The sequence below is a fragment of the Brevibacillus brevis genome, assembly GCF_001039275.2.
In the GTDB taxonomy this organism is placed as follows: domain Bacteria; phylum Bacillota; class Bacilli; order Brevibacillales; family Brevibacillaceae; genus Brevibacillus; species Brevibacillus brevis_C.
Map to the genome: position 1 here is coordinate 1,137,501 of NZ_CP030117.1, position 113,675 is coordinate 1,251,175.

Genomic DNA, 113,675 nt, shown 5'->3' on the forward strand with positions numbered 1-113,675 from the left:
ATGGCGGTCGTGGCGAAGGGGTTAACGCACCGGATTGTGGCTCCGGCACTCGTGGGTTCAAGTCCCATCGATCGCCCCATAAATTTATAGTTGGGGATTACTTATTGGGGTATAGCCAAGCGGTAAGGCAACGGACTTTGACTCCGTCATTCCTAGGTTCAAATCCTAGTACCCCAGCCATTAATATGCGGACGTAGCTCAATTGGTAGAGCGTCGCCTTGCCAAGGCGAAGGTCGAGGGTTCGAGACCCTTCGTCCGCTCCATTTCTCAAATTGTTTCACCTTATATCATGGAGGCATAGCCAAGGGGTAAGGCACGGGTCTGCAAAACCCTTATCCCCGGTTCAAATCCGGGTGCCTCCTCCATAGTACTTGCCGGTGTGGCGGAATGGCAGACGCGCGCGACTCAAAATCGTGAGGGAAACCGTGGGGGTTCAAGTCCCTTCACCGGCACCATACTTTTACAAGCTAACCCTGAATGTCAAGAAATCTTGATGATTAGGGTTTTTTTCTGCTTTAATAAGCACATAGTGTAGACAGGGAAATAGACAACTTGTATACGCAAAAGGACGAGGTGGTTGAGGTGTTTTACAAACTGCAAGACAAGCCGCCAATGGGGATCACGACGCTGTCCGTATTGCAATGGATGATTGTAACTGTTTCCAGCAGTGTGGCGGTACCACTAATGATTGGAGATATGTACGGCTTGCAGGCTAATGAAATTGGAAAGCTGATGCAGCAGACCATGTTTTACATTGGACTCGCGTCACTACTGCAAGTATGGATTGGACACCGCTATCCGATGATAGAAGGACCGGCTGGATTATGGTGGGGAATCTTTATCATTTTGGCTCAACTCGGAACGAGCATGGGTCTTCATCCACAAGAAATTGGTCAATCCTTTCAAGTGGGGATGATATTAGCAGGTCTACTCTTTTTCATTTTTGGTTTATTAGGCTGGATTGGCAAATTACAGAAATGGTTTACGCCGCTGGTTTCAGGGACATATATGATTTTGCTTGCTGTTTCTTTGTGTAGTAACATTCTCACGGGTATGCTCGGTATTGGTTTTCAGCATTCAAAAGAGGTACAACCGGGTGTAGCACTTGTGTCCATAGGGATCGTAGCCCTTGTTGTGTTTATTATGCGGACCAAGCGATTCTCCAGTTTTGCCGTTTTGTTTGGCATGGTTGGTGGCTGGATCGTGTACGCTCTTCTTGGATGGACAGAACCTGTCCGACCTACGGAGCAATTATTTTCATGGCCTTCTATTTTCTTTTGGGGACCCCCACGCTGGGATTGGGGCGTTGTATTAACAAGTATGCTGACAGGATTCGTTCTGTTGACAAACCTCATGACGAGTTTGGCGGTCATGGGAAAAGCGACAGACACTGTGCCTACTGAAAGGCAGTACAACCGCGGTGGTATTTTTACAGGAGTATCCCACTTTCTGTCAGGATTGAGCGGTGTGGTTGGTATGATTCCCCTTTCCTTGGCAGCAGCGGTTATTCAAACGACGAAAATGGCTTCACGCCTGCCATTTGTGATAGCGATGCTGGGGATGATGTTGATTGGGCTGATTCCCACTGTTGCTCATTTTTTGGCGGCTTTGCCTACTCCAGTGGCATATGCGGCAATGTTTATTTCCTATACGCAACTGCTTGGCTTCGGGTTGAAGGATTATGTGAATGTGAAGATGGACGAACGTACGATTATTGTTGGGGGCAGCTCGCTGCTGGTCGGGATCGGAGTCATGTTCGTACCTGCTGTAGCTTGGCAGCAACTTCCGGCATTAGCCAGCTTTTTGTTCGGCAATGGCTTATTGCTCGGAGTTATTGTGTGCCTGGTCCTAGAACATATTGTTTTTAGAAAAAAGGAAGACAGCGTAGAAAAAGACGGCCAGGCTGCATGACGGGCCGTCTTTTTCTTAGGCGGTAACAATAGAGGAGTGAGTCAGCTCGCCGCCGTTGATTTCTGTAAACATGCGACCAACTGAACCTACGATTTCTTCTTTTTTAGATGGTTCCATTTTTTCGTGGAAAAAGATGACTTGGAGCAGTGTGCGGCTTTGCTCCGTTACACACGAGCGCTTGGAATCGACGATGGGACTCCCAAATGCGCCGTTACTATCAGCGAGTAGCAGCTTCCCTTCCATGTTGACTTCGCGTCCATTTAATCCTTCATAGACATCATCGGCATGGCCGAGGCGACAAGTAATATCACCCGTTAAGTGATCGATGTCATAAATCCCAAATGGAAGAGCGTGCAAAACCGAGAAAAAATTATTAACATCAACAGCGCTGTTGATCCAGAAAAAAGGATTTCCCTGTAGCAGTCGACGCAGTAATGCTTCAGAGGAAGGGCGGTATCTGGATGGATCAATGCCAACTTGCTTAAAGCAGGCCCTCCACTCACGGACGCCTTCGATTTCTGTCAGGTTTGCAGTATCGTGCTCCAGCCGCAAGCTCTCCACATAATAATTAATGCGTCCTTGCAGCATTTTAGGGGAGTCACTGACGGAAGCATTGCTGTATTGTAAAATGCCGAGAGAAAATTGCGGCAGACGCTCGGATACGGAAGAATCTAGCTGAACTTGCATCTATAGACACCCCTTACTAAACCTATTTTTGGTAGTATAACAAAAAATTTTTGTGGAAGCGACTAAGCTTCGATACAATAGAAGAGAACAGAGGAGGGAACCCCTGACGATGACGATGCGTGAGGTTGATATTTATACAGACGGAGCTTGTTCCGGCAATCCAGGACCAGGTGGTTGGGGAGCTGTACTGATGTACGGCCAACACATCAAGGAAATGTCCGGTGCCGAACCACATACAACGAATAACAGAATGGAGCTGTTGGCGGCCATCAAGGCTCTCTCTACATTGAAGGAGCCTTGTAAGGTGACGTTGTACAGCGATAGTGCATACTTGGTTAACTGCTTTAAACAAGGCTGGTATAAAGGTTGGCTGAAAAACGGTTGGAAAAACAGCAAAGGCCAGCAGGTGGAGAATCAGGATTTATGGAAAGAACTGCTGCAATTGATGGACACCCACAAGGTAGAGTACGTAAAAGTCAAAGGACACGCCGACAACAAATGGAATAACCGCTGCGACGAATTGGCGACAGGAGCGATTAAACAGCTGTGAACGATTTGCAGTACTGGGAGCAGACAAAGCAGTCCATCATTGACTATGCCAAGAAAATCGGAATCGATAAGATCGGGTTTGCCAGTGCCGACCCATTCATGACCTTAAAAGAACGGCTTCTTGTACACCGGGAAAAGGGTTATGAATCTGGATTTGAAGAGCCTGATTTAGAAAAGAGGACGAACCCGGAACTGTTGTTGGACGGGGCACGTTCGCTGATTTCTATAGCACTGGCCTATCCATCCAAGCTCAAAAATCCACCAAAATCAGAGCCGGGTGCGTATCGGGGAATCTTGTGCCGTGCGGCATGGGGAACCGATTACCATCACGTTCTGCGCGACAAGCTGGACAAGCTGACTCGTTTCATTATGGAGCTGGAGCCAGGGGCTCGGATCGAATCTATGGTAGACACGGGAGCATTGTCTGATCGTGCGGTTGCCGAACGGGCTGGGATTGGATTTGTAGGAAAAAACTGTGCCATCATAACGCCGGAGTTCGGATCATGGGTGTACTTGGGGGAGCTTGTAACGAATCTTCCGTTGCCAAGCGACCTACCGATCGAAGAAGGCTGTGGCGACTGTAACATATGTGTAGACGCTTGTCCGACCGGAGCCTTGATTCAGGGCGGGCAGCTTGATGCACAGCGATGTGTTGCGTATTTGACTCAGGTAAAAGACTTTATTCCAGATGAATTTCGCGCGAAAATCGGAAATCGGCTGTATGGTTGCGACACTTGTCAGACGGTATGTCCTAAGAATCGTCGCATCGACAACAACCATCATGCTGAATTTCAGCCTGATCCGGAGATTGCCAAGCCTTTGCTGATTCCGCTGCTTCAGATGAGCAATAAGGAGTTCAAGGAAAAGTTCGGCCAATCTTCTTCATCTTGGAGGGGCAAAAAGCCCATTCAGCGCAATACGATACTAGCGCTTGCACATTTCAAGGATCGGACGGCTGTTCCTCACTTGGAACGTCTTTTGTTCGAAGACCCTCGTCCAGTCATTCGTGGAACTGCTGCATGGGCACTAGGAAAAATCGGAGGAGAGCAGGCACACGAAGCGCTCATTACCGCAAAAGCAAAAGAGGCGTTACCAGAAGTGGTGGAAGAGATAGAAAAAGGTATGAGCATGATTCGTTCACAGGCTTAGCTTGAAAGAGAGAGGGAGGACGTAGAAAATGGCAAAGGAATTAGGCTATACCATGATGGATTCACCGATTGGACCATTGCTCTTGGCTTCTACAGAAGAAGGGCTGTGCTACATTCAGTTTGCCAATGAACAAGACGGATTGGCGCCACTTGTGCGCTGGTGCAAAAAAACGTTTTTAGGAATTACCCCGACGCGCAACGATTCGATCAATGAGTCTGCCAAAAAACAATTAGATGAGTATTTTGCAGGCAAGCGAAAGACGTTTGATGTTCCAACCGTATTGTACGGTACTCCCTTTCAAAAGTCTGTATGGAATGAGCTATCGAACATCCCCTATGGAGAAACTCGTTCTTACAAAGATATTGCCTTGGCTATTGGAGCGGCGAAAGCTGTTCGGGCCATTGGTGGTGCGAACAATCGCAATCCGATTCCTGTCATTATACCGTGCCATCGTGTCATTGGCTCGAATGGTGCCTTGGTCGGATACGGCGGTGGGTTATCCATTAAAGAATATTTGCTGTCCTTAGAAGAAGGTCCACTATTTGCTCACGCTTCTTCCTAATAAGCTGTCTGCTTGCTCGGGCAGCTTTTCTTTTTCTTCTGAATGCCCCACTAGCGACATATTCTTCATTGAGACGAACGGTTCATGAGTCTATGTTGCAGTCTGGAGGCGGAAAGGAGGAGAGGAAAGTGGAGTGGCGTGAATTCGTTCAGCAATACTTTCAAGCAGTTCACCAGTCATCTATGGACGGAAAGTATGAGCGGCTGTTGCCTTTTTATTGCACAGGAGAGTCTGGCGTACAGGATGAATGGGATCGACTGAACCGGGAGAAGCGGAAAATCGAGGAGCGGGGAGTCAAATTATTGGCTGTCCAGGGACAAGTAACGCCCATGTGCTGGGTAAATACCGATGCCACCATGGAAATAACAGTTCAATGGCAAGAAAATAAAACACTGGGGATCAAGCATACCAAGTATAAAGAGACAAACAAGCGATTGTTCCAGCTCCAATTGCTCAAAACGAATGAAAAATGGTCGATAATCGGGGCAAGGGAGTCGAATGGGGATCAAAAATTGGTCATCGAAGAAGAGGAGGAGCCTATCATCGTTGTGTCAGGCGTCGAGGATGCCATTGACCAGCCTATGCTGATAGTGCATGGAGCGGGAGGGTACAACGCTGCAAATGCAGTCGCGTATGCGGAACGCTACTGGAATACGACCAATCCCGTGTACCCTCGTTTTACGGATGACTGTACGAATTTTATTTCGCAATGTTTACACGCTGGCGGAATCCCTATGCTGATGTCGAAAGAGATGGGCAAGGGCTGGTGGATTCGCACGGGAAAAGGTGCCTCTTGGAGCTATAGCTGGACGGTGGCGCATAGCTTGTATTTGCTTTTGAAATCGGGTGGACCACCTATGCGGGCGGTTACGAAAAGCTCTGCGGCCGAATTGGTTCCAGGTGATATCATTTGTTATGACTTTAACGGGGATGGACGTTTTCAACATAATACGATCGTGGTCGCAAAAGACGCGAATCAGATGCCGTTAGTGAATGCCCATACGACAGATAGCAGCATGCGTTATTGGGCATATGAGGATTCTACAGCCTATACGCCCAAAATGCGCTATGCCTTCTTTCATATAAGAGGGGTATAATTGCCGCTAGCGAAAAAAAGCTCTTCGTATAAAAGAGATGCCGCGAATCATCCAAATTATAGCTGCGAAAACGAGCATGTCTGAAAAGGTATGCGGTTCTCCTTTAATGGATTGAATGTAAATCAAGCCATGGATCAAGATGATGATAAAAAGCCATGGATTGGCGAGATGAAGCCTTTTCCAACTGGAGCCACCCAGCCATTTCTCTGCCTGAGCAGAAGAAGTCAGCCACAGGGCTAGTAGAACGAAAAAAGCAAGCAGCCCAAGGTAGTTCGCAACGCCTGTAAGGGTCCAGTTGGGAGATGGCCACATGGTTGGATCAGAGGAAGCGAAAAAGAACAGACCCAGCCAGCCATCAGCCTTTTCAGAACGATTTTCATGTATGATCATCAGGCGGGGCTCACCTTCAAAAAGGACGAGTACAAGAATGACGTGCAACAGTCCAGTTAGCCCAGCCCATATGCCGATATCTCGACGGATGGACAAGCTGACGGCCATCCAGCCAGCAGGGAGCCAGGACTGGAGTGGACCAATCAGCAAGGTGCAGCCAATCAAAATAAATGAGAGATAGCCGAGAAGCATGCTCCATGCTTCCAGTGCAGGGAACGAAGAAAACTCAGTCCACATCCAACTGGCGCTTAACAGGATCAAACTCACGATGCTCACATGTGCGACAAGGCGTCGCCCAAATGAAATAGGTGTCCCCATCTAATCGTCACTCCTTCAACAGCCAAAGTTTTCTGATTAGATGCAGCAGGCACTCCATTTGTTACAGAAGCTGGGCACGGTGGTATAATAGGACGAGTACAGGTATCAAGTTCGCAATTTACAAGGAGATTTTCAGATATGCCGTTACATATTGTTTTGCATGAGCCGCTTATTCCGGCCAACACAGGAAACATCGCCCGTTCATGTGCAGCGACAGGAGCGCATCTGCATTTGATTCATCCGCTCGGATTTTCGACGGACGATCGTTACCTGAAGCGGGCTGGTCTCGATTATTGGCATGCGGTTAACGTTCACCATCATGAGAGCTTTGAGCACTTTGCTGCGGCACAAGGGGAAGGGGCGGGTACCTTTTACTTTGTGGAGACCTGGGGGGAAAAGTTGTATACGGACGTTTCTTTCCGGGATGGCGACTACATTATCTTGGGCAAGGAGACGACGGGCTTGCCGGAAGAGCTCACAGAAAAATATCGGGAACAAACTATTCGTATTCCGATGAGCGGTGCGACCCGTTCTGTGAACCTGTCCAATTGTGCAGCGATTGTCTTGTTTGAAGGACTTCGTCAGTTAGGTTTTCCATCGCTATCGTAAGGCATTTGGGAGGGAGAAATCCATTATGACTGTGAACACCATCCTGTTTGATTTGGACGGTACGTTATTAGAGATGCAGACAGAACCCTTTGTCAAAAGTTACTTGGTTGAAGTAGGCCGTCATGTCGGAGATAAGTACGATACCGAAAAGCTGTTGGCGCTGATTTGGGATGCGACCAAGGCAATGATCATGAACCAAGAGCCTGACAAGACGAACGAGCAAGTTTTTATCGAACATTTTACGGAACATAGTGAGTGGGATCGGGAGGAAATATGGCCTCTGTTCGATTCGTTTTATCGCGATGTATTTCCGACACTTTCTCACCTGACGTATCCTTCGCCATGGGCAAAGCAGATTATTGCTGCCGCCAAAGAGCAAGGATTCCGGGTTGCAGTAGCGACGAATCCTGTTTTCCCGCGTGATGCGATTCACCATCGCCTCGCTTGGATCGGGATGTCCCCGGATGATTTCGAGCTGGTCACCGTCTACGAGGAGTCGCATTTCACGAAGCCGAATCCTGGTTATTACAAGGAGATTTGTCAAAAGCTCGGGGTGGAACCGACAGACTGTGTCATGGTGGGAAATCACATGCAGGAGGACATGGTCGCATCCAAGCTGGGAATGAAAACGTTTTTGGTAACCAATTGGATGGAAGACCGAGGTGAGCCTCAGTATTTGGTAGATCAGCGGGGATCATTAGAAGAGCTGTTTACAGCGATTTCTGAAAAAAGCGGTGTGTTTGCAGGTTAAGGAATGACTATGAAAGAATAGGCGAGAAGCAGGCTGTCCGTTTGAAAAAATGGTCAAGCCTGCTTTTTCACATACTTTTCCCAAAATCATCAGGTAGGCTAGGTGTTGTACGACCACGTTTTACATAATAAAAGGAGGAAATCTGTATGAAAAAAATTATTTCATCTCTGGTAATGGCTACTTTGCTGTTTAGCGGTATCTCTGTTGTGAGTGCGGCAGATACAGGAGCGGATGCTACAGTAACCCACTCGAAAGCGGAGAAAAAGGAAGAAAACAGAGCAAAACTGAACGCGAAGGCTACCAAGTGGGGCGTAGAAACCACAGATAAAACAAATAAGGAAGTAAAAGCAGCCATTCAAGAAGCAAAAGCGGCAAAGAAAGCAGAAAACGCTGAGAAAAAAGCAGCAAAAGAAGCGAAGAAGCAAGAACAACTCGTCAAGCTAAAGGATAAAGCTGTGAAGCTGGGCGTTGACACGGCAGGTAAGACGGCGAAGGAAGTAAAAGCGGCTATTAAAGAAGCAAAAGTAGCAAAAAAAGCAGCAAACGCTGAGAAAAAGGCAGCAAAAGAAGCGAAGAAGCAAGAACAGCTCGAGAACCTGAAAGAAAAGGCAGCCAAGTGGGGCGTTGACACAGCAGGAAAGAGCGCAAAAGAAATCAAAGCTGAAATCGAAGCGAAGAAAGCAGAAAAGAAAGAGAATAAGAAATAACAAGAAAACAAAAAAAGCAGGTTGCCATAAGCGGCAGCCTGCTTTTTTCCCTGGATGATCTTTACATGTTCCAGGTTTTGTCCTCGTTGTAGCCAGCTGTCAGAATGAAAAACAGAAAAGCTCCGAAGACCAATGCTACGATAAATGTACCCACGGTTGACAGCTCCTTTCGTAAACAAACTACTCCCATTATAGCGTAGCCTGCCCACTTTGCAAACGAATTAAAGCTGTTGTGCCCTTACGTAAGTGATAATTTTCGATGGTCGTTCACGAGTTTCAAGAAGGCACAAAGCGAAATGGGCACACTCAGTATTTCTCCTGTATCCAGTTCCATTCCTGTCACTGCTTGGTAAATAAATATCGAAAGAATCACCAAGGTTGCGATGCCGGTCAAATAAAGTCCTTTTTTCACTTGAATGCGTTCTACTTGGATGTCCATGTTCGTTCCTCCCGTTATTTTACGCCAATCCGTATTGGCTGCCCGTGTATGCTGCTTATGATTGTATTTTACAGGGGAGAAGGGATTACAAACCATCGAATCAGCTTACAGCTACGCTCGTTAAACCTTACAATTCCGTAATCCTCCAAGCCGTAAAAAAGCAATGTGCCGTATTTTTATGGGAAGATTGCTGAAACTTGTGCAGATGTCTCGCATACACATATGTAAAGGCTGTAAGAGCCTGTTGGCAACCGGAGAAAACGGCTTGCACGTGAATGCGTGACCGCAGGCGGACATATACATGAGAGTACATTGTCGTTGGGAAGAGAGAGGGGCTTAAGAGGGAGGAGTGTCGAACATGGACATTTTAAAACGGATCGCTGAGCACCGGGCCCGCGAAGAAAACCTGATGTGGAGAGGAACATTCGCCGAATATTTGCAACTGGTACGTAAAAATCCGCAAATTGCCCAGACGGCGCACTCACGCGTCTACAACATGATTAAAAGCGCGGGGGTTGAAGAGAACGAGGACGGCTCACGTTCGTATCAATTTTTTAGTCGAGAAATCTTCGGATTGGATCGTTCTGTTGAGCGCCTAGTGGAGGAATATTTCCACTCGGCTGCACGTCGTCTGGATGTCCGCAAGCGCATCTTGCTCTTGATGGGACCTGTCAGTGGCGGTAAGTCTACGCTCGTAACGATGCTAAAGCGAGGACTGGAAGAGTATTCTCGGACGGAAGCCGGAGCGATCTTTGCACTTGATGGTTGCCCCATGCACGAGGAACCTCTTCATCTCATCCCGCATGAGCTGCGTCCAGAGGTAGAAGAAGAGCTGGGAATCAAGATTGAAGGAGAATTGACGCCCTATAACCGGATGAGGTTGGAGACCGAATACGGAGGGTGCATCGAGGATTTCCCTGTTCGCCGGATTTTGTTTTCCGAAGCCAATCGTGTCGGGATCGGTACATTTAGCCCTTCCGATCCGAAGTCTCAGGATATTGCCGATTTGACGGGGAGTATCGACTTTTCGACGATTACGAAGTACGGCTCTGAGTCCGACCCACGTGCGTATCGTTTTGATGGGGAGCTGAACAAAGCCAATCGCGGATTAATGGAATTCCAGGAAATGCTGAAATGCGACGAGAAATTTTTGTGGCATCTCCTGTCGCTGACACAGGAAGGAAACTTCAAGGCAGGTCGTTTTGCCCTCATTTCTGCGGATGAGCTGATTGTTGCGCATACGAACGAATCGGAGTACAAGGCTTTTATTGCGAATAAGAAAAATGAGGCACTGCAATCTCGGATTATCGTCATGCCGATGCCGTATAATCTGCGTGTCAGTGACGAAGAAAAAATATACGCGAAATTAATCAAGCAATCCGACTTGGGGCATGTGCATATTGCACCGCATGCGCTCCGGTCAGCAGCAGTCTTTTCCATTATGACCCGCCTAAAAGAATCGAAAAAACAGGGGGCCGATCTGCTGAAAAAGATGCGGCTGTATGACGGTGAATCGGTGGAAGGCTTCAAGGGAGCCGATCTGGAAGAGCTGCGTAACGAGCATGCCGATGAAGGAATGTCCGGTATTGATCCCCGTTATGTCATCAACCGTATCTCCAGTGCACTGATCCGCCGCGACACGGAGTGCATCAATGCGCTAGATATTCTTCGGGCGCTAAAAGAAGGCTTTGACCAGCATCCATCTATCACCAAGGAGCAGCGGGAGAGGTATATGAACTTCATCTCTATTGCGCGCAAGGAATACGACGAGCTGGCGAAAAAAGAAGTGCAGAAGGCGTTTGTCTACAGCTACGAGGAGTCGGCAAAAACGCTCATGGATAACTATTTAGACAATGTGGAAGCTTATTGCAATATGAATAAAATCCGTGACCCCGTTACAGGTGAGGAGATGGATCCAGATGAGCGCCTGATGCGTTCCATCGAGGAGCAAATTGGCATCTCGGAAAATGCAAAGCGGGCCTTCCGTGAAGAAATTCTCATCCGTATCTCGGCCTATGCGCGTAAAGGGAAGCGGTTTGACTACAGCACGCATGATCGTCTGCGGGAAGCTATCGAGAAGAAGCTGTTTGCCGATCTGAAGGATGTCGTCAAGATTACGACCTCGAACAAAACACCGGATGAGCATCAGCTCAAGAAGATTAATGAGGTCACCAAGCGACTTATCGAAGAGCATCAATATTGCCCAGTTTGCGCAAATGAGCTGCTGCGCTATGTGGGTAGCCTGTTGAACAGATGACAGAACGTTGGCGACATGAGGAGCACGTCATATTCGGCGCAGATTGCGCCAGTTGCTAGGAGGAGACGGCATGAAAGATGAATCATCGTTCATTGTCTCCCGGGAAGACTGGTCGCTGCACCGCAAAGGGTACCAGGACCAAAATCGACACCAGGAAAAAGTGAAAGAAGCGATCAAAAAAAATCTGCCCGATCTCGTCAGCGAAGAAAACATCATCATGTCGAATGGTCGGGAAGTCATTAAGATCCCTATTCGCTCCCTGGATGAATACCGATTGCGTTTTAACTTCCAAAAGGGAAAACATGGCGGTCAAGGTAAAGGAAACAGTAAAGTAGGCGATGTCGTAGCCCGTGACGGCGATCCGGCGCAAGGGCCAGGAAAGGGTCAGGGAGCAGGTGATCAGCCGGGTGTAGACTACTACGAGGCTGAAATCAGCGTAGAAGAATTGCAGGAGATGCTTTTCGCCGAGCTGGAGCTGCCGAACCTTCAACAGAAAGACGAGGAACAAATCGTCGTAGAAGAGACTCGGTTCAATGATGTCAGGAAAAAAGGCTTGATGGGCAACATTGATAAAAAACGTACCCTGATCGCGGCCATTCGCCGAAATGCGCTGGCAGGCTACAGTGATATGGAGCTGGGGATCACCGATGATGACCTGCGCTTCAAGACGTGGGAAGAGATCATCAAGCCTCATTCCAATGCTGTCATTATTGCGATGATGGATACGTCGGGAAGTATGGGCGTGTTTGAAAAGTATATCGCCCGCAGCTTTTTCTTCTGGATGGTACGTTTTCTGCGCACCAAGTACGAAAAAGTCGAGATCGTCTTCATTGCCCATCATACGGATGCGAAGGAAGTAACGGAGGACACCTTTTTCTCGAAAGGGGAAAGCGGGGGGACGATCTGCTCCTCTGCTTACAAAAAAGCGTTGGAGATCATCGATAGCCGCTACCCGACATCGCAGTACAACATTTACCCGTTCCATTTTTCCGATGGCGACAACCTCACATCTGACAATGAGCGTTGCGTAAAGCTGGTGAAAGAGCTCATGGAGAGATGCAACATGTTCGGCTATGGCGAAGTGAATCAGTATAATAGGCACAGCACCCTCATGTCAGCATATCGCCACATCAAAGAGCCGAAATTCATGCATTGTGTCATTCGGGAAAAGGGCGAGGTATACAAGGCGTTGCGTACTTTCTTTGGCAAGAAAGAAGCTGTGAAGTAATTCATAGAGACAACCGGGCGAGAAATCGTCCGGTTGACTTCTATTTGTTTGCATGAGCCACATGAACAAAACGTGAGGGGTGTTACTATGTATCCACAAAAGCATCGGATGCGCAACACGGGAGCCTTCACTTTCTTGGCATACTTTACATTGGGCGCAGGTGTCCTGCTATTTTCCATCGGTTTATACAATGCAACAGGTCTTCAGCTGCACGAAAAGGGGTATTATATCGCATGTATGCTTCTGGTAGCAGTTGGATCGATTTTGACACAAAAAGTAGTGAGAGATAACGCAGAGGATCGAGCGATTATTGAGGAGCAGGAAAGAGAATTTAACTTGAAGGTATCGAAAGCGGAGAAAGAAACGCCGAAATAGCCTGGTTACATATGGGAGAATGGATGATAAAAGAAGCCCATGATTGATTCATGTCAAATGAATGCACGATGGTTCATTTGCGCAGGAGATCATCATGGGTTTTTTGTAAGGAAGAGTAGAGCCTCGGGAATTTAACGGTTGAGACTACAGCAACATAGGATGGTATAGATTAATCATCATCGTCGTCACAATCCTCGTCACGATGGTCTTTCGCCTCTTCACGGATAAATCGTACTGCGTTTAAACCGATCATCTGTGCCGGTGTGGAAGTGTTGCCGTCAGGTAAGATAGGGGCGATGGATAGATCAGCGACTTTGAGATTTTCCGTTCCAAATACATTCAGGTACCCATCCACAACACCCTCGGAAATGCTTTTTCCCATTTTACATTGCCCACCATAGTGAGCGAAAATGCTACAAGATGCTCTCACATAAGCAGCGAGCAAGCTTCGCTTTTCTGCTTCATCCTGTATATGGAATAGGGGCTCGGGAGGATATACCACCTTGTAAATACCCTCAGGATCGAGTTCACGAGCCTTCGTGATCACCTTGAACATTTCGATATATTGGTCTATCAAAAAGTTTAGATCATCAGGATTTTCAAAGACATTGAATTTGATCGATGGGTACGCTTCCGGATCACTATGTGCGACCGTAATCGTACCTTTACTTTTGGGGTTCAAGTCTGCTAGGCCAATACTCATGATATTGCTTTCCTTTGTGGGAACAAATTGCCAACCATTGATAAGCACATCTTGAATGGGGACAAAGAATGGTAACGGAAGCCCTAATATTTGCAGGCGACGACTCGGTCCGTTTTCTTTTTTAAATGCACCAAGTGCTACAGGCTGATCAGGGTCAGCAGCTAATACTGGAAGGAGTCGGTCTGTTTTTACCTCGATTCCCATGCCAATACTATACTGCGACTGAAGATTGTGACCGACATTTGGACTCTCTACTAATGTAGCTATCCCTGTTTGGGCTAAATCTGTCGTTCTGCCAATTCCTGATCGTTGCAGGATAACCGAGGAGTAGTTACCAGCAGAGACAATAATTCCTTTTTTCGCATAAGCGATTTGTGTCACACCGTTTCGTACAAATTCAACCCCGACAGCAGTCAGCACTTTCTTTTTTTTGTTATTTGTAAAGAGGATTTTATTCACGGTTGTTTTTCCGAAAATGACTAACTTTCTGCCTCCAATCCCGAATTCATCTGGCTGAAACTCATTGCCCTGTGTCACGATTTGGTTATTTAAATACCCGGCTCTGGTGGAGGAACGGACAAACTTCCCATCTACTTCTTGTTGAATAAATTGTGATTGGAAAAAGGTACAATCTCGTATGCCCGTATTATAATCTTCGACAATGGGGATACCCAAAACCTGAGAGGTTGCTTCTGCTAATGTTTGGATAAGCCCGCCATTCGGAATCTGTTGCTGTCTGACAAAAATAGGGCCTTTTGTACCGCGTTCTTTTGGGCTTTGTGTATCTCCCGAATAGGATTCGTTTTTCTTGAATAAGGAGCGGATATTATCGTAGCTCCATTGATCTCCGACGAGTTTTGCCCATTGATTATAAAGCTCGCGGCTTCCGCGGACAGCATACATAAAATTATGTTCGGAGCTTCCACCAATTACTCTCCCACTCCATAGCGGAAGCTGGCGTCCAATCGCTTGTTCGATTTTTGAGACGGCTATGAAGGATAGCTTGTTATCATCTGCCATATTCACTGCTGCCTCAAGAGAAGCGCTCAGGTTGGGCATATTTGTACCTGCTTCCAGAACAAGTACAGAAGTCTTCTTGTCATCTGTTAATTCCTTGGCGATTACCCCTCCGGCAGTTCCGGCACCAATCACGATATAATCATACTTTTCACTTGCTGAGCTTGAACTTTGTCCCAATTGTTGCACTTCCTTTTGGTGATTTTGCTAGCACTTTTAATTTATTCATGCAGAAAGACAAGGGTTCCAGTAACAAGTGAGGCAAAAGCATTATTTGTAAGCTTTTGTGTGAATGACGTTGGAAAGACAGGAATAGAAATGTGGCTTCAATAGCTATGAGGTGTAAAATTGGGTACTTTACTCGTCAGGGTCATGCCCTGACGGTTTTTCGAATGAGCTCTATAAACTCCTCTGCTTTCTCGATGTGTGGAGCGTGCCCCACATTTTCCATGACAATCTCCTGACAGGAACCACCAGCGCGCTGATATTGTTCAAGCACGTCACGAATTTGGGAGACCATCGGCTGCGGTGGATATTCGTCTTCCCCTGGCCATCCGGGGACATAGCCAAGCTTGCCCAGCGTACCGAAATCAGCAAGCGACTGATCCGAGATAATGGCATCATCCGCACCGCGAATCCATAAAATCGGGCATTTCGGCTCAATCTGGACAATACCGGACAAATTTACGTATTTGGGAGAAATCGCATTCGTAATCCCTGTCGTTCCAGGAGCAACACCGGGCCAATCGTTTACGTATTCAAAAGCACCGGGGTAAAAGCCCTCTCCCGTTCTTGTAGAGAGTATTGCGCTCACATAACGGTCTTCCTGCTCAGGGCCAACTTGGAATGGGGGCTTGAAATAAAGCTGATTCATGACATTGCGAGGACTGGAGGGGGAGTCACTACTCATATCTTTAGCGGCTATCCTTTTGACGAGCTCCGAGTTGGCGGCTCCTCCACCCGAGCCTGAGAAGCTGCTGTAGCACGGGGTACCAGCAATATCCTTGGTTCCACCAAAGCCGTAAGGGGACATGGGGGCGATTAGAATCAGGGAGCAGACTTCCTGTGGGTGATCGATGGCAAACTGCATCACGATCCCTCCACCCAAAGACCAGCCGGCAAGATGGACAGGTGTTGGCAAGTCCAATGCCCGAATAAACGAATGAAGGTCATCCGACCAGTCTCGCAAACCGCGTGTCGCATCGATAGGCAATGCTTCACTTGCTCCATAGCCACGCATATCAGGTGCATATACACGGTACTGGTCACATAGAGCCGCAATGGTATCATCCCAGAACAAGTTGGCTGATGCATTACCGTGAATGAGGAGAAGCGGTTCTCCTTCCGGTACGCCTGCTGTCAGATAGGAAACGAGCAATCGATCGGTCTGAATCGTTTTTGTTTCGATTCGTGCATCCATCAATGATGTGCCACCTTTCATTGTATGAGATTGTAAATATCAGAATATTTTTATTATATATCTGTTCGGTTACAAAATGAGAAAAGAAAACAACCGCCTATAAAAGGCGGTTGCAGGAAGGTTACATATGGAGACCACGCATCTGTTGTTCGATTTTCTCAAAGCCGCCAGAAACCTTAACGACTTCGTCTTTTTGCTCAGAAACGAGAACAAGTACTTCTTCCAGGCTCTCTTTGTTCTTGTCGGTAATATCTGCGTTGACTTCTACTTTTGCGCCGACTTCCTGAATCATGCTGTGAACATGGACGATGAACTCTTGCAGGTTTTTCGTTTTATCCGCAAAATTTTGCATGTAGTTGTCTACATTGGTGAACATTTCTTGTACTTCGAGGATGCCTTCGCTATTTTTCTCAAAAGAAGTCTGTGACTCGGAAATCATATCCGATACGAGCTTCATTTTTTCGCGAATGGTCATCAGCAGGCTCGAGATCGACTCTGAGGATAGCTTGGAGGATTCCGCCAGCTTGCGTACTTCATCTGCTACGACAGCAAATCCTCGGCCATGCTCGCCTGCGCGAGACGCTTCAATCGTGGCATTGAGTGCCAACAGATTGGTTTGTGCAGAAATCTCGGAAATGGTTTGAATGATTTTCCCAATCGATTCGGTTTCTTTATTGAGCTCTTGAATTAGCTGGTTCGTACCTTGGATGTCCGTGATAAATCGTTCAAAGTCATTGCCGATGTTGCCAATGCGTTTGCCGCTCTCGCTAGTGGCTTCTTTGGTCGATTCTACGTACTCATGCATCTCTGTAACAGAGCGGGTCATGTCCTCAACTTGCAGATTCGTCGAGCTCATTTCCCGACGCAGCTCGTCCGTATTGCTGGTTTGGATCGTAAAGGACTCCATAATGTCTTGCAGGGAAGCGACGGTTTCGACAGCGCGAACATTTACACCGTCCGTCACCTTGTTCAAATTCTCTTGATAGTCTTGCATAGAGGTGAGTGATTCGTTGATCTGATCCAGAACACGTTGCAACGATTCCTTCGAGGCAATCGCTTCTTGCTTTTGTTGCTCACTTTCCTCTTGCAGCTTGTTATTGAATACAGCATGCATCATGCTCGTGACAGAGACGAAGCAGAAGGTAAGCAGGAAGTACATCAGATCAAGATTGCTTGTCGAATGGAAAATCGTTTCTCTCTGTGTCAGGAAGTAGTAAGAGACAATGCCCAATGTCGATACAATCGTCAAAATATTAATGAGTCGGTCTTGATAAATCCCCATGACTGCTACAAAGAACATAATGGTCATGATATTGATCATATGCGGGTCCAGTCCAACTATGATGAACATGAAGATCCCGATTACGGCGAAGTTGAAAAACTTCATGAAGGGCGCTGCTTTTTCACGGAAGCTCGGGCGATTGGAGATGTAAGTAAAAGGTGCCAGCACGCCATACAAAATACCCAGCACCGTGAAAACGAATGTGTACGGTACGCCTAGAAAGAGGTTTAAGACTTGAACAACCGTAATAATACTGGCGAATACGATTACGACCCAATTATTTCTTCTTCTCAATAGATCAATGTTATCCATGTTTTACCCACCTACCTCGACTTTTACTTGGTTGGATGACGACGAATTGTACCAGGAATATTTCGGATCATGCTTATTGTCATAGACATCTTTTAGATGGAAGAGGGTCGGAATGGCATCGGCCCCTTTGTAAAAGACGATTTCTTTGGTCTGAGTCGCCTTTACATGATACTTCTTGTTGATGAACGTAAAAAAAGTTGGATCTGCTACCCCGATTGCGTGGGTATATCCATGCTTTTCAGCGTAATCTATCATCAAGCAAATTCCTTTTTGCCCTAGTTGTCCACGGTATTTCGGCAAAACAGCGAGACTGTCTACCTCCATTACTTTCATGTCTTCTGTAACAACATCCTGAAAAAGTGATTTCATATAAGCACTTGATTTGGAAAAGGGCGTCATTTCAAATGTTCCACCTGCTTCACCATCTTCGGCAATTAAGAGGAACAGAGCCGAGCCTTCTTTCGCGTACTCCATCTCGAAGCCCATGCTTGTCCATACTGTTTCTTTGATCTCATGAAATTTTGCTAACTCTTGTACGGTTTCTACTTGTTTGTACATAACTTGTCCACTCCATCATTTTCTCTGATTGAACCATGTTGTGTATGTTTGACGTCTCAAAAGTTATGTTTTTCCATCCGTTACGAAAATGAAAGTGCTTTCATCCTCCTTTCAAAAATGTAAACACCAAAAAAGGCCGTTCCATCGAAATGGAACAACCGAAGCTACCAACATCAAAAAATGGTCTCAAGATGATGGCAACCCGGCTATCATGGTCAAAGACTGTAGACCCGTGGTTTTGCGTCGCCACCTTTCGATGACTTTGCCTTTTGCATTTATTAGCAAAATTTGTAAAAACGTGTCGAATTTTGCTAGACATAATCATGCAAAATATAAGCCAAAAGATATATCTTTGTCAAGTTTTGGTAGGGAAAAGAAACTAATTGTTCATAAAGTATGAACGTACGAAAAAACCAGTTGCTGTTTCAACTGGTTTTTCATTTTAGGGACTTTAGGTTATGGTTTGCAGAATGTCTAGAACTTCAGTAGGCTCCATTCTCTTTTTGTAATCTGGATCTAAGCATGCTGACCGGATTACGCCCTGGTTGTTGAGGATATAAGTAGCAGGAATGGGGAGCGTCCAGGAATCGTCACTGTTAAAATGCTTGAGATCAATATCCAATGATCGGTAAGTATCCTGTAAATAATCAGGCAGTCTGAATCTGAGTTTATATTTTTCTGCCACCTGGTTATTGGTATCGCATAACAAAGGAAAGCTCAATTCGTTTTTCTCTTGCATAGTAAGAGAGTGTGCAGGAGATTGTGGACTAATGGTAAGCAATTGGGCACCCAGAGAGGTTATCGTATCGATCTGTTTTTGGTATGCTTGCAGCTCCAAATTGCAGTAGGGGCACCATGATCCACGGAAAAATGTGAGGACGACGGGACCTTTTACGACTTCTTCCGACAGGGTAAAGGTCTTGCCAGTGTGGTCGTTCAACGTAAAATCAGGCGCAATCGAACCAATCGGCAAGCCCTTTGCCTGCCCAGAGGTCCGCAGCTCCTCGAGTGATCTTGTAAATGCATCCGTTACTTCACGAGTGAGGAAGTCTGCTATTTGAATGGTTGTATGATCTAGCTCTTCGCGCAGGCTCTGAAAATGTGGTTTATTCATATGTCGTTCCCCTCTTTTTCGAAAGAATAGTAGAAGCCATAGCTTTACGATATCTTTCTTTTGGAGGGAAAGATGTAATCTGAATTACATTTTCTTCAAAATTTTGTCCCGATGAATGGAAATGGATTTAAAGCCTGTTTGAATCAGTTCTTCTCTTGCTAAAGCACGTAATGCTACCGTCACAGCTTCCCTGGATGCCCCGACAAAGTGGGCGAGTTCTTGATGGGAAAGAGGTAAATCAATTTTTTGAAACGCCGAACTGCTGGGATTGCCAAATTGATCGGCAAGCTTTACTAACGTGGAAAGAATGCGATCTTGTAAAGGGAGAAGGGCAAGATTTTCGGCTGCCTGGCTGATCGAAACCATTCTATCGCTAATGAGCTTCATGATCTTCATCATCAGTTGAGGATGTTCGATTATGTAGCTCTCAAATTTTGCTTTGCTCATTTTACAAATGAGGCAGTCTTCGATGGTTTCTATATACATCTCCCTCGTACCTAATGAGAGCAAATCCATTTCTCCAAACACATTGCCTTCCCCGAGGATATCAAATGTGAACTGCCGCCCATCCCGATTTACTTTATATAAACGTACTTTCCCCTGTTTGATGAAGTAGAAGCCCTCTGAAAAAGTTTCTGGTGTTTGAATGCACGTATTTTGGGGGAAAGGGGTTAGAGAGGTTAATTGATCAATTAAGCGCAAACTTTCCTCGGATAATGAATTCAACAAATAAAATTGGGATAAATATGTGATTCGGTTCATCATTTCTGTTCGGTTTGGGTCTTCAGGATCGTTCTTTTCGCTTTAGTGACAATTCTTTTCGTTTCCTTTGTATCAGAGATTCTTAGCCACTCGTCACAAAGCTGCGTTACCCAGTCTGGTTGTGATTTACTCGCATCGTTCAACCAATTCCCTACAGAATCTTGAACATATTTAGATGCATCTGATTTCACTTGCGTGAGTAAAGGCAGGCAGCGAGCAGGCTCATTTTTCAATGCGTCAATATGCTTACACCAGACCCCTCGTGGGCGTGTGGCTTCTACCGCAAAGCGGCGAATATTTTCGTCGGTATCAAGTACCCATTCGTTCAGGAGTTGAATGGAATGATTCAAATCATGCACGAGAGAATCTCGAATCGCCATCCATGCGATCTCTCTTACTCCAAAATGATGATCAGCTGCTAGTTTTCTTATTTGCTTTAGCTTTTCTTCGAGCGATAAGGTGTTGTCCAGACCGATGATATAGGCGCTCCAGCAACGTACACTGTCTGACTTGTGGGTGGTCAACGATAGGAAAACAGGAGACGTAGCTGTGGATTCACCCGATTTGTGTAAGATCGTAAGCACTTCTTGTCCAATTAGACGGATAGCTTTCATTCCGCTCGTTGAACCAGTCTCTTCTAAGTGACCAACAAGTTGAGGGACATACGCGCCTAACGTAACATGAGGCAGAACGCTTCGTAACAGATGAATATGATCAACAGCCTGCCACTCAGTCAAATTGACGCTTTCTAATTCTCCAGCATGAAGGAGTGCTAATACATTTTCAGGGATGAGCGAGGCTTTACTTGCTCCTTTTCTCGTGCGCACCGAATCAGGCATTTTCAACGAACTCCTTTTCGCAATAATGGTAAAAGTATACATAAAAATCACCGGTAACAAAAATTTTCCAACTATCCGATAACTAGAAGGAATAGGAGGGGATTTTGATGAAGGAAGTAAAAGTGATTCAATTTTACTTTTCCGGAGGCGGTGAAATGATTAGCATCGAGACGACGGAACCGGAAGAGATCATTCAAATGGTCGCGAATCAAAACGACGGATGGCTCCAGTATGATGATGTTGTCATTAACGTGAGAAATGTTTTGTATATCAGAGTACGCGATCAGGCGTAAGAATAGGAAAAGAGTGTCAAGCTCTAACACGAAAAAGCTCTCCTTTGAATGTGGAGGGCTTTTTCGTGTTGGAGGCACCGCTGCTGGTTATCCTATTTAATAGAAGAAAAAGGAGGGTGGCAAGATGACGCTGGAAGAAGTCATGCAGCAGCTCGAAGCGATGGGGACAGAGCAGACGAAAAAAACGTTATTGCGGCATGGTGCAAAGGAGCCTTTGTTTGGCGTGCGAGTCGGTGATATGAAGAAGCTGGTCAAGGAGGTAAAGCGTGATCAGCAGCTCGTCCAGGCGCTGTACGATACGGGAAACTACGACGCCATGTACTTGGCCGGATTGACGGTTGACCCGAAGAGCATGACAAAAGAGCGGCTACAGGCTTGGGTCAAGGAAGCGTCATGGTACGCGCCCGCCGAATATACGGTTGCGAGTGTAGCTGCTGAGAGTCATTTTGCTATGGAGTTGGCACGGGAATGGATCGAGTCAAAGGAAGAGATGGTAGCTACATGTGGGTGGAATACGTATTCGAACTATTTATCGATTACTCCAGATAAACAGCTAGATAAAGAAGAAATCAAACGGCTCCTCGTGAGAGTGAAGGCGACGATTCATCAGGAACAAAATCGCGTCCGGTACACCATGAATCAATTCGTTATTTCAGTAGGTGCGTATGTACCGGAACTTCATCAGGAGGCGTTGGAAGTGGCCGCAGCGATTGGCAAAGTACATGTAGACGTCGGACAGACAGCGTGCAAGGTTCCGTTGGCTACTGAGTATATCAAAAAGATAGAGGAACGAGGGAGTGTCGGAAAAAAGAAAAAGACATGCATCTGCTAGTCGGGCATTTTTCTCATTCATTTGGCGTATATTTCTAGGGTGCTTTTGTTTACTAAAGTATCGACTATTCCTTGCTAATGTGCTATCATGATACCTTGTTAACGTATTACCACTTTATCAGAGTAAAATGTAGAGTAGGGAAACGAGGGGGATCATCACGATGAAGAAAATAGCATGGATGTCATTGCTGTTGAGTGCAATAGTTTCATTGGTAGTGGGCTGTTCCAGCGCAAAAACTGGCGCTGACGCGAACAAGCTGATTATCGGTATTGACGATAAGTTCGCACCAATGGGATTCCGGGATGAAAAAAATGAGCTAGTCGGTTTTGATATTGATTACGCGCGTGCAGCCAGCGAAAAGATGGGAAAACAAGTCGAGTTTCAACCAATCGATTGGAGTGCAAAAGAGTCTGAGCTAAACAGCGGTCGTATCGACTTGATCTGGAATGGATATACGATTACAGATGAGAGAAAAGAAAAGGTTCTCTTTACCAAGCCTTATCTGAAAAACGCGCAAGTAGTTGTTACGATGGCAAATAGCAACTTGACCAAGCTGTCAGACTTGGCCGGTAAAGGAATTGGATTGCAAAAGCTGTCTTCCGCAGCTGACGCTGTCAATGCAAGTGACATGAAAAATCAGGTCAAATCAATTACCGAGTACCCAGATAATGTACTGGCATTGAGCGATATGAAGATTGGCCGCGTGGAAGCAGTTGTCATCGACCAGATTGTAGCCGATTACTACATGGCAAAAGAACCTGGAACCTTTAAGCTGTTGGAAGAATCGCTTGCACCCGAGGAGTATGGAGTTGGCGTCAAAAAAGGGAATGAAGCGTTATTGAACGAACTGCAAAAAGCGTTGGATACCATGAATCAGGATGGAACAGCAGCTAAAATATCGGAAAAATGGTTTGGCGAAAATCGCGTGTTGAAATAAACGGAAGATACGATGGCTTCGCCGAATGATTGGCGAAGCCACGCTTTATTATAAGGATTAGGAGCATACCAGATGAGCTTAGACTATATTATCTCCATTACCGTGCCCATGCTAGAAGGGGCGCAGATGACGGTGTTGCTGTTCTTCATCGCTATCCTGGCATCAATTCCATTGGGATTTCTCATTACCTTAATGGCGAATAGCAGCAACAGAGGTCTGTCTTGGTTCGCGCACACCTATGTGTATGTCATGCGTGGAACGCCTCTATTATTACAGCTATTGTTTTTTGTCTTTGGCCTCCCCCTCTTGCCAGTGATCGGAGAATACTTGGTTATGGATCGATTCGTAGCTGCATGCCTCGGCTTTGTACTGAACTACGCAGCGTATTTCGCGGAGATTTTCCGTGGAGGACTGCTGTCGATCGACAAAGGACAGTACGAGGCGGCGCAGGTCCTCGGCTTTAGCAAATGGCAGACGACCAACAAGATTATTTTGCCGCAAATGTTTCGCGTGGCTTTACCTGCCGTCGCAAATGAATCCATTACGCTCGTAAAAGACACCGCGTTGCTCTATGCAGTTGCCGTCCCAGAATTGCTTCACTTTGCACAAACGGCTGTGAATCGCGATTTTACCATCGTTCCGTTTTTTATTGCGGGAATCATTTATTTGTTGATGACGCTATTGTTAACGTTGTTCTTTAAGTGGCTGGAGAAAAGGTTCAAATTCGAATAAAGGGCTGGCGCAATATGGATATCATTCAAGTATCGAATCTAAAGAAATCGTTTGGCAATCAGGAAGTTTTGCGAGATGTCTCGTTTTCGGTGAAAAAGAACGAAGTCGTAGCGGTCATTGGACCATCTGGCTCCGGTAAAAGCACAATGCTGCGCAGCTTGGTCAATCTGGAGCAGGTGAATGGCGGCAGCATTCGTGTGCAGGATGATTATTTGGTGAAGGACGGCGTTTACACCAGTAACCAGGAAATCAAGCAGATCACATCGAGAATGGGCATGGTCTTTCAGCATTTTAATCTGTTTCCTCATCTCACAGTAAAAGAAAATCTGGAGATCGCACCACGCGTAGTCAAAGGTGAGGCGCCCCAGGACATCCGCAGAAAGAGTGCAGATCTCTTGGAAAAGGTCGGCCTGTCTGATAAGGCAGACGCGTATCCGGCGAAGCTCTCAGGCGGACAGAAGCAGCGTGTGGCGATCGCCAGAGCACTGATGATGAATCCGCAAATCTTGTTGTTTGACGAGCCTACGTCTGCGCTCGATCCCGAACTGACGGGTGAGGTCCTGCAAGTCATCAAGCAGCTTGCCCAGGAGCATATTACGATGATGGTTGTGACGCATGAGATGGGATTCGCGCGCGAGGTAGCGAACCAAATTATGTTTATGGACAACGGGGAATTCGTAGAGTCGGGGACGCCTGAGCAATTGTTTACAAACGCTAAATTTGAGCGGACCAAATCTTTTTTGCATCGTGCATTAAAATAGAAAAGATCAACAACAAATGCCCTCAGAGTCGAGAAGACAGACTGAGGGCATTTTTGTATAGACAGGCTACATCACCTGATAGTTCAAGTAGCGTTGGCTGATGAACGAATGAAAATGATCGCTGAACGAGTCAGCATTTAAAAACGCATTGTAAGCGTAAGGAGTGACCCGACAGTAAACGACCTCGCGTCCATCGTGAAAACGGATATAGAGGTGGCTTGCAGACAGATCGTAGCGAGCAGCTTTGATCAATTTCGAATCCAGTTCCTTGTAGGTAATTTCTTGGGGTTGATTCTGTCGTGGCAGAAATTGGCGGAAAAAAGATCTCAATGTACGTGCAAACTCCTTTATCTAAAAATCGGTTTATCTATTTCTACGAGTCTTCATTTTACGCAAAAATTTGGATTCGGAATACAAAAATAGCACACCGATTGCAAAATAGGCTAAGAGAACCGTATTCAGAACGATCATCGGAAAGTCGGCAAGCATGTAAGTGCCTCCTGTTAGAGAGAATGAAGTCACGAATGAAAAGCAACCTGCTCCAAAAAAGTGAAAATCTTCTTTTTTCTTCGTTCTATGGACCTATCATATGGTTGTGTGTAGAAAGAAATGATCATCCGAAAGTATGTAGACTCATGAAAAATGTTGTCGAATATAGTCTATATTACCTATTTTATTATTGTCAATAATTGCATAGAACCAAAAATCTTTCCGCAAATTTCATTTGATCACCATCGCCATGAACGATTTGAAAAAGGCTGTCCGCGAAAATGAAGCGGCAGCCTTTTTTTGCTAAAGAGTGGGTGGGTATTTCTTGCTTTTTAAATCGTATTGGAGCCGATTGATAAAGTTCATCGAAATCCGGGAATAATGCCGTTCCTCCGAACGCACCCAGCCGTAATAGATGGGTTGTTGATACGGAATATCCAAATCAAGCGTGATTGAATCGGAGTCTTGCAAATGAGGTTCATGAACAAAAGAGTAGTCCAGTCCGATGGTTACCGCGAGATTTTGCCGGATTGCATTGCGGAGTGCTTCTGTGTTGTTCGACGTAAACAAAATGTCGACGGGACCATAAGTAGCGGCAAAATCCTCTACGAACCATTTGACGTAGTCGTCGTTGTACAGGACGAAGGATTGCTTGCGAAGCTCTTCAGGTGTGACGGAATCCTGATAGGCAAGCGGCGAGTTTTTGCCCACACCAACGACCATTTTTCCCTCTAGTAGCTGTTCGAACACCAAGCCGAGGCCCTCGCTCTTTTTGAGCAGGTTCTCGTGAATAATGACCAGACCAATGTCCAGCTTGTCCTGAAGAATGTCCTCTAAGATCTCCTGTGTGCCTTTTTCTGCAATTTCGGTACGGATGTAAGGATAATCTTTTTTAAAGCTCGCGACGGCATCGACCAAAAGATTCATGGGACCGGGAATCGTGGCGAGCCTCAACTCTCCGCTCAACGAGTTCGTGTAGTTTTGTGCTTCCTCCAAGATCTCCTGGATCTTTCCCAAGGCTTCAAATGCTTTTTTGATGATAATGCGCCCTTCTGGGGTCGGTACTGCTCCAAGACGCGAACGTGTAAAAAGAGTAACGCCCAGCTCTGCTTCCAGACTGGAGAGCGATTGGCTGATGGCGGAGAGGGTCACATGCTTGTTCTGGGCGGCTTTGGTCAAGGAGCCTGCCTTCGCTATTTCTACGATATATTCCAGTTGTTCCAGATGCATTTGGTAACAGCACATCCTTTAGTCGTACTTAAGGAAGGGTAAGTATGTTTACATATTTTTTAATATAAAAGAGTCCTATAATGAAAGCAAGGCAAGAGATCAGGTACAAAAGACATCATAAATGGAGGCGTTTACAATGGCGAGACTCGAAGGGAAAGTAGCGATCATTTCGGGTGGCGGAACAGGAATCGGAAAAACAACGGCGATTCGTTTTGCCAAGGAAGGTGCGAAAGTAGTCGTTACCGATATCAATCTGGAAAGTGCCTCTCAGACGGTAGCCGAAATCAAGGATGCGGGTGGTAAAGCCATTGCGATTGCGCATGATGTAAGCCGTGAAGAGCAATGGCAGCAAGTAGTGGCAACCACTGTAGAACAATACGAGAAAGTAGATATCCTGTTCAACAATGCAGGTATTTATATCATTAAACCATTAGCGGAGATTACCATAGAGGAATGGAATCGTCTCATGGCGATTAATGTAACGGGCGTCTTTTTGGGAATGAAGCATGTGATGCCACTCATGGCAAAACAACAAGGTGGTTCTGTCATCAATGCCTCTTCCATTGCTGGGCTTTTTGGTGCACCGGGTCACGTCTTGTACGGAGCGAGCAAGGGAGCGGTTCGCATCATGACTAAAGATGCAGCGATGGAGTATGCGGCACAAGGTGTGCGCGTGAACTCGATTCATCCTGGCTATATCGATACAAACATGGTGTCCTATGCTTCGGAAACGACAAAGCATTCCAAAGCAGAGCTGGCACAAGCTACTCCAACAGGCCGACTTGGAACTGTCGAGGATGTAGCCAATATGGTGCTGTTCCTCGCTTCTGACGAGTCTTCCCATGTCACAGGAGCGGAATTCGTCATCGATGGTGGTGCAACAGCGCGATAAAACGGTACGAATACCCTTTTCGAAAATAGGAGGAGTTATCCATGAGACTGGAAAATAAAGTCGCGATCGTAACAGGTGGAGCAAGTGGAATCGGTGAAACGACCGTCCGTCTCTTCGCGAAAGAAGGGGCGAAAGTAGTGATTGCTGACTTCTCCCCACGTGGAAATGAATTGGCGGAAGAGCTGAATCAAGCGGGCTTCGATGCGTTGTTCGTGAAAACGGACGTAACGAAAGAAGACGAAGTAAAAAACATGGTAAGTGCCACTGTAGAAAAGTACGGAAAGGTAGATATTCTGTTTGCCAATGCGGGTATCGCAAAAGACGCACCTAGTCATTTGTTGAGCATGGATGACTGGCAAAGAACGATTGATATTAATCTGACCGGCGTGTTTTTGTGTGATAAATACGTCATCGAGCAAATGCTGGCGCAAGGGACTGGCGGCGCGATTGTCAACTGCGGCTCGATCCATAGCCATGCCGGAAAAGCAGGTGTAACAGCATACTCTTCCGCCAAAGGTGGCGTGAAGCTCCTGACCCAGACACTGGGACTTACGTATGCGAAGCAAGGGATTCGCGTAAATGCTGTCTGCCCAGGCTACATTGATACACCACTGATTGCTGGGCGCAATGAAGCCTTGAATGAGCACCTGATCGGGTTGCATCCAATGGGACGTTTGGGGAAACCAGAAGAAGTCGCCAAGGCTGTTCTGTTCCTCGCCAGCGACGATGCTTCCTTCGTCACAGGGACAAGCCTGCTGGTCGACGGCGGTTATACCGCACAATAAACAGTTCTTTCTCCTCGCGTAGATTTGTCTACTCGGGGAGATTTTTTTTCACAAGACTACATCGGACAAATGCCCTCAACCATCGTCCAAGCGGGCGCAAAACCGATCGAATATGATGGGAATAAGCCATTACGCGACGGGGAGGGAGGAGTTTTGCCGACTTTTGTGGGCACGGTGACCATTACCAACAATGTCGGGAATATCAACTTTGGCGATACGGCAAACAACTCTCCGAAAAGCGTAACCAAAGCGTTTTCCGGTTCGGGTGGAAACAATAGTGGAAACGTAGTAAAGGTCATTAATGAAAACAGCCAAACCAATACATGGATAGGTTCAGGAGCGGCTGGAATGAAGACAGTGAAGACAAAGAAACGGAGCCGTCGAGCATCTCGAAAAGGCAAAAAGAAAAAGTAGCCTTGAAAAAGGCACGTGTGAAAGTGGACAAGCTCGATAATAGAATTCAGAGTAAGACTATTGCGAATTTATGTGAATTGAGATAAAAAAGATGAAAGACGATCGCAGAAAGGAAGCAAACCAGATGACGAAAACAAATGAGGAATCACTCTTATTTACCCGTGTGAACAAGGACACGCAGGCACTGCCGATTTCGATTGAGGATTGGGAGAAAAAGGCACGCGAGGTTTTGCCGGATGGGCCATTTGATTATGTTGCCGGGGGATCAGGGGCAGAGGAAACGCTGGTAGAAAACCGGACAGCTTTTTCCCGTTGGGCAATCATTCCGCGGATGATGCGGGATGTGACGAATCGCACCCTTGGTATTTCGATGTACAATCAAGCGTTGCGCACTCCGATCTTTTTGGCACCTGTAGGCATGCAGACGATTTCACATCCCGATGGAGAGCTGGCGTCTGCCAGGGCGGCTGCATCAGCCGGAGTGCCGTTCGTAGCCAGTACAGTTTCCGCTCACTCACTCGAGCATATTGCCGAAGTGATGGGTGATGCCTATCGTTGGTTTCAGCTCTATTGGTCGAATGATCGAGAGGTTTCTGCGAGCATGGTCAGACGAGCAGAAAAGTCTGGCTATTCTGCCATTGTCCTCACGGTAGATACCGTTATGCTAGGGTGGAAGCGCAGAGACTTCCGCAACGGGTATTCGCCACTGCGGGAAGGAAAAGGACTGGCGAATTACTTGACAGACCCTGTTTTTTGCTCGCGACTTCCTGAGGTTACGCCAGAAAATGCAGTAGAAGAAGTGTTGAAAAACATTTATCATCCAGCACTCAATTGGAACGATATCGCCTTTTTGCGTGAGCATACTCGTCTACCGATTTTGGTAAAAGGCATTTTGCATCCGGATGATGCGCGACTTGCTTTAGAGCATGGTGTCGATGGAATCATCGTTTCCAATCACGGAGGGCGGCAGATGGACGGCGCCATTTCTACGCTGGATGCGTTGCCAGCGATTGCCGAGGTGGTAGCTGGCAAAATACCTGTCTTGCTCGACAGTGGCGTGCGTACAGGAGCAGATGTCGTTAAAGCGATTGCTTTAGGAGCCGATGCCATCCTGATTGGTCGTCCATTCCTGTATGGACTGGCTGTGGCCGGAGAGCAGGGCGTAGCGAGTGTCTTAGATACACTCATCCATGAATTTGACGTCGCGATGGCACTGTCTGGCAGTAATTCTGTCGCAGACCTCAATCGCAGCATTCTTGCCCGCTTGTAAGGGAAGCAGCTCAATCGTACCCATTGTTGAAAAAAGTGAGCCAGTCTACATGCGCTGGTTCATTTTTTTCGCAAAAATGTTATTTCTACCGTAACTGTTCTCGTTGATCTTTCGGAAAAACATGGTAAAATGGAACGAACTTGTATTCAGAACGTTACGATCCTTCTGTAAGGATCATTTTTTTTGACTGTATCCAAAGCAGGTGATGGAAATGAAAAACCAAATGATGTCTTCACTGACACCCCAAGATTGGGTAGGGCTACTACGTGAAAAAGATGGTGAGCTGAACATGGTTGTGAATGAGCTGGCAGATGTCAAATACGCTTTGGACCAATCCACGATCTTGGCAATTACGGACAATAAGGGGATAATTTTGCGGGCAAATGAGCAATTTTGCCTCATATCGAAATACGAACGAAGCGAATTGATTGGAAATGACCATCGTATTCTTAATTCGGGTTTTCATCCGAAAGGCTTTTTTAAAGATATGTGGTCTTGTATTCGATCTGGCCAGGTCTGGCGGGGGGAAATTCGCAATCGCGCAAAAGATGGCAGCTATTATTGGGTCGATACCACCATCGTGCCATTTAAGAATCAAGCGGGCGAAATCTATCAATACCTTTCCATTCGCAGTGATATCACGGCTCGCAAGCAGATGGAAGACGAGCTCAAGCGGAGTGAAGAAAAGTATCGCATCATCGCGGAAAACACGTCAGATATCATCAGCATCATCAACCTGGATGGAGAGTTTCTCTATTTGTCCCCATCTCACAAGCGTGTGTGGGAGCATACCGTTCCTGATGAGGAAATCCATAACTTGTTCGAGTGGATTGTAGAGGATGACCGGGATATTTTTGCTTATGCGATTCAGCATGCCTTCTCTACACGTAAAGAGTACATGGTAGAGTGCCGGATTAACACCCAAAGAAACGATGTGATCTGGACAGAAAGCAAAATCAATCCGATAGCGGATGAAGAAGGAAATGTGACCAAGCTGCTCCTCGTTACCCGTGACGTCACAGACCGAAAACAGTCCGAAGAGACGATTCACCACTTGGCTTATCACGATGCGTTGACAGATCTGCCGAATCGACGAATGTATGTCCAACAGCTCAGCAAGGAAATGATGCAGGCCAAGCGTTTCCAATCGAATCTGGCTGTGCTGTTTTTGGATTTGGATCGGTTCAAGGATGTGAACGATTCGTTTGGTCATGACGTAGGGGATATGTTGCTGATCGAAGCATCAAAGCGTCTACAGGCATGCCTCAAGCCAGGAGATGTCGTGGCCAGGTTGGGTGGAGACGAATTTACGATTATGCAGAACCAGTTGCAAGATCGAAACGAAGCGACTGCATTGGCAGAGCAGATCATGAATCAGTTGCAGCGGCCGTTTGAATTGGATGGTCATGTGTTCAACGTGTCGTGCAGCATCGGCATCGCCTTGTACCCGCAGGATGGGGACAACCCTGAAGATTTGTTGAAACGGGCCGATACGGCGTTATATACAGTGAAATCGCGCGGGAAGAATGGATATGACTTTTTCGATCCGACGATGGAGGCGAAGTCGCTGGAGCGTATCTTGATGGAAAATGAGATGCGGAAAGCCATTGAACAAGAGCAGTTCCAAATTTACTACCAGCCCAAGATCGATATCGCGACTAGCGCGATGACAGGCATGGAGGCGCTCGTCAGATGGGTGCATCCAGAGCTTGGCATCATTCCGCCGAATCGTTTTATCCCTATCGCTGAGGAGACAGGGATGATTCTGGCACTCGGGGAATGGATATTGAAACAGGCGTGCAAACAAAATAAAATTTGGCACGATCAAGGATATACGCTGAAGGTCTCTGTGAATTTGTCAGCAAGACAGATCTATCAAAAAGATCTGGTCGAGATGATCAAGGATATACTTCGGGAAACAAATCTGTCTCCTGATTGGCTGGAGCTCGAGATTACGGAGAGCATTTTTGTCAAAATGGAAGAGGCGACGGCAGTCCTGCAACAGATTCGAGACATCGGCATCCAAATTTCGATTGATGATTTTGGGACAGGCTATAGCTCGTTTAGTTATATTAAAAGTTTGCCAGTCGATACGATCAAAATTGACGCCTCGTTTATTCGCGACATTCATCACAACCAAGAGAGTCAAGCGATTGTAAAAGCGATTGTTACGATCGCGCAAAGTCTCAATATGAATGTCATCGCAGAGGGAATTGAGCTCCATGATCAAGTAGCGGCTTTGAAGGAAAATGGCTGCGACCACGGTCAAGGCTATTTGTTCAGCAAACCGCTTCCGACAGATGATTTTGACCAGTTCCTTCGTCAAGAGCAGCAATAATATGGCAGGAACCAAAGCCGGGTGAGAACATCCGGCTTCTTCTTTTGTGTGGTACTATAAGAGGCGGACAAAAACATAAGAGCAAGTTTGCAGCTAGAAAGGGAGGCCCCTCGTGGGAAAGTTTTCAGGTAAGACTGTTGTCGCTATTGCAAGTTTGGTATTGATGTGGGGATTAAGCTGGTCGATCTACAAAATGTCACTCGCCTATACGCCACCGATTTTGTTCGCAGGAATGCGTTCGCTGATTGGCGGACTTCTGCTCGCTTTATTTATTTTACCGAAATGGAAAAAGATCAACTGGCGTGAAAACTGGTTGCGCTATTGTATATCTGCCTTTCTGAATACATTGTGCTTTTACGGCATTCAGACGGTTGGACTCGTGTATTTGCCAGGTGGATTATTCTCTGTGCTGGTGTACTTCCAGCCAATCTTGATTGGACTCTTTGCCTGGTTGTGGCTGGGTGAGAGCATGACGGTGCTCAAGATCATTGGGCTGATCATGGGATTCCTCGGGATACTTGCGGTCAGTGCAGATGGACTGACTGGACAGGTTTCCATCGTGGGCGTCATTTTAGGTTTGTTGACGGCTCTGACGTGGGCGCTGGGCGTGATCTATGTGAAAAAGGTCAGTGCCAAGGTAGATTCTCTGTGGATGGTTGCCATGCAATGTATCATTGGTGGCGCGGCCTTAACTCTTTTGGGGACAGGTGTAGAGAGCTGGTCCGACATTGTCTGGAATGTACCTTATTTGATCGGTCTGAGCTATGGCGCTACATTTGGTGTACCGATTGCCATTGTCATTTACTTTGGGCTCGTGAATGCAGGCGAAGCGAGCAAGGTAGCAGCCTTTACGTTTCTCGTGCCGCTCATCGCAGTTGTCACGGGCACTATTTTCATGGATGAGCCGGTTACGTATTCACTCATCGCTGGTCTGGTATTGATCGTGTGCAGTATTTGCTTGGTGAACTATCAGAAAAAGATACGACAGCCTGCAATTGCCAATACTCTCAATCGTTAATGGAGACGACACAAAAACAGCCGACACTTCACAGGTTCGGCTGTTTTTATTATGGGGACTATAGGTAAGGCTCTTTGTAGATTCCTTTTTCATAAATGTACTGTAGGCAGGTATCCGGCAACAGGAAGCTGGGGTCGCCGCCCTTGCGGATTTCGTCTCGGATGTAGGTAGAGCTGATTCCCATGTTGATGCCCTTGCTCATGATGAGAAAATGCTCGTCGTGATTGCGCAACAGCGCGTCCTCTGCGATCAGGTCAGCGGTCGGATAGCCTTCACGAGACATCACGATGAAATTGAAGCCTGCAACCAGCTTTTCAGCGTTGCCCCAGTTCGACAGTCCCTCTAACAAATCCGATCCCATGATGAAAAAGAGCTCGTCGTTTGGGTACTTCTTTTTCATGTGCATCATCGTATCATACGTATAGGTTTCACCTGGCAAGCCATCCATCTCGACTGTAGAAATTTCGAAAAGTGGCTCTCCATACTTGTTTGTTTTGTGTGTACTGCTCGCCAAAGCCAGTTTGAGCATGTGCAAGCGATGGACGTCCTCTGTCTGCAATTTTTTATCATGACGCTTTGAAGAGCATGGTACGAAAATGACTTTGTCCAGTCGTCTCCGGTGAGCGACGGTCGCTGCCGTGAACAAATGGCTGTACGTGATGGGGTCAAAGCTGCTGCCATAAATGCCGATTCGCATGAAAATTGCCTCCTATCGTCATGAGCCTATTATTTTTTGCGGATAGTCATGCCAAGCTGGTTCTGAAAGTGACCGAGAGCCCATTTGTGACCTTCTGGAAGAAAGCTCGCTACTGCATCCTCGTGGATGACGACAGAAAAGCCGTTATAGAAGCCTTCAATCGCTGTATGCAATACACAAATGTCCGTGCAGACACCTACCAGATGAACCTCAGTGATACCTCTCGTCCGCAACAATAACGCAAGGTCGGTACCTTGGAAAGCACTGTAGCGGGTCTTATCCATCCAGTGAATCGTATCTTCGAATTCCTCGTAAATCTCCTGAATGCTGCCATACAAATTCCGGCCAGCCGTACCGATAATGTTGTGCGGAGGGTAGAGTCCTGTCTCAGGGTGGTACGGGTCCTGCTCTCGATGAGCGTCGACTGCCATGACGACAAAATCGCCTTCTGCGAGGAAGTCGCGGATCAATTCTCCAATGCGTCCTTCAATAGCCTGACCAGGCTCTCCACAAGTCAATGCACCATCTGTCGCGACAAAATCATTCGTGTAGTCGATCACGATCAAAGCTTTCATGGAAAAAACCTCCTGAATGTGGACTTTTTCAGTAAATCATGGCAGTTGGCGTAAAGCCGGTAAAGCGATAGAGCTTGGCTGGCGAATTCGAAAACTCGGTCGAGTAGACAGGCTGTCCGTCAGCCGATAGAACTGGCTCGAGCAGTCCTTGCCGTCTGGTTGTCGCAAGCAGGCGCCGCTCAAAATTGCCGCGATCTTTTGCCGAAAAGGATGGAACGACGGACTCGATCACTTGCAGCAGTTCGCTCAAGGTAAACTCATCTGGCAAAAACGCTTTGGCGATAGTCGTTTGCAGCATCTGCTCACGAACGCGCTGTAAGGCGTCAGTCAAAATTTCACGATGATCAAAAGCAAGGTTGAGGGCAAAAGCTTCCTCAATCGGAAATAGCCGCGCGTCGGATGCATCGTCGTTTGCCTGTGCGTGCTTCAATAAATCTTCATGGACGAGGGAGACATAGGCAACACTCGGGATCCAACCACGAGGGTCTCTTCCGGGCCTGTAGTACGTCTTCAACTGCTCGATGTGTACATCGCGGTCGATATTCGTCTCTTCTTTCAACTCGCGATAGGCGCATTCGTCCAGAGTCTCCGATTCATGGGAAAAACCGCCAGGCAAGGCCCATTGCTCTCCAAATGTATCGCTTTTTCGCTTGATCAGAAGAACGGCCAATTGTTTGAGTGGCAGCGATTTGGTTTTTGTTTGGCGCGGGATGGAAAGGATCGTAAAGAGGCAAATATCTGTTGGAAGTCCATCCGGTGAGCGGTACTTTTTGGTCCGAAAGTGGATGCGTTTGGCTCGAAGGGGAGACGTACTCACAAGATCATCCTTTCCGTTTGCTCGAATCAGTTATCATGCTTTTATGTTATGATATCATTTTAACAATGTCAATATTACAATGTAAAAAACTGTGAAAAAAGACGTCTGTGAATGTCAGACGTCTCTCGAAGTCATACCTGCGAAAAGCGATTGATTAAACAGCATCCAACGCGAGTCGCAATGTAATGTTAATGTTTTCTTCCGTTTTGGCCACGATCGTATGAGGGCTGGTCAATCCGAAGTCACCAAACGTTACGACGGACGTTCCTTCCAACTGTAGTTTGCCTTGGGAATAAATCGCGTCAGCATTCATTTTCACGTCTTTGGCAATTCCTCTTACAGTCAGGACGCCATTGATGGTGAACGAAGCCTTTTGTCCTTCGATCCATGTAGTTGGCCAGTTCTCAAAAGATTTCGCTTCAAAAGTAGCAGTTGGGTGCACGGCGGTATCAAAGTAATCAGGAGATTTGATATGGGTGTCGCGCTTTTCATTACCGGAGTTCAGCTTATTCAAGTCGGCAGAAGCTGTTGCTTTCATTTGATCTGGTGCAGAGAGGTTCACATTCCAGCTACCAGTAATGCCGTCCATTTCAAAGTTTACCGTTTCTTTCGACGTAGTGACGGAGAAATAGACTTTGGACTGGTCATTGATTGTCCATTTTTTATTCAGTTGATCTGCTGTCAGAGGTGTTGATGAAGCGGTAGATGAGGCTGTGGTTACCGTAGCTGCAGGCTGAATCTCCACATGGTTTCCCACGAAATAGTCATAGAGCATGTAGCCCCCGATACCGACCACGAGCGTGGCAACTGATGCTGTCAGGATAACCGAATTCTTTTTCATTATTGGATAACCTCCATATTTTTGAAGTGTTCAGACTTGAGTCGTATGTATTTGACTACGCAGGGATCATTATGAGAGAGGAAGCTGAGTGGGTCTTGAAAGCTGGCTGAAAGTTTGTTGAAAGTGTAAGGGTAAGAGAATTATCAACGTTCTTTATATTTAATTTACATTTTTTGGTTTGTGATTTTGTAAAAAGCTTTCAGCTCGTACTCAGTGCATATTCAGCAAACATTCAGCTACTCTTGGCCTGATCAGGTAAAATGGAGATGAGGTGAAAGAAATGAGCCTAAGCAAAGGCATTAAAATATTGCTTGTCGATGATGAACCGACCATCCTGCAATTTTTGGAGATGGGTCTTGAAAATGAAGGCTTCCAGGTATTGACGGCACAAGATGGGATGACTGCGGTGACCATGGTGAAGGAGCATCAGCCCCATGTCGTCATTCTCGATGTGATGATGCCAGGCATGGACGGCTTCGAGGTATGTCGGATGTTGAAAAAGATACAGAATGTAGCAACGATCATGCTGACAGCCAGAGAAGACGTAGAGGATCGGGTAAAAGGGCTGACGCTTGGTGCCGATGATTATATGATCAAGCCGTTTAGCTTTGAGGAGCTGCTTGCCCGTATCCATGCGCGCATTCGTAATCATTACCCACATTTGCTCTCCAAGGTACACCTCGGCCCCTTCCAAATCGATGACAGGCGAAAGGAAATTACTTACGAGGAAACGCTTCTGGAGCTATCGCCAACGGAATACTCTTTGCTGAAATATTTAGTGACCAATCACGGGTTGGTTTTGAGTAAACCAATGATTCTGGATAACGTGTGGGGCTATGATTTCGGTGGGGAGGAGAACATTGTCGAGGTGTATATTCGCTCCCTGCGTGACAAACTGAACGATCGTCAGCATCGGATCATTCGCACATTGCGAGGTGCGGGCTATCGGGTTGATTTTGTATGACGATGAATCGAAACAATCAATGGGCCGCCTTCCTAGAACCGAACTCTTTGCGTTATCAGCTGTTGTCTCGTTCGTTATTTATCTTATCCGGGTTGCTGCTTCTAATCGGTATGATTCAATACTTATTGATGGAGCAGTTCTTGTATCGCAGCAAAGCGGAAAGCTTGTTAAATCTGGCAGTCACTGTTCCGTATCAGGTCTTGGAAGATACGGAAACGCTCCCGAAATACGATCAGTATGTCAGCGCGTTGCTTTCCTTGCGTACTCCCGATATCAAGTATGCCTTTATTGACAACGACGCCAACGTGACGGAGCTGTTTGCGAATCCGAGCGAAGGGTATTCCCCTCGCTTTCCAGATAGTTTGTACCGCGAGATCCTGGCTAGTGGCGTATGCACGTTTAAATACAAAATATTGGAAGGTAGCACCGGGAAGGATTATTTGGTCGTGCTGGCACCTATCAAATCACCTGAACAACTGCAAGGAATCGTACAACTGAGTACACCTGTCGGCTCGATGCGGGAAGTGCTGTTTCCACAGTTGATCATTTTCTTCTCTGCATCTGCACTCGCCTTGCTTATCGGCTTGTTAACCTACGTGCCTGTGCTCCGCCGTACGCTGAACCCACTTTCGCGTATTGAGGTTACAGTTGAGCGGATTAATGCGGGTAATTTGGATGAACGACTGCCGATGGATCAAGGCCAGATGGAAATTGATCAATTATCGGCGGTCTTTAACGGAATGCTGGAGCGGCTGGAAACCTCATTTAAAATTGAGCAAGAAGCAGGAGAGCGGATGCGACGCTTTGTGGCGGATGCCTCGCACGAATTGCGAACACCGCTGACTTCTATCCATGGTTTTTTGGAGGTGCTGTTGCGTGGTGCGGCGTCAAATCCCGAACATTTGCAAAAAGCATTGAAAAGCATGCACGGCGAGACAGAGAGACTGAATAAACTCGTCAACGATTTGCTGTACCTGGCTCGGATGGATCGGGAACCAGCTTTCCTTTTGCAAGAAGGGCAGTTGGACGCGGTCGTGTACAGTATGGAATCGCAGCTCATGGTCCTGGCCGGTGACCGAAACGTTCATTTCCGCGTAGAACAGAATGTTACGGCTACTTTCGACTGTGACGGAATGAAGCAAGTTATTCTCAATCTGTTTCAAAATGCGGTTCAGCATACTGACCCTGTGAACGGTGAGATCGAGCTTACGTTGAGCAAGATTGCCAATGGGATTGAACTGACGTTTAGAGATAATGGAACCGGGATCGCACCGGAGCATGTCCCGCATGTATTTGACCGTTTCTACCGGATTGAATCCTCACGCGCACGCAAAAGCGGAGGGGCTGGCTTGGGGCTGTCGATCACCCAAGCGATCGTAGAAAATCATCGAGGAAAAATGGACGTACAAAGCAGCTTGGGAACAGGGACGGTGTTTCGCGTCTGGTTGCCTAACGGTTTGAAAGAGGTTCAGAAGACAGAAGTTGTTGGTTGACAATGAGAGAAAACGTCATTTATAATCTGAGACATTCAATAAAACAACCAACACAGCCGTGAAAAGGAAAGTAAAAAAGGGATTTTGACGTCCAGAGAGTTGCCTGTTAGCTGAGAGGGCAGCCGCGAACTCTTTTTGAAAGCCACCTTGGAGCTCTGCTTTTGAAAATGCCAAGTAGAAAGCAGCGGATGGCCCACGTTATGGGGCGCATGTCTTTGTAGACAGCACGAGTTTGCCTTTTGTGAGAGAGGCAAAAAAGCTGAGTGGTACCGCGATACCTTCGCCTCAGCAATCAGATTCATGGAAATCATGAGTCTGGTTGCTGGGGCTTTTTGCATGATGTCGTCGTTCAAAAAGTCGACTACTTGAACACGCACTTATGTACAAAAATAAAGAGAAAACTGGAGTGGTGGGGCATGGATCGCTTGAAGCAAAGAGAGCTGTTGCACCTGTTGGAAGAAGACAGTCGCATGAGCGCTGAGCAAATCGGAAAAATGATCGGGGAACCGACCGAGGTTGTTGAACAGACGATTACAGCATTAGAAGCCGAGAAGGTCATTGTCAAATATCCGGCGCTGGTGAACTGGGAGCGTGTGGACGATCATCCGTACGTGAACGCCATGATTGATGTGAAAGTGACGCCGAAACGCGATGTCGGCTTTGATGAAGTGGCGGAGCGAATCTGCCGTTTCCCAGAAGTGAAGGCTGTTTACTTGATGTCTGGTGCAAGCTATGACTTGTCAATTATTTTGGAAGGCAAAACGATGAAAGAAGTAGCTACTTTTGTTTCGCAAAAGCTGTCCACTCTCGATTCGGTGGTCTCAACAGCTACACACTTTATTTTGAAACGTTACAAGCACGATGGCATTGAGCTGGAAGATCGTGACGAAGATCACAGGATGGTGGTTACGCCGTGAGTACACAAGTCAAAGTCAAAAACCGTTTATCCAGTACAGTTCAATCGTTGAAGCCATCAGGCATTCGCCGCTTTTTCGATTTGGCAGCATCGATGGAGGGAGTCATTTCTTTAGGTGTAGGGGAGCCTGATTTTGTCACTCCCTGGCGTATGAGAGAAGCTTCGATTTCTTCCCTGGAGCGTGGACATACAGCTTATACATCCAATGCCGGTATGCTGCCATTGCGCGTGGAAATTCAGAAATACCTGGAAGAACGTTTTTCTGTCAGCTATCATCCCGAGACAGAAATTCTCGTGACGGTCGGTGCCAGCGAAGCAATTGATATCGCACTGCGTGCCATTCTCGATCCGGGTGATGAAGTATTGGTCGTGGAGCCTTGCTATGTCTCCTATGAACCAGTCATTCGCTTGGCTGGTGGGGTGCCAGTTTTCCTGAAAACAACGATGGAAAACCAGTTCAAGCTGACACCACAAGAGCTGGAGTCGCACATCACCGCGCGTACAAAAGCAATCATTTTCTGCTATCCAAATAACCCGACCGGGGGGACTATGACGGCTGAAGAGTGGAAAACACTTTTGCCGATCATTGAAAAGCACGACCTCATGGTGATCTCCGATGAAATTTATGCGGAGCTTACCTACGGACGAATGCACGATAGTATCGCGGCTCTGCCAGGGATGAAAGATCGGACGATCCTCATCTCCGGTTTTTCCAAAGCGTTCGCGATGACCGGATGGCGTCTGGGATATGTCTGCGCATCGCCTGATTTACTTGCGGGCATGCTGAAAATCCATCAGTACACCATGCTGTGTGCACCGACGATGGCTCAGATGGCTGCATTGGAAGCCCTGCGTCATGGACGTTCTGATATGGAACGAATGATCGAGAGCTACCGTCAGCGCCGCAATTATGTGGTAGACGGATTCCGTCAAATCGGATTGACTTGCCACGAGCCAGACGGAGCATTCTATGCATTCCCGTCTGTAGCTTCTACAGGACTCAGCTCTTCTGAGTTTGCGGAGAAGCTGCTGATGGAGGAAAAGGTAGCTGTTGTACCTGGAGATGTGTTCGGCGAAAGCGGACAGGGGCATATCCGTTGTTCTTATGCAACATCGATCGAGCAGTTGAAGAAGGCGCTGGAACGTATGGAGCGCTTGATGGGACGAATGTCATAACATTTTCCGGGAAATAAAGGGGGGCGGCTTTCAAGCTGCTCCCTTTTTTAACGAGTGGCTGTGGTGGGGAAGAAGCGCATTTCCAGTCTGCACTTCGGCCTACGCCCCGCAAGGGGATTGACTGTCCGCTCAGGAAAAAATGGCGGGAGCGCTTCAAACGTTGAAGTTTCAAAGAAGGATTCCATGAGTGAAGCTGAAAACCCCCGCCATTTTTTCCTGAGCTGAGTTGGGCTCCAGAGGCGCTTGACTGGAAATGCGCTTCTTCTTACGCGGCTGTGGGAAGGGAACAGCTTGAAAGCTAATGCAAGAGGATGTTTTGCAAGTAGTTCGAGGAGGAGATTCTTAATGATTTCACTGCCAACACATTTTACCCAAACAGTTGTGGGCGTACATAAAGAAGACGGGCGTCTCTGGCTGGATTCCTTTCATGAGTTGATTGCCGAATGCGAAGCACGATGGTCATTAAAAGTGCTTGAGCATTTTCCACTCTCTTATAATTTTGTTGCACCTGTTGTGTTAGAGGATGGGAGAAACGCCGTGTTGAAGCTGGGCGTGCCTGGGCTGGACTGGCAGAAAGAGCTGACGGCAATTCGGGCTTTTGCGGGGCGGGGAATGGTGCAGCTACTCGATTCGGACGAGGAAAAAGGCATCATGCTTTTGGAGCGCATCATGCCAGGAGAGACACTGGACAAGCTGAGTAATGAAGACGAGCGAATTCAATGCTTGGCGGACGTGATCAAAAGGATGCATACACCCGTTTCCAGAGTGGGTAAGCTTGTGTCTACGTTTCCGACAATAGCGGACTGGGCTGTGGGACTGGTAGGGATTCGCTCTCATTTCCGAGGTGGGACAGGACCGATTCCCGAGCAAATGGTGGAGCAGGCCATGCAATGGTACAAAAAGCTTCTCTCCACACAAAAAGAACAGTGCCTGCTACATGGTGATCTTCATCATGAAAATATTTTGCGGGCACAAAGAGAGCCGTGGCTGGCAATTGATCCAAAAGGGCTGATCGGGGAGACAGAATACGAGGTGATTCCGTTTTTGCTGAACCATTTGCCAGAGGATGGGGTAGAAGAAGTAATGAAGCAGCGGGTCGATGGGCTGACGAAGGCCCTGTCTTTGCAAAAAGAGAGAGTGCTAGCGTGGGCGTATTGCCACAGTGTGCTATCGGCTTGGTGGTTCATAGAGGATTTTGGTGTAGACGGTGGTCGTCTGGTGATGCCAGGAGTTTTTGAGAGGCTAATAAATGAGTAAAGGCTTCACCCTGTGGGATGAAGCCTTCTTTATTTTAAATGAATAAATGAGATCCTTCGTAATGCGAAATATTAATAACCAGTCAACTGGTTCAAGGTGATAGCAGCGAGATTGTATTGATAAACTGATTCGATTGCTTTTGTTTCGGAGTCAAACAGGTTTGCTTCGTCTTTTATCAGTTCTTTCATCGATGCTTTTCCTAATCTATATTGATCGATTGTTGCCTGATAGCGCTCCAATGCGGTTTCTTTCTTTGCTGTACTTTCCTCTAATGCCTTTTTCGCTGCCAGTACCTTCGTATAGTTGTCACTTACTTCTTGACCGATTTTCTTTTGTGTTTTTTGTTTTTGCAGTTCTGCCTTTTTGTGCTCGTTTTTTGCAATTGTACCTTTATATGTGCTGAGTGCGGAATACTCGGCTGTGTAATCAATTCTTACTTGGGCAAAGTCTATTTCTGCTTGTGCCTTGATCATCTCAGGACGTTTTTCATAAGCTTTTGCTTGCAATTGCTCCAAGGAAAGCAGCTCGTGCTGGGTCAAATCAGTAGCGATCATCTTCCATTGTCTGTCCGCTTTTTCATTCAATAAATCGTTGAGCTTGGCCAATGCTTGTTTGTAGCTGGCTTCAAGGGCAGCAAGATTTTTGTGAGCTTCTGTTTCTTGGGAGTCCAACCAGTACTGTCTTTGCAAGCTTGTCTTTTGCGCTTTGATTTTGGCATCTAATGATTGGACTTCGAAGAATGCTTTTTGCACTTGTAATTGTATGGTGTTTTTTTGCGTATTCAGGGCGACTTCATCGACAACTACTTCTTTGATTGCTTTGGCAGCGTCTTCGAATTTCTTTTTTGCATCAGCCAGAGTCATGATATCGGCTTTTTTTATTTCTGCTTTTTCTCTCAGTGTGATGGATGTTTCGTACTTCGTAATATCTAATTCAAGCCGAAGCACCTCCAGATCAACGCTGTTCTTAATTGCCTGTTCAACTGCGAAATCTAGCGACAAAGGGGAAACATCCGTCTGTTCAGCAGTGGCCACGAGTGGTGCGGCCAGAGCTATATGGGCGCCACCTGTGAGGAGAGAAGTGACTAATGTTGTGCTGTAAATGTGTTTGAAGAGCCTGGATTTCATGGGGCAACCTCCTGATTATATATGCAAAGATTTGATAACGATTCTCATTATCAAATCCATGAAAAGTATATATTTCCAATAGAATTTCGTCAATAAGAAAATGTTTTTTCACCATGTTCTTGGTTAGAAATCCAAAAGAAATCCCCTTCAGGAAAAAGGCAAAGTGAGCATCTGCCTGTTTCCCCAAAGGGGAATTGTTCTTCGTAATGGGGAAAAACTATTCTTTCTCCCTGTTTTCTTTTTTTGCCGCAGTCGTCTTGTCAGCTTGATCCAATGTCCCTTCCTTTGGTGTAAGGGAATAACCATGCATATTACTTCCGTTATAACCCATGTCCGGTTTTTCCTTTGAGATGCGATCAGTCATTTGCGTCCCCCTTATTTTGTCCAGTGGGTTTAGAGTCTTGCTGCACATACGGATTGTCGACGTCATTTGGTTCCTTGTCCAGATTGGTACGGATTGCGATTATTGGGCTAGTCGGAGGTTGAGCGATCAGTCTGTCATCCAGTTGTTTGAAATCAGGCAGGTCGTTTTCGCGATTGTCATCCATGTTCGTCTCCTCCTTTACGGGTTAGTATGTCCACCACCTGCCAGTCCCTTTCCTTAACTGGAAAAGGAAAGAGACTGGTACTACACAAGAAAAAACAGCCCCAGTCCCAGGGAAGTTCGGGCGGAGGCTGTGACGATCATCTTTGTGAAGTTAACTCGTTTTCTTGGCTAGGATCTTCATAAAAGAGGCAAGATTCGTTTGTAGCAATGGTGTGAAGGCAGAAACGGAAGCATTTTCAGCAAGCGTATTCATTTGACGAACAAAGTCAGTAGCGTCCTTTGTATTTACATTCTCAAAACGGTTAGCGATTTTTGTATTTTTTAAATCAGAGAGAAGTGTAGCTTGTTCGTTCCGGTATTGTGCGATCCAGTCTGGACGATGTTGCAGCTTTTTGACGAATTGAATCAGTATGCTTACTTTCTCTGTTTGATTGGTTGTGACCGCTTGCATTTTTTTGTAGGCTTCAGGGTCATACCGCTCCATCAGCTTGGACGGATTAACATAGTCGTTCGGCGCCCCCTGCGGTTTTTGCGGAAGCTCTACGTAGCTGACACTGCCAGTTGCAGGGTCAACCTTTCGTGTTTTGGCAACGCCAGCAAGCAGATGGAGGGTATCCAAAAATTCAGCAGCATTTTTTTCATCAGTCATGTATTGGTCTGCCAAATATTTGCCTTGGGTTAAACCCACTTCTACCAAAGTAGCTCTTTCTTCATCGGTGTAGGTGGATTGGGAGTTGAAAAAATTTCGCTCCAGGATGTGGTCAAAGCCCTTTCGAGCCTCGGGTGGTTTATCTGCGAAAATTTTATCCAAACGCTCATTAATCTCTGTGCTAAAGAAAAATTGGACGCTGTGATGTTCAATGGCATCAGCAGGTAGCTCGCGTGCCTTGTGTGAACGAAGGTCTACAGTATCGGGCTTGGGCAATGCCAAACTAGTTCCTGTCACCATTTTAGGTGCAGTTTGGTTAGTTGGAAGCTGGGGGGATAGGTAGCGGGAATACGATTGGATTTGCATGTTCTACTCTCCTCACATGGATTCATGTTCAGTCGTGATGGCAGGAGATCTGGTTTACCTTTTATCAGGTGACTGGTATGAGTTGTGAGAACGGAAGGAAACGGATCTCAATTGCTTCTTTTCTATACTATCGGCTATTTTAGGGCAGTTTTTAATATGCTGGCAAACACGAAAAAGGACTCCCGTTTAGATAACGGAAGTCCGTAATTTTTCTTCGATTACTTCGTGTATTCATCCATGCTGAAGTCCACTTGTTCTAGAGGGACGAGCTTGGTCTTTTGGGTGACTTTATAAGCGAGCCAAATGATTAAGAAGAGTGGCAGGCCAATGTAAGAGACCAGGACGCCATACCAGTCGATCGTTCCACCCATGAATGCGGAATAGTTTTGCCCCAAAATAACGATACAGCAAATGATGAAGGCAAAAATCGGACCAAACGGGAACCACTTTGCCCGATAAGGCAATTCGCTTAAGTCACGGCCCTGAGCGATAAACGCTTTGCGGAAACGGTAGTGACTAATGGCAATTCCCAGCCAGGCGATGAAGCCTGACATACCGGAAGCATTCAAAAGCCAGACATACACTTCGCCTTCTCCAAACAGAGAGGACAGAAAAGCAAGGGCGCCGATGAGCGCAGTCAAGATCAGGGCATTGATCGGTACGCCGTTACCGGTTACTTTTGCGAACCATTTTGGTGCTTTTCCTTCTTTCGCCAGGTTCCACAGCATGCGTGTAGAGGCGTACATGCCAGAGTTACCAGCAGACAATACTGACGTGAGAATAACGGCATTCATGACGGATGCTGCAAAAGCAAAACCGGCATTTTCAAATACAATCGTAAACGGGCTGATCGCAATATCCGTAAGGTCGCCGCTGATCAGATTTGGATTATCGTATGGAACCAGCAACCCGATGATCAAAATAGCGAGAATGTAGAAGAGCAGGATGCGCCAAAAAATTTGACGGATGGCCTTCGGAATGTTGCGGGCAGGGTCTTCGCTCTCTCCAGCTGCGACACCAACCAGCTCTGTCCCTTGAAAAGAGAATCCGGCAATCATAAAGACACCGAGCAGGGCCATGAAGCCGCCGTTGAATGGCGCGTCGCCTTTGGTGAAGTTTTGGAAGCCGACTGCTTGACCGCCCATAATGCCAAAAATCATCAACACACCCACAATAATAAAGATGATAACCGTTATTACTTTAATCAAGGCGAACCAATATTCAGATTCTCCATAGGCTTTCACAGACAGGAGATTCAAGGCAAACAGCAATCCGAGGAACAAAGCACTCCACAATATCGCTGGGGTATCCGGGAACCAATATTTCATAATGAGTGCGGAAGCTGACAGCTCGACGGCAATGGTAATGGCCCAGTTGTACCAGTAGTTCCAGCCGAGAGCAAAACCGAGAGATGGATCGACGAACCGTGTGGCATACGTCGAAAACGAACCGGAAACAGGCATGAAGGCCGCCATTTCCCCCAAGCTGGTCATTAAAAAGTAAACCATGATACTAATGGCGAGATAGGCGACTAAAGCTCCACCAGGTCCGGCGGAGTGGATCGAGCCTCCACTCGCAAGAAACAATCCCGTCCCAATCGAGCCGCCGATGGCGATCATCGTCAGGTGTCGGGCTTTTAAACCACGTTGCAATTGATTTTGTGACATAAGCTGCTTGCACGACCTTTCTTGATTTTTGAGAAGGAAGGTCGGAAACGAAAAAACCGCCATAGCCAAAAAAATGGCATAGGGCGGTATCATCCAATCCCCACCAAGCCTTCACTGAAGATAGCTCACCACGTTTGCTTGGCATGCAAACGTGACAGTTCTGCCCCTTTCGAGTACAGCCCCAACCCAATCGCACAGAGACGCGATATGAGCTTCGGCGGATTTTCCTTACCTGGAGTCATTGATTTTCTCTGAATCTCGTACAGGATGATATAAAAGCCGCGACCTCTATCCTCACCGTGAAAGATGAGGATAACATGTATGAAATTATGTGATTCATCAACTATAAAGGATTGTTTGTGATTAATCAATGTGAAATTTTGTTATTCAAATGATCGTCTGGCAGGCCAGGAGCCTTGCAGCTTGCGAATTTGGACGATTTGTCCCGTATGAAACGCATCATGCAGGACCAGACTCATCACATTTTGGTAAATGGGCGTATAAGTAGCCATCTGATTTAACTCCTCATCCGTCAGCAAGGAAAGCTTTTCGTGAATGTGGCGGTGGACGCTTTCCATGCGAGCGAGAGTAGCTTGCCAAGCGTCTTCGTCATCGGGACCGCCGGACGGGATGAAGGTATCATCGTTCGTCTCAGCCGATCCAGGAAATTCAGTGCCCATTAGACGATGCAACAGGCGTTCTTTGTAATAAAGAAGGTGGCTGACGTTTTCCCAGATCGTGTTGGCTGCTTCTCCCACAGGGCGCCAGCTCGCCTCGGCTGCTGATACGCCGGAAAGCGCTTCTTTTAAGGGTGGATACCAGTCTTCCTTGTCATACGTACATTCCCATCCGTGCAAAAGCAATTCCTTCCGATTCATACGCTTCCTCCTGTGAAACAGATTGATGAAACGCTATAATAGCAATAAGAAATGAGGTTGTAACCGGTTAATGTTATTACGGTGGTTACGAATAGAGATTACCATATCCTGTATGATCATACAAGAGAGAAAATAAAGGGTTTCGTCAGGAGAGATGATGACATGGACTGGCTTTGTATCGATTTTTTAAATAGTGATTGGCGGGATTGGCGCGGTTCTGGTCGTGGGGAAAATCGCCTGGAGAACCAGGAATGGCTGTCATCCTTTTTGCAAACATACAAGCTAACCGCACCGCTGCCGATGAATGAGGCGTGTGCCGCTTCACTTTTGCAGTTGCGCGAGCGTTTGCGACGTATGCTGGAAGCAGTTGTCCGTGGAGAGCGATTCCAAGAGGAGGACCTAGCGGAATTGAACAGAGCTTTGGCTCTCGCTCCTTTTCATGTGCAGGTGTTGTATGTAGAAGAGGAGGGTAGCTACAGGCAAGAGCAATCCAGCTCAACAGAGGGCTGGCCCCTCGTCATGGCACAAATTGCAGCCTCTTTCGCGGAGTTGCTTGCCCCGCAGCATCTGGAGCGAGTCAAAATATGTGACAACGAGGATTGCTGCTGGGTGTTTTATGATGAAAGCCGCAACCGGGTGCGCCGCTGGTGTGATGACAAAATGTGCGGAAACCTGATGAAGGTGCGCCGTTTTCGCGAACGGAAAAAGGAGAAAGGGTGATGCGCATAGGCTCACCCTTTTTATCTGCTCTTTATGAAGCGGGAGTCAATTGGATCAGCTTAGGGTAGATGGTCGAGCCTGCTGCTACGATGCCTGTGCTTTTCCAGCAAAAATCATTCCCTTGCGTATCCGTAATTGTGCCTCCCGCTTCCTGGACCAAAAGAGCACCAGCCAGCCAATCATACACCCCTTCACCGTATTCCCAGTAACCGTCGAGTCGTCCGCACGCCACATAGGCGAGATGGAGCGAAACCGCGCCTTGCATACGGATGGCAAAAGCTTCTGGCATCACTCGCGTCAAGGAATTCGCTGTATACTTTCCGACCAAGAGGTTCATCGGCTCGGAGGAAGCAAAGAGCGTCCCTAGAATGCACTCACTTAGCTGCGATTTGGATGAGGTACTGATTTTTTGTCCGTTTAAAAAAGCTCCACGCCCGTTAATTGCGGTAAACAGTTCATCACGGCATGGATCATAGACAAAAGAAACAACCGTGCGTCCTCCGTCAATCAGGCAGAGGGAAGTAGCCCACATCGGCATGTTTTGCAGAAAGTGAACCGCTCCATCGATTGCATCCATCACCCAATAAGGACTTGTGAATTCAGGCTTTTCCTGTGCAGCCAGATTGAATTCCGCGTCAGAGAATTCATAGGTGGGGAATCGCTCGGATAATGAGCGCTTCAATCGAGCTTCAACCACGGGATTCACCTCTTCAAAGCGTTTAGTCATTGCTTCCTTGCTGTGGCAGGGCACGCCTTTTTCAAATTCCACTAGCAACTCCTTTCCCGCACTTCTTACCAGTTCCTCGCAAAATTGCACATCCTGTAGATTCATAACAATTCCCATCCCTTCTCTTTTTGGTAAAAATCGAGTAGTTTTTCGTAATGGTCTCCGGACTTTTGTTTTGAGCGCCGTAGGCTTTACTGATCCGCCAAAACTACCCCAGACAGGTCTGCTTCTTCGTGCACGGTCAAGTAGCACCGCGCTTCCAAATCGGATAAACCCATTCGTTTTACGTGCTCAATCATGAGAAAAACCTCCAAACAAATATAAGTGGTATGTTTGAATACTACTATTAAAAAATCAGTTCGTCAACACTGCGAAGATGTCGAGATTCACAATTTATGCACATGAGCAGCGCGTTTGAGACATAATAAGTAGCATCATACATGGGGGCGGAAACGAGGTGGGTAGGATGAGTCAAGCACGTAAAAAATGGTTTCAGGCACTCGTATTGGTGACACTCGGAGCGATTTGTCTGGCTATATGGTATTTGCAGCCATATCAGCCTGATCAGGCAGCGTTAACGGCCATGCAAGGCGGTGAAGGGATTACGGTCATGGATACGAATGACTGGATTATTTTTCAAGGCGGGGAGTCACGCGAACCGGGACTCATCTTGTATCCGGGAGCACTGGTCAAACCGGAGAGCTATGCACCGATTGCCCGTGCCTTGGCAGGCTCTGGCTACCATGTTTTTCTCGCACGAATGCCGCTGAATTTGGCTGTAAGTGATATGACCCGAGCTACACAAGTATTAAAGGCGTACCCGAATAAAACGTTTGTCATCGGAGGACATTCGCTTGGAGGAACGATGGCAGCTCAATTCGCAGCAAACCACTCGGACCGAATCAGTGGTGTATTTTTACTGGGAGCGTATCCGAACAGTCAGGGGAACTTGAAGAAGGGGAATTTGCCTGTGCTGTCTTTGCTCGGTTCTCGCGATGGGGTGATCAATATGGAAAAGTTTATGGAGAGCAAGCAATATTTGCCGGATCGTACTGTGTACATGTCCATAGAAGGGGGGAACCATGCCCAGTTCGGAAGCTATGGATCGCAGGAGGGCGACCAGCCCGCTGCCATTACCCCGCAGGAGCAGTGGCAGCAAACGGTAGCAGCAATCAAGGATTGGCTGCTTAATGAAGTTACGATGATGAACGTGGAATAATACCGGATACAACACCTGTAATGCGAATGTTTTCCGAGGGGAGTAACATGGGGGTGTCTTGCTCGCGTGTGGTTGTAAACAGACACTCCAATGGATTGACGTCTGCAGCGATACGCACAAGGAACTGCCCCTCCTGTCGGATCAATACAGGTCTGTCTTTTACAGGTTCCATCGAAAAGTCTGAGATCAGGAGAGCATCTCCGGGAAAAATACCGAGTCCACGAAGGCCGTCATCTCGCATGATGAGAGCAAAGCGAGCCACGTGATAGCTGGCTACCTGCAAAGAGGGTAACAGAGACAGCTCCTCGTCTTGGTCTAAGGCGAGATCAAAAAAATGAGTCGTGTATGCATCTCCGGCAATAAAGACTCGTTTCATCAGGTATCGCCTCCTACATAATAGCGTTGACAATTACTCATAGACGGGAAAGCCTTTGGCATACAGACGGCTCAGTATGCGCTCAAAACGGGCACGAGCAAGAGGCATCGGCACCTGAAAGCGTTGAGCCATGATAGCCGGAGCGTTGTATCGCGAGCAATCGGCAAGTAGGGGACTCATCATGTAGATGGGAAGCAGCAAATGCTCGGCAAAATGATTCGCTTGCGATTCTTGCCAGTCAATCATCCATTCGCTGCTCTGGGGCTGAATGCCTTCATGAAGGAGTAAATGTCCGAGTTCATGCGCGATTTTAACCCGCTGGGTAGCCAGATCGAGTCGTTCGTCCACCGCAATGACATAACGTCCCGGCAAAAAGGGATGCGCGTGTGCACGACTTCTGCCGCAAATACGATGGATCTCGATGCCGTACGTCTCGCACAGCAAATACAGATCGATTTGTTCGGGCTGGTCGATGCCGTGATGCTGAAGTAACAAGTAAACGCGACTCTCGAGCCATGTTTGCGGTTCGCAGATTTCTTTCAAAAGGGAGTGAAGCATCAAGGACCTCCTAAATGAATGGTAAGGAACGTACGTTCTATTTCTCGCTGAAAAGAAAACCCCGCACTGGGGTTATTTTTTTTTGATGTCTTCCGTGATATCAAACAAAGACGGAGGTCGTTCCTCGCGTACTTTACGGACTTTCCACTGTTTCTTCAAGTCGTACCAGTAGCGGCGAATTTCTTTTTTCTCCTCTTCTGAAGCGTCCAGATACCCGTCTAGGAAATAGTAGTCGTCTGGGTCATCGATCTTTTCCTGCAAGAGCTCGTCCAACGAACGTTGATTTGTCTGCTCAGTTGCGGGGAGAATATAGGCCGTGACTTCATCTGTGCGGCCCAACAACCAATCGGTCGTGACGTCCAGCACATCAGCCAATTGCCGCAGCATGTCATTCGGTGGTGTGCTGTGGTTGTTCTCGTAGTTACTGATCGTCCCCTTGGTCGTGCAGACATGCTCTGCCAACTCTTCCTGGGTCAGACCTTTTGTCTTACGAGCTGTGCGTAAGCGCTGAGATAGCATGAGCGTGCCAGTCCTTCCTGTGAGGATGTACAAAAATATTGTACTAAATGAAAGAGAAAAAGAAAAGTATGGATATTAATTTTGTTTTCAACGAATTATGTACAAGCCTTTTGTACAAAATACAGATAAGGACGATGTAGGAACACACGTTCTATACAGTGACAAAAGGGGAGATCAAACATGGAAGATCAAGTAACAACCGTATTACTTCAGCAAGGGCCATTTGCTGCTTTGTTTGTCTGGTTGTTGTTTTATATTATGAAGGCAAATCGAGAACGCGAGGGGCGTTTACAGGACTTGCTGGACAAATACAGCGACAAATACGATCTGATCCTCGAGGAATTGCGCGAGATCAAGGGAAAAGTGAGAAAATAACTCTTCTTTTTGACATCAAACCTTCTGATGAGCGTGACGAATACAAATCCATTACTTATGTTACCCGATTCCTTGAAGAGCTTATTCAGCAAGGGGGACAAATCGTTGCAGCCTGTACCAGACCTTGATCGGCCTTTAGCCCTTCAAGGTTCTTTTTTACTTGCTGTGTCCTTTTCCCCATTCACACGTCATCCATAATAGCTTACCAATACTTGGCAAAAAGGAGCAGCAAGACTATGCATTTACCCGTCGTCTACTCAACCATCTGTGAAAAAGCATTACAGAAAGTGCTTCAGGAAGCATATCCAACCGAACACATACAATCGGTTCACTACATGCTTCGAGGCATGAACGATACGTACCTCGTGAAGACGATCGATCAAAAACGAATATTCAGGCTGTATCGCAGTGATTGGCGAACAGAGGAAGCAGCAGTCGCGTTCGAGATGGAGCTGTTGCTCCATTTGAACAGACAAGGCGTATCTGTATCTGTGCCAATTGCGGACGGCTCAGGAAAGCATGTCTTGAGACTGCAAGCAGCAGAGGGCAATCGCTTTGGGGCGCTGTTCACTTTTGCCTGTGGCAAGGAGCAGGAGATTGATACCGAGGAACTGAGCGAACGATTCGGCAGAGCCGTTGCCGAACTGCATGTAAAATCAGAAGGCTTTTCCACACAGCAAGCTCGCGAAGTGTGGGACGCCAAGACGCTGATTCATCGCCCGTTAGCCAATATTGAGCCACGTCTACAGCATCGGAAGGAAGATTTTCAATTTCTCCAAAAGCTGGCGATTGAGCTGGAAGCCAAGCTGAACGAGCATATCCGTGCCGGACTCGACTGGGGGATTTGTCACGGAGACCTTCAAGGGAATTTTAATACGAACTTTTCTACGGACAACACCTATACCCACTTTGATTTCGACCTGTGTGGATATGGTTGGCGGGCGTATGATCTGGCTGCTTTCAAGCTGAGCCGAATATTGATCGAAGAAAATGACGAACTGGTGGAGTCACTATGGAATGCTTTCCTAAAAGGATATACCGAGGTTCGTCCCTTATCTGAAAACGATCAGGCTGCGGTGTCGCTTATGACAGGTATTCGCCAATTATGGCTAATGGGGCTGTGCATGCATGATCCTCATATCATGGGTAGCAGCGAATCAGATGATGCTTTCGTGAATGAGAAGATGGAGTTTTTTAAAAAATATTTCGCGTGATCGAGAAGTGTTTTGCAAAGCGTTGTCAGAAAAGCATGCGACCCGAAGTCAATGATAGGTAAGCCATACATTGACGAGAAAGAGGGAGAAAAGCATGTTACCGTACATCGGAAGTGGCCACTACTGCTACGCAAATTCATCATCAATGCTTTTGGAGACAATTGGGGAGAAGGTAGCTCCTGCCGTTCTCGAAGTGCTCTCCGGGGTAGGAGTCGGAGCTACCTGGTATGAGGAGCAGAAAGTGATTTATTTCGGACAAGTGATCCCTGACCGTGGTGTCAGTCATGCGCTAGAGCTGCTTGGTTTTCGTTGGACGGAAAGATCAGGGGATGCGGAGGGCGAGCCACCGTTGGTGGAATTACGGCGCGATTTGGAAAAGGGGCCTGTGTTGCTCGGACCGCTTGATATGGGCTACCTGACGTATAACCCAAATGCTCAGTATTTGGGTGGCGCTGATCATTTTGTTCTTGCGTATGAGATGGATGATCAAGCGATCTATGTGCATGATCCAGCAGGTTTTCCTTTTGTCAGCCTGCCGTTGTCTCAGTTTGTCTTGGCGTGGAAGGCTGAGAAAATTTTTGATGGCCTCTTTTCCTATCATTATTGGACTGCACCAAAGCGTGTAGGCAGTCCGACAGAGGAGGAGCTGGTTGCAAATGCCCTTCGTTTATACAAAGGAATCTATCAGGAAAGCGCAGCGGCGGAACAGAACTCTGCGATCCTATACGGAAAGGAAGCGATCTTGCGTGTAGTGCAGCGGATGGAAGAGGAAGGTGGACTTACGCCAGAGGAATTGGGCCACTTAGCCTATTTTGCTTTCCAGCTAGGGGCGAGGCGAGCGATGGATTTCGCAGGATTTTTCCTGAAGCATGAGCCAGAACTGGCGGTGATCAAAGAGAAGCAGGCGAAGCAATTCGGACGGTGTCACACATTGACCGTAGAAAAGAAGGAGAAAGAGCTCGCGGATGCCATGCGCGTGCTGGCAGATATCGAAGAAGAATTTCGCCAAGTGGTTTGCGCCAAATAATATCGTTCCCCCAAGTGAGTAAGCAACGCTCATTGGGGGTTTTTCTTTAATTTAAAATATTAGTACTTTTTTATGATTCATGACAATCTCATCCCGGATGTGTTACCTTGTTATTCATTAGTCCATGTAAAAGAGACATAGTCCATTCCATGTGGACATTATTTACAACACGTAACGGGGGTTCAAGTCATGAAACAGTTAGGTTTACTACCCAAAATTCTGATCGCCATTGTCCTTGGGATCGGGATCGGCTCCATCTCGCCGATTTGGGTTGTGAAAGGATTGGCTACATTTAGTGGCCTATTTGGAAATTTCCTCGGATTTGCGATTCCGTTGATTATCATTGGATTTATCGCGCCAGGCATTGGTGAGCTGGGCAAAGGGGCAGGGCGTTTGCTTGGGGTAACCACAGGGGTTGCTTACTTGTCTACGATCCTTGCAGGAGCACTCGCTTATTTGGTCAGTACGAGTATTTTTCCACACATTCTTGAGGTAGGTGGACTGGTGAATCAGTATGCCAATCCGGAGGAAGCACTGGTAAAGCCGTTCTTTACTGTGGACATGCCGCCGATTGTAGGTGTGATGACAGCATTGTTGCTCGCCTTCACCCTTGGTCTTGGAGCGACTGTCATCAAGGGGAGCGCCCTGCAAAAGGTGATGGTAGACTTGAGAGATATCGTAGAGAAGCTGATCGCTTCCGTCATTATCCCGTTGCTTCCATTACATATCCTGTCTGTATTTTCCAACCTGACCTATGGTGGACAGGTCACGATGATTTTGTCCGTGTTTGTTAAAGTTTTCGTTATGATTATTGTCTTGCATCTATTCTATCTGCTCGTGCAGTACTTGATAGCGGGCCAGATGGGACGCAAAAACCCATTCACGCTGCTGAAAAATATGCTTCCCGCTTACTTCACAGCGATTGGAACACAATCATCGGCAGCCACCATTCCTGTGACACTGAGCCAGACCAAGAAAAACGGTGTGAGCGAAAAGATCGCGGATTTCGTCGTTCCACTCTGTGCGACGATTCATCTTTCCGGAAGCACGATTACGCTTGTCAGCTGTTCCATGGCAGTCATGATGCTAAATGACATGACGACATCCTTTGGCGTGATGTTTCCGTTCATCTTGATGCTGGGCGTAACGATGATCGCTGCACCAGGTGTGCCGGGCGGAGCAGTCATGGCGGCACTCGGATTGATGGAGTCGATGCTCGGATTTACTACCACGTTGACTTCGTTGATGATTGCGCTGTACATCGCTCAAGATAGCTTCGGTACCGCTTGTAACGTAACCGGTGATGGTGCGATTGCGGTGATTACGGATCGATTGAGTGAAGAGAAAGCAGCTTGATGATGTAATAGAAATACGTAGGGGAACGAGACCTGTCCATTTTTGGATGGGTCTTTTTTGGTGGATTCTGTTGGTTATGCTATACCTCGACAAATTTTTATGAGAGTCCACACAAAACAACAAATATAGGCAAAAAGCATTATGTTTTGACAAAAATTGAATAAAATGGTATATTCCAATTATTCCATAATATAGGAGGCGATCATCGTGAAAAAAATCTTGCTCGCATTGACACTAGTATTTGCACTATCCTCATCCGCATTTGCTGCGAATACGGAAACAGAGCCTAACGATACTATTGCAACAGCGGATACTTTAGAGGTTAACTCCTCTATCTCAGGGAAAGCAGATAACAGCGATGTAGATATTTTTGTTTTTGTAGCAAACCAAACCGGAAAAATGAAAACGAACCTTACCAATAAGAACCAATCAGTAGTTCCGTACGTTGTATTGGCTTCAGACAAAACTACCAGCCTTGCAGAGAGTTCCGGTGAAGCAGAATTTGAAGTTGTTGCTGGTGAAACATACTACATAAAACTCATTTCTTTTGGAAAATCCGATTACACACTCTCATTGAACAATCTGTAATTAGCCTTTAAAAAACGCAGATAGCTTTTTACGAAAGCAGGTTACAGCTTTGTAAAAAGCTATCTTTTTATTTTGGAACGCATGGGGACAACTTGGAAGCTTCTTAAAGCACTGAGTGGCTATACCTCGACAAAATTTTTATGAGAGTCTACATAAAACAACAAATATAGGCAAAAAGCATTATGTTTTGACAAATATTGAATAAAATGGTATATTCCAATTATTCCATAATATAGGAGGCAATCATCGTGAAAAAAATCTTACTCGCATTGACACTAGTATTTGCACTATCCTCATCTGCACTTGCTGCGAATACAGAAACAGAGCCTAACGATACTATTGCAACAGCGGATACTTTAGAGGTTAACTCCTCTATCTCAGGGCAAGCGGGAAACAGTGATTTTGATCATTTTGTTTTTGTAGCAAACCAAACCGGAAAAATGAGTACGAGCCTTACGAATAAGGAAGCATCAGCTGTTCCATACGTTGTAATGACTTCAGACACAAATACCACTCTTGCAATGAGTTCTGGTGAAGCAGAATTCGATGTAGTTGCTGGTGAAACATACTATATAAGACTCTGGTCTATTGGAAAGTCTGATTACACTCTCTCATTGAACAATCTGTAAATAACCTTAAAAAACGCAGATAGCTTTTTACGAAAGCAGATTACGGCTTTGTAAAAAGCTATTTTTAGTTGCTAAATTGGGCACTTCAATTTCCCATTTCCAACTAGTGAGAATTATATTATCATTGGGTATAATTTCATCATTCTACTTTTTGCGAAAAGGGGAATACATAACGCAATGTTTAACGAACGGAAAGCGTTACAAATGACATTGCAGGCCATGCTAGAGCAGCGTATGGCACTGCGTCGACAGTATGTCGATCAGGACAAGCAGTTGGGAGCTGACATCAAGCAGCTTTTGAGCCGCATTCGCGAGTTGGATAACGAAGCCGGGATCGGAGACGATGAAAGCTCAGAAGATACAGCTATGTCGACAGAGGAATTTTCCGATGATCTGATGAAGCGTATGAAGGTGAGAAAGGCGCACATCCGTCACGATTATTTGGAAGTTGCAAAGCACATCGAAAACCTGTTGAGGGAAGCGATGTCTCCGATGTCATTGGCTGATCTCTGTTCCGTGTTGAAAGCACGGCACCAGGTAGAGTTTGCGAGTCCCTACATAGGTGTACAGAAGTCATTAAAGTATCTACCCCAAGTAAAAGTAGAAAAGGACGGGCGGAAACTGATTTTTTCACTCTAGGCAACCAGGGGGAGATAGGCAGTTTCACGGGAGACAAGACCCAAAAAAGGCGATGTGTCTATGCACAATCGCCTTTTGGTGTCTATTGATTTACTTGCTTATTGCAAGAAGGATTTGAGCATCCAAATGTGTTTTTCCAGGCTGCTGCGGATTCCCAACAGCATATCGGCTGTCGCTTCATCGTCGGCTTGGTCCGCCGTTTCCATAGCCAGCTTCAGCTCGTCTACGAGAATGGAGAAGTCTCTCGCGATCGTTTCTACCATTTGCTCGGCTGTTTCGCTTCCTTCTGCTTCGGTGATGCTCGCTGTGTTCAGACATGCAGCCAAAGTCGCTACAGGCTTTCCACCGATGGAGAGGACACGTTCAGCAAGGGAATCAAGATTCGCTGCTGCTTCGTTGTACAATTCCTCAAATTTTGCGTGGAGCGTAAAGAAGTGAGGTCCTTTTACATTCCAGTGAAAATTGTGTAGTTTCGTATAGAGGACTGTCCAGTTCGCCACTTGTTTATTTAATGCGCTATAGAGTGTGTTTTCCATCGAGAATCTCTCCTTGTTTATAATAATTCTTTTGTTAAACTTATTATAAATTAATAAGGAGTATTGTCAACACCCGGGAGGAAATTTATGCAGCAGTTGCGTATCGGTGCGGTTATTTTAGCTGGCGGGAAAAGCAGCAGAATGGGCTCGCCAAAGCAAAACTTACCGTGGAGGGACGGAACCTTTTTAACAGAGCTTGTAAAAGAAATACAGGCGGTTGGCTTGTCTTGTTTCATTGTAGCGAACGATTTTTCGGACACTCAAGTGACACAAAAGGAACAAATTGATGAACAGCCCGTCATAATTACACCAGACCTGGTACCATCCTGCGGTCCTGTAAGTGGACTGGTTACTGCCTTCCGCGTAAGTTCCGAGGATGCTTTGCTGGTGCTATCCTGTGACCTTCCTTTTATGGATCGTGGGCAAATCGCCAGACTCATTGAATTTGCGAGAGAGAGAACCGATTGGGACGTGATTGTCGCCCAATCAGAGGGACGAATCCATCCATTATGTGCTGTGTACCATCGGAGAACGCAGCCTAATTGGGAGCAGGCGTTGTTGCATGGACAGCGAAAACTAATGCGGACATTAGATGAACTGCGCGTGGTGCCCATGCCTGATGAATGGTTGGACCCTTGGGCTGCTTTTAATGTCAACACGCCGGAAGAGTACGAACAGGCTAAACTTGAAGAAAAACGCAGAAAGACAGGACATGCTTAAGGTATGTCCTGTTTTTTGTTTGGAAAAAAGGGGCTTTTCATAGAGGGCTATCATACAAGCGTTTCTCTGGACAAACCGTATGAATAGTAGTGATGGCTAACGAAAGGAGGGAGCGCAATGACAAGAAAGTGCAAAAAACAGGGTAAACACTACGGTCACCACTGTTGCAGCAAAAAGCACGACAACTATTACGACCACCACTGTTGCAGCAAAAAGCACGACAAGTATTACGACCACCACTGCTGTGGCAAAAAACACGACAAGTATTACGACCACCACTGCTGCTGCAAGAAACACGACGATTACTATGAGCCTCACTGCTGCTGCAAAAAACAGAGTCATTACGATGAGCCGCATTGCTGCTGCAAAAAGCATGAACATTGCCACGATCACTGCTGTTGTTGCAAGCGCCATGATTGCAAATGCTTTAAAAAACATGACCACCACTGTTGCAAGAAGCATGAGATAGATGATGAAGACGAAGAAGAGGACGACGACGAAGACAAAGACAAAGATGAAGAAGATGACGAGGACGAAGATGATGACGATCACTGCAAGCATCACAAAAAGAAGCATTGCTGCTGCAAATAAAAAATTCCCACGTACAAAGAACAAAAAACCGAGAGGCTATCTCAGGCTTTGAGATTACCAGATGAGAAAAACATAAAAAAAGCGGGAAGGCTCTGAGCTTGTCCCGCTTTTGATTGAATCCGAATCCTCCTTTAAGGTAGGAGGATTCTCTTTGCTTGTGTATACACGTTCATTTTGTCATTGCGGATAAATCCGACTGCGGTGAGCTTCAGTTCATCTGCCAATTGCAGGGCGAGATCAGTTGGAGCGGACTTGGACAAAATGATGCCAGCGCCAATTTTGGCAGCCTTGAGCAGCACTTCAGATGAGATGCGTCCACTGAATACAAGAATTTTGTCCGTGGTGGAAATGTTATCTCGCAAGCATTTCCCGTAGATCTTGTCGAGAGCATTGTGACGTCCGATGTCGGAGTACTGAAGCAAAATTTCATCCGGTGTACAGAGGGCTGCATTGTGGACGCCACCTGTTTGGCGGTGGATATCAGACGACGCTTGCAATTCTTTCATCAGGCGCATGCATTGAGCGGGAGTGACAGTTGTTGTGCTTTCAACGGGCTTTGCTGTGCGCGCATCGCTAAAAAAGTAAAAGGATTGTCTGCTTTTTCCGCAGCAGGAAGTAATTCTGCGTTTGGAGTAAAAGCTCTGCGACAAAATCGTTTCTTTATGTAAATCAACGTAAGCAAACCCTTGGGCCTCATTAAGCGTAAGCTGTTTGATTTCCGAGTAGCTCTTGATGACACCCTCGGCTGCGAGAAACCCAATGACCATTTCTTCCAGGTCGGCTGGAGTACATACGATTGTAGCGAATTCCTCATCATTAAGGAAAATCGTGAGGGGGTATTCGGTAACGATTTCGTCGTCTTCCCAGCCATGTTGGTCAGCCGTAATTTTCAACACGGGCAATCGGGTGGTGATGGTTAGTTCGGACATACGGGCCTCCTTTTTGTCGAATTCATGAAGGTTTCATGGCTATTTTGTGAGGAAAATATTGTCGAGTGAACGCTTACATGGTAGTATACTATGTGAGATGAAAAGTGTCATAAAATTTTCGTCTTTTCATGTATTCATAGCGTAAGGACAGATTGACACGGAGCAGCGACCCTGCCACCGATTATTTTGTAGCCTTGCAGCGAATTACATAGTGAACACAATGCTTGTTGATGCTGATGTAGCGTTCCTGCTGATGATTAACTGCTGTGTTTCATCGTAGCCCTCGTTTCCATTTGTGGAGACCTGGGTGAGTCGGTGAAATCAGCAGTTTTTCTTTTTTTCGAGAAGGCTGCTGATGGATCCACAGCATGCTAGAGACCATTGCGAAGGAGATGAATGATTTGGAACAAAAAGTGAAAAACCGCTGGCTCATTGCGTTGGCTGCGGTAGGCATCCACATCTCGATTGGATCGGTATACGCATGGAGTGTATTCACCAAGCCAATTACCGAGCAGTTCGGCTGGGACTTGCCAGACGTTCAATTTACGTTTAGTATTGCGATCTTGTTCTTGGGGCTGTCTGCTGCCTTCCTCGGTCATTATGTAGAAAAGCATGGCCCACGCAAAGCTGGCATTCTCGCATCTATCTTTTTTGGAGTAGGAACTGTCGGGGCTGGCTTGGCGATTCAATTGAGCAGTTTGCCTCTCTTGTACTTGTGTTATGGGGTACTTGGCGGTATTGGTCTTGGTGTAGGGTATATTACGCCCGTATCGACGTTGGTCAAATGGTTTCCGGATCGCCGAGGTTTAGCAACAGGTCTTGCGATTATGGGCTTCGGCTTTGCTTCCATGATTGCCAGTCCAATTATGAACGCCTTGATTGCAAATGTAGGAATTGCGAACACCTTTTATATTTTGGGCATTATTTATTTCGTTGTAATGTTGGCCTCGGCTCAATATTTGGCTCCACCTCCAAAAGGTTGGGTACCGGCTGGATTTTCCGCTGAGGGAACAGCTGGCAGCAAGCAAATCAAAAAGGATTTGTGCCAATTAACTGCCAACGAAGCGATCAAGACACGCCGTTTTTACTGGCTGTGGTTGATGCTTTTTATCAACGTGACATGTGGAATCGCCGTTATTTCGGTAGCATCGCCGATGGCGCAAGAAATGGTGGGCATGTCTGTCGGAACAGCAGCTCTGATGGTAGGGCTAAACGGTTTGTTCAACGGTGGTGGACGAATCGGATGGGCGTCTCTGTCTGATTTCATTGGACGACCAAATACGTACACAGCTTTCTTTGCCATCCAAATGGTATTGTTCTTCCTGTTACCGAATATGTCCAATCCAATCCTGTTCATGGTCGCGATGTTTATCATTATGACCTGTTACGGTGGTGGCTTTGCATCCATTCCGGCTTACATTGGTGACTTGTTTGGAACGAAGCAATTGGGCGCGATTCACGGCTACATTTTGACGGCATGGGCTGCTGCCGGCTTGGCAGGACCGATCTTTGCAGCATGGGTTCGCAAGACGACAGATAGCTATACCGGAACCATGAGTGTTTTCGCAGGGATGTTCGTTGTCGCTCTCGTGATCTCGCTATTAGTCCGCCTGGATATCAAAAAACTAAAGGAAGAAGCCAAACAAAGAGAAAAGTCTGTTGAATTGGCTAGTTAATCAATGGTAAAGTTTAAGTAGAGAATGATTTGAAGTAAAGGTGATTTTCCTCGATGAATAAGTTCGAAGCAGAATTCAGTAATTTGGTCAGGGCTTTCCGAAAGCGCCATATGGGAAAGGGACCTAGCAAGATCAGCACCACGTTCTGCAAGAACTGGGCGATTTGCGAGATGGAAGGCAACCTTTCTCCGGTGGAAAAGTTCATCGCCACTTCGGAAGACGGAAAGCAGACATTACGAGCTGCCCGAACCGAAATGGTCAAAGAGATCTATCGGAAACACCAGCCAGTTGACATGGAAGCGTTTCTTGGAGCAAAACTCGTTGATCTATTCGTCGATATTGACATTGAACGGGATTTTGGAATGTCGATCTTTGTTTTTGATCAAGACATCGAAAAAAGAATGAAAAACGAACCGTAAGTCTAAACGAAGCAGCGTTCCTGTTCACCGGCTTAGACGTAACGGAATTCGCAAAAGCAAACACGAAGTTGAGACTAGGTAGCGAACCTGCCGTAGACAACCACCGTGAACACGCTCTTTTCCTATAGGACAAGGGACGGTTTCATGGTGGTTTTTTCGTCTCAATGGAGTTTATTAGAGGGGAGACAAAAGAAATGGGCAAGACCAAGCATGGCGGACCAATTAAGCTGGATACTTCGTGGAAGCCTTCCTTATGGGCTTCACTGATGCCGATGGGACTCGGAAAAATCAAACCGCATCACATTCGCGATACGATGAAGGTGGCCTATGACAATCGCGATAATTTGGGTTATGCCTATCGCATTTTGACGCAAGGGGTATGTGATGGCTGCGCTCTCGGCGTATCCGGTCTCTACGATCAGACGTTGACTGGTCCGCATTTGTGCACTACACGACTGAACGTACTGCGCCTCAATACCATGCCTGCCATGGATGCCAAATGGTTTGAAGACGTGAATGCCCTGCGTAAGCTGTCTAGCGAAGAATTACGCAAGCTGGGAAGAATTCCGTATCCGCTTTCAAGAAAGCCAGGCGAAAACAAGTTCACCCGCATTAGCTGGGATGAAGCGTTAAACCGTATCGCGAGAAAAATCAAAAACATCAGCCCGAAACAGTTGGCCTTTTTCTTGACCGCTCGTGGGATTACCAACGAGGTATATTACACGGCAGCTAAAATGGCTCGTTTCCTCGGAACCAACAACATCGACAACGCATCGCGTATTTGTCACTCACCGAGTAAGACAGCATTGAAGCGTTCGGTTGGAATTGGTGCATCGAGCTGTAACTATCAGGATTGGATCGGTACCGATGTGCTCGTATTCTGGGGCTCTGTACCAGGTAACAACCAGCCTGTATCGACGAAATACATGTATGCTGCGAAAAAAGCAGGAACGAAAATCATCCTGATCAACCCGTACAAAGAGCCAGCGATGGAGAAGTACTGGATTCCATCTGTACCGGATAGTGCTTTGTTCGGAACGAAGATTGCGGATGATTTCTACCAAGTGAACATTGGCGGCGACATTGCATTCATGAACGGCGTGATGAAGATTTGGTTCGAGATGGAGGAAGCCAAGCCAGGCTCTGCGATCAACCATGAATTCATCAAGGAGCACGCGAACGGAATCGAAGAGCTGCGCAAGCATGTGATGAATGAATCGTGGGAGAAAATCGTAGAATCCTCCGGTCTCAGCCGCGAGCGTATCAAAGAATTCGCGCAACTGCTCGCCAACTCCAAAAATGGTGTATTCGTATGGAGTATGGGTCTGACCCAGCACAAATTCGGTACGGACAATATTTCTCAAGTAGCCAATCTGGCCATCCTTCGTGGGTTCTTGGGTCGCAAGCACACTGGTCTCATGCCGATTCGCGGACACTCCGGCGTACAGGGCTCCGGTGAAATGGGTGCTGATCCGTTCAGCTTGCCAGGTGGAGATTTTGAAGAAAAATCCTGGAACCGCATTGAAAAAATTTGGAATTTCCCAATCCCGAAATGGCAAGGAGATATCGTCGGTATTTCTTTGGAGAATGCCGTGTTGCCAGATGGGCATGAGCGCAAGACCAGATTGTTCTATACGAGTGGCGGCAACTTCCTGGAGACGATGCCAGATCCGGACTTCATGCAAAAATGCTTGGAGAGCATAGAAGTGCGTGTACATCAGGACATCATTTTCAATACATCTACGTTGGTGGACGCGAAGGAAGAAGTAATCGTACTGCCAGCGATGACTCGATACGAGCAGCCGGGTGGCGGTACTTCGACTAGTACAGAACGTATGGTCTACTTCAGTGCCGAAGTGGAAGGGCCACGTATTGAAGAAGCGCGTTCGGAATGGGAGATTTACGTAGATCTGGCGGCACGGGTAAATCCAGAGAAAAAGCATCTGATGCACTTCTCAAGCGCAGCTGAAATTCGCGCAGAGATTGCCCAGGCGAATCCGAACTACGATGGTATCCAGCATCTGAAAAACCGCGGAGATGTTTTCCAATGGGGCGGGGCATGGTTGTGTGAAGGCGGCGTATGCCCGACACAAGATGGCCGAGCGAATCTGATTCCGATTGAAATTCCCGATTTGAACAAGCCAGAGGGACACTTCTATGTAACGACTCGTCGCGGTAAGCAGTTCAACTCGATGATTTACAGCCAGAAAGACCCGTTCAACAATGCGGACCGTTATGATATCCTGATCAATGCAGAGGATGCAAAAGAACTGCGCATTGCAGAAGGCGAAAATATCGTCGTTTACAATAAATATGGAACGTTCCAAGGACGTGCCAAATTCGAGGATACCAGACGCGGCAACATTCAAGTACACTGGCCGGAAGGAAACGTACTCATTCCAAAGGGTGTATACGAGACATACGCAGGTATTCCCGAATACAATACAGCCGTGAAGGTTGAAAAAGCGGACACTTTCCACGCCAATAAAGATTTGAAATACGTGGAGAGAGAAGTAGAAGATTTGGAAGTAAACGTCGGCTGACGAGCTGCAGCAATGGGTGGTCAAGATTAGGAGGAACAAGCCATGCGTTTTTCGCGACAAACACTCTCGGTTGAAGAAGCGATGAGCAAGCTGTTGGCAAAATTGCTGACAGGGAGAACGGAACAAGTGCAGATCGGAGAGGCATACGGGCGGATACTGGCCTCTGATCTACGTGCAACATACGATTTGCCGCACTTTGACCGCTCGCCGCTGGATGGGTTTGCCGTGAGAGCTGCGGATACGGTTGGAGCCTCCGTTGACCACGCGATTACGCTAACAGTGCTAGAGACGGTTGCGGCCGGGCAGGTACCTACTAGAGAATTGAAAAAAGGCTACGCTACGCGGATCATGACGGGTGCGATGATGCCTGCGGGTGCGGATGCGGTCATCATGTTTGAGCAAACGTACAACCCAGCCGAAGAGGCGGATACCGTACGGATCAAGCGGGAGATGAAGCCTGGGGAAAATGTATCGCGTCGCGGTGAAGAGATGGCCACAGGAACGATCATTGCAAAGGCGGGAGAGCGGATTAACGCAGGTACTCTTGCCAGTTTGGCTACGTTTGGCTATTCGCAGGTAGAGGTGTACTGCAAGCAGCGTGTCGGTCTGATTTCGACTGGAAGCGAGCTGTTGGAGATTGATCAGCCGCTTGCTCCAGGCAAAATTCGCAACAGTAATACAGTGATGCTGACTGCCTTGATTGCTGAGGCAGGGGGCATCCCTGTTTCGTTTTCAAGATTGCCGGATGATCTGTCGGTGGCAAAGGCGAAAATCAGTGAATGCTTGCGGGACGTGGATCTGGTCATTTCAAGCGGCGGTGTGTCCGTTGGGGATTTTGATGTGATCGCGGCTTTAGTGGATGAGCCTGAGGTGGAGCTTTTGTTCAACCGAATCGCAATACGTCCGGGAAGCCCGACGACAGCCATGATCATGGAAGGCAAGCCTTTAATTGCTCTATCAGGTAATCCGGGTGCCTGTTTTCTCGGGTTTGAGCTATTTGCGCGAGCAGCCATTCGTCGCATCTCGGGAGAAGCCCATGTGGTGCAACAGGTGATAAAGGCGAGACTTGGCGTCGATTATACGAAGCCTTGTCCATACCCGCGTTATCTGCGAGGGAAGCTCCTCGAAAAAGATGGGGTTTTGCACGCGATCCCTGATTTCAATGAAAAGGCAGGGAATCTGGGGACGTTGAAGGACAGCGAATGCTTTATGATCATACCAGCCGGGGGAAGCGGGAAAAAAGCAGGAGAGCTGGTTGATGTTCTCACGCATGCTGCCCCAACCTGGAGAAGAGAGGGATAGCAAATGGTCAAGCCACCTTGTGTTTTGCAGATTGTCGGTTATTCGAACAGTGGCAAGACGACGTTGCTCACCAAGCTCATTCCGATCCTCGAAAAAGCAGGGATAAGAGTCGGGGTCATCAAGCATGATGGAGGACACGATTTTGAGTGGGATCAGCCAGGGAAGGACACATGGCGTTATCGTGAAGCCGGAGCCTCTCTGGTCGCGATCACATCCAAAACGAAGACAGCCATCGTGGAGCAAAAACCGCAGGAGCTGTCCGTCCTTGTCCAGCGCTTGGCAGAAGCCGGAGCCCAGCTCATTTTGGTAGAAGGCTTCAAGCGTGAAGGCTATCCCAAGCTCGCTTTGCTTCGCTGGCCAGAAGATGAGGAGCTCTTATCGATTATTACAAATTTGGTAGGGATCGTAGGTTGGTCAGACAAGCGTCAGCCGGGGCTGCCATTTTTCGATATTAATGACATAGACAACATAGCTAATTTTGTAAGGGAAACATTGAGATCATTCCAGCTAGATTGGGGATGATCTTTTTTTTGTAGCATGGGAGATGATCCATGTAATGAAATATGTGGTAATGTAAATAAAAAATCGGCGAGAAACGATAAGGAGCAAAAAACATGAAATGCCCTCACTGTAACAACGAATTAAATGAACTTCCTTTCTGTTACGGAATAGAAGCGCCACATTATTTTTACATGGTACCAGAAGAGAAACGAACAGAATTAATCAGGGACTTTTGTGTAATTGATGAACAGCATTTCTTTATTAGAGGACATATTGAAATACCAATCATTGATACAAATGAGAAATTGATATGGAGTGTTTGGGTTTCTCTTAGTGAAGAAAACTTTTTGAGGTCGAATGAATTGCTGCATGTAGAAGGAAGAGAAAATGAAGAACCTTATTTTGGTTGGTTATCGACTGAACTTTCCATTTATCCAGAAACGACCCTATCCTTAAAGACATGGGTACATACACAAGAAGTTGGTGCGGTTCCCTTAATAGAATTAGAACATACGAATCATCCACTTGCAGTTGAACAAAGAGAAGGAATTACAATGGAGAGAGTGAAAGAAATTGCTCATTTAATCAATCATACCGAGTAATAAGAAATGCCTGCTGCCGGGATGTTCCGGCAGCTTTTTCGTTTTTCATGCTTTAGACGATAAGTTATGGATTGCTCCAATCTGGTGGTTTTGGACGTATATCTTCACTCCAATGGCTGATAAACTTGCAGCATCTAAATAATAGGAGTGATAACGATGGATGGAGTACGTTACAAAATGAGAGAAGTATTGGATAAGAACAAGATTGAGACATTTTTGCAGCAAGCTAGAATCGGACATCTTGGAATGGTCGATGGTCATTTGCCGTATGTAGTTCCGCTCAATTTTGTTTGGACAAATGGAAAGCTTTATTTCCATGGCGCCAACGGCGGGAGAAGAAATCAGGTTATGGATGCTAATCCAGAGGTCTGTTTTACGGTTTGTGAAGAATATGGAACGATTACTGATCCGGTGCCAGCCAAGACAGACACAGCGTATATGAGTGTAATGATTTTTGGCAGGGCCCAACAAATAGACGATCTGGATGAAGCTACATACATGCTGCAAGAAATGATGAATAAGTATGTGCCTGGCTACTATAATCGGCCTTTACCCAAGCAGCACGTAGACAAATACCGTTCAGCAGTATTCGGTGGTCCGGTTCAGGTGTACCGAATAGATCCACATCATATCACTGCGAAGGAAAATCAAATGGAAGATGAAAAAATGTTCAAACCTGGTAAAACCGTGTAATCTCCGCAAGACGAAAAATGCCTTCTTCAATGGTTGATTCATCTACTTTAGCAAAGCCTAGTACCCATCCTTTTCGATCGCTTTTCAAGCAATACTTGCTAAGTGGATAAACTCGGATTCCTTTTTCGATTGCTAGGTTCGTCGCGGCGTCTTCATCAAACGATTTATCAGCTTCAAGAAGGATATACAACCCCGTTTCCACGCCGCTTAGCGTGAAGTGTTCGTTCAGACCTGTCGTGATGATGGCCTTCGTCATGGCTTCATGTCTGCGCCGATATACATTTCGAACCCGTCTCATATGGCGCATGAAATGACCATGCTCAATAAAATGAGTAAGCGTTAATTGCTCCATAATCGGAAGATGACGATAGGTTAATTCATGGACGTGGGCGAGCTGACGAATGGCCTCTTTGGGACCAACGATTGCCGATATTCGAATACCAGGAGCAATCATTTTGGAAAAACTCATCATATACAACGTGTTCTGAGGTCGCTGACTGAACAAGGTGGGAAGCGGGTCGCCACGATAGCGAAATTCGCTGTCGTAATCATCCTCAACGATCCAAAACCGCTGCTCGGCAGCCATGTGTAACAATTGTTGCCTGCGAGGTTCTGACATAATGACTCCAACCGCACACTGGTGCGATGGCGTAACATAGACAAGCTTGGACCCCGGATGAATTTGGTCTACGCATAACCCGTACTCGTCAACTGGAACGGAGACAACTTGCATATGCCGATACTTCATTGCCATCCAGGCAGCAGGGAAGCCAGGATCTTCAACAGAAACGGTATCTCCTTCTTGTAAAAGGGCTTGGGCGATCAAATCAATGCTATGTTGTGCGCCTGAGGTTAACATGATTTGATCGATAGTCACATGAACGCCCCGTTCAAGTGACAAATATCGTTGGATCTGTTCACGTAGCGGTTGGTATCCATAGGGATTGCCATAAGCCCAACTGTCCAGATTTGTTTCTGTGGAAGCCTGTAAAAACGAACGTCTCCAAATCTTTTGAAAATGTTCGTCCAAATATGGCTCATGGGGACTGAAATCGACCTCAACCTTTTGGCTATCTTTGTCCCCGAACCAACCGTGCAAATGACCGATTGTAGCGTTTAATAAAGGCAATTCGGGAGGAACAGGTCCTTCGGGCGCAGCATCTTCTGAAGGACGAGTTGCATACGTCCATTCGCTCACTCTAGTCCCACCGCGACGAGAGGTTACCGTGTATCCGCGGCTGAATAACTCCTCATAAACAATCTGTATGGTTGAACGGGAAACGCCAATTAAGGAAGCGAGTTCGCGGGAGGGTAGTAGCAATTCACCTGGCTGCCATTTTCCAGAGGTAATATTATGGATCGCTTGGTCCAGCAGTTGCTGCCAGATTGGACGCTCGTCATCTCGGTTTACTGTTAGCATTCATTCACCTTCAGTGTTTTTGTTGGAATGATAGATTTGGCTGATATGCTATCATGGCAATCGTTTCTTTTGCAACAAGAGAGTTGGGGGACGACTTTTTCTTATGGTCTTTTGCAGTTGTCACAAATCGTTTCTATTTCCTGTGACCAGAATCACATGTGTATTTCTGAACCTCCCGTACACTTGAAATATAGAAAGAACGAAGCACTTCAAGGAGGTTCTACGATGTTAAGCCCAAAAACCATTGAAATCATAAAATCAACCGTTCCTGTGCTAGAGGTACACGGAACTGCCATTACAAAACGTTTTTATCAAATGATGTTTGCTAAGCACCCTGAGCTTCTTAATATTTTCAACCACGCCAATCAAAAGCAGGGAAGGCAGCAAACAGCTCTGGCAAATGCGGTGTATGCTGCGGCTTTGTATATTGATAAGCTGGAAACGATTTTGCCTGTAGTGAAGCAGATTGGACACAAGCACCGCAGCTTGGGAGTGAAGGCCGAACATTACCCAATCGTCGGAGAAAACCTGTTAGCCGCGATCAAAGACGTACTTGGGGATGCCGCTACGGACGAGATTTTGCAGGCGTGGGCGGAAGCGTATGGTGTCATTGCGGATGCCTTCATCGGTGTAGAACACGAAATGTATGAAGAGGCGAGTGGGCAGCCTGGAGGATGGGTAGATTTCAGAGAGTTTATCGTCCAACGCAAGGTGAAGGAAAGCGACGTAATCACTTCCTTTTATCTGGTTCCGGCGGATGGTCAACCGATTTCCAGCTATGAGCCAGGGCAGTATGTCAGCATCAAGGTAGAATTACCGGGCGAGCAATATACACACATTCGCCAGTACAGCCTCTCTGATGCGCCAGGGAATGCATACTACCGCATTTCTGTCAAACGCGAGGACGCGATGCAAGATAAGCCAGCAGGAAAAGTATCCGTTTATTTGTCAGAGGAAGTGAAGGAAGGAGATAGCCTGCATTTGTCTGCTCCGGCTGGAGATTTCACCTTACAGCAAGAGGGCAGCCGTCCGGTTGTGCTGCTCAGTGGTGGTGTAGGATTGACCCCAATGATCAGCATGCTGAACACACTGATCAAATCGGGAACAGATCGTCCAATCACTTTCATTCACGCAGCCAAAAACGGACATGTGCATGCCATGAAGCAGGCAGTAGAGGAACTGGCCGCAAAACATCCGCAGCTTTCTGTTCACTGGTGCTATACACAGCCGACCGAACAAGATCGAGTGAACGGTGCTTTCCAGAAAGAAGGGTATATCGACTTGCCGTGGCTGCAAAAGGTCATCGATACAAAAGAGGCGAGCTACTATTTCTGTGGTCCAATTCCATTCATGAAGACGATCAATGGTGCTTTGTTGGAATGGGGAGTACCAGCAGACGATATTCATTTTGAGTTTTTTGGTCCGGCAGCGACCTTGGCATAAAGAGGCTCTCACGAAAAAAGCTCAAGCTTACTCGCGATTCGCAGTTTGAGCGCGCAGCAATCGATTTACCGTCTCTCGGCGAAGCCCGATGAGCTGACCGATTTCATCCTGAGTCAGCAACTCCGAAAGCGAGACGACAGGAATGAAAGTCTGAAACCAAAGCTGGAGCTTGCGCAGCTTTTCAGCAGGAGAGACTTCGGTCAGTTGGTCGATACGCTGCTGCATCATCCGCAGCTTCCCTTGTAGCTGTAGCGCGATATCACGACACTTTTCCGGATTGTCATCCAGATGGCGATACCAATCCGGGGCAGACAGCACTTCGACCTCACAGGTCACGAGTGCGATTGCTGTCCCGTAGTAGGGATTCGGGCTCATCAACGAATGATGCGGAATGATCTCATCCGGTACGATGATGTTGACCAGCGTCAATGCTCCGTCTGCATGTACCCGAACGATTTTTAACAGACCGCTCTTCAGATGATAGAGCGGTCCAGATTCTCCTTGTCGAAACAGGACTTCTCCCTTGTGCAGGATCATGGGTTTCTCCTCGATTCTCTACGTTTTTCTCTAGCAATTATAGCAAGCCCGGCAGGAGGAAGTAAGCAAGCGTAAAAAGCAGTTTGCCGCTTTTTTAGGCTTGCTACAGCAAGGCTGCCTTTTGCTATAATGGGGAAACCAAAGCTAGATAAAGGGAGTTGTCTGATGCTCAACTTTTTTACATGGGTAGGCTCTATAGTGGGGGTACTCGCACTCGGATTGATTGGCTATGTGGCTTACCGCTACTGGTACCATATGGGGCAGCTTCCGAAGCCGGAGTTTCGTCATCTGGACACGAAAAAGCCAGTGCCTGCCGACTGGAGTCATGATAAGGTTACATTTACATGGATCGGTCACTCGACGATTCTGTTGAATATGTTTGGTACGAAAATACTGACGGACCCGGTTTTGGGCGAGAAGCTCGGGATTAAGCTTGCAGGTGTCCATTTTGGTCCCAAGCGCTTTACGCCTCCTGCCCTCGACTTTACTGAAATTGGCGAGGTAGATATCATCTTGCTATCGCATGCCCATTTGGATCATGTCGATCTGCCTACTTTGCAGAAAATAGCGAATCGCTCCACACATGTCATTACGGCGCACCAGACGAGCAAGCTGTTCAAGCATATGCCATTTGGTTCGTATGAGGAAATGCGGCCGGGAGAAGCCGTTACAACCAAAGAAGGAATTACAGTTACTGCGATTCCTGTTCGCCATTGGGGCAACCGCTTTCCATGGAATCACGAGTATGGCTACAACGGCTATATGATTGAGAAAAATAGCGTGCGCATCCTCTATCCAGGCGATACGGCATCTATCTCCATGGAAAATTTGCCGAAGCAATTCGGGCCGATCGATCTGGTATTTATGCCGATTGGCGCCTACAAGCCAGATTCGTATCAAGCAGCGCATTGTACGCCAGAGCAAGCATGGCAAATGTTCAAGGAGACTGAAGCCAAATGGCTGGTGCCCATTCATTGGAATACGTTTGTGCTCTCGCGTGAGCCAGTTGATGAGCCGTTCGAGCGTCTGTTGGCAGCAGCGGGGGACGAGAGAGACAGGATTGTTATTGAAAAACAAGGGGAAACGTTTTCGATCCCTGTTCAATAGGTATGAAAAGTTGGCGACTGCTTACATGGCAGTCGCTTTTCTAACGATATGAATAAATGGGAAGGGAATAGCTACCTTATTATAGAAATATTTTTATCGAAGAAGTTTTTTGAGGAGGGGTACCTATGACAAAAGCATTGCCACAACGCTGGGATATGGATGTGATTTTTCCTGGTGGTAGTGAATCGGAGGATTTTCGGGCGTTTTTAGGAACGTTGGAAGGGGATATTGCGAACCTGAAGGCTCGGTTGGAGCAATCTGACGCTAGTTTGCATGAAACAGCGGCTTTCAAGGAAGTTGTCACTCATGTCCAAAGCATTGCGGTGCGTGTGAGACAAGCAGGTGCATTCATTTCCTGCCTGACTGCTCAAAATGTAAAGGATGAGCCGGCCAAGCTGATGGGTGGGCGTGTAAAGAGCATCTCGGCTGCGTTTGGTGCAGTGTTGACGCGTTGGGAAGAAAAGCTGCTGGCTATCGACGAGGCTGCATGGGAGAATCTGTTGGCAGATGAAGAATTGCAACCGCTTGCTTTCGTGCTGAATGAGCGCCGCCGCCGTGCACAGGAAAAGCTGTCGCCTGAACAAGAAGTGCTGGCAAACGATTTAGCAGTAGACGGCTATCACGCTTGGCAAGATTTGTACAATGCGGTCGTGGGACGTATGAGTATTGAGGTTGAGGTCAATGGAGAGACGAAGCAGATGTCTGTCGGGCAAGCTTCTAACCTGATGAGCAGTCCTGACCGTGCTGTTCGTGCCCATGTTTTTGAAAAGTGGACAGAGGCTTGGGGCAAGGAAACGGAGCTGTGCGCGCAGGCGCTGAATCACTTAGGTGGCTTCCGTCTCTCTCTGTACCGTCATCGCGGCTGGGACTCCGTCCTGCGTGAGCCGCTAGATATTGGGCGGATGCAGGAAAAAACACTCGACGCGATGTGGCAGGCCATCGACAATCGCAAGGATCGTCTGGTTGCCTACCTGGAGCGCAAGGCAAAGCTGCTCGGTGTAGACAAGCTGAGCTGGTACGATGTAGGGGCTCCGGTTGGTAAGGTACATAAAGAAGTGTCTTACGATGAAGCAGCTGCCCTGATCGTTGAGCACTTCAACCGTTTCAATCCGAGCATGGCTGAGTTTGCGCAAAAGGCATTCGATGAGGGCTGGATCGAGGCAGAGGATCGTCCTGGCAAGCGCCCAGGCGGATTCTGCACGAGCTTCCCAGTCAGCAAGCAGTCCCGCGTGTTCATGACGTATGCAGGAAGCGCAAGCAATGTATCCACACTGGCACATGAGCTGGGGCATGCGTATCATCAGCAAGTCATGTGGGATCTGCCAGCCCTTAACCAAAACTATGCGATGAACGTAGCGGAAACAGCATCGACCTTCGCAGAGATGATCCTCGCTGACGCTGCTGTGAAAAATGCAGCCAATGACGATGAAAAACTGGTGCTCTTGGAAGATAAGCTGCAATCCATTGTCGCGTTTTTCATGAACATCCACGCTCGCTTTATTTTTGAGAAAAACTTCTACGAGAAGCGCAAAGAAGGTCTCGTTAGCGCGGCTGATCTCGACCGAATCATGGAAGAGGCGCAAAAGCAAGCGTACAATGGAGCTTTGGCAGATTACGAGCCGCACTTCTGGGCATCCAAGCTGCATTTCTACATCACCTCGTATCCGTTCTACAACTTCCCATACACTTTCGGGTACTTGTTTAGCATGAGTGTTTATGCGCGTGCGCTTGAAGAAGGCGAGAGCTTCGCGCCGAAATACGATGCACTGCTCCAGGATACGGGCCGCCTGATGGTAGAGGAATTGGCGAAGAAGCATCTCGGTGAGGATATGACGACAGTTGAGTTCTGGCAAAAAGCTGTTGATCTGGCTGTCGCAGATATCGACGAATTCCTGCGCCTGACAGAAGAAGCATAAATTCACGAATAAATAAGCTCGAAGCAGTCTGTCTCTTTTCCGACAGGCTGCTTTTTCGTTGAGAGATTGTTAATATCGCAGACGAAATCTTCGGATAACCTTTACCTGTGGTTTATAGAATCCACGCTATTTTTTCGTACAGTAAAAGGGAAGGGAATACTTGCAAAGGGAGGCATCATAATGGACACTGGCAGTCATCTTTTGTTGGGTGTCACACTGGCGGGCTTAGCCCATATCACGCCAGCAGTGGCACATGATCCGGCGCTTGCTCAGGCGCTGATGGTCGCAACGGTCGTGGGTTCTCATGCCCCGGATTTCGACACTGTGGCCAGACTTCGCGGTATTTCTTTTTACATTCGCTTTCACCGGGGAATTACTCATTCGATTCCCGCCTTGTTTCTGTGGCCCCTCATCATCAGTCTTCCTCTTGCCTGGGGGTTTGGTCTCATGGGGCAGTTTGGAATTTTGTACGGATGGACGCTGTTGGCTGTTGTGCTGCATGTTTTTCTCGATATGCTAAACGCCTATGGAGTTCAATGTATTCGACCTATTACCAAGCGCTGGGTGCATTTGGATGTGCTCGCGATTTTTGAGCCACTGGTGTTCGCGGTTCACCTGGCAGCGGCGATATGGTGGATAGCTTTTAACGGAGATCCCACCGTGCTATTTCCGGTAGCATATGGGATGACGCTTGTGTATATTGGCGTGCGTGCTTGGCAGCATCACCGCAACGTCAAGCGGGTAGCAAGGGCATTGGAAACAAGCGGCATATCCCATGTTTTCCCGAGCATACATCCTTTTCACTGGCGATTCGTCATAGAGACGGAGAAACTGTTTTACACAGGGAGAATCGAGTATGCACGCGTGATACTGGAGGATGTGTATCCAAAGCAGCAGCGTGATGCAATCATTCAGGCTACTGTCGGTGTAGACGGGGTTCGTGCTTTTCTCGGATTTGCTCAACGAATCCACGTCACGTGGAAGGAGATTGCTGATGGTTATGAAGTCACATGGAGCGATGTGCGCTTTTGGTACAACCGCAAGCTGCCATTTGGCGTAGATGTTGTCTTGGATCGTGATTTGAACGTCGTTGATCATCGGTTGGGTTGGCGAAAAAAAGCGTGGGACCCGCCGTTTGTATAAAAGGATTGTAGATAAGCCCCGTCAGTAAATCTGGCGGGGTTTTACTGTTTTTTACAAAAGTAGCTAGGCAATATCCTGAAAGAATGATACACTGAAAAAAACTAAACGTTCGATGGTGATAGAATGAATGGGTTATATTCGATCAAAGTAGAATGGTCTCCTGCGTATGAATGTATCATTAGCCTCTACACTTACATTTACGAAAAGGAGCGCAAGCATTATTTGCTTGGTACGGCTTGGAAAGAGGAGACAAAACAAATGCTCCCGGCTTCTTTTGCAGATGAACTCGCAGATGAACGCTGGGAAGTACTCCACCGTTTGGTGCTGCTTGTAGCGCAATCACCGCAGACCCAATCCGTTGAAGAATTTCTTGGGTGGCTGGAAAGCATCCCGCCCGGTGAAATTTATGAGCGCCTCGCGCCATGGGTGGAGACAATCCCGCTGAACCTGGGGGAAATCCGTGATCGCAGTCTATCGTTGCTTACCCGATGGAATGAGCATTATTTTTCGAAAGTGGACCCACGCATTTTGGAGAATCTGCAACGAAGCGCCGATGAGCTGACAGTCCGCGCCAAAGAAACGCCTCCCATCGATTTGGTCGATCATGTTACGAATGGTATCTGGATTGAGCCGATGGAAGATTTGCGAGAGGTTGTACTCATCCCGCAATATCATTGTGCCCATTCTTCTGTTCTCGACTTTTATCGGGGGCTTGCCACTTGCATGTACCCTGTCAAAGATGCCGCAACGACCAAACCACAGCCGCTCCTGGAGCTGTTGTCTATCACACAGTGCCTAGCGGATGCGAAGCGCCTGCAAATCTTGCACTGCCTGGCAAAAAAGACGTGCACGCTCGGGGAACTACAGAAGCAAGTATCCTTAGCAAAAAGCACCGTCCATCATCATGTGACGGCGTTGCGCAGAGCGGGGCTGATTCGTGCTCACTACACAGGAAGTACGACGATTTCCTACTACAGTCTGCGAGAAGCCTTCGTCGAGCGTCTCCCGGTCTTACTGCGTTCCTTCTTCCATGGACCAGAGTAATTTTGCTTATGGAAATGGCATGATTTTGTTGAGAGGGTAGGTTAATCAGTATGAGCAAAATGAGGCAAGTGTGGGAGGCGTATCACCCGATTGTTCATCTGTTGATGGCAGGGACGGTGTTCGTTCAGCTCACCCAATCGATGAGTATTCCTTTTCTGGCCATCTATCTCGGTGAAACGACGAAGCTCTCTCACGCCTATATTGGACTGATTATCGGGGCAGGTCCTTTGGCTGGAACAGTAGGGGGATTTGTTGGCGGGATTCTCTCGGATTTGTTTGGCAGACAAAAGCTGATGTTTTTTTCCTTGCTTGCTATGGCGTGCTCGATTATCGGATTCATCACGGTGGCTCATCCGATCGGTTTGCTGGTAATCAGCATGGTTATGGGCTTGGCGGCTTCGATTTTTGCGACGGTTTCAAAAGCGCTGATGGGTGACTTGACTCCCGAGCACAAACGTTTTCGTGTGTTCTCGAATCGCTATCTTGCGAACAATCTAGGTTTCGCGATTGGTCCTATGCTCGGTGCTTTTTTGGGGATTTCCGGCAGCAATCTGGCGTTTTTTCTGACGGCGGTATCCTTGGTGAGCTTTGCCGTCATTTTAGTAGTGGCATGTCGGAGATGTGGCGTCACTGATGAGGGTGGGGGGAACGGAGAGGTAGAGCGAGCCAGTTTGGGTGAGATCTGGCAAGTGCTCAGAAGGGATGTCGTTCTTCTTACCTTTGTCACAGGCGGAGTCTTGTTAGTGACGGTGTACGGTCAGATGTCTGTTACGCTCTCCCAATACTTGCGGGAAAACTTTTCGGAGGGAGTCGCCTTGTTTGGAACCTTGATGAGCGTCAACGGATTTACCGTCTTGCTTTTGCAAATTCCAGTGACGAGACTGGTTGAGCGTTATTCCTTGTTTGCACGGATAGCAGGTGGCGCTGTATTGATGGCCATAGGAGAAGTGGGCTTTGCTTTTTCGCCAGATTGGGCTTGGTTTATTACAGCGATGGTCGTATTTACGCTAGGGGAAATCTTGATTGTACCGGCGGAGTATGCGCAAATCGACGAGATCAGTCCCGCGAATATGAGAGGGACTTACTATGGAGCACAAAGCGCAACGATGCTGGGTAGCTTCCTCGGACCATGGGCAGGTGGTATGGTGCTCACCGCATATGGTGGCCCCGTGATGTTTTCGGTCATGGCAGTATTGGCGCTGGTCAGCTTGATCTTTTATTGGCTGGGACGCAGGCTGCATGAAAAGCGGAAGCAGCCTAGAAATGCAATTGTAGAGACAGCCATGTAGCTTCTTGCCGATTGATTGCGAGTACCGTATAATGGAAAGTATCTTTTTCAAAAGGGGACGTTTTGATGTCGGTGTGTGTTCTTAACTAAGCAACTGGATAGGGTACTCCCAGAATTATTTTAGCAAAAACCACATTTCATGTCGGCTTATTTGCTATGGAAAAAGGGAGGCCTTGATTAGTTAAGAACTTACGGTCATCCATCTACCCATTTGCTCGACTACGGGAACCGTGCTCTTACGCACGGTTTTTTTGCGTGACTATCCACGCGCACGTAGCGAACGTATGCCCTCAAGGCGGAGATGAACGAATGTTCATGCTCTGCCTTTTTGCGTGCATCAATGGGTCTATCCCTTTTGAAAAGAGGTATTCTACATGAAAAATTATATCGAAGACACCTATAAACAAGTGCGTTTACAAGAAGGACAACGAGTGATCGAACAATTTCTGCTCGCATGTTATTTTCATCCGGGTTTGCCTACGAAAGAGCTGGCGAGAAAGGTATTCTTGCCTGTACCTGTGGCGACTGCGATCAAAAAAGAGCTGATCAAGGCAGGTGCCATACAGCAGGGGAACGGGGTGAGATGTACCGCAGAAGGGGAGGCGTTCATTGAGCAAAAGCTAGGGTATAGTGGGCTGGATCGTGAGCTGTACGAGAAGCTGATGAGAGACGACGAAGCCTGGAAAACCGAGCTGGCTGACTTGCAAGCGGAGATGGAGACGATTTTTGCTGAGCGTCCGCAAGTCGATGTACAGATCGATCAGTCCAAATGCACAGTCGAGACGAGCTTGCGCAGGGCAATCTTATGTTTACGGCATCAGAGCTTGGTGGGCAAAAAAATATTATGTGTCGGGGATGATGATTTGGTCAGCATCTCGCTCGGACTTTTGCTCAAGCGCTTGTTTCCAGGGAAGCAACAACGTCCAGAGCAAATTGACGTAGTCGATATCGATGAACGCTTTCTCCAGTACATTACGGATGTGTCCAGGCAAAAAGCACTGTCCGTAGCCTGCTATCAGGCTGATTTACGGCAGCCGCTGCCGAAGAAGTTGCAGGGTGGGTACGATTGCTTTTTCACCGATCCACCTTACACGCTGCAAGGAATGGCACTGTTTTTATCCCGCGGAATCAGTGGGCTGCAAAAGCAAAAAGGACTGTCCATCTTCTTGTCCTTTGCGCATAAATCGCCTGATTTCACGCTGAATATGCAACGGGAGTTCGTGATGGCAGGCTTGACTGTACGAGAGGTGCTCAGTCATTTCAATGAATATGAAGCGGCGCAAATGATTGGAAACAAGGGACAGATGATCGTGCTCACCACCACAGAGCTAACAGCTCCGACGATCAAGCATCCATTTCTGGAGTCGCTGTACACAGGCGAAGAGACTCCTTCCAAGCGTGAGTATCAATGCAAGCGTTGCAAAAGATCGATCCAGGTAGGGGCGCAGGCAAAAATAGTGACGATAGAGCAATTGAAAAAACGTGGATGCCCTCGTTGCAAGCACCAGAGCTTTGAGCTGGTGTCCCGCCGAAGAGCACAAGACTGATTGTCTGCAAGAGGGCATATGGTAGTGGTGGAGGGGAGGGAGAATAAGAGAAGATGGCTTACGAAAAAGCGTTTGCTTTATTGCGGATCGGGACAGGAATCTTGTTTTTCATCCATGGCATAGCCAAGCTGCAAAAAGGGATGGCTAATGTTGTGATGACGTTTGGTGATCTCGGCTTGCCGGGGTGGCTGGCGTATCTGGTGATGATCGTAGAAGTGATCGGCGGTCTCGCGCTGATCATCGGAATCGGGGCGAGATACGCTTCCTGGGGATTAGCTGCGATCATGGCAGGAGCGATTGTGACAGTGAAATGGGCGAAAGGGTTTGTGGGCGGTTATGAGCTGAATTTGATCCTGATGCTTGTCACGATTTGTGTGGGTCTAAAAAGGTAAAAAAGAGATCCGGCTGAAGCGGTAAGCGGTCAGCTGGATCTCTTTTTTTAAACAAACAGCTCGTAATACTCAGGAGAAACGTTATCTAAAAATGGACTTTTTTCACCCGAATAGTAAAGGTGCAGCTCGTGCATGGCACGTGTACATGCTGTGTAAAAAAGCTTGCGCTCACTTTCTTCGCCATAGCATGTGGCAGAAGCATCATAAAGGATGACGGCATCGAACTCGACCCCTTTTGCCAAATAAGAGGGAATGATCAAGATTCCTTTCTCAAAGGAAAGAGTAGCGGGCTTGATCAAGCGAATCGGCAATCTCTCTTGCAAAGCGTCATGAACGACGTGGGCTTCCTCTAGCGTTTTGGTGATAACAGCGATCGTCTGATGACCACGATCAGCGAGCTCACGTATGCGTGCTTCGATTTGATCGGCATGAGCTTGAGGTGATGTCACTTTGGTTAGAGTTGGCAAGCGACCGTCGCGCATAAAAGGCTCAATCATATCCCCGTTTCGCAAAAGTTGTCGTGTAAACAAGACGATGGGATAGGTGGAGCGGTAGCTTTTGGTCAGGACGAAGGTCTCCGTCTCTTCAGGCTCAAACAGGGAAGCGACAGCCTCAAAGCTATTCTGCTGATACGCATGGGCGTAAATCGCCTGATTCCAGTCTCCCAGCACCGTCATTTTGGCACGGGGAAACAAGCTCTTGATGAGAGCGAACTGAAAGGCCGAGTAGTCTTGGGCTTCATCGAGAAAGACATGACGGACGAGGTTGTTCGTCTGCTTGCCCTCCAAACGTTCCTGCAAATACAAATAAGGAGGGATGTCTTCACATGCCAAATATTGTTGTTCTAAACGCTCTGCTGTCTGTTCGCACACTGCGGGCCAATTGTCCAATACTTCGTGTTGGAGAGTGGTTGGCGCAAGCGTCCCGAGCAAGTCAGGTGACAAGAAGAGCTGGCGGTAAATCGCGCGCGTATCAATAAATTGAAGTTCCCGGATAAAATCGCGCAGTGGCTGAAACTGCTTTTTGACGATCCAGTTGGCTAAGAGCTCCTGCTCGCGTTCGAAGTCATCGAAGGTATCCTCTCGAAACTGCTTTTTGCGGCGCAGCGATTGATAGGCAGCTACATAAGCGTCTCGGTCAAGCAGCTCCATTTCATTTTCTACCCATGGTTTTGATCGTTCGCGCTGTTCCAGTTTTTTCAGCTCTGTCAGCAGTGATTTCGCAACGAGTACCATTCGGTTGGGGATCGGCAGACTCGTATCGAGAGCATAAAACAGCTCATGGATGTGAGCCGCACTGATTAGCGTCTGATTTCTAAATGGAACGGGGCGAAATATGATACCAGATTGTTTCAGGCTATTCGCGTATTCATCCATGGCCTGCAAAAACAAGGCGCTTGATTTGAAACGGATTCCTTGCAGTCGCGCCTCGTATCCAGGCTGATCATTTGCTGTCAGTACATACTCCATCTGTTCAAGCGGGTTTTCCAGGCGAAAGTCGTCACCGAGACGATGCTCCGCGTATTCCTGAAAAGTCGTTTGCTGCATATTTTCCTCGCCAAGCTCAGGAAGAACGGTGGAGACGTAGCTGTTAAACAAAGAGTTTGGCGAGAACAAGACGATTTGCTCCGCGGTCAATGTCTTGCGATAACGGTATAACAAATAAGCGATTCGTTGCAGTGCCGCAGACGTTTTTCCGCTACCGGCAGCTCCGGAGACGATGACGAGTCGGCTGCGTTCATTGCGGATGATGCGGTTTTGATCCCGTTGAATCGTGGCCACGATGCTTTTCATCTGGGAGTCAGCCTGTTTGCCGAGTACCTCCTGAAGTAGCTCGTCGCCAATCGTTACGCCCGTATCGAACAGGTGCAGCAATCTGCCGTCGCGAATGATGTATTGTCTTTTGCACGTAATCTCTCCATTTACGCTTCCACTTGGGGTATTGTACTCTGCTGGTCCCGGCGAGTAGTCGTAATACAGACTGGAGATCGGTGCGCGCCAGTCGTAGACGAGAAACTCCTCGTCGTTTTTATCCAGCAAGGAAGCAATGCCGAGATAGATGGATTCTGGCCTCGATTCATGCTTTTCCTGAAAATCAATCCTGCCAAAATAGGGAGAGTGCAACAATCGCTGTAGTGTACGCAACTGATTTTGGGCATGGCGATGGATGCGTTCACGCTCGGAAAGGACTTCCGCTTGCTGCTTGATACTGGCGTAAGTCTCGACAGCTTCGATGGCATCTTCGAAGTTGACTGTCACGTCGTCCCAAAAATGCTTGCGAATTCCGATGATATCCTCGCTCACGACATTCACATGCTCTTTGAGGTCATCTATTCGGTTCTTTATCTCTGAGATGACTTGTTCAACACGTTGTTGTTCGTTTTGCCGATCTTGATCAGTCACGCTCATGGTACCGCTCCTTTTTCGTTCCCCATTTTTGATCTGATGGTTTGACAATCGAAAGTGAATGTGGTACTATTATATTGGAGATAAAATAGATACATATTAACAATTGACCAACAGACCAATTCTCATTGTATCACGTGAAAATTGGCTTTTCAACATGGTGTAGGAAAAATACAAAGTGAAATGACAGGGAACTCCTTTGGGGGTTCCCTTTTTTGTTTTGTTGCGGCTATACTTGTCCGTCAAGCATTCCAGTGAGAGCTACCCATATACGGGTTGTTCCCACCAGTCTATTGAAAAGGAAAAGGATGTCTTCTCACCTGCGTTTGGGACGCGAACGACGAGCGCCATTCCTGGTCCGAGAATCCACTGTCCGCCAGGGGTCGCCTCAACGGTGGAGGACGTCGGAATGATTCGCGTGGCGGTGTGAATGTGATCAGAAAAGGTATCCGCCATACCAGTGCCATGCAAAAGTTGCCCTTGGGCGACGGGACAAGCGGGGAGTTGAACATAACCAGAAGTCACTTGTCGTGAGAGAGTTGTACCTGTGAGAGAGGCGGCTTTACCAAACAAGAAATGTGCTTCTATCGGGTGCGGGGATGGATTGGTGATCATCCAGTGATGGACAAATAAATGAACACCGGAGCGTAATGGATTCGACAAGCTAGCAATCCCGATAGCCCCGTCGCCTACGATCATTTTTTCCGATTGCCCCATGAAGTATTTACATTGATCAGCCATCGACATCGCATACGGAATGTGAACACTCCGACTCAGTTGTTCCGTAGCAGAAGGAGTGGGAAACGGATAGTACCCCATCTGCATGTAGACATCAGGTATTCCTCCATAAAAGTAAGAGGGGCGTGTATAGGAGGGCTTCGTCATGATTTCCTCTCCTTGTGAGTGGGGTAACTGCTAACTCTACAGCATATGGCAATCGTCCATGGAGGGTGTCAGGAAGCCATCAGGACTTGTCAGCGAACACATCGATACCAGCATCAGCGAGGATAGTAACGGCTTCGCGGACTGGAAGTCGAGGCAATCCGAATTCGCGTGTGACAACAACTTCTAACTCGTCGATAGAGCGGAGACGCAGTTTTTGGTCTTCACCGTTTTCGTACAGGATGAACAGGGAATTGTTTTTCAGTGATAAACATCGTTTTTGCGAGAGTTGATACATATGGATACGCAGGCATGTTAAGAAAGTAGCATCAGGCTGAAAGGATCGGGCGATGGCTGGTGCTAGATCGGAAAGCTCACGTTTTTGTGTCGGATCGAAGTGCCAGCTATCGTTTACCAACAGTTGATGTCGCATGCGACGAAAACGATAACGGTGTGGATCGGCAGGATCAGGCGCAATCAGGACTGATTCGTAGCCAAAGGAAGATTGGTAGAGAGGATCAGATGTAAAAGGGACAGGCTGAAATAAGGGGGCCGCTGCCGCAATGTCCACATACAGTGGATAAGAAGATTCCAAAAGATCTGTAATTATTATTGCCGCGTGTTCGTCAGCGAGCGAGACGAGATAGCCATTAAAACCAAGCAGGTGTAGCAAAGCCAAAAAGCTTGCATTATTGGCATAGCAGGTTCCGCCGAAATTGTGGCGCACAGCATTTTCTATGAAGGCAGAAGGAGTAGGAACGCAACTGTTTTTGTGAAAGTAGTAAGAGAGGAGTTTGCTCACGTTTTCGTAGGGAAACGTTTGTAAATGAGCACGGCACAATGCGGATAGGTAAGGAAGACTTGCTTCTTCTTGTTTTAATCCGAGCCTGTGCAAATATGTCTTTGCCCAATAGGGAAGAATTTTCATATCTTTTAGCCCCCTAACATTAGTAGTATTTATAGAAAAATTTAGACACCTCATTTTAGCAGGAAAGTGAACGATGTAGAGAAAGGTTGGCGAGTAAAGTAAAAAGGTTGGGAATGAATTCCCAACCTTTTGCAAGCTTTTATCTACGATACGGCTTTCCAAGCATGAATCGCAAGCAGCGCCCATCCAACGAGGAACAAAACTCCGCCAATCGGCGTAATCGCACCGAGAACCTTAATTCCTGTCATCGCCAGCGTGTAGAGACTGCCGGAGAAGATCAAGGTTCCGGCTGCAAAGCACCAGCCTGCCCAGACGAGGCCAGATGAATCCGGGTACCATTTGAGTAACAGGGCAACCAGCACGAGAGCCAGCGCATGTGTCGTCTGATAGGTCACGCCCGTATGGAAAATGCCCAGCGAATAGGCGTCCAGTTTTTCCTTCAGTGCATGTGCTCCGAATGCTCCTAACGCAACCGAAAGAAATCCACTGATACTGCCAAGCATCAAAAACAGCTTCATGAGTGCGTCACTCCTTTTTTCGCATAACCTGTACGATTTGTCTGTTCTCTATTTTAACGTAAAAATCCAAGTTCAAAAAGTCGACTTTTCAGCATCGAGAAAGTGGCGAGAACCTGAAGAAGGAGGAGCGGAGTGTTAGGCATCCTACATGAGCACCGGACTTTGAAGGTGAACGTCACTTTCGATGTCGAATATGCATGCAGAATTACTTCGTGATCAAAAGTCGATTTTTTTGAACAACCGCTAAAGCCCAATTATAATTTGGTGAACACGCCTTGGACTACCGTACAGACCGCTTGTCAACCTCCGACATAGAGTAAAGTATCGCAGTGGCAACGCTTACAGGCTGCTGCGACGGGAGGTGACGTAATATGAACAAATGGATTTCCAACGTTGGAGGTCTCCTCGGTGGTTACGCATTGCTGAAAGCGCCGTTGGAAGGTTCCTTCCTAAGTGGATTGGACCCGCTGGTAGATGGAGTTGGTCTGATTGCTGTGGTCGTATTCGCGGGAGCTCTTATTTATTCTGGTGTACGCGACTGGTTCAAGGGTTAAGTAGCACGATGAAAAACAAATCAAGGGTGTCTCCGGCCGGGGATGCCTTTTTTCTTCGGAACGATGGCGTCTTTTAGTGCGGTCCCCCATATACATAAAGTAGACCGACGGCAAAAGGGGGAGGCGAAACGATTTGACCAACGACGAGCGAAAAGAACTGGAGCGATCCATTGATGAAATTACCGAGATCGCCAAAGGGTTCAATCTCGATTTTTACCCGATGCGATACGAGATATGCCCGTCTGACATCATTTATACATTTGGCGCGTATGGAATGCCGACACGATTTTCTCATTGGAGTTTTGGGAAGTCCTTCTACAGAATGAAACTGCAATATGACCTGAATCTGAGCAAAATCTACGAGCTCGTCATCAATTCCAATCCTTGTTACGCGTTTCTTTTGGACGGCAATTCCTTGATCCAAAACAAGCTCATTGTGGCTCACGTCCTTGCTCACTGCGACTTTTTCAAAAACAATGTGCGCTTCTCCAACACGAATCGGGATATGGTCGAGAGCATGGCGGCCAGCGGAGAGCGAATTCGCCAGTATGAGATCGAGTACGGCAAGGATGCTGTCGAGAATTTACTCGATGCGAGCTTGGCAATTCAAGAGCATATCGATCCGAGCTTGCTGCGTCCAAAGCTGCGTTGGAAACGAGAGCCCGAGGAAGCTAACAAAAAGACGAAGAAAGAACGACAATCCCCATATGACGATCTCTGGGGATTGGACCGCAAAGCAAAAGAGGAAGCCGAGCCGGTAAAAGCACCGCGCAAATTCCCGCCGGAGCCGGAAAAAGACCTGTTGCTCTTCATTATGGAATACAGCAATATCCTGGACGATTGGCAACGGGATGTGCTGACGATCATTCGGGATGAGATGCTGTATTTCTGGCCGCAGATGGAAACGAAGATCATGAACGAAGGGTGGGCCACCTACTGGCACATGCGCATCCTGCGGGAAATGGAGCTGACAGAATCGGAGACGATCGAGTTTGCCAAGCTGCATTCCTCTGTCATCCAGCCTTCGACGACGAGCATTAATCCGTATCATTTGGGTCTGAAAATTTTGGAGGACATCGAAAAACGCTGGGATAATCCGACCAAGGAAGAGCAGGAGCGCTTCGGACGCAAGCCAGGAGAGGGACGCGCGAAAATTTTCGAGGTGCGCGAGCTGGAGTCCGACATCAGCTTCATACGCAACTTCCTGACCAAGGACCTCGTCAGTGATCTGGATTTATATATGTTCGGCAAGCAGGGCAACGACTGGGTTGTTGCGGAAAAGCAGTGGGAACAGGTACGCGATGGTCTTGCGGGCACACGGGTTAACGGGGGATTCCCTTATGTACTCGTGCACGATGGGGATTACTTACGCTCCGGCGAGATGTACTTGAAGCATCATTTTGAAGGGCTGGAGCTGGATGTCAAATACGTAGAAAAAACATTGCCTTACATCTATACCTTGTGGGGGAAATCCGTTCACCTGGAATCGATGGTGGAGGATCGACAAGTGTTGTTTACGTACGACGGTAAGAAAGTGCACCGCCGCTTTTTATAGGGAAAAAAGGCCGCATGCCCGGTGGAAGCTGACCGAGCGTGCGGCTTTTTCTACGTGTCCGAACTAGGACAACTGATCCGTAATCCCGATGTGGCTGCTGATCCCGCCATCCATGGTGATGCTCGCTCCGTTGATGTACCCGCTATGTGGTCCGACGAGATGATAAATCATCTGGGCGATTTCCATCGGCTGAGCTACGCGTTTCACCGGGCTTTTGGCGATGACCCGATTCATGTAATCCGAAATATCCTCCGGCCGTACGCCCATCGCCGTATCCACATATCCCGGACAGATGGCGTTGCAAGTAATCCCGTGCTCTCCCCATTCGGCAGCGATTGTTTTCGTATAGCCGATCATGCCGTGTTTGGAAGCGACGTAGGTGGATGAATGTGCAGAGCCTAGCAAGCCCTGAATGGAAGCGATGTTTACGATCCGCCCGTAGTTCCTTTCTTTCATCTTGGGCAACAGGTTTCTGCAAAATAGGAACACACTCTTCAGGTTGGTATTCATGATCCAATCCCATTCCTCATCGGAGACTTCGTCGACTCGGTGGAATGGACCGCCTACTCCTGCATTATTGACCAAGATGGTGACATTCCCAAAATGAGCTTCCACAAGCTGGATGGCTTCTTCAACTTGCCCTCGTTGGCCGACATCACAGCGAATGGGCAAGGCTTGACCGCCTGTCTGCTTGATTTCTTTGGCGACTAACTGTGCCTTTTCTTCTTGTACATCAAGAACAGCGACATGGACCCCATGCTGAGCCAAAAGCTTTGCTGCTGCGGCCCCGATCCCATTGCCTGCTCCTGTGATCATTGCTACTTGCTGCATTTGTAAACGCTCCTTATTCATCTGTTATTTAGAGAATGCCTGTAGGAGGAAGGATTTTGACTTCATCGATTCGAACGTGGAGGGGACGGGAGGCGATATCTAACACGGTATCTGCCACATCTTTTGGTACGAGCATCGCACTCGGATCAAAAAAATGCCGGTCCTCCGTCATGTTTGTATGAACGGCACCGGGAAAAATGGTAGAGACCCTCACATTGTCGTTTTTCCACTCTTCATTGCAAATTTGGGAAAAGCCTTGGACGGCAAATTTCGAAGCACCATAAACGCCGTTGTCCGCAATCGGAATATATCCTGAGACACTAGAGATATTGATGATTCGGCCTCCGTGAGCTTTCATTACCTTGTATCCTTCACGGCTGCAAAGAAAGAGTCCGGTTACATTGGTGCGGAAAACATTCTCCCATTCTTCCAAGCTTGTTTGTTCAACAGGCTTAAACACGCCGACTCCTGCATTGTTGACGAGGACATCTAGACGCCCGTATAACCTTTGTACATGGGCAAACAGAGCAAGGACACTTTGCTCGTCTGTCACGTCTAGCTGTATATTCGTCACACTTCCCGGTTCAGCGTGTGCGATTTCGTTGGGAGGAGGCGCGGATCGAGAGGTTGCCCAAACAATTGCTCCTTCTTTTGCCAGAACATTTGCCATTTCAAGACCTAATCCCCGACTGGCTCCTGTGATGACTACGACTTTATTCAGTAGTTTCATGTGTACCTCCAGATGTGAAACGTGCATTCCAAGAATTGGGTTCATGCATGGGATTTTAATGGTACAAAAATTTGTTTTTCCCAACAAGCGCCTTAGGAATGAATTTCAGTAAAAGTAGTAGGAATTTGTTGGGCAGGAACTAGGTATTTGATCGTGGAAAGCTTTGTTAGTAAACCTATTTCCCCCCTGGGAGGCTCATTCTATGGAAAAGCATGCGGCTGTTATCGGATCAGGTGTTATGGGACATGGAATCGCGCAGCTATACGCATTGGCTGGATTTCGTGTTTCTCTTTACGATTTGCAGGAAGCGTTTTTGATGAAAGCGAGAGCTAGCATCGAGCACAGCCTTTCCCTTCTGGTTGCAGAGGGAGTGATTGCAGAACAATCTAGAGTAGCAGCGCTAGAGCAAATCGTCCTGACCACGGATTTGCGAGCGGCAGTATCTGATGCAGAAGTCATCACAGAAGCGGTACCAGAAGTCATCGAGCTGAAGTGGGAGCTGTTTGAAAAGCTGGAGCAATACGCGAGGCCAGATGCGATTATTGCTTCCAATACGTCTACGTTTTCGATTGCGCGACTGATCGAAAAAGCTACTACGCCACAACGCTTTATCATTACACATTTTTTCAATCCAGCCCAATTGGTTCCGTTGGTCGAGGTAGTCAGGCACGAGAAGACCGCGCAGGAAGTGGTTCACAAGACGATGCAGTTGATGGAAGAGATCGGGAAGTCCCCAGTTTTGCTGAAAAAGGATGTACCGGGCTTTATCGCCAATCGTCTGCAAACGGCCTTGATGAGAGAAGCTTTTCATTTGCTCGCAGAAGGTGTGGCAGATGCAGCCCAGATCGATACGGTGATGAAGGATGGCATTGGCTATCGTTGGGCTTTTGTCGGACCTATTGAGACGGCCGATTTTGGTGGACTCGATACGTGGAAGCGTGTGATGGATAACCTGGCGCCAGAGCTGGATTCCTCGACAAAAGCCCCCGCCATCATTGAGGAACGAGTAGCAGAAGGCAAGCTTGGCACCAAGACCGGAGCAGGTATTTACTCGTATCAGGATACGTCTGTCTCAGAAAAGCTTCGTGTACGTGACGAACAGTTCATTCGCTTGGGGAAAATGAGGGCAATGATCAATAAATTTCGCTACTAAATAGTCAGCCAATACCGACCGTCCTGTCTGTCATACATAAGCAGGGCGGTTTTTCTATGGCCTCAGGGTCCGCTTTTTCTATACCTATGACAGTTCTGTATATTTTTTTACTTAATGAACCTTCCTTCGTTACCGATATAAAAAATTAGGACTTCACCAACATGAAACGTTTATCCAAATACAACTTAGAAAGAAGATGAAATGAAGTGAAAGTTAACTTGCGAAATTGGTTTCGAAGCTATCGAACCAAGCTCATCATCACATTTCTCTTGATTCTGTTAGTCCCTTCCCTTGTCGTTGGAAGCCTGGCTTACAATCAAGCGAAACAAGAAATTGACAAACAGATCATGGACAGCGCCAACGAAAACGTCGATTTGGTCAACTCCATCGTCAGCAGTACGTTTGAGGGCAAAAAGAAGGATGCTGACTATTTGGCAAAAGATATCACACCTGGCGTGAAATCAACTGATGTCCAAGAAGAAATCATGCATCATCTGGATATGTATATGGGTATGCATGCGGAAGCGTCCAGTATCAGTGTGGGAACGGTTGACGGACAGTACTTCCGCGCTCCTAGGCAAGAAGTACAGGCAGGGTTTGATCCGCGGACGAGAGACTGGTACAAAAGAGCGATGGAAAACAAGGGGACTGTCGTCGTAACGGAGCCATATATTTCGGCGGTATCCGGCGAGGTTTTAGTAGCGGTAGCGAGAACGACGGAGGATGGCGCAGGGGTTATCTGCATTACCGTCGGGATTGAACAGATCAAACAACTGGCAAACTCAGTCAGCATCGGTTCCGATGGAGATGTCATCGTAGTGGACAGCAATAAGAAGTATGTCGTCCATCCGGAAAATCAGGCAGGAACGCTGGCACAAGAGAGTTTTTACGACAATATGTACCAAGGGGAAACAGGTCAATTCCAATACGAGGAGCAAAGCATCCCGAAACAGATTTACTATGTGACGAATCCGGCTACAGGCTGGAAAATTGCCGGGTCGATGTACCTGTCAGAGATTGAGGATGCTGCACAGCCGATTTTCGCACAAACGTTTTGGACGATCACGATCTGCTTGCTGCTGGGAGGACTCATTGTAGCAGCTGTACTGCGTTCCCTTCTCCAGTCCATTCAGGAAGTGAAGGTACACGCGGTCAGAGTGAGCCAAGGTATTTTGACTGACCCGATTAAAGTGCGGTCAACTGACGAAATCGGTGAGCTTGGTCATGCGTTTAACACGATGCAGGATAACCTTCGTGCGCTCATTTCCGATGTTGAGGCCAGGGCAGAGCAAGTAGCGGCGTCTTCGGAGCAATTAACTGCGAGTGCGCAGCAGACGAGCATTGCAACCGAGCATGTAACGACTTCTGTTCAGGACGTAGCTGGCAGCGCGGAACAACAAACGAGCGGAATCGACCAAAATGTTCGTTCATTGCAGGACATTTCGGAAGGGGTCACACGGATTGTAGAGAGTGTTAATGTGTTGTCAGATACTGCTCAGCAAACAACGGTTCAGGCAGAAGAAGGAGGCAACTTTGTCGCTCAAGTCATGGGTCAAATGAAGTCGATTCATGAATCGGTAGAACAGTCGGACCGCATGACCAAATCACTCTATGATCGTTCGAAAGAAATCGGCACGATCTCGGATGTCATCAGTGGAATTGCCCAGCAGACGAATTTGCTCGCATTGAATGCAGCGATTGAGGCGGCGCGGGCTGGTGAGCATGGTAAAGGCTTTGCAGTTGTTGCTACAGAGGTGCGCCTGTTGGCTGAGCAATCACAATTGTCGGCCAAGCAAATTTCTGAATTGATCACAGAGATTCAACGGGAAACCAAGCAATCCGTCGACAATATGGAAAAAGTCAGACTGGATGTTGCAGCAGGTTTGAACGTTTCCGAGGAGACGATTCACAAGTTTGAAGGCATCATGGAGAGCACCAGACTGACCAATCCACATATCGCAGAGGTTTCCATGATCGCACAGCAAATCTTGGCTGCTGTTCAGGAAGTAACCGCGACAGCCAATGTGCTCGTCACCATTGCGAAAAGCAATGCCGAAACAGCCGAGGAAGTAGCAGCCTCTACCGAAGAGCAGCTCGCCTCCATGCAAGAGATCTCAACCTCCGCTCAATCCTTGTCGTCATTGGCGGAAGAGCTGAAAGTTTTGATCAATAAGTTTACCTATTAACCTGCGTCTTTACACAAACGAAGCGCCCTGTCTCCAGGCATACGAGCAGGGCGCTTTGCCATATAGATGTGATAACATATGGGCAATACAAGCGATATGGAATGAGGAGATGTGAACGATGAACACGATGATCAGAATAGAACAGGTAGATGATTATTCCGTTACTGAACAAGTCGTAAAAAGTGCATTCGCGAATGCAGAGTTCACCGATCACAAAGAACATGAATTGGTGTCTCGCATCAGAAAATCGGATGCATTTATCCCCACGTTATCTCTCGTCGCGATTGATGAAGAGAATCAAGCGATCTTGGGACATATTCTTTTTTCAAAAGTACACATCTGCAATGACAATCAGAGCATAGAGTCACTTGCACTTGCTCCAGTGTCTGTCTTGCCCGATTACCAAAGCAAAGGCATAGGAAAGAAATTAATTCTCGAAGCCCTCCAAAAAGCCAAAGAACTGGGATACCAATCTGTTGTTGTCCTCGGCCATCCCGAATATTACCCGAAGTTTGGCTTCCAAAAAGCATCCCGATGGGGAATAAAAGCACCTTTCGACGTACCGGATGAAGTATTTATGGCTTTGGAGCTGCAAGAAAATGCCTTGGCTCATATCTCGGGCGTTGTTGAATACCCCAGTGCTTTTTTTGAATAGGTAGGATTGTTAATGAAAAGAACCGCAGTAGATCGTTGAAGCCATCTACTGTGTTTCTTTATTCCTAGTTATGGTAATATGAAGTGCCTACCAATTCGTGAAAAAAACGGAATCGTATGTCGGAGGGGAAAAGGAAACAATGGAACTCAGGCGAAACGAATCGATCGTACAAGAGAATATAGCGGCAAACCTATTCAGAGGAATGGAAGGAGTAGGTGGGAAGTTAACGATTACGAGTGAAAGACTCTATTTTCAACCACACAGTTTCAATATTCAAACACAACCTCTCGAATTAAGCTTGAATGATATTGCGGCAGTTGAAAAGCGGAATACGCTATTCGTGATCCCAAACGGAATGAAGATCAAGCTGCATAACGGGCAAGAGCATAAATTTGTTGTATGGAAGCGAGCGGAGATCATCGGAAGGATTCAGGATACAAAGATGAAGCAAAAAATGACGGTGATTATTAAGACGAGGTAAGCGATCCGCTCCATGAAAAACGCCCTGTCACACGCAATACTGAGCAGGGCGATTCCCACATCTTACAAGTCCTTTGCAATGTGTGGTTTGCTATAATGACTGGTACCCCCACCGCCTACCAATACTCTTCCACCTTGTCTGAAGATGAGCAATTTCCTAGATCCATTTGAAAGCAGTACAGTTATTTTTGCTCGATTCGCTGTTGCAATATAAATAACGTAACCACTTCTGGAGATTACTGTACGCCAGTTGCGATCGAATTCAGAGCGCAGAACCCGATTGGAATAAACTTGGTTTTCTACGCGTCTCGCCGTGATTCTTTTCTTTTGCATCGAGTCTCAACACCTCCTGTCAAACTATCCTATTCAGGGGGTAGAAAAAGGAATGGACAAGAGTTGTAGGCGATTTTACTATTTTCATTGCAACCAGACAGGAAGCGTTCTATGATAACACCAAGGACGGTAATCATGGTAGTAAGCCGTCAAAGAGGAGTGAGTGACTTATGGCAAAAAGCGCAGCACGCAAGCAACGCGAAAAGCTGGCCCGTGAAGGCAAAAGAAACCCAGAGCTAAACAGAAGCATTTTCGCTTTTGCTGACATGAGACAACGGACGACGAAGACTCGAGCAGAAAAACTGAATCAACAGAAACACAAAAGGTCGTTATCCTACCAAAGTGATGATGGCCTTTTTTATTTGCGTGCGAAGCTTGCTGCAATCGTTTAACATAAAGTCATCCCGTACCAAAGTGAGGCATGACATCATGAATAATACCATTCATCCCGAATGTGCGAGAGCCATTCAACATCTCCTCCAACTGAAGGACCCAAAACGCGAAGACTTTTTGGCGCTGAAAACGTATGGAAATGACCGCTATTCGGCAATGGGCTGGGAGGAGCTACAGACATACATCAATGAAAAGACCGTCATCATCGTCGAGCAGTTTGAAAATGAACAAAATATTATGTCTGCCCTGCGCTGGGTAGCGAGAGGATTGCCGGTTTGGCTAGCGATTCGAAAAGTACGGGCGGATTTTTCTGTGTATGGATACAAGAAGTAGCCGGTCTTTCAAAAAAAATATATGCAAATAATAGAAATAATACTGCGCTAACGAAAAGATAGGTCTATTATTGTCAATATCAGCAATATTGGAGGGAGACATCATGACAGATTACTTACTTAGCTTACTACAAATCATTATGATCAACCTGGTCCTGAGTGGAGACAATGCAGTCGTTATTGCTCTTGCCTGTCGGAACCTGAGTCCAGAGCTACAGAAAAAAGCCACTTTTTGGGGGAGCTTCGGTGCAATTGGACTGCGGATCATCCTTACCTTCATTGCCATCTGGCTGTTGAAAATCCCGTTTGTCCAAGTCGTTGGAGGACTTTTGCTCATCTGGATTGCGGTCAAGCTGTTAAAAGGTGAAGAGGAGGACAGTCACATTGGTGGGGGAGCGAGTTTTGTTGAGGCACTCAAAACCATTATTTTTGCCGATCTGATTATGAGTCTGGACAATGTCATTGCCGTAGCTGGAGCAGCAAACGGGAACCTGGTTTTGGTCATCATCGGTCTTGCCATCAGCATTCCGCTCATCATTTGGGGAAGTCAGTTGCTGATGAAGCTGATGAACCGTTTTCCCATCATCGTATTGTTGGGGGCGGCTTTGCTCGGATATACAGCAGGAGAAATGATTGTAGGAGACAAAGCAGTTGGCAGCTTCCTGGAGGGGGTAATGCCTTCGTTGCATATGATTTTGCCGGTAGCATTGGCACTTCTGGTGATTGTGATTGGAAACTATTTGAAAAGGAAGGAGAAAAATGTGATAAATAAAGAAGTGACAAATAATCATGCGGAGACACTATAGCTATGGAATATCGCGATTGGTACATTCTCCAAACCTTGTACCAGGAACAAAACATCACGAAAACAGCCGAAAGCTTGTATTTGTCCCAGCCTGCTCTGACCAAACGGCTACGGCAGATTGAAAAAGAGTTTGGCGTACAGATCGTGCAACGGGGGAGTAGAGGCGTTCATTTCACTCCTCAAGGCGAGTATTTGGCCAAATGCGCGGATGAAATGCTCCTCAGACTGCGCAATATCAAGGAGCATGTCTTGAACATGGGAGAAGAGGTCAATGGTACGCTCAGGCTGGGGGTATCCAACTATTTTGCACGGTACAAGCTCCCGATGATCTTGAAAAAGTTCAAGGAAGCCTATCCAAACGTCGAGTACAAGGTGATGACCGGATGGAGCAAAGACGTCTACAAGTCCGTGTATAATCAGGACGTGCACGTAGGCTTCGTCCGGGGAAGCTACAACTGGTCCGACCAAAAGCACTTGCTGTTCGAGGAATCTGTCTATGTCGTTTCCACGGAACCTATTCATATCGACGACCTGCCCACCCTGCCGCGAATCGACTACGAGACCGATCCGATGCTGCAGGCGTTAGTAGACAACTGGTGGACCGAACGATTTTCCCAACCCCCGCTGATCGGCATGGAGGTCGACAAGGCGGATACATGCAGTGAAATGGTAGCAAACGGTTTGGGGTACGCCATCCTTCCACGAGGCGTGCTCAATGGCAAAGACGATCTGCACATGATTGAGCTGACCACAGCAGAAGGGGAGCCGATCAGGCGAAGCACCTGGATGTTTTATCATGCGGACTCAATGGACTTGCAAATGGTCAAGGCATTTGTACGCTTCATGGAGCAGGGTGAGATAACATTTCTCGATTAAGCAAGGAAAAAGGAACTGCTGGGAACTCTCTGATCTTGGAGCCAGCAGTTTTTTTAGTATTCATTCAAGGAATCGCTAACGATAACCATTTTGTATTTTTGCTGCGAGAACAATTGTTTTACACTAGGTGTACCCCCACCCTAGAAGCTTCATACAACGTCGGAGAGTAGGAGAGGGAACGCTTATGCTGTTACGCATTCTGTTTACATTGCTGCTCGGATCACTGGGAGGCTGGCTGTTTGCTACCATCCACAGTCCACTTCCTTGGCTGCTCGGAGCATTAGTCACCACGGTTATTTGTAATATGCTTGGGGTCAAAAATCTTTGGATTCCCCGATGGTTTCGTCAAGCAGGCTTGACAGTGATTGGGATTACCCTTGGTCTGCGAATGACACCAGAAATCGTCGATACGATGACAGGGCACATCGGTTTGATGCTCATCACCACGATTTTGACCATCTTAATCAGTTTGGTAAACGCTTGGATATTTTATAAGGTCTGCCGAGTAGACGGAATAACGGCGATCTTCAGTAACATTCCCGGCGGATTATCGGAAATGGTGTCGGTGGGGCAAACGGCTGGAGGAAATCAACAAGTCATCACGATTTTCCACTCGATTCGTGCGATCAGCGTCGTGCTTTGCACTCCTTATCTTGTGACATTTCTACCTACTCATGCTGCCATACAGCCAGCTACTACAGAACACATGCTGGGGATTGGGCAGACAGTCATGATTCTTGTGGCTGGTGTCATTGGAGCGTTGATTGCGTCACGCTGTTATATACCCGCTCCGTTCTTGCTAGGTGCCTTGCTCGTGACCGCTTTGATTTCGATGAATACATCGCTTGTGGGAGAGAGTCCTGCGTTGCCAAGCATCTTAGTCCAAGGGGCGCAAATATTCATCGGGGTCAGCATCGGTCTTGGCTTCAAACGAGAGGACATCGCCAAAAACCGTCGATTCTTTCTGTTCGGTCTCATGCATTCCCTGTTCTTGTTCGTCATGGTGATTGCGCTTGCCATCGGCATTTCTTACGTGACGGCTACCGATATCGTGACCGCGATTCTGGCTACGGTGCCAGGTGGACTCGCCGAGATGAGTTTGACTGCCTTGGCGACAGGTGCCGATCCGATCTTAGTGACAGCGTTTCATCTGTTTCGTTTAGTTCTTGTCCTGACGTTGTTTTCCTTCGGCGCTCGTGTATGGACGAACCGCCACAGCAGGATCAAACAGCCAAAGGAGACCAGCGCCTGACGAAGTTTTACAGTCGAATCTATGGCAAGGCCTGTACGTTCCCTGACCGGAACGGCAGGTCTTTTTGGCGTGAAAAAAATGAAAATAATCGTAAATATGGTGTTTATCCAAATTATCTGAACAAACTAGGAAGCGTTTTCATCTGATGCTATGATCTCCTTAACTTATTTGAAAACGCTATCAATCGAGGGGGTTATAAAAATGAAAAAATCAAACAAATGGACAAAGTGGACCGGAGTACTCCTCACTACGGCAATGGCACTTAGCCTCGCAGCCTGTGGAGGCGGCGGCGGTGGGCAGACAGCATCCTCTGGAGGAGCTTCTACCTATCCGGAAAAACCGATCTCGGTTATCGCTCCGTCTGGGGCAGGCGGTGGTTTGGATAAAACAGCGCGTTCTCTCGCAAAGGTGATGTCAGCAACGAAGCTGGTAGACAAGACGATCTCCGTCGAAAACAAGCCAGGTGGCGGACAGGCAGTAGGTTTGGCTGATTTCGTAACGCAGGACAAGAAAAACAACTATAAGCTCTTGCTTCCCTCTACACCAATCGTCATCAACAATGTGAAAAAAGAAGGAAACAGCCCGCATTCCTACAATGATATGACTCCGTTGGCACAATTGACGAAAGATTACGGCGCGATCGTAGTAGCAGCCGATTCTCCATACAAGGATCTGAAATCGTTAATGGATGCAATCAAAGCTGATCCAACCAAAGTAACGGTTGCAGGCGGTTCTGCTCCTGGCTCGCTTGATCACTTGACCTTTTTGATGCCAGCTGTAAAAGCGGGAATTGATCCGAAATCAGTGAAATACATCTCTTACGATGGCGGTGGAGAAGCGATCGCATCTCTCTTGGGTGGCAATGCTGACGTACTGGCTACAGATGTATCCGGTTCGGGTGAATACTTGAAATCCGGCAAAGTAAGAATCTTGGGTGTTTCTTCCCCGGAGCGCTTGAAAGGAATGTTCAAGGACATCCCGACGTATAAAGAATCCGGTTATGACACGGAGCTGATCAACTGGCGCGGTGTATTTGGACCAAAAGACATGACACCAGATGCTGTTGCTTACTGGGAGCAAAAATTGAAAGCCATGACAGAGACTCCTGAGTGGAAAGCAGAGCTGGAAGCAAACGGCTGGGACGATGGCTACAAAAACGGTGCAGACTTCAAGAGCTACCTGGGTGAGCAAGAAAAAATGTTCAAGGAAATCCTGAGCTTGCTCGGAATGGCAAAATAAAAAGGTTTGATGGGGGATGGAGAAGGAGCGATTCTTCTCCTCCTCCTTCATTCTGGATTCTTGTACGAACAGGAGGGAACATACGTGAGCAAAACATTTGACCGCTTCGCCAGTCTGATTTTTCTCGTGTTGGGCGTAGCATTTGTGGTCGGGAGCCAAAACATCTCGGCGAGTGCTTACGGCAGCAATGTCGGACCAAACATTTTTCCAATGGGACTCGGAAGCTTGCTGATCCTGCTCAGCCTGCGATTATTTTATGAGACATTCAAATACAAGCAAGAGGGCAAGAAAGAGAAGGAAAAGCTCGATTACAAACGGTTCCTCATCATTCTTGTCGCGGCCTTATTCTACGTATTGCTTCTAGAGGAAATCGGCTATGTGATCAGTACCTTCCTTTTCCTTTTGGTTGGATTTCAGACGATGCAGAAAGGGAAATGGCTCAACAGCGTGCTCATTTCCGGTGCATTTTCATTCGGTGTCTACTTGTTGTACGTGGAAGTTCTCGATGGCACTTTGCCCGGTTTACCAACATGGTTAGGCTTGTAGGAGGTGGATGAAATGAGTGCATTTGATTATTTGCTGAACGGATTTGCCACTGCCCTGCAATGGCAAAATATTATCTTTGCATTTGTGGGTGTCTTGATCGGTACAGTAGTCGGGGTATTGCCAGGGATTGGCCCAATCAGTGGCGTGGCCTTGTTGATTCCGGTGACCGCTTCGTTGACGAGTGGACTGCCTCCAGAAGCAGCGGCGACCAGCGCCATTATTTTGCTGGCAGGGGTTTATTACGGAGCGATGTATGGCGGCTCTACTACTTCGATTTTGTTGAATACACCTGGTGAGTCATCTTCTGTTGTTACCGTACTGGACGGATACCCGATGGCTAAGCAGGGAAGAGCGGGAGTCGCTCTCTCCATCGCTGCAATTGGTTCGTTTTTTGCAGGACTCGTCTCGCTGATCGGTCTGGTATTTTTGGCAGAGCCACTCTCGGAAGTAGCGCTCAAGCTCAGCCCGGCAGATGAGTTTTCACTGATGATCTTGGGGTTATGTGCACTGAGCGGGCTGGCAGGCAAGTCCGTGACCAAAGCATTGATGATGACGGTTTTTGGCTTATTGATCGCGACGATCGGGCTGGACAATGTATCGGGTGTGGCGCGTTTTACCTTTGATATGCCCGAGCTTTATTCTGGTTTGGAATTTTTGACGATCGCTGTAGGGGTATTTGCGCTTGGAGAAGTGTTCAAGACGATTCTCGAACGGGATGTGAATGAGGGAGAGATCGCCAAAATCTCCCGAATTATACCGACCAAGCAAGACTTGAAAGAAAGTGCTGGACCGATTCTCCGCGGATCACTGGTTGGATTCTTTAAAGGAATTGTTCCTGGTTCTGGTGCTACATTGGCATCCTTCCTCGCTTATTTGCTGGAAAAGAAAATCAGTAAAACGCCTGAAAAATTCGGCAAAGGGGCAATCGCTGGGGTAGCGGCTCCAGAGTCGGCAAACAACGCAGCATCTGGTGGGGCGATGATCCCACTTCTGACCTTGGGGATTCCGGGTACAGGGACGACAGCGGTATTGATGGGCGCACTGATTATGTACAACGTGCAGCCAGGTCCGCTCTTGTTTGAAGATCATCCGAACATCGCTTGGGGCTTGATTGCCAGTATGTTCATCGGAAACGTGATGCTCCTGATCCTCAATATGCCGCTCGTAAAGGTGTTTGCGAAGCTGATTGAGACACCACCTAAATATTTGATCCCGATGATCGTTGCCATTTCTGTGTTTGGTGTATACGCAGTCCGTGTCTCCGTTTTTGATCTGGTCTTGCTGCTCCTCTGTGGACTCGTGGGTTACTTTTTGGCGAAAAACGATTTCCCAATGGCTCCACTCGTTCTGGGCTTGGTCTTGGGTCCGATGATTGAAAATAATTTGAGACGCGCGCTGACGACGTCCAATGGTGATTTTTCTATCTTTATTGAAAAGCCAGTATCGCTGGTGTTTCTGATTATTGCGGTTCTCTGGATCACCGTTCCCTTGATCATGAAAATGAGAGGGAAGAAAGTAATCGTGAACGAAGAATAGAGGAGGGCGATTCTCATGCGCGATGACAAAAAGATTAAAGAGGAAGTCAAACAGCAGTTCGGTGCGAATGCTGAAAAGTATGTGAATAGCCAGACGCATGCTACGGGAGAGGATCTCGCTCTCCTCACGCCTTGGCTGAATCCTTCGCCTGATTGGGTGTTTCTCGATGTGGCAACGGGTGGCGGTCATCTTACCAAGGCAATCGCTCCACATGTCGGTCAAGTCTTTGCGACCGATTTGACACAGCCGATGCTCGCAGCGGCGCGAAACCATCTGAAATCTCACGCGAGCAATGTCTTTTATGTGGTTGCAGATGCGGAAGCACTACCGTTTTTGAGTGAATCCTTTGATGCAGTCGGGTGCAGAATCGCGGCTCATCACTTTCCGAACCCAGAGGCATTTGTAAAAGAAGTTGCCCGTGTCCTAAAGCCGGGTGGAAAATTTGTGCTGATCGACAATATCGCAGCAGAGGATGAAAAGCTCGATCGATTCGTGAATACACTGGAAAAACTTCGTGATCACAGCCATGTACGAAGTTACTCACGCTCCGAATGGTTAGTATGGATAGAGCAAGAGGGACTGGTCGAGAGTCATTCGCGCATCCGTAAAAAGACGTTCCCGTATGCGACTTGGGTCAGACGTACGACAGAGACTGAGGAGCAGGTTGAGCAAGTAACTGCGCATATTACAAGTGCTGATGAAGAAATCCAAGCCTACTTCGCAGTTGAAAAAGAAGGAGAGCAAGTCGTTTCCATCCAAGTTGATGAGTGGATGGCGTTGTTTGAGAAACCAGAATGATAAGGACGATGCTTCTAAGCTGGTCCCCGCTTACAATCAAGCGGGGGCTTGTTCTTTTTTGTATGAGTACCTAAGTAACGATTCGTAATGATAGGGGGGCTTAACCAACGGTTTTTGGCATTATTTTTTGGGGATATCTTGCTCTGTATTTACTATTCGTTTGAATTCGGTCAATATAGAGTACGAATGGTCTATATGAAGGAAAATATGCTACTATAACCACAGGAGGTATGTGATGGATGAGGTTGACCTGAGAATTGTTCAATTGCTCGAGGAAAACGGAAGGATATCTCATGAGGAAATCAGCAAGCTGCTGCACATCTCGCGACCGGCTGTCCACCAACGGGTTGCCAAGCTGGAAAAGAATGGGGTTATCAAGGGGTACCGAGGCATCATTGACTGGAGAAAATTAGACCAAAGGCTGAAGGTATTGATCTTCGTCAAAGCAAGATGTCAGGATTTCAAAGAAATCACAGCGAAGATTGTGAATGTTCAGGTACCGAACGTGACCATCATCGAATGCCAACGGCTCGCGGGAGAGTGGTGTATGATGCTAAAAGTACGTGCGACGGCACCGGAAGATATCACCAATCTGATCGATGAAATGGTTCAGTATGACGAAATACTGGAAACCTCCACGACCTTCATCTTGTCGACGATCTACGAGGATGGCTGGAAAGAAATTTGAAAACCAAGGTGGAAGCACAATGACAGGAAAAAAAGATTCGAAATTATTTGGCGTTACGATTGCGTTGCTAGCGGTCTACTTGTTTTGGGGGGGCACTTATCTCGGGATGAAGATCGCCATTGAATCGATGCCACCCTTTATTATGGCGGGTGCGCGGTTCTTCTTGGCGGGATTGGTCCTATTCCTGATCGGGCGTTGGAAAGGGGCAGAGCTGCCCAGTGTAGCAGAATGGAGAGGGGCTGGAATAGTTGGGGCGTTGCTGCTTCTCGGTGGTAACGGTGTAGTTGCATGGGCACAGCTCAAGGTACCGTCAGCAATCGCGTCCTTGCTAATCGCTACCGTGCCGTTGTGGATTCTCGTTTTCAACTGGATCGGTGGCAGCAAGAAGAAGCCTACGGTTGGAGTCATGGGAGGAATCCTGTTTGGCTTGGCGGGGATCGCTGTACTGGTTGTCCATCCCGAGGGCACAGGCAATCAAGGAATAGATTTGATCGGAATCCTGGCGCTCCTGTTTGCCTCGATCTGTTGGTCAGTGGGATCGTTGTATTCGCGCCAGGCAAAGCTCCCAGCATCACCTGTGATGGCAACGGCCTTGCAAATGCTCATTGGAGGAATTTTGCTGGGGATCGCGTCGCTGTTTCTCGAAGATTGGACGAAGCTGCATATATCGGAGATTACCCTGCGTTCCTGGATTGCCTTTGGCTATTTAGTTGGATTTGGTTCCATTGTCGCCTACACGGCGTATATTTGGCTTTTGAAAAATGCAGAGCCCTCTCTGGTCTCCACGTACGCCTATGTAAACCCGATTGTCGCAGTATTTCTAGGCTGGCTGATCGCTGATGAACAATTGACAAGCCAAACCTTGATTGCTGCTGTCATGATCATTGCATCCGTTGCCATCATCACGATGTTTCGGGAAAAGAGTCCAGGTGCGACACAACCGGTAGCAAGAAAAGAAAAAGGGAAGCTTCAGGTTCATAAATGAAGCTTCCCTTTTTTGCGATCAGGCATTATTTTGCTGATTTTTGCGGCACCCAGCGGTATTTTCGTTCCGGACGCCCGACAGTTCCATAGAACGTCTCTACTGTCACTTCATTAATAGAGACAAGAAATTCGAGGTATCTGCGCACCGTCGAATGGCTCATGCCAGCCAGTGCAGCCAGATCATCGGCATTCATACTTTGGGTGGTCTCCTGCATCTTGTCCCGGATCAGCTTTAATGTCAGCTTGTCGATACCTTTCGGGAGTGTGGTGACAGTCTCAACAGTTTTGGTAGCAGGAGTGTGTGTGGCTTTTGTAAACAGCTTGTCCACTGCTGTTTGATCAATGGTTGTATGCTGCTGTAGCTGGCGTCTCGTATTTGCATATTGCTCCAAGGTAGACATGAATTTATCGATCATAATCGGCTTGATAATGTAGCTGTATGCCCCGCCACGTATCGCTTCTCTCACGGTTTCCACATCGTTTGCGGCTGTGATCATAACCACATCGATCCCGCGAAAATGATTCCGTACTTCACGCAACAGGTCAATCCCGTTCATATCTGGCAAATAAATATCCAAGAGCAGAACATCCGGCGTAACGACGTGAAGCATCTCCAATGCCTGTTTTCCAGTCGTGGCCGTGGCAATAATCTGGAATCCTTCCAGTTTACTTGTGAATTGTTCATAGATTCTAGCTGCAATTTCGTCATCTTCCACGATCATGACGGTAATGGGTTTCTCAGACATCGTGGATTGCCTCCTCTCTAGATGCTTTGTCCCACTTCTTGGGGACGACGACGGTGAAACGCGCTCCGCCAAGATCACTTTTTCCGAGTGAGATTTGCCCCTCTAATAGCTCGATGGCGTTTTTCACAATAGCCAAACCGAGTCCTCGATTTTCGCCTGATTTCGTAGTGACACCGCTTTCAAAGATGCGGGGCTCCAATTCCTTTGATACCCCATGTCCATTGTCTTCGATGTCAAATATGATATCGCCACCTAAATCAGTAAAGGAGACGTGAACCATTGCTTCAGATCCTTTGTATTCGAGGGCAGCTTCCATCGCGTTGTCGATCAAATTGCCGAGAATCGTGACCAATACCTTTGTATCCAAGCTATCAGGTACATCTCCCAAATAGCTGTCCTGATCAATTTCGAGTAATACCTTCATTTCTTTGGAGCGATTGATTTTCCCTAGCAGACAAGCTGCGATGAAGGGCTCTTTGACTGAACTCATAATGAAGGCGAGAATATCCTGCCGTTCTTTTACTTCATCAGTGATGAGTTCGATTGCTTTGTCGTATTCCTTTAGCTTGAGGAGACCGTAAATGGTGTTCAAACGATTTAAATATTCGTGATTTTGTGCACGCATATTGTCCGAAAAGGAACTGATCTTCGTAATTTCTTCGGTAAGTTGCTCGATTTCTGACTCTGGACGAAATGTGAAGACCACGCCTCTGATTTCATTATTGCTCAAAATAGGGGAGTAGTCGGTTATAAAAATTTCGTGCCCCAGCAAAATTTTGTAGTTCATTTCTTGCGTATTTCGATTGACGGAATGAATGATGTCACGCAATTGCGGGCTGGCGATCGATTTCCCTACGGTCAAATCCTCTTGGAGAAGGGAACGTGCGCGTTTATTCATTGAGACGACACGCCCTTGCATATCGACTGCTACCGTAGCATCGCGAATCGATTCAAGAATAGCTGCTTTTTCCGTAAACAAAAATGAGATTTCTTCTGGTTCCAGACCAAAGATCAATCGCTTGACTCGTCTGGCAATGATAATCGCGCCAATAATGCCGATAACCAGCAGCACCAGGGATAAGGCGACGACCCTTTCCTTGTATTCCGCGACCTTTTTCTCTACATCACTCATGACATAGCCGACAGAGGAGACACCGATTGTTTCGCCTTTCTTATTGACGATCGGTGTTTTCGCTTTGATGGCTGGACCTGAAATGCCTGTCCCCCGATAAATGACCGAGCGGTTTTCTAAAAAGACGGGGTCATTGCTGGTTCCCATCGGTAATCCAATCTGCTTTGGGTCGTAGTGAGAGTACCGAATACCGTCCTTGTTTCCAATCACCACATAGCTAGCGCCTGTTTCCATCCGAATGGTTTCGGCTATCGGTTGTATCACTTTGGAAGGTTGATCGGTCCCGAAGGCTGCAATGATGCGTTCGTCCATGGCAGATAGCTTGGCGACCGTCATGGCTTGCTGACCAATATAACGATCCAAAATGTCATCTAATATGAAGGAAAATAAGGCAGTTCCTATCCCCATGCTGATCAGGACAACGATGGAAATGAGCAGAACCATTTGGGTCAAGAGGCTGATACGTGCTTTTTTGGGTGTATGAATCATGGGCAAACCACCTTCGATGACAGATCATGATGCGATGAATGTATGAAACCGTTTACTCCATTCATTATAACAATAACGCTTTCACATTTGTGACACAAAGTAAAAATGTAACAACACCGTAGCCAATAGGTTTATGAAAAAAGTTTTGACAAATTTTTTATAAAAAATTGAACAAAATATGAACAACAAGTGAATATTATGTTACAATGAGAGCATAAAACAAAAACGGTCACGCAAAAAATCTATAATGATAGGGGTTTTGTGTTATGAATAACGATCGAAAAGCAGCAGATGTATTAAGATGGATGGCTTGGACAGTATTATTTGTCGGTGCTGTTATTATGGCTTTCACTGCAAGCGATTTCAGATCGCAAAACTTGCCGTTGATGGTGTCGATCGGATTTTTGATCGCTGGTATGAATATCTTCATTATGAGCACAGTATTTCGCTTGATGACATTAAAAAGAACGGACGCCTAACAAGATAAAAATAGACCCATAGAGAACCTCTCATTTTCTTCATTATAATGAGAGGTTTTTTTATTTATACGGAATTTTGCCGTCAGCCAAATGCGCTGGCGTTTTTTTGATTTTTTTATTAAAAGTGAAAAGAAACCTTGACAATCGGAATTGGGTGGGATGACCAGAAATGGGTGGCGGACTTCATTAGAGGAGAATCCTAACAAGAATATGATCAACTCGTGAATGCTATGTGAACACTTTGTAACAGAAAAGCTACGAAATATTGAACGTCGTTAAAAACGAGTACAAAAGCTCGCAGACTCTGATAGTATGTATATGCGGCAAATGGTGAAGTTCACTTGTGTTAAAAAAACTCTATTGTGAGGTACTCTCGAAAAGTGTGAATGCACGTTAAAGAAAAGAGGGTTTTCCAAAACCTCGTTCGAGACCTCCATAGAGAGTGACTGCACTATCTGCACTATCGACATATGTGAGGCGAAGTTCACCTGAAAGGAACTGCGCTCTCAAAGTACTACATGCTCGTTGTTTGTGACTAGGAGGGATTAGGAGAATGAGCGGAGGAAAAATGCTGAGGCATATCCAATTTTGGATCTTGGCAGTGTTGGGCACCGTTCTGCTGACAGGCTGTGGTAGCGAATACCTCGTCTTGAATCCAAAAGGACCTGTAGCAGAAACGCAGTACAATCTCATTATTATTTCCACGATATTGGTCGCTGTCATTATCGTTCCGGTTATTGCGCTTACCGCTTTCATTGTATACCGCTATCGGGATACACCGGGCAATAAAGCAAGTTATAAGCCGGAGTGGGCACACAGTACAACCCTTGAGGTAATTTGGTGGATTATTCCTATCGTTATCGTTGCATTGCTGGGTTACTTTACTGTGCGTGATATTTATGTGTTAAAAGAGAACCCGAATAAAGAAGTTGCTCCTATGACCATTCAGGTTACGGCTTTGGACTGGAAATGGATGTTTACGTATCCAGAACAAAATATCGCTACTGTTAACCATCTGGAGATTCCAGCAGGTGTACCGATTCGCTTCCAGGTATCTGCTGATGCGCCGATGAACTCTTTCTGGGTTCCAGAATTGGGTGGACAGATTTATGCGATGGCGGGAATGGCTACCGAGCTGTATCTGCAAGCAGATGAACCAGGTACGTTCGCTGGATTTAGCTCCAACTTCTCTGGTGAAGGCTTCGCCAAAATGCAGTTCAATGTTGTTGCCAAACCGAAAGACGAGTTCGATAAGTGGGTAAAAGAAGTAAAAGGTACGACTCCAGCTATGACGAAGGCAGATTATGAAGAACTTCGCAAGCCTGGCGTGACAGATAAGTTTACGTACTCTGCATTCCCAGAAGGAATGTTTGAAGAGATCGTTGCCAAGTATGGCCATGGTCACGATATGGACTATGTGATGGAGAAAAACCCTGCGCCTGCAGGTGACAAGTCTTCTAATGAGACTTCGCTAAATACGCATCAAAAGACTGAATCGCACAACATGCCTGGAATGAATCATTCCAGTATGAACCACTAGGCGAGAGGGAGGAGGAATACCACGTGTGGGAGAACATTAAGGATTTTGCATCCACGTTCTTTGTAACAGGTGACCCACTGATTTACGGCGCGGACGTATCGATTGTACTGAGCATCATTGCGATCGTATTCGTTCTGACTAAGTATAAAAAATGGGGTTGGCTATGGCGTGAATGGTTGACTACAGTTGACCATAAGCGTATTGGTATCATGTATTTGATCGCATCGCTTCTGATGCTGTTCCGCGGTGGGGTTGACGCTCTGCTGATGCGTTTGCAACTGGCATTCCCGAACGTAGAGTTCCTGAACTCGGAACACTATAATGCCATCTTTACGACTCACGGTACGATCATGATTTTGTTCATGGCGATGCCGATGATGTTTGCCTTGTTTAACATGGTAGTACCGCTTCAACTCGGTGCTCGAGATGTAGCGTATCCGTTCTTGAACGCACTCAGCTTCTGGCTGTTTATGCTCGGTGCGATGCTGTTCAACATTTCGTTCGTAATCGGGGGCTCCCCGGACGCTGGTTGGTTGTCTTATCCGCCATTGTCACAAAATGAATTCAGCCCTGGACCAGGTCAGAACTTCTATATTTGGGGGATACAAATCTCCGGTATCGGTAGTTTGGCGACAGGGATTAACTTTATCGTAACGATTCTCAAAATGCGTGCACCTGGCATGAAGCTTTCCAAAATGCCATTGTTTAGCTGGTCCGTATTGTCCAGCTGCATTATGATTATCTTCGCTTTCCCAATTTTGACTGTAACATTGGCTCTGTTGTTCCTTGACCGTTTCGCAGGTGCCCACTTCTTCACAATGGACGGCGGCGGTAATCCGATGATGTACCTCAACCTCATCTGGATGTGGGGTCACCCTGAGGTATATATCGTAGTAGTACCAGCTTTCGGTATTTTCTCCGAAATCGTGGCTACGTTCTCACGTAAGAAGATTTTCGGCTACAAATCAATGGTTTGGGCGATGATGATCATTGCCGTTGTATCGTTCTTTACATGGGCTCACCACTTCTTCACAATGGGTACGAGCGCAAGTGTTATCGCCTTCTTTGCGATATCAACGATGATTGTTGGGATACCGACCGGTGTTAAGGTCTTTAACTGGCTGTTTACAATGTACCGTGGTCGGATATCCTTTAAACAACCAATGCTGTGGACCATTGCCTTTATCCCGTGCTTCGTAATTGGTGGAGCGACAGGGGTAATGCTGGCAGTAGCTCCGGCAGACTATCAGTATCACAACAGTTACTTCTTGGTTGCCCACTTCCACCAAGTATTGATCGGTGGGGTAGTGTTCGGTTACCTGGCTGGTATTTACTACTGGTGGCCAAAACTGTTCGGTTTCAAGCTCGACGAGAAACTGGGCAAATGGGGCTTCTGGTTCTGGAATATTGGTTTCTACGTGTGCTTTATGCCGCAATACGCGCTCGGTTTCATGGGTATGACTCGCCGTTACTATACGTACGGTTGGGATCGCGGTTGGGCAGACCTGAACCTGGTATCCACTGTTGGGGCATTCTTGATGGGTATCGGTTTCATCTTCCAAGTATGGCAAATCGCTTACAGCATCAAGAATGGTGAGCGCGACACGACAGGCGATCCATGGAATGGTCGTACGCTGGAGTGGTCGATTCCGTCACCTGCACCGTTCTACAACTTTGCTGTTGTACCACAAGTGAAAGAAATGGATGACTGGTGGGCAACAAAAGAAGCAAAAGCAAATGGCACCTATAAAGAAGAACCGGCGAAATTGGAGCCGATTCATATGCCGAAGAACTCTGGAATTCCGTTTATCATGGCGAACTTCTGGTTCTTGGTAGGTTTTGGTTTCACATTTGGATGGGTTTGGATGGCCGTCATTGGATTCATTGGAGTATTCGCATGCATGTGGGCACGCTCCTTCCAATACGACACGGATTATTACGTACCGGTGGAGGAAGTGCGTCGCACTGAGGCTTCACTGGGGAGGGTGGTGTAACGATGGCGCAGCATCATGACCATGGTCACGGCCACGACCACGACCATCATGAAGAGCATGAACAATTAAAGGTTCTTGGTTTTTGGATTTTCGTTGTAACAGACTGCGTGCTGTTCGGTACATTGTTCGCAACATATGCGGTAATGATGAATAGCTTTGCTGGCGGACCAACTGGACAGGAATTGTTCCAGTTGCCAGGTGTAATTGCTTCAACCTTTATCTTGTTGACAAGTAGCTTTACCAGCGGTCTCGCTGTTCTTGCAATGAACAAAGGCAATGTCAAGCAACTGATTGCTTGGCTGGCTGTAACGGGTCTTTTGGGACTGTCTTTCGTAGTGTTGGAAGTCACTGAGTTTATGCACTTGATCAGTGAAGGTGCAACTATGGGTACTAGCGGCTACTGGTCCGCTTTCTACACACTGGTTGGTACGCACGGATTGCACGTAACGCTTGGTTTGTTCTGGATGACTGCGTTGATCTTCCAGCTGAAGCGTCGTGGAATCACCGCGGTTACTCGCCGCAAAATTACCAACCTGAGCTTGTACTGGCACTTCCTTGACGTTGTGTGGATCTTCCTCTTCACAGTCGTTTACTTGATGGGGGTGATGTAAGGTGGCACAACATCAAAACCATGGCGGACATCATAGTCACGGATCGATGAAAGAGTACGTGATCGGTTTTATCCTGTCGATCGTGCTCACCATTATCCCACTCGTGCTGGTCATGAACTCAATTTTGAGTAAAACGGCGACCATGATCACGATCTTGGTAATGGCGGTCTTGCAGTTCGTAGTTCAGTTGGTCTTCTTCATGCATATCCGCGAAGGAGAAAAACCACGCTACAACGTACAGACATTGATTCTTGGACTTGTGATTGTATTTACAATCGTTGCAGGTTCCCTCTGGATCATGTTGTTTAACAAATATTAATCAGGTAAGAGCGTGGCATAGGCGATTCGTTGCTTGTGTCACGCTTTTTTTGTTTTTTGAAAGTAGCGGTAGTGAATGGAAGAAGCGCATTTCCAGTCTACGCTTCGGCCTACGCGGCATTTAGTCAACCAGTGGAAGTGATTCAAGAAGTAAAAGATTGTTTGGCTAGTAAACCTCTCTTCTTGCAGATATAATAGAAAGAATTTTACGCCAAAATGTGCAAAGGGAGTGAGATGATGGCTGGGCAACTGTATGTAACGAAGCCTTGTGCAGAACTTCAAGCAGAGTATATTTCTTTCTACGAAGAGTGGAAAGAAAGTGGAGAGCCTATCGTACCGTGGGTAGTGGATCGGGAGCCCTATGATTTTCCTGCGTATCTGGAATTTCTGGAGAGTGAAAGCAACGAGGAAAATCTTCCGGATGGCTATGTTCCTCATTCGACGTATTGGCTTGTGAATGAGGAGCGACGCATAGTGGGGGCGGTGAATATTCGACATCGTCTCAACGAGCGTCTACGAAAAAACAGCGGGCACATCGGATATGGAATCCGGCCTTCGGAGAGACGCAAAGGATATGCTACGGAAATTTTAGCGCAAGCCCTAAATATTACGAGCGAGTTGGGTATAAACGAAGTATTGGTGATTTGCGATTATGACAATGTTGCATCTGAAAAAACGATTCGGAAGAACGGGGGCGTTTTTGAGTCAGAATGTACAGATGACGATGGATTGGTCATTCGTCGCTTCTGGATTACACGATCTTCGTAAAAGAAGAGGGCTATCTCATTGTCCGTTTACAAGACGTTTGAGATAGCCCGTTCCCTATTTATTCATCTATCTTGTATGCAATCAACTTGCGTACCCATTTCTCCATCTCGTCAAGAATATAGTCTGGAGGTGGGGTTTTTCCGTCTTTTTTTGGGAGGACGAGCCATTGTAATGGTTTTGGGACATGAAGGATTTTCTCAAGAAGTTGTATCCCTTGATCGTCACGAATGATATCTCGTAAAAAGATGAACATTCGCTTGTCTAATGTATGGATGAGCTTTCCTTCATATTCTGTACCAGAGATAGTGACAGAAGGGTGCCCGTGCCTCTCAATTCCCCCTAATACTTCAACCCATACAAAATCGTACAATTGGGAAAGTTCAGCTTCAAGGAGATCGGGATCTTTAATGGGTACCTGTTCTGTGGAAGAGAAAGGGCGATTTAAAAAAATCTCTGGGTCCATCTCCATAAAGTCTAATACTACCTTGCAAGATGGAGCTTGTTTGTTTTCATGGGTGTATAAAATCTCGTCGATTCTTTTCAAATCCAATTTTTTACCAATCAAAAAACCTATTCGCAGTTCGATTGTCATACACTCCTTATTCAAAGAAGAGAAAATCTGGCTAACTAAACTACCACTTCATTAATCTTCTCCCCAATACTCTGGAAATTGATTTTTTCTCGTAAATTGAGTCTGACCATGATGCCACTTAAAATTATCATCTTTTTTATGCCAATGGAAGTCAATGCTTTTACCTCTATCTACTCTTTTCATATGGAACCTCAATAAGTCTTTTCCCGTTTTCTTGTCAATAATATCGAAAACTTTTTCTCCTTGGATAATGCCATTTCTAGCACTTTTGGACTCCGGCCCGTCATAATCAATATCCCCATCATATTGTTCGTGCAAGGCTTCAACTTCTGCCCATATTTCAGATTCTATTCTTTCTTCAAATTCATCATAAGCCATTTTTTGTATCCTTTTCCCCATTTTTTTCTTAACTGCTTCTTTAAGAGCAAATCTTAATAAAATGGGTAATATGGTAGGCTGAACTTTTTCTTCGCTTCTAAAACTTGAGCCACTTTGCAATAGTAGAGTTTCCGTTATTTCAGGCAATACCGAATGCTTTTCAGCTATTTGCTCTTTTACGTCATTAACCAATTTGTTGAGCTCATTTTCATCATCTTGACTGGTGGAAAAATACTCTTCCAGATCCCTTTTAACGTCATCTTCGAGTGAAGTCTTTTCTAAAAATGCTTCTTGAAGATCCCTATCGGATTTCATACCTTTTAGAACAAGGTCTAGGTTGTCGAAAGTATCGGTAAGTGATTTTTCAAGATCATCTTTGTTTTCAGACATGACCTCACTCGAAAATTCGTATTGAAGCATTTCATTCACGGATGATTTGGATAATACATCAGTCTCTGCAGCAAAACTAGATGTCAGAACAGTGCTGAATAGCATCATGGAGGCAAGAGAGGTTAAAAACAACTTTTTTCCTTTTTTGATAAAATCAATCATTTTAATCCTCTTATTTCAAATATTTACCAATTAATAAGGTAATATAAATTTGTGATTATATCAATTGCTTTTTGAAGATTTTGTTCGAAGCTAAATAAAAATCACTGGATAAACTAGTTAATAGATATTGTCTTGAATACCATACTTAGTATATAATTATGTTGTGAAAGTTATTTTGGAAGGGAGAGATTTCTTTGTTTGATATCGTAATTATTGGAGCAGGCCCGGCAGGAGGAAGTGCAGCGTTGTTTGCTGCAAAAGCAGGTAAGAAGACGTTGCTGATTGATAATGACAAAAGCATGACCAAGCGCGCGTGGATGGAAAATCACTACGGCATCATGGAAATCTCAGGCCCAGACCTCATTGAAATCGGTAAAAAGCAAGCAGCGAAATTCGGTGCGGAGCTGGTAGCCGACCAAGTAAGCAGCATTACCAAAACAGAGCAAGGCTTACTCGTAGAGACAGCGGAAAAAGGCAGCTTCGAGGCTAAGCATGTGATTCTTGCAACTGGAGCGCTCGTGACTTTGGCAGAAGCGATTGGGGTAAAAACCAAAGAAGGTACAGAGCCACGGATCAAAACAGTTGTCGATGTCGATGCACAAGGGAAGACGAACATCGAAGGAATTTGGGCAGCAGGTACGTGCGCAGGAGTAAGCGTACATACGATCATTACATCTGGTGATGGCGCCAAGGTTGCAATCAATGTCATCAGCGAACTGAATGGCGAGCGTTACGTTGATCACGATGTTTTGAAAACGAACTAAATCAGGTCTGAAACACCTTCTTACCATTTTCAAGAAGGTGTTTTCTTTTTCCTTCCAACCGATGATAGCTTGTATCGTGATCTTGTTTTTGACATAATGAAGAGCGTTCCTGTTGCTCTGTAGAATTGATATCGATTCTATTTTTATCTAGATTGCTCTATGTAAGAAGGGAGGGAGACAGGTAGCATGTTCGTCAATCATGTGGTGGTAAGCGTGATCGTTTCTTCCTGCACGATCGCCCTTATTTTCTTGATTCGAAAAGTATTTCGCTCCCAACTGTCGGCTAGATGGCAGTACAATTTGTGGTTTCTCTTGCTAGTCGCTTTGACGCCAGCTTTTATCCCGAATTCCTTTTTTGATTTTGGAAATCTTTTTGCTTCAGGAATGAATCAGCGCAATGAAGCCGGTAGCTCGATGCTCGCTGCGCAAGCTCCTGTGTTTGAAAATGCGAATTGGGTACAGGATTTAACGTTGTCGGTAAGTCGCTATACACCGGACTCCTTTCCTACGATTTTGGCCAGCCTATGGGTTGTCGGCATGATCGTTTGTGCTTCGATCACGTTATCAGCCTGGTTAAAAATCCAGCAGATCAAGCGATCGGCTTCTGTGATCACCAATCAAGAAATCATCGATATATTTGAACAATGCAAGAAGGATGTAAAAATAAGTCGGCACATCGTGTTGGCAGAATCCAAGCAGGTCAAATCTCCGATGACGTTTGGCGTTTTTACGACGTATGTTGTCCTTCCCAGTCATTTTGACGAGTGGCTGTCAAACAGAGAAATAAAGTATATCTTTTTACATGAGCTCATGCACCAAAAGAACCATGATATCGTCACGAACTATGTGACCGTCGTGTATCAGCTTTTGTATTGGTTCCATCCATTGGTTTGGCTGGCTTTTCGGGAAATGAGAGTAGACCGTGAAATTGCTTGTGATGTAGCTGTACTGAACCTTTTAGACAAGCGAAATTATCAGGAATATGGTCATACCATCATTAAGTTTTTGGATAAAGAAAGTCGAGTCGAGAATGTCGTTTTGGCGAATCAGTTAAACGGTTCCAAGAAGGCAGTTAAAAAACGAATCGAGAAAATCGCTTCCCACAAGGCAGAATCAAAGCTGTTGCAGTTGAAAAGTACCGTCATTTTTTCCATGATGGGTGTCTTGGTTGCCAGTCAGGTTCTTGTTGGTTCCGCATTAGCCGACGATCGCAGTCGCTATCATTTTCAACATGATCGAACCATTTACGAGGATTTAGACAACTATTTCCGTGGCTTTGAAGGCAGTTTTGTCTTATATGATTTGAAAGCCGACCAGTATCGAATTTACAACGAGGCAGGAAGTACACAACGAGTTTCAC

At 46.9% G+C, this 113,675-nt stretch carries 120 protein-coding genes, 5 tRNA genes, 2 riboswitches and 1 other annotated feature (1 of these 128 only partly in view); of the genes, 82 read left to right on the top strand and 43 right to left on the bottom strand.

Going from position 1 to position 113,675, the window contains the following annotated elements; all coding sequences use genetic code 11:
* Positions 1-3 precede the first annotated feature (3 nt).
* The 6 genes from AB432_RS05950 to AB432_RS05975 all read left to right on the top strand — a co-directional run bounded on the left by AB432_RS05950 (position 4) and on the right by AB432_RS05975 (position 1,911).
* Positions 4-79: transfer RNA gene (locus AB432_RS05950), tRNA-His, on the top strand.
* 26 nt (positions 80-105) lie between these two features.
* Positions 106-180 (top strand) — tRNA-Gln (locus AB432_RS05955).
* A 7-nt stretch (positions 181-187) separates the two neighbouring features.
* Positions 188-263: transfer RNA gene (locus AB432_RS05960), tRNA-Gly, on the top strand.
* Between the two features lie 28 nt (positions 264-291).
* A tRNA-Cys gene (locus tag AB432_RS05965) sits at positions 292-365 on the top strand.
* An 8-nt stretch (positions 366-373) separates the two neighbouring features.
* Positions 374-455 (top strand) — tRNA-Leu (locus AB432_RS05970).
* Between the two features lie 127 nt (positions 456-582).
* Entirely contained in the window at positions 583-1,911 is a 1,329-nt protein-coding gene (locus tag AB432_RS05975; protein WP_048035713.1) for a purine/pyrimidine permease, read from the top strand.
* A 15-nt stretch (positions 1,912-1,926) separates the two neighbouring features.
* On the opposite strand, the gene AB432_RS05980 is transcribed toward AB432_RS05975, so the two are convergent.
* Positions 1,927-2,598, bottom strand: a complete 672-nt coding sequence (locus AB432_RS05980) for a B3/B4 domain-containing protein (RefSeq protein WP_048031456.1) — start codon at positions 2,596-2,598, stop codon at positions 1,927-1,929.
* 115 nt (positions 2,599-2,713) lie between these two features.
* Here AB432_RS05980 and rnhA point away from each other — a divergent pair, with 115 nt between their 5' ends.
* From rnhA to AB432_RS06000, 4 genes are all read left to right on the top strand, one after another.
* Positions 2,714-3,148: a ribonuclease HI gene (gene rnhA / locus AB432_RS05985; RefSeq protein ID WP_173630755.1), complete on the top strand. Its 435-nt coding sequence runs from the start codon at positions 2,714-2,716 to the stop codon at positions 3,146-3,148.
* A complete protein-coding gene (queG, locus tag AB432_RS05990; RefSeq protein ID WP_048031457.1) occupies positions 3,145-4,296 on the top strand; it encodes a tRNA epoxyqueuosine(34) reductase QueG in 1,152 nt (383 codons plus the stop codon). Before rnhA ends, queG begins: the two co-directional genes overlap by 4 nt.
* 28 nt (positions 4,297-4,324) lie before the next feature.
* Positions 4,325-4,858: a methylated-DNA--[protein]-cysteine S-methyltransferase gene (locus AB432_RS05995; protein WP_048031458.1), complete on the top strand. Its 534-nt coding sequence runs from the start codon at positions 4,325-4,327 to the stop codon at positions 4,856-4,858.
* Between the two features lie 128 nt (positions 4,859-4,986).
* Positions 4,987-5,955 (top strand): amidase domain-containing protein, encoded by a 969-nt coding sequence (locus tag AB432_RS06000; protein ID WP_048031459.1) that lies wholly within the window; start codon positions 4,987-4,989, stop codon positions 5,953-5,955.
* Positions 5,956-5,961: 6 nt separating this feature from the next.
* On the opposite strand, the gene AB432_RS06005 is transcribed toward AB432_RS06000, so the two are convergent.
* Positions 5,962-6,663: a ferric reductase-like transmembrane domain-containing protein gene (locus AB432_RS06005; RefSeq protein ID WP_048031460.1), complete on the bottom strand. Its 702-nt coding sequence runs from the start codon at positions 6,661-6,663 to the stop codon at positions 5,962-5,964.
* Between the two features lie 138 nt (positions 6,664-6,801).
* Here AB432_RS06005 and trmL point away from each other — a divergent pair, with 138 nt between their 5' ends.
* From trmL to AB432_RS06020, 3 genes are all read left to right on the top strand, one after another.
* On the top strand, positions 6,802-7,272 hold the full coding sequence (gene trmL, locus AB432_RS06010; RefSeq protein WP_048031461.1) for a tRNA (uridine(34)/cytosine(34)/5-carboxymethylaminomethyluridine(34)-2'-O)-methyltransferase TrmL: 471 nt from the start codon (positions 6,802-6,804) through the stop codon (positions 7,270-7,272).
* Between the two features lie 25 nt (positions 7,273-7,297).
* Positions 7,298-8,023, top strand: coding sequence for an HAD family hydrolase (locus AB432_RS06015; RefSeq protein ID WP_048031462.1), 726 nt, complete (start codon positions 7,298-7,300; stop codon positions 8,021-8,023).
* A 146-nt stretch (positions 8,024-8,169) separates the two neighbouring features.
* Positions 8,170-8,730, top strand: coding sequence for a hypothetical protein (locus AB432_RS06020; protein ID WP_048031463.1), 561 nt, complete (start codon positions 8,170-8,172; stop codon positions 8,728-8,730).
* A 238-nt stretch (positions 8,731-8,968) separates the two neighbouring features.
* Here the strand turns inward: AB432_RS06020 and AB432_RS06025 are convergent, their stop codons facing one another.
* Positions 8,969-9,169: a hypothetical protein gene (locus AB432_RS06025; protein WP_048031464.1), complete on the bottom strand. Its 201-nt coding sequence runs from the start codon at positions 9,167-9,169 to the stop codon at positions 8,969-8,971.
* A 358-nt stretch (positions 9,170-9,527) separates the two neighbouring features.
* On the opposite strand from AB432_RS06025, the gene AB432_RS06030 reads away from it, so the two are divergent.
* From AB432_RS06030 to AB432_RS06040, 3 genes are all read left to right on the top strand, one after another.
* Positions 9,528-11,426 (top strand): PrkA family serine protein kinase, encoded by a 1,899-nt coding sequence (locus AB432_RS06030; protein WP_048031465.1) that lies wholly within the window; start codon positions 9,528-9,530, stop codon positions 11,424-11,426.
* A gap of 70 nt (positions 11,427-11,496) precedes the next feature.
* On the top strand, positions 11,497-12,654 hold the full coding sequence (gene yhbH, locus AB432_RS06035) for a sporulation protein YhbH (protein ID WP_017251936.1): 1,158 nt from the start codon (positions 11,497-11,499) through the stop codon (positions 12,652-12,654).
* Positions 12,655-12,741: 87 nt separating this feature from the next.
* Complete coding sequence (locus AB432_RS06040; protein ID WP_047070376.1) at positions 12,742-13,029, top strand: YiaA/YiaB family inner membrane protein; 288 nt, start codon at positions 12,742-12,744, stop codon at positions 13,027-13,029.
* Between the two features lie 169 nt (positions 13,030-13,198).
* Here AB432_RS06040 and AB432_RS06045 read toward each other — a convergent pair whose 3' ends face one another.
* From AB432_RS06045 to AB432_RS06075, 7 genes are all read right to left on the bottom strand, one after another.
* On the bottom strand, positions 13,199-14,929 hold the full coding sequence (locus tag AB432_RS06045) for a GMC family oxidoreductase (protein ID WP_048031466.1): 1,731 nt from the start codon (positions 14,927-14,929) through the stop codon (positions 13,199-13,201).
* A 190-nt stretch (positions 14,930-15,119) separates the two neighbouring features.
* Entirely contained in the window at positions 15,120-16,169 is a 1,050-nt protein-coding gene (locus AB432_RS06050; RefSeq protein WP_048031467.1) for an alpha/beta hydrolase, read from the bottom strand.
* 121 nt (positions 16,170-16,290) lie between these two features.
* The gene (locus AB432_RS06055) at positions 16,291-17,763 is read right to left on the bottom strand and encodes a methyl-accepting chemotaxis protein (RefSeq protein WP_048031468.1); all 1,473 of its coding nucleotides are present in this window, start codon (positions 17,761-17,763) and stop codon (positions 16,291-16,293) included.
* 3 nt (positions 17,764-17,766) lie between these two features.
* Complete coding sequence (locus tag AB432_RS06060) at positions 17,767-18,321, bottom strand: GNAT family N-acetyltransferase (protein WP_048031469.1); 555 nt, start codon at positions 18,319-18,321, stop codon at positions 17,767-17,769.
* Positions 18,322-18,514: 193 nt separating this feature from the next.
* Positions 18,515-18,598: riboswitch (cyclic di-GMP riboswitch) on the bottom strand.
* Between the two features lie 174 nt (positions 18,599-18,772).
* Complete coding sequence (locus AB432_RS06065) at positions 18,773-19,435, bottom strand: peroxiredoxin-like family protein (protein WP_048031470.1); 663 nt, start codon at positions 19,433-19,435, stop codon at positions 18,773-18,775.
* Positions 19,436-19,519: 84 nt separating this feature from the next.
* Entirely contained in the window at positions 19,520-20,197 is a 678-nt protein-coding gene (locus tag AB432_RS06070) for a Crp/Fnr family transcriptional regulator (protein ID WP_048035714.1), read from the bottom strand.
* Entirely contained in the window at positions 20,197-21,036 is an 840-nt protein-coding gene (locus AB432_RS06075; protein ID WP_048031471.1) for a DNA alkylation repair protein, read from the bottom strand. The genes AB432_RS06070 and AB432_RS06075 overlap by 1 nt, the downstream gene beginning before the upstream one ends.
* Positions 21,037-21,143: 107 nt before the next feature.
* On the opposite strand from AB432_RS06075, the gene AB432_RS06080 reads away from it, so the two are divergent.
* From AB432_RS06080 to AB432_RS06100, 5 genes are all read left to right on the top strand, one after another.
* Positions 21,144-21,329 (top strand): hypothetical protein, encoded by a 186-nt coding sequence (locus tag AB432_RS06080; protein WP_048031472.1) that lies wholly within the window; start codon positions 21,144-21,146, stop codon positions 21,327-21,329.
* Between the two features lie 124 nt (positions 21,330-21,453).
* Positions 21,454-22,161, top strand: a complete 708-nt coding sequence (locus tag AB432_RS06085) for a DNA alkylation repair protein (RefSeq protein WP_048031473.1) — start codon at positions 21,454-21,456, stop codon at positions 22,159-22,161.
* 160 nt (positions 22,162-22,321) lie between these two features.
* The gene (locus AB432_RS06090; protein ID WP_048031474.1) at positions 22,322-23,098 is read left to right on the top strand and encodes an amino acid ABC transporter substrate-binding protein; all 777 of its coding nucleotides are present in this window, start codon (positions 22,322-22,324) and stop codon (positions 23,096-23,098) included.
* Between the two features lie 72 nt (positions 23,099-23,170).
* On the top strand, positions 23,171-23,830 hold the full coding sequence (locus AB432_RS06095; protein WP_017251947.1) for an amino acid ABC transporter permease: 660 nt from the start codon (positions 23,171-23,173) through the stop codon (positions 23,828-23,830).
* 14 nt (positions 23,831-23,844) lie between these two features.
* Positions 23,845-24,591, top strand: a complete 747-nt coding sequence (locus AB432_RS06100; protein WP_048031475.1) for an amino acid ABC transporter ATP-binding protein — start codon at positions 23,845-23,847, stop codon at positions 24,589-24,591.
* Between the two features lie 66 nt (positions 24,592-24,657).
* Here the strand turns inward: AB432_RS06100 and AB432_RS06105 are convergent, their stop codons facing one another.
* The 3 genes from AB432_RS06105 to AB432_RS06110 all read right to left on the bottom strand — a co-directional run bounded on the left by AB432_RS06105 (position 24,658) and on the right by AB432_RS06110 (position 26,310).
* The gene (locus AB432_RS06105) at positions 24,658-24,921 is read right to left on the bottom strand and encodes a KTSC domain-containing protein (protein ID WP_048031476.1); all 264 of its coding nucleotides are present in this window, start codon (positions 24,919-24,921) and stop codon (positions 24,658-24,660) included.
* 33 nt (positions 24,922-24,954) lie between these two features.
* A complete protein-coding gene (locus AB432_RS31265) occupies positions 24,955-25,080 on the bottom strand; it encodes a hypothetical protein (RefSeq protein ID WP_007726770.1) in 126 nt (41 codons plus the stop codon).
* Positions 25,081-25,383: 303 nt separating this feature from the next.
* Positions 25,384-26,310: a LysR family transcriptional regulator gene (locus tag AB432_RS06110; protein WP_048031477.1), complete on the bottom strand. Its 927-nt coding sequence runs from the start codon at positions 26,308-26,310 to the stop codon at positions 25,384-25,386.
* Between the two features lie 136 nt (positions 26,311-26,446).
* Here AB432_RS06110 and AB432_RS06115 point away from each other — a divergent pair, with 136 nt between their 5' ends.
* From AB432_RS06115 to AB432_RS06140, 6 genes are all read left to right on the top strand, one after another.
* Positions 26,447-27,202: an SDR family NAD(P)-dependent oxidoreductase gene (locus AB432_RS06115; RefSeq protein ID WP_048031478.1), complete on the top strand. Its 756-nt coding sequence runs from the start codon at positions 26,447-26,449 to the stop codon at positions 27,200-27,202.
* A 41-nt stretch (positions 27,203-27,243) separates the two neighbouring features.
* Complete coding sequence (locus tag AB432_RS06120) at positions 27,244-27,987, top strand: SDR family NAD(P)-dependent oxidoreductase (RefSeq protein ID WP_048031479.1); 744 nt, start codon at positions 27,244-27,246, stop codon at positions 27,985-27,987.
* A 69-nt stretch (positions 27,988-28,056) separates the two neighbouring features.
* Entirely contained in the window at positions 28,057-28,401 is a 345-nt protein-coding gene (locus AB432_RS06125) for a spore germination protein (RefSeq protein ID WP_235617627.1), read from the top strand.
* A gap of 124 nt (positions 28,402-28,525) precedes the next feature.
* Positions 28,526-29,671: an alpha-hydroxy-acid oxidizing protein gene (locus tag AB432_RS06130; protein WP_048035716.1), complete on the top strand. Its 1,146-nt coding sequence runs from the start codon at positions 28,526-28,528 to the stop codon at positions 29,669-29,671.
* Between the two features lie 211 nt (positions 29,672-29,882).
* Positions 29,883-32,009 (top strand): bifunctional diguanylate cyclase/phosphodiesterase, encoded by a 2,127-nt coding sequence (locus tag AB432_RS06135; protein ID WP_048031480.1) that lies wholly within the window; start codon positions 29,883-29,885, stop codon positions 32,007-32,009.
* Positions 32,010-32,121: 112 nt separating this feature from the next.
* Entirely contained in the window at positions 32,122-33,027 is a 906-nt protein-coding gene (locus AB432_RS06140) for a DMT family transporter (RefSeq protein ID WP_048031481.1), read from the top strand.
* A 58-nt stretch (positions 33,028-33,085) separates the two neighbouring features.
* On the opposite strand, the gene nadD is transcribed toward AB432_RS06140, so the two are convergent.
* The 4 genes from nadD to AB432_RS06160 all read right to left on the bottom strand — a co-directional run bounded on the left by nadD (position 33,086) and on the right by AB432_RS06160 (position 35,957).
* A complete protein-coding gene (gene nadD / locus AB432_RS06145) occupies positions 33,086-33,724 on the bottom strand; it encodes a nicotinate-nucleotide adenylyltransferase (protein WP_048031482.1) in 639 nt (212 codons plus the stop codon).
* Between the two features lie 29 nt (positions 33,725-33,753).
* Positions 33,754-34,299 (bottom strand): cysteine hydrolase family protein, encoded by a 546-nt coding sequence (locus tag AB432_RS06150; protein ID WP_048031483.1) that lies wholly within the window; start codon positions 34,297-34,299, stop codon positions 33,754-33,756.
* Positions 34,300-34,327: 28 nt separating this feature from the next.
* Positions 34,328-35,116, bottom strand: a complete 789-nt coding sequence (locus AB432_RS06155) for an NUDIX hydrolase (RefSeq protein WP_048031484.1) — start codon at positions 35,114-35,116, stop codon at positions 34,328-34,330.
* A gap of 154 nt (positions 35,117-35,270) precedes the next feature.
* Complete coding sequence (locus tag AB432_RS06160; protein WP_048031485.1) at positions 35,271-35,957, bottom strand: YceI family protein; 687 nt, start codon at positions 35,955-35,957, stop codon at positions 35,271-35,273.
* 280 nt (positions 35,958-36,237) lie between these two features.
* Between AB432_RS06160 and AB432_RS06165 the strand changes: the two genes are divergently transcribed.
* From AB432_RS06165 to AB432_RS06185, 5 genes are all read left to right on the top strand, one after another.
* Entirely contained in the window at positions 36,238-36,921 is a 684-nt protein-coding gene (locus AB432_RS06165; protein WP_048031486.1) for a response regulator transcription factor, read from the top strand.
* Complete coding sequence (locus AB432_RS06170; RefSeq protein WP_048031487.1) at positions 36,918-38,414, top strand: sensor histidine kinase; 1,497 nt, start codon at positions 36,918-36,920, stop codon at positions 38,412-38,414. The genes AB432_RS06165 and AB432_RS06170 overlap by 4 nt, the downstream gene beginning before the upstream one ends.
* A gap of 49 nt (positions 38,415-38,463) precedes the next feature.
* Positions 38,464-38,705 (top strand) — a binding site (T-box leader).
* A 125-nt stretch (positions 38,706-38,830) separates the two neighbouring features.
* On the top strand, positions 38,831-39,331 hold the full coding sequence (locus AB432_RS06175) for an Lrp/AsnC family transcriptional regulator (protein ID WP_048035717.1): 501 nt from the start codon (positions 38,831-38,833) through the stop codon (positions 39,329-39,331).
* On the top strand, positions 39,328-40,506 hold the full coding sequence (locus AB432_RS06180; RefSeq protein WP_048031488.1) for an aminotransferase: 1,179 nt from the start codon (positions 39,328-39,330) through the stop codon (positions 40,504-40,506). The genes AB432_RS06175 and AB432_RS06180 overlap by 4 nt, the downstream gene beginning before the upstream one ends.
* A 345-nt stretch (positions 40,507-40,851) precedes the next feature.
* Positions 40,852-41,763, top strand: coding sequence for an aminoglycoside phosphotransferase family protein (locus AB432_RS06185; protein WP_048031489.1), 912 nt, complete (start codon positions 40,852-40,854; stop codon positions 41,761-41,763).
* Positions 41,764-41,834: 71 nt separating this feature from the next.
* Here AB432_RS06185 and AB432_RS06190 read toward each other — a convergent pair whose 3' ends face one another.
* From AB432_RS06190 to AB432_RS06210, 6 genes are all read right to left on the bottom strand, one after another.
* Positions 41,835-42,890, bottom strand: a complete 1,056-nt coding sequence (locus tag AB432_RS06190) for a TolC family protein (RefSeq protein ID WP_048031490.1) — start codon at positions 42,888-42,890, stop codon at positions 41,835-41,837.
* A gap of 217 nt (positions 42,891-43,107) precedes the next feature.
* Positions 43,108-43,254, bottom strand: coding sequence for a hypothetical protein (locus AB432_RS30670; protein WP_201265916.1), 147 nt, complete (start codon positions 43,252-43,254; stop codon positions 43,108-43,110).
* Positions 43,247-43,438, bottom strand: coding sequence for a hypothetical protein (locus tag AB432_RS06195; protein WP_048031491.1), 192 nt, complete (start codon positions 43,436-43,438; stop codon positions 43,247-43,249). The genes AB432_RS30670 and AB432_RS06195 overlap by 8 nt, the downstream gene beginning before the upstream one ends.
* Before the next feature lie 150 nt (positions 43,439-43,588).
* Positions 43,589-44,452, bottom strand: a complete 864-nt coding sequence (locus AB432_RS06200) for a hypothetical protein (protein ID WP_048031492.1) — start codon at positions 44,450-44,452, stop codon at positions 43,589-43,591.
* Between the two features lie 218 nt (positions 44,453-44,670).
* Complete coding sequence (locus tag AB432_RS06205; RefSeq protein WP_048035718.1) at positions 44,671-46,119, bottom strand: amino acid permease; 1,449 nt, start codon at positions 46,117-46,119, stop codon at positions 44,671-44,673.
* A gap of 113 nt (positions 46,120-46,232) precedes the next feature.
* A riboswitch (Lysine riboswitch) is annotated at positions 46,233-46,418 on the bottom strand.
* A gap of 84 nt (positions 46,419-46,502) precedes the next feature.
* The gene (locus AB432_RS06210) at positions 46,503-46,997 is read right to left on the bottom strand and encodes a DinB family protein (protein WP_048031493.1); all 495 of its coding nucleotides are present in this window, start codon (positions 46,995-46,997) and stop codon (positions 46,503-46,505) included.
* 162 nt (positions 46,998-47,159) lie between these two features.
* Here AB432_RS06210 and AB432_RS06215 point away from each other — a divergent pair, with 162 nt between their 5' ends.
* Positions 47,160-47,717, top strand: coding sequence for a CGNR zinc finger domain-containing protein (locus AB432_RS06215; protein WP_048031494.1), 558 nt, complete (start codon positions 47,160-47,162; stop codon positions 47,715-47,717).
* Between the two features lie 31 nt (positions 47,718-47,748).
* On the opposite strand, the gene AB432_RS06220 is transcribed toward AB432_RS06215, so the two are convergent.
* A complete protein-coding gene (locus AB432_RS06220) occupies positions 47,749-48,549 on the bottom strand; it encodes an inositol monophosphatase family protein (RefSeq protein ID WP_048035719.1) in 801 nt (266 codons plus the stop codon).
* Between the two features lie 361 nt (positions 48,550-48,910).
* Between AB432_RS06220 and AB432_RS06225 the strand changes: the two genes are divergently transcribed.
* On the top strand, positions 48,911-49,663 hold the full coding sequence (locus AB432_RS06225; RefSeq protein ID WP_048031495.1) for an alpha/beta fold hydrolase: 753 nt from the start codon (positions 48,911-48,913) through the stop codon (positions 49,661-49,663).
* Here the strand turns inward: AB432_RS06225 and AB432_RS06230 are convergent.
* The 3 genes from AB432_RS06230 to AB432_RS06240 form a co-directional block, all read right to left on the bottom strand.
* Positions 49,641-50,039, bottom strand: coding sequence for a hypothetical protein (locus AB432_RS06230; RefSeq protein ID WP_017251977.1), 399 nt, complete (start codon positions 50,037-50,039; stop codon positions 49,641-49,643). The genes AB432_RS06225 and AB432_RS06230 overlap by 23 nt on opposite strands.
* Before the next feature lie 33 nt (positions 50,040-50,072).
* A complete protein-coding gene (locus tag AB432_RS06235) occupies positions 50,073-50,597 on the bottom strand; it encodes an ImmA/IrrE family metallo-endopeptidase (RefSeq protein ID WP_048031496.1) in 525 nt (174 codons plus the stop codon).
* 72 nt (positions 50,598-50,669) lie between these two features.
* Positions 50,670-51,116, bottom strand: a complete 447-nt coding sequence (locus AB432_RS06240) for a helix-turn-helix domain-containing protein (RefSeq protein WP_048031497.1) — start codon at positions 51,114-51,116, stop codon at positions 50,670-50,672.
* 180 nt (positions 51,117-51,296) lie between these two features.
* Between AB432_RS06240 and AB432_RS06245 the strand changes: the two genes are divergently transcribed.
* The 7 genes from AB432_RS06245 to AB432_RS06275 all read left to right on the top strand — a co-directional run bounded on the left by AB432_RS06245 (position 51,297) and on the right by AB432_RS06275 (position 56,944).
* Entirely contained in the window at positions 51,297-51,491 is a 195-nt protein-coding gene (locus tag AB432_RS06245) for a BhlA/UviB family holin-like peptide (protein WP_012684855.1), read from the top strand.
* Positions 51,492-51,727: 236 nt separating this feature from the next.
* A complete protein-coding gene (locus AB432_RS06250) occupies positions 51,728-52,705 on the top strand; it encodes a homoserine kinase (RefSeq protein WP_048031498.1) in 978 nt (325 codons plus the stop codon).
* Between the two features lie 94 nt (positions 52,706-52,799).
* Positions 52,800-53,732 (top strand): hypothetical protein, encoded by a 933-nt coding sequence (locus AB432_RS06255; RefSeq protein WP_048031499.1) that lies wholly within the window; start codon positions 52,800-52,802, stop codon positions 53,730-53,732.
* Positions 53,733-53,921: 189 nt separating this feature from the next.
* Positions 53,922-55,088: a dicarboxylate/amino acid:cation symporter gene (locus tag AB432_RS06260; RefSeq protein ID WP_048031500.1), complete on the top strand. Its 1,167-nt coding sequence runs from the start codon at positions 53,922-53,924 to the stop codon at positions 55,086-55,088.
* A 207-nt stretch (positions 55,089-55,295) separates the two neighbouring features.
* Positions 55,296-55,676 carry a hypothetical protein gene (locus AB432_RS06265; RefSeq protein ID WP_048031501.1) on the top strand — a complete coding sequence of 127 codons (381 nt, stop codon included), beginning with the start codon at positions 55,296-55,298 and terminating at the stop codon, positions 55,674-55,676.
* 248 nt (positions 55,677-55,924) lie between these two features.
* Positions 55,925-56,305 (top strand): hypothetical protein, encoded by a 381-nt coding sequence (locus AB432_RS06270; protein WP_048031502.1) that lies wholly within the window; start codon positions 55,925-55,927, stop codon positions 56,303-56,305.
* Between the two features lie 177 nt (positions 56,306-56,482).
* Positions 56,483-56,944, top strand: a complete 462-nt coding sequence (locus AB432_RS06275) for a hypothetical protein (protein WP_048031503.1) — start codon at positions 56,483-56,485, stop codon at positions 56,942-56,944.
* Positions 56,945-57,042: 98 nt separating this feature from the next.
* On the opposite strand, the gene AB432_RS06280 is transcribed toward AB432_RS06275, so the two are convergent.
* Positions 57,043-57,480 (bottom strand): Dps family protein, encoded by a 438-nt coding sequence (locus tag AB432_RS06280; protein ID WP_048031504.1) that lies wholly within the window; start codon positions 57,478-57,480, stop codon positions 57,043-57,045.
* Between the two features lie 87 nt (positions 57,481-57,567).
* Here AB432_RS06280 and mobA point away from each other — a divergent pair, with 87 nt between their 5' ends.
* Entirely contained in the window at positions 57,568-58,200 is a 633-nt protein-coding gene (gene mobA, locus AB432_RS06285; RefSeq protein WP_048031505.1) for a molybdenum cofactor guanylyltransferase, read from the top strand.
* Positions 58,201-58,296: 96 nt separating this feature from the next.
* On the opposite strand, the gene AB432_RS06290 is transcribed toward mobA, so the two are convergent.
* Both AB432_RS06290 and fdhD read right to left on the bottom strand, forming a co-directional pair.
* Positions 58,297-58,761 (bottom strand): hypothetical protein, encoded by a 465-nt coding sequence (locus AB432_RS06290; RefSeq protein ID WP_162630229.1) that lies wholly within the window; start codon positions 58,759-58,761, stop codon positions 58,297-58,299.
* 161 nt (positions 58,762-58,922) lie between these two features.
* Positions 58,923-59,720 (bottom strand): formate dehydrogenase accessory sulfurtransferase FdhD, encoded by a 798-nt coding sequence (gene fdhD, locus AB432_RS06295; RefSeq protein ID WP_048031507.1) that lies wholly within the window; start codon positions 59,718-59,720, stop codon positions 58,923-58,925.
* A gap of 401 nt (positions 59,721-60,121) precedes the next feature.
* On the opposite strand from fdhD, the gene AB432_RS06300 reads away from it, so the two are divergent.
* The 7 genes from AB432_RS06300 to AB432_RS06330 all read left to right on the top strand — a co-directional run bounded on the left by AB432_RS06300 (position 60,122) and on the right by AB432_RS06330 (position 67,456).
* Positions 60,122-61,396, top strand: a complete 1,275-nt coding sequence (locus tag AB432_RS06300) for an L-lactate MFS transporter (RefSeq protein ID WP_304412535.1) — start codon at positions 60,122-60,124, stop codon at positions 61,394-61,396.
* Between the two features lie 53 nt (positions 61,397-61,449).
* Positions 61,450-61,815, top strand: coding sequence for a Na-translocating system protein MpsC family protein (locus tag AB432_RS06305; protein WP_007722503.1), 366 nt, complete (start codon positions 61,450-61,452; stop codon positions 61,813-61,815).
* 194 nt (positions 61,816-62,009) lie between these two features.
* On the top strand, positions 62,010-64,358 hold the full coding sequence (locus tag AB432_RS06310; RefSeq protein WP_048031509.1) for an FdhF/YdeP family oxidoreductase: 2,349 nt from the start codon (positions 62,010-62,012) through the stop codon (positions 64,356-64,358).
* A gap of 42 nt (positions 64,359-64,400) precedes the next feature.
* Entirely contained in the window at positions 64,401-65,660 is a 1,260-nt protein-coding gene (gene glp / locus AB432_RS06315; RefSeq protein ID WP_048031510.1) for a molybdopterin molybdotransferase MoeA, read from the top strand.
* A 3-nt stretch (positions 65,661-65,663) separates the two neighbouring features.
* Positions 65,664-66,182 (top strand): molybdopterin-guanine dinucleotide biosynthesis protein B, encoded by a 519-nt coding sequence (gene mobB, locus AB432_RS06320; RefSeq protein WP_048031511.1) that lies wholly within the window; start codon positions 65,664-65,666, stop codon positions 66,180-66,182.
* 92 nt (positions 66,183-66,274) lie between these two features.
* Entirely contained in the window at positions 66,275-66,763 is a 489-nt protein-coding gene (locus AB432_RS06325) for a DUF2199 domain-containing protein (protein WP_048031512.1), read from the top strand.
* Between the two features lie 156 nt (positions 66,764-66,919).
* The gene (locus tag AB432_RS06330) at positions 66,920-67,456 is read left to right on the top strand and encodes a pyridoxamine 5'-phosphate oxidase family protein (RefSeq protein ID WP_048031513.1); all 537 of its coding nucleotides are present in this window, start codon (positions 66,920-66,922) and stop codon (positions 67,454-67,456) included.
* Here AB432_RS06330 and AB432_RS06335 read toward each other — a convergent pair.
* A complete protein-coding gene (locus AB432_RS06335) occupies positions 67,434-68,876 on the bottom strand; it encodes a MocR-like pyridoxine biosynthesis transcription factor PdxR (protein WP_048031514.1) in 1,443 nt (480 codons plus the stop codon). The two genes, AB432_RS06330 and AB432_RS06335, sit on opposite strands and share 23 nt — an antisense overlap.
* Positions 68,877-69,101: 225 nt before the next feature.
* Between AB432_RS06335 and hmpA the strand changes: the two genes are divergently transcribed.
* Positions 69,102-70,319 carry an NO-inducible flavohemoprotein gene (hmpA, locus tag AB432_RS06340; RefSeq protein WP_048031515.1) on the top strand — a complete coding sequence of 406 codons (1,218 nt, stop codon included), beginning with the start codon at positions 69,102-69,104 and terminating at the stop codon, positions 70,317-70,319.
* Between the two features lie 27 nt (positions 70,320-70,346).
* Here hmpA and AB432_RS06345 read toward each other — a convergent pair whose 3' ends face one another.
* Entirely contained in the window at positions 70,347-70,856 is a 510-nt protein-coding gene (locus AB432_RS06345) for a Crp/Fnr family transcriptional regulator (RefSeq protein WP_048031516.1), read from the bottom strand.
* Between the two features lie 165 nt (positions 70,857-71,021).
* On the opposite strand from AB432_RS06345, the gene AB432_RS06350 reads away from it, so the two are divergent.
* The 7 genes from AB432_RS06350 to AB432_RS06380 all read left to right on the top strand — a co-directional run bounded on the left by AB432_RS06350 (position 71,022) and on the right by AB432_RS06380 (position 79,293).
* Positions 71,022-71,963: an MBL fold metallo-hydrolase gene (locus AB432_RS06350; protein WP_048031517.1), complete on the top strand. Its 942-nt coding sequence runs from the start codon at positions 71,022-71,024 to the stop codon at positions 71,961-71,963.
* 125 nt (positions 71,964-72,088) lie between these two features.
* On the top strand, positions 72,089-73,879 hold the full coding sequence (locus tag AB432_RS06355; RefSeq protein ID WP_048031518.1) for a M3 family oligoendopeptidase: 1,791 nt from the start codon (positions 72,089-72,091) through the stop codon (positions 73,877-73,879).
* A gap of 180 nt (positions 73,880-74,059) precedes the next feature.
* Positions 74,060-75,022 (top strand): metal-dependent hydrolase, encoded by a 963-nt coding sequence (locus tag AB432_RS06360; RefSeq protein ID WP_048031519.1) that lies wholly within the window; start codon positions 74,060-74,062, stop codon positions 75,020-75,022.
* Positions 75,023-75,145: 123 nt separating this feature from the next.
* Complete coding sequence (locus AB432_RS06365; protein ID WP_048031520.1) at positions 75,146-76,066, top strand: ArsR/SmtB family transcription factor; 921 nt, start codon at positions 75,146-75,148, stop codon at positions 76,064-76,066.
* A gap of 50 nt (positions 76,067-76,116) precedes the next feature.
* Positions 76,117-77,355: an MDR family MFS transporter gene (locus AB432_RS06370; RefSeq protein ID WP_048031521.1), complete on the top strand. Its 1,239-nt coding sequence runs from the start codon at positions 76,117-76,119 to the stop codon at positions 77,353-77,355.
* Between the two features lie 373 nt (positions 77,356-77,728).
* On the top strand, positions 77,729-78,901 hold the full coding sequence (locus AB432_RS06375) for a bis-aminopropyl spermidine synthase family protein (RefSeq protein WP_048031522.1): 1,173 nt from the start codon (positions 77,729-77,731) through the stop codon (positions 78,899-78,901).
* A 53-nt stretch (positions 78,902-78,954) separates the two neighbouring features.
* Positions 78,955-79,293: a DoxX family protein gene (locus AB432_RS06380; protein WP_048031523.1), complete on the top strand. Its 339-nt coding sequence runs from the start codon at positions 78,955-78,957 to the stop codon at positions 79,291-79,293.
* 47 nt (positions 79,294-79,340) lie between these two features.
* Here AB432_RS06380 and helD read toward each other — a convergent pair whose 3' ends face one another.
* The 4 genes from helD to AB432_RS06400 form a co-directional block, all read right to left on the bottom strand.
* On the bottom strand, positions 79,341-81,701 hold the full coding sequence (gene helD / locus AB432_RS06385; protein ID WP_048031524.1) for an RNA polymerase recycling motor HelD: 2,361 nt from the start codon (positions 81,699-81,701) through the stop codon (positions 79,341-79,343).
* A gap of 258 nt (positions 81,702-81,959) precedes the next feature.
* Positions 81,960-82,583 (bottom strand): DUF6143 family protein, encoded by a 624-nt coding sequence (locus AB432_RS06390; protein ID WP_048031525.1) that lies wholly within the window; start codon positions 82,581-82,583, stop codon positions 81,960-81,962.
* Between the two features lie 79 nt (positions 82,584-82,662).
* On the bottom strand, positions 82,663-83,508 hold the full coding sequence (locus tag AB432_RS06395) for an arylamine N-acetyltransferase (protein ID WP_048031526.1): 846 nt from the start codon (positions 83,506-83,508) through the stop codon (positions 82,663-82,665).
* A 143-nt stretch (positions 83,509-83,651) separates the two neighbouring features.
* On the bottom strand, positions 83,652-84,026 hold the full coding sequence (locus tag AB432_RS06400) for a DUF423 domain-containing protein (protein ID WP_048031527.1): 375 nt from the start codon (positions 84,024-84,026) through the stop codon (positions 83,652-83,654).
* A gap of 371 nt (positions 84,027-84,397) precedes the next feature.
* On the opposite strand from AB432_RS06400, the gene AB432_RS06405 reads away from it, so the two are divergent.
* The gene (locus AB432_RS06405) at positions 84,398-84,580 is read left to right on the top strand and encodes a hypothetical protein (protein WP_048031528.1); all 183 of its coding nucleotides are present in this window, start codon (positions 84,398-84,400) and stop codon (positions 84,578-84,580) included.
* Between the two features lie 133 nt (positions 84,581-84,713).
* Positions 84,714-86,135 (top strand): SpoVR family protein, encoded by a 1,422-nt coding sequence (locus tag AB432_RS06410; RefSeq protein ID WP_048031529.1) that lies wholly within the window; start codon positions 84,714-84,716, stop codon positions 86,133-86,135.
* Between the two features lie 63 nt (positions 86,136-86,198).
* On the opposite strand, the gene AB432_RS06415 is transcribed toward AB432_RS06410, so the two are convergent.
* On the bottom strand, positions 86,199-86,966 hold the full coding sequence (locus AB432_RS06415; protein ID WP_048031530.1) for an SDR family NAD(P)-dependent oxidoreductase: 768 nt from the start codon (positions 86,964-86,966) through the stop codon (positions 86,199-86,201).
* Positions 86,967-86,994: 28 nt separating this feature from the next.
* On the bottom strand, positions 86,995-87,696 hold the full coding sequence (locus AB432_RS06420; protein ID WP_048031531.1) for an SDR family oxidoreductase: 702 nt from the start codon (positions 87,694-87,696) through the stop codon (positions 86,995-86,997).
* Positions 87,697-87,898: 202 nt separating this feature from the next.
* Here AB432_RS06420 and AB432_RS06425 point away from each other — a divergent pair, with 202 nt between their 5' ends.
* The 4 genes from AB432_RS06425 (at position 87,899) to AB432_RS06440 (ending at position 92,171) form a co-directional block, all read left to right on the top strand.
* Complete coding sequence (locus AB432_RS06425) at positions 87,899-88,849, top strand: 3-hydroxyacyl-CoA dehydrogenase family protein (RefSeq protein ID WP_048031532.1); 951 nt, start codon at positions 87,899-87,901, stop codon at positions 88,847-88,849.
* A gap of 206 nt (positions 88,850-89,055) precedes the next feature.
* Positions 89,056-91,035 (top strand): methyl-accepting chemotaxis protein, encoded by a 1,980-nt coding sequence (locus tag AB432_RS06430; protein WP_048031533.1) that lies wholly within the window; start codon positions 89,056-89,058, stop codon positions 91,033-91,035.
* A gap of 118 nt (positions 91,036-91,153) precedes the next feature.
* Entirely contained in the window at positions 91,154-91,690 is a 537-nt protein-coding gene (locus tag AB432_RS06435) for a GNAT family N-acetyltransferase (protein ID WP_201265917.1), read from the top strand.
* A gap of 139 nt (positions 91,691-91,829) precedes the next feature.
* On the top strand, positions 91,830-92,171 hold the full coding sequence (locus AB432_RS06440; protein ID WP_048035721.1) for a GRAM domain-containing protein: 342 nt from the start codon (positions 91,830-91,832) through the stop codon (positions 92,169-92,171).
* 62 nt (positions 92,172-92,233) lie between these two features.
* Here the strand turns inward: AB432_RS06440 and AB432_RS06445 are convergent, their stop codons facing one another.
* Positions 92,234-92,503, bottom strand: coding sequence for a hypothetical protein (locus AB432_RS06445; RefSeq protein ID WP_048031534.1), 270 nt, complete (start codon positions 92,501-92,503; stop codon positions 92,234-92,236).
* A gap of 170 nt (positions 92,504-92,673) precedes the next feature.
* On the opposite strand from AB432_RS06445, the gene AB432_RS06450 reads away from it, so the two are divergent.
* From AB432_RS06450 to AB432_RS06500, 11 genes are all read left to right on the top strand, one after another.
* Positions 92,674-92,895, top strand: coding sequence for a hypothetical protein (locus tag AB432_RS06450; protein ID WP_016741710.1), 222 nt, complete (start codon positions 92,674-92,676; stop codon positions 92,893-92,895).
* Positions 92,896-92,932: 37 nt separating this feature from the next.
* Positions 92,933-93,229, top strand: coding sequence for a hypothetical protein (locus tag AB432_RS06455; RefSeq protein ID WP_217366671.1), 297 nt, complete (start codon positions 92,933-92,935; stop codon positions 93,227-93,229).
* A 103-nt stretch (positions 93,230-93,332) separates the two neighbouring features.
* Positions 93,333-94,034 carry a TerC family protein gene (locus AB432_RS06460; protein WP_048031536.1) on the top strand — a complete coding sequence of 234 codons (702 nt, stop codon included), beginning with the start codon at positions 93,333-93,335 and terminating at the stop codon, positions 94,032-94,034.
* A gap of 2 nt (positions 94,035-94,036) precedes the next feature.
* Positions 94,037-94,909, top strand: a complete 873-nt coding sequence (locus AB432_RS06465) for a LysR family transcriptional regulator (RefSeq protein WP_048031537.1) — start codon at positions 94,037-94,039, stop codon at positions 94,907-94,909.
* A 184-nt stretch (positions 94,910-95,093) separates the two neighbouring features.
* Positions 95,094-96,161, top strand: coding sequence for an AbrB family transcriptional regulator (locus AB432_RS06470; RefSeq protein WP_048031538.1), 1,068 nt, complete (start codon positions 95,094-95,096; stop codon positions 96,159-96,161).
* Positions 96,162-96,362: 201 nt separating this feature from the next.
* Positions 96,363-97,400, top strand: a complete 1,038-nt coding sequence (locus AB432_RS06475; protein ID WP_048031539.1) for a tripartite tricarboxylate transporter substrate binding protein — start codon at positions 96,363-96,365, stop codon at positions 97,398-97,400.
* A gap of 84 nt (positions 97,401-97,484) precedes the next feature.
* The gene (locus AB432_RS06480; RefSeq protein WP_048031540.1) at positions 97,485-97,946 is read left to right on the top strand and encodes a tripartite tricarboxylate transporter TctB family protein; all 462 of its coding nucleotides are present in this window, start codon (positions 97,485-97,487) and stop codon (positions 97,944-97,946) included.
* Between the two features lie 12 nt (positions 97,947-97,958).
* Positions 97,959-99,482, top strand: a complete 1,524-nt coding sequence (locus tag AB432_RS06485; RefSeq protein ID WP_048031541.1) for a tripartite tricarboxylate transporter permease — start codon at positions 97,959-97,961, stop codon at positions 99,480-99,482.
* A 15-nt stretch (positions 99,483-99,497) separates the two neighbouring features.
* The gene (locus AB432_RS06490) at positions 99,498-100,280 is read left to right on the top strand and encodes a class I SAM-dependent methyltransferase (RefSeq protein WP_048031542.1); all 783 of its coding nucleotides are present in this window, start codon (positions 99,498-99,500) and stop codon (positions 100,278-100,280) included.
* Positions 100,281-100,515: 235 nt separating this feature from the next.
* Positions 100,516-100,968 carry an Lrp/AsnC family transcriptional regulator gene (locus tag AB432_RS06495; protein ID WP_048031543.1) on the top strand — a complete coding sequence of 151 codons (453 nt, stop codon included), beginning with the start codon at positions 100,516-100,518 and terminating at the stop codon, positions 100,966-100,968.
* A 19-nt stretch (positions 100,969-100,987) separates the two neighbouring features.
* Positions 100,988-101,953 carry an EamA family transporter gene (locus tag AB432_RS06500; protein WP_048031544.1) on the top strand — a complete coding sequence of 322 codons (966 nt, stop codon included), beginning with the start codon at positions 100,988-100,990 and terminating at the stop codon, positions 101,951-101,953.
* Between the two features lie 25 nt (positions 101,954-101,978).
* Here AB432_RS06500 and AB432_RS06505 read toward each other — a convergent pair whose 3' ends face one another.
* A complete protein-coding gene (locus AB432_RS06505; protein ID WP_048031545.1) occupies positions 101,979-102,698 on the bottom strand; it encodes a response regulator in 720 nt (239 codons plus the stop codon).
* A complete protein-coding gene (locus AB432_RS06510) occupies positions 102,691-104,319 on the bottom strand; it encodes an ATP-binding protein (protein WP_048031546.1) in 1,629 nt (542 codons plus the stop codon). Before AB432_RS06510 ends, AB432_RS06505 begins: the two co-directional genes overlap by 8 nt.
* A 266-nt stretch (positions 104,320-104,585) precedes the next feature.
* Between AB432_RS06510 and AB432_RS06515 the strand changes: the two genes are divergently transcribed.
* The 6 genes from AB432_RS06515 to AB432_RS06540 all read left to right on the top strand — a co-directional run bounded on the left by AB432_RS06515 (position 104,586) and on the right by AB432_RS06540 (position 110,029).
* Complete coding sequence (locus tag AB432_RS06515; protein ID WP_048031547.1) at positions 104,586-104,798, top strand: hypothetical protein; 213 nt, start codon at positions 104,586-104,588, stop codon at positions 104,796-104,798.
* Positions 104,799-105,351: 553 nt separating this feature from the next.
* Positions 105,352-106,338: a cytochrome aa3 quinol oxidase subunit II gene (gene qoxA / locus AB432_RS06520; protein ID WP_048031548.1), complete on the top strand. Its 987-nt coding sequence runs from the start codon at positions 105,352-105,354 to the stop codon at positions 106,336-106,338.
* 23 nt (positions 106,339-106,361) lie between these two features.
* Entirely contained in the window at positions 106,362-108,332 is a 1,971-nt protein-coding gene (locus AB432_RS06525) for a cbb3-type cytochrome c oxidase subunit I (RefSeq protein WP_048031549.1), read from the top strand.
* A gap of 2 nt (positions 108,333-108,334) precedes the next feature.
* Positions 108,335-108,943, top strand: a complete 609-nt coding sequence (gene cyoC / locus AB432_RS06530) for a cytochrome o ubiquinol oxidase subunit III (protein ID WP_048031550.1) — start codon at positions 108,335-108,337, stop codon at positions 108,941-108,943.
* A gap of 1 nt (position 108,944) precedes the next feature.
* Positions 108,945-109,262 (top strand): cytochrome o ubiquinol oxidase subunit IV, encoded by a 318-nt coding sequence (gene cyoD / locus AB432_RS06535; RefSeq protein WP_048031551.1) that lies wholly within the window; start codon positions 108,945-108,947, stop codon positions 109,260-109,262.
* A 236-nt stretch (positions 109,263-109,498) separates the two neighbouring features.
* On the top strand, positions 109,499-110,029 hold the full coding sequence (locus AB432_RS06540) for a GNAT family N-acetyltransferase (RefSeq protein WP_048031552.1): 531 nt from the start codon (positions 109,499-109,501) through the stop codon (positions 110,027-110,029).
* A gap of 58 nt (positions 110,030-110,087) precedes the next feature.
* Here AB432_RS06540 and AB432_RS06545 read toward each other — a convergent pair whose 3' ends face one another.
* Positions 110,088-110,621: a hypothetical protein gene (locus tag AB432_RS06545; RefSeq protein WP_053079554.1), complete on the bottom strand. Its 534-nt coding sequence runs from the start codon at positions 110,619-110,621 to the stop codon at positions 110,088-110,090.
* Positions 110,622-110,672: 51 nt separating this feature from the next.
* Entirely contained in the window at positions 110,673-111,551 is an 879-nt protein-coding gene (locus AB432_RS06550) for a YpjP family protein (RefSeq protein ID WP_048031554.1), read from the bottom strand.
* Positions 111,552-111,745: 194 nt separating this feature from the next.
* On the opposite strand from AB432_RS06550, the gene AB432_RS06555 reads away from it, so the two are divergent.
* Both AB432_RS06555 and AB432_RS06560 read left to right on the top strand, forming a co-directional pair.
* Entirely contained in the window at positions 111,746-112,315 is a 570-nt protein-coding gene (locus AB432_RS06555) for an FAD-dependent oxidoreductase (RefSeq protein WP_048031555.1), read from the top strand.
* 186 nt (positions 112,316-112,501) lie between these two features.
* Positions 112,502-113,675 carry the 5' portion of a BlaR1 family beta-lactam sensor/signal transducer gene (locus tag AB432_RS06560; protein ID WP_048031556.1) on the top strand. 596 nt of this gene lie beyond the right edge of the window, so 1,174 of the gene's 1,770 nt are visible here — the first part of the coding sequence; its start codon is at positions 112,502-112,504; its stop codon lies off the right edge, out of view.

What these genes read in the sequence shown, in the direction of transcription:
- AB432_RS31265 (WP_007726770.1), bottom strand. Translation starts at nt 25,080, where the DNA reads ATGCTTGCCGACTTTCCGATGATCGTTCTGAATACGGTTCTCTTAGCC.
- AB432_RS06400 (WP_048031527.1), bottom strand. Translation starts at nt 84,026, where the DNA reads ATGAAGCTGTTTTTGATGCTTGGCAGTATCAGTGGATTTCTTTCGGTT.
- nadD (WP_048031482.1), bottom strand. Translation starts at nt 33,724, where the DNA reads ATGCGAATCGGCATTTATGGCAGCAGCTTTGACCCCATCACGTACAGC.
- cyoC (WP_048031550.1), top strand. Translation starts at nt 108,335, where the DNA reads ATGGCGCAGCATCATGACCATGGTCACGGCCACGACCACGACCATCAT.
- AB432_RS06260 (WP_048031500.1), top strand. Translation starts at nt 53,922, where the DNA reads ATGAAACAGTTAGGTTTACTACCCAAAATTCTGATCGCCATTGTCCTT.
- AB432_RS06120 (WP_048031479.1), top strand. Translation starts at nt 27,244, where the DNA reads ATGAGACTGGAAAATAAAGTCGCGATCGTAACAGGTGGAGCAAGTGGA.
- AB432_RS06240 (WP_048031497.1), bottom strand. Translation starts at nt 51,116, where the DNA reads ATGCTATCTCAGCGCTTACGCACAGCTCGTAAGACAAAAGGTCTGACC.
- AB432_RS06115 (WP_048031478.1), top strand. Translation starts at nt 26,447, where the DNA reads ATGGCGAGACTCGAAGGGAAAGTAGCGATCATTTCGGGTGGCGGAACA.
- glp (WP_048031510.1), top strand. Translation starts at nt 64,401, where the DNA reads ATGCGTTTTTCGCGACAAACACTCTCGGTTGAAGAAGCGATGAGCAAG.
- hmpA (WP_048031515.1), top strand. Translation starts at nt 69,102, where the DNA reads ATGTTAAGCCCAAAAACCATTGAAATCATAAAATCAACCGTTCCTGTG.
- AB432_RS06330 (WP_048031513.1), top strand. Translation starts at nt 66,920, where the DNA reads ATGGATGGAGTACGTTACAAAATGAGAGAAGTATTGGATAAGAACAAG.
- AB432_RS06470 (WP_048031538.1), top strand. Translation starts at nt 95,094, where the DNA reads ATGCTGTTACGCATTCTGTTTACATTGCTGCTCGGATCACTGGGAGGC.
- AB432_RS06205 (WP_048035718.1), bottom strand. Translation starts at nt 46,119, where the DNA reads ATGTCACAAAATCAATTGCAACGTGGTTTAAAAGCCCGACACCTGACG.
- AB432_RS06420 (WP_048031531.1), bottom strand. Translation starts at nt 87,696, where the DNA reads ATGAAACTACTGAATAAAGTCGTAGTCATCACAGGAGCCAGTCGGGGA.
- AB432_RS06310 (WP_048031509.1), top strand. Translation starts at nt 62,010, where the DNA reads ATGGGCAAGACCAAGCATGGCGGACCAATTAAGCTGGATACTTCGTGG.
- AB432_RS06210 (WP_048031493.1), bottom strand. Translation starts at nt 46,997, where the DNA reads ATGAATCGGAAGGAATTGCTTTTGCACGGATGGGAATGTACGTATGAC.
- qoxA (WP_048031548.1), top strand. Translation starts at nt 105,352, where the DNA reads ATGAGCGGAGGAAAAATGCTGAGGCATATCCAATTTTGGATCTTGGCA.
- AB432_RS06015 (WP_048031462.1), top strand. Translation starts at nt 7,298, where the DNA reads ATGACTGTGAACACCATCCTGTTTGATTTGGACGGTACGTTATTAGAG.
- AB432_RS06245 (WP_012684855.1), top strand. Translation starts at nt 51,297, where the DNA reads ATGGAAGATCAAGTAACAACCGTATTACTTCAGCAAGGGCCATTTGCT.
- AB432_RS06415 (WP_048031530.1), bottom strand. Translation starts at nt 86,966, where the DNA reads ATGCAGCAAGTAGCAATGATCACAGGAGCAGGCAATGGGATCGGGGCC.
- trmL (WP_048031461.1), top strand. Translation starts at nt 6,802, where the DNA reads ATGCCGTTACATATTGTTTTGCATGAGCCGCTTATTCCGGCCAACACA.
- AB432_RS06375 (WP_048031522.1), top strand. Translation starts at nt 77,729, where the DNA reads ATGAAAAATTATATCGAAGACACCTATAAACAAGTGCGTTTACAAGAA.
- AB432_RS06500 (WP_048031544.1), top strand. Translation starts at nt 100,988, where the DNA reads ATGACAGGAAAAAAAGATTCGAAATTATTTGGCGTTACGATTGCGTTG.
- AB432_RS06220 (WP_048035719.1), bottom strand. Translation starts at nt 48,549, where the DNA reads ATGAATCTACAGGATGTGCAATTTTGCGAGGAACTGGTAAGAAGTGCG.
- AB432_RS06275 (WP_048031503.1), top strand. Translation starts at nt 56,483, where the DNA reads ATGTTTAACGAACGGAAAGCGTTACAAATGACATTGCAGGCCATGCTA.
- AB432_RS06085 (WP_048031473.1), top strand. Translation starts at nt 21,454, where the DNA reads ATGACGCTGGAAGAAGTCATGCAGCAGCTCGAAGCGATGGGGACAGAG.
- AB432_RS06550 (WP_048031554.1), bottom strand. Translation starts at nt 111,551, where the DNA reads ATGATTGATTTTATCAAAAAAGGAAAAAAGTTGTTTTTAACCTCTCTT.
- AB432_RS06195 (WP_048031491.1), bottom strand. Translation starts at nt 43,438, where the DNA reads ATGGATGACAATCGCGAAAACGACCTGCCTGATTTCAAACAACTGGAT.
- fdhD (WP_048031507.1), bottom strand. Translation starts at nt 59,720, where the DNA reads ATGTCCGAACTAACCATCACCACCCGATTGCCCGTGTTGAAAATTACG.
- AB432_RS06290 (WP_162630229.1), bottom strand. Translation starts at nt 58,761, where the DNA reads ATGCTTGCAGTGATCGTCATCATCTTCGTCCTCGTCATCTTCTTCATC.
- mobB (WP_048031511.1), top strand. Translation starts at nt 65,664, where the DNA reads ATGGTCAAGCCACCTTGTGTTTTGCAGATTGTCGGTTATTCGAACAGT.
- AB432_RS06360 (WP_048031519.1), top strand. Translation starts at nt 74,060, where the DNA reads ATGGACACTGGCAGTCATCTTTTGTTGGGTGTCACACTGGCGGGCTTA.
- AB432_RS06435 (WP_201265917.1), top strand. Translation starts at nt 91,154, where the DNA reads ATGAACACGATGATCAGAATAGAACAGGTAGATGATTATTCCGTTACT.
- AB432_RS06445 (WP_048031534.1), bottom strand. Translation starts at nt 92,503, where the DNA reads ATGCAAAAGAAAAGAATCACGGCGAGACGCGTAGAAAACCAAGTTTAT.
- AB432_RS06380 (WP_048031523.1), top strand. Translation starts at nt 78,955, where the DNA reads ATGGCTTACGAAAAAGCGTTTGCTTTATTGCGGATCGGGACAGGAATC.
- AB432_RS06200 (WP_048031492.1), bottom strand. Translation starts at nt 44,452, where the DNA reads ATGCAAATCCAATCGTATTCCCGCTACCTATCCCCCCAGCTTCCAACT.
- AB432_RS06020 (WP_048031463.1), top strand. Translation starts at nt 8,170, where the DNA reads ATGAAAAAAATTATTTCATCTCTGGTAATGGCTACTTTGCTGTTTAGC.
- AB432_RS06355 (WP_048031518.1), top strand. Translation starts at nt 72,089, where the DNA reads ATGACAAAAGCATTGCCACAACGCTGGGATATGGATGTGATTTTTCCT.
- AB432_RS06125 (WP_235617627.1), top strand. Translation starts at nt 28,057, where the DNA reads ATGCCCTCAACCATCGTCCAAGCGGGCGCAAAACCGATCGAATATGAT.
- AB432_RS06065 (WP_048031470.1), bottom strand. Translation starts at nt 19,435, where the DNA reads ATGAATAAACCACATTTTCAGAGCCTGCGCGAAGAGCTAGATCATACA.
- AB432_RS06070 (WP_048035714.1), bottom strand. Translation starts at nt 20,197, where the DNA reads ATGAACCGAATCACATATTTATCCCAATTTTATTTGTTGAATTCATTA.
- AB432_RS06405 (WP_048031528.1), top strand. Translation starts at nt 84,398, where the DNA reads ATGAACAAATGGATTTCCAACGTTGGAGGTCTCCTCGGTGGTTACGCA.
- AB432_RS06440 (WP_048035721.1), top strand. Translation starts at nt 91,830, where the DNA reads ATGGAACTCAGGCGAAACGAATCGATCGTACAAGAGAATATAGCGGCA.
- AB432_RS06225 (WP_048031495.1), top strand. Translation starts at nt 48,911, where the DNA reads ATGAGTCAAGCACGTAAAAAATGGTTTCAGGCACTCGTATTGGTGACA.
- AB432_RS06465 (WP_048031537.1), top strand. Translation starts at nt 94,037, where the DNA reads ATGGAATATCGCGATTGGTACATTCTCCAAACCTTGTACCAGGAACAA.
- AB432_RS06540 (WP_048031552.1), top strand. Translation starts at nt 109,499, where the DNA reads ATGGCTGGGCAACTGTATGTAACGAAGCCTTGTGCAGAACTTCAAGCA.
- AB432_RS06425 (WP_048031532.1), top strand. Translation starts at nt 87,899, where the DNA reads ATGGAAAAGCATGCGGCTGTTATCGGATCAGGTGTTATGGGACATGGA.
- AB432_RS06345 (WP_048031516.1), bottom strand. Translation starts at nt 70,856, where the DNA reads ATGATCCTGCACAAGGGAGAAGTCCTGTTTCGACAAGGAGAATCTGGA.
- AB432_RS06510 (WP_048031546.1), bottom strand. Translation starts at nt 104,319, where the DNA reads ATGATTCATACACCCAAAAAAGCACGTATCAGCCTCTTGACCCAAATG.
- AB432_RS06185 (WP_048031489.1), top strand. Translation starts at nt 40,852, where the DNA reads ATGATTTCACTGCCAACACATTTTACCCAAACAGTTGTGGGCGTACAT.
- AB432_RS06545 (WP_053079554.1), bottom strand. Translation starts at nt 110,621, where the DNA reads ATGACAATCGAACTGCGAATAGGTTTTTTGATTGGTAAAAAATTGGAT.
- AB432_RS06135 (WP_048031480.1), top strand. Translation starts at nt 29,883, where the DNA reads ATGAAAAACCAAATGATGTCTTCACTGACACCCCAAGATTGGGTAGGG.
- AB432_RS06095 (WP_017251947.1), top strand. Translation starts at nt 23,171, where the DNA reads ATGAGCTTAGACTATATTATCTCCATTACCGTGCCCATGCTAGAAGGG.
- AB432_RS06040 (WP_047070376.1), top strand. Translation starts at nt 12,742, where the DNA reads ATGTATCCACAAAAGCATCGGATGCGCAACACGGGAGCCTTCACTTTC.
- AB432_RS06005 (WP_048031460.1), bottom strand. Translation starts at nt 6,663, where the DNA reads ATGGGGACACCTATTTCATTTGGGCGACGCCTTGTCGCACATGTGAGC.
- AB432_RS06515 (WP_048031547.1), top strand. Translation starts at nt 104,586, where the DNA reads ATGAATAACGATCGAAAAGCAGCAGATGTATTAAGATGGATGGCTTGG.
- AB432_RS06230 (WP_017251977.1), bottom strand. Translation starts at nt 50,039, where the DNA reads ATGAAACGAGTCTTTATTGCCGGAGATGCATACACGACTCATTTTTTT.
- AB432_RS06060 (WP_048031469.1), bottom strand. Translation starts at nt 18,321, where the DNA reads ATGTACAAACAAGTAGAAACCGTACAAGAGTTAGCAAAATTTCATGAG.
- AB432_RS06215 (WP_048031494.1), top strand. Translation starts at nt 47,160, where the DNA reads ATGGACTGGCTTTGTATCGATTTTTTAAATAGTGATTGGCGGGATTGG.
- AB432_RS06485 (WP_048031541.1), top strand. Translation starts at nt 97,959, where the DNA reads ATGAGTGCATTTGATTATTTGCTGAACGGATTTGCCACTGCCCTGCAA.
- AB432_RS06395 (WP_048031526.1), bottom strand. Translation starts at nt 83,508, where the DNA reads ATGAAAATTCTTCCCTATTGGGCAAAGACATATTTGCACAGGCTCGGA.
- helD (WP_048031524.1), bottom strand. Translation starts at nt 81,701, where the DNA reads ATGAGCGTGACTGATCAAGATCGGCAAAACGAACAACAACGTGTTGAA.
- rnhA (WP_173630755.1), top strand. Translation starts at nt 2,714, where the DNA reads ATGCGTGAGGTTGATATTTATACAGACGGAGCTTGTTCCGGCAATCCA.
- AB432_RS06100 (WP_048031475.1), top strand. Translation starts at nt 23,845, where the DNA reads ATGGATATCATTCAAGTATCGAATCTAAAGAAATCGTTTGGCAATCAG.
- AB432_RS06390 (WP_048031525.1), bottom strand. Translation starts at nt 82,583, where the DNA reads ATGACGAAGCCCTCCTATACACGCCCCTCTTACTTTTATGGAGGAATA.
- AB432_RS06335 (WP_048031514.1), bottom strand. Translation starts at nt 68,876, where the DNA reads ATGCTAACAGTAAACCGAGATGACGAGCGTCCAATCTGGCAGCAACTG.
- AB432_RS06075 (WP_048031471.1), bottom strand. Translation starts at nt 21,036, where the DNA reads ATGCCTGATTCGGTGCGCACGAGAAAAGGAGCAAGTAAAGCCTCGCTC.
- AB432_RS05980 (WP_048031456.1), bottom strand. Translation starts at nt 2,598, where the DNA reads ATGCAAGTTCAGCTAGATTCTTCCGTATCCGAGCGTCTGCCGCAATTT.
- AB432_RS06460 (WP_048031536.1), top strand. Translation starts at nt 93,333, where the DNA reads ATGACAGATTACTTACTTAGCTTACTACAAATCATTATGATCAACCTG.
- AB432_RS06495 (WP_048031543.1), top strand. Translation starts at nt 100,516, where the DNA reads ATGGATGAGGTTGACCTGAGAATTGTTCAATTGCTCGAGGAAAACGGA.
- AB432_RS06130 (WP_048035716.1), top strand. Translation starts at nt 28,526, where the DNA reads ATGACGAAAACAAATGAGGAATCACTCTTATTTACCCGTGTGAACAAG.
- AB432_RS06475 (WP_048031539.1), top strand. Translation starts at nt 96,363, where the DNA reads ATGAAAAAATCAAACAAATGGACAAAGTGGACCGGAGTACTCCTCACT.
- AB432_RS06055 (WP_048031468.1), bottom strand. Translation starts at nt 17,763, where the DNA reads ATGGATAACATTGATCTATTGAGAAGAAGAAATAATTGGGTCGTAATC.
- AB432_RS06350 (WP_048031517.1), top strand. Translation starts at nt 71,022, where the DNA reads ATGCTCAACTTTTTTACATGGGTAGGCTCTATAGTGGGGGTACTCGCA.
- AB432_RS06090 (WP_048031474.1), top strand. Translation starts at nt 22,322, where the DNA reads ATGAAGAAAATAGCATGGATGTCATTGCTGTTGAGTGCAATAGTTTCA.
- AB432_RS06190 (WP_048031490.1), bottom strand. Translation starts at nt 42,890, where the DNA reads ATGAAATCCAGGCTCTTCAAACACATTTACAGCACAACATTAGTCACT.
- AB432_RS06030 (WP_048031465.1), top strand. Translation starts at nt 9,528, where the DNA reads ATGGACATTTTAAAACGGATCGCTGAGCACCGGGCCCGCGAAGAAAAC.
- AB432_RS06110 (WP_048031477.1), bottom strand. Translation starts at nt 26,310, where the DNA reads ATGCATCTGGAACAACTGGAATATATCGTAGAAATAGCGAAGGCAGGC.
- AB432_RS06050 (WP_048031467.1), bottom strand. Translation starts at nt 16,169, where the DNA reads ATGGATGCACGAATCGAAACAAAAACGATTCAGACCGATCGATTGCTC.
- AB432_RS06305 (WP_007722503.1), top strand. Translation starts at nt 61,450, where the DNA reads ATGAATAAGTTCGAAGCAGAATTCAGTAATTTGGTCAGGGCTTTCCGA.
- AB432_RS06490 (WP_048031542.1), top strand. Translation starts at nt 99,498, where the DNA reads ATGCGCGATGACAAAAAGATTAAAGAGGAAGTCAAACAGCAGTTCGGT.
- AB432_RS06255 (WP_048031499.1), top strand. Translation starts at nt 52,800, where the DNA reads ATGTTACCGTACATCGGAAGTGGCCACTACTGCTACGCAAATTCATCA.
- AB432_RS06170 (WP_048031487.1), top strand. Translation starts at nt 36,918, where the DNA reads ATGACGATGAATCGAAACAATCAATGGGCCGCCTTCCTAGAACCGAAC.
- AB432_RS06325 (WP_048031512.1), top strand. Translation starts at nt 66,275, where the DNA reads ATGAAATGCCCTCACTGTAACAACGAATTAAATGAACTTCCTTTCTGT.
- AB432_RS06450 (WP_016741710.1), top strand. Translation starts at nt 92,674, where the DNA reads ATGGCAAAAAGCGCAGCACGCAAGCAACGCGAAAAGCTGGCCCGTGAA.
- AB432_RS06235 (WP_048031496.1), bottom strand. Translation starts at nt 50,597, where the DNA reads ATGCTTCACTCCCTTTTGAAAGAAATCTGCGAACCGCAAACATGGCTC.
- AB432_RS06080 (WP_048031472.1), top strand. Translation starts at nt 21,144, where the DNA reads ATGAAGGAAGTAAAAGTGATTCAATTTTACTTTTCCGGAGGCGGTGAA.
- AB432_RS06370 (WP_048031521.1), top strand. Translation starts at nt 76,117, where the DNA reads ATGAGCAAAATGAGGCAAGTGTGGGAGGCGTATCACCCGATTGTTCAT.
- AB432_RS06160 (WP_048031485.1), bottom strand. Translation starts at nt 35,957, where the DNA reads ATGAAAAAGAATTCGGTTATCCTGACAGCATCAGTTGCCACGCTCGTG.
- AB432_RS06175 (WP_048035717.1), top strand. Translation starts at nt 38,831, where the DNA reads ATGGATCGCTTGAAGCAAAGAGAGCTGTTGCACCTGTTGGAAGAAGAC.
- AB432_RS06250 (WP_048031498.1), top strand. Translation starts at nt 51,728, where the DNA reads ATGCATTTACCCGTCGTCTACTCAACCATCTGTGAAAAAGCATTACAG.
- AB432_RS06025 (WP_048031464.1), bottom strand. Translation starts at nt 9,169, where the DNA reads ATGGACATCCAAGTAGAACGCATTCAAGTGAAAAAAGGACTTTATTTG.
- AB432_RS06150 (WP_048031483.1), bottom strand. Translation starts at nt 34,299, where the DNA reads ATGAAAGCTTTGATCGTGATCGACTACACGAATGATTTTGTCGCGACA.
- AB432_RS05995 (WP_048031458.1), top strand. Translation starts at nt 4,325, where the DNA reads ATGGCAAAGGAATTAGGCTATACCATGATGGATTCACCGATTGGACCA.
- mobA (WP_048031505.1), top strand. Translation starts at nt 57,568, where the DNA reads ATGCAGCAGTTGCGTATCGGTGCGGTTATTTTAGCTGGCGGGAAAAGC.
- AB432_RS06455 (WP_217366671.1), top strand. Translation starts at nt 92,933, where the DNA reads ATGAATAATACCATTCATCCCGAATGTGCGAGAGCCATTCAACATCTC.
- AB432_RS06505 (WP_048031545.1), bottom strand. Translation starts at nt 102,698, where the DNA reads ATGTCTGAGAAACCCATTACCGTCATGATCGTGGAAGATGACGAAATT.
- yhbH (WP_017251936.1), top strand. Translation starts at nt 11,497, where the DNA reads ATGAAAGATGAATCATCGTTCATTGTCTCCCGGGAAGACTGGTCGCTG.
- AB432_RS06165 (WP_048031486.1), top strand. Translation starts at nt 36,238, where the DNA reads ATGAGCCTAAGCAAAGGCATTAAAATATTGCTTGTCGATGATGAACCG.
- AB432_RS30670 (WP_201265916.1), bottom strand. Translation starts at nt 43,254, where the DNA reads ATGACTGATCGCATCTCAAAGGAAAAACCGGACATGGGTTATAACGGA.
- AB432_RS06365 (WP_048031520.1), top strand. Translation starts at nt 75,146, where the DNA reads ATGAATGGGTTATATTCGATCAAAGTAGAATGGTCTCCTGCGTATGAA.
- AB432_RS06280 (WP_048031504.1), bottom strand. Translation starts at nt 57,480, where the DNA reads ATGGAAAACACACTCTATAGCGCATTAAATAAACAAGTGGCGAACTGG.